Here is a 115,343-nt window from a genome sequence, read left to right on the forward strand (position 1 = left end):
TGTTAGATAAACTTTAAAATCTATGTCATTTACAGAATCTTTATATCCTTCCATGCCATTTATTAATTCAATAACAGTTTGTTTTTCAACCTTAGAAATAGGGTTGTTAGTTAAATTCGTAAGTCCTTGTACATCGGATGTTTTAAACCACATCGTTCCTTCTTTAATATGCTTTTCCCATAAAGCTTTTTTTTGTGTGTGAGTTTTTTTTGTCTTTTTTACATAGCTTGATGGAATATAAGTTGTAACTTCCTTATTCGTTTTGATTGTTTTTGTTTTACCATTTAACTTTGTTTTCTTATAAGTTGTTACCTTTTGACTTGTACTGTACCAACCATTCCCAACAGGTTTTAAAGATAAACCTTTAGATGAAGTGAAGGAATGCTTATTTTTAAACGATTTACTTTCATAACCCTTAATATTTTGGGCTAAAGTGTATACGTTTACATTCGTTGTTTCTGTAATGTACTTCTTATCATAATCAATATATTTAACTTTTGAATAGCCAACCTGATCGTAAGGGTTAGTTAAATTAAATGAAGAAGATTCAAGTACATGTGCAGGGACGCTAGCTCCAACTTGGTTTTCAACCCTAAATGGCTTTGTCGCCTGCTTATCTTCGAACATGACCATCCCTTTTGTTACAGTGCCAATTTCAGTATCGGCTTTGGCGATAGTTGAAAAAGAAAAGCTGAGTAAAGATACAATTGATAAGGTGTACAGTAATCTTTTTTTCATCAGAGATTCTCCTTTAGGTTAGATAGTTGCATTAAAATTGTATCATCATTGTATACATTAGACTATTGGTTAAAAATGTGAATTCCCGATTGGTTATAACATAGTGCTCTTTAAATTAGGGATATAAAATAAGCCAAATCCAATTTTGTTAGGATTTGGCTTTATTTTTATTGAGCTTTTTTCGCTCTATTTTCTTTTACTTCAAAAGTTAACTTTTCTTTACCCATTAAGATAATCGCGATAAAACCTAAAGTAATTGGAATTAATGTCCATTTAAAAGTAGTCGCAACAGAATGGGCCATTGCTTCTGAGATTTTATGAAGTACTTCTGGTGGAATTTTAGCTCTTGCATCAGCGGATAATAATGCACGTGAGTCAACTTTTCCGCCAAATGCACCTAAATTACCAAGTAAATCACTTAATTTATTTTTAAATACGTGGTTTTGAATTGTACCAAAGATAGTAACACCAATTGTCATACCTAATGTTCTAAAGAAAGTATTTGTTGATGTAGCGATGCCTCGTTTTTGAGGTTCGATTTTGTGTTGAGTTGCCATACTTAAAAGTGAGAATGAACAACCCATTCCAAGACCAGCGATAATCATGTAAAACGTTACTGTTGATCGAGCTGTATCAGTATCTAATGTACTCAATAAATACATTCCAATAAAGAATAAAACAACTGAAACTAACATGATGCTTCTATAACTAAATTTACGTACTGATTGTCCTGCTACCTGGCTACCTACAACTGAACCAAGCATCATCGGAATAAGAATAATACCAGAATTTGTAGCTGTACCACCATAAACTGATTGAACAAAAAGTGGAATTAATACGGTCGTAATAATAAAAGCAGAACCGTAGAAAAATGCAACACCTTGAGTTGCCGCAAATAACTGCTTTTTAAATAAGCTAAATGAAATAATTGGCTCTTCAACTTTTCTTTCAATTAGAATAAATGCGATAAACAATACTGCAAAGATTGAAAATAAGGAAATAATTGGACCAGAGTTCCAATCGTATTCATTACCACCCAGTTCAAGTGCAAACATTAAACTGACAACTGAACCAACAAGTGTAATTGCACCAAACCAGTCGATTTTAAGTTTTCTAAGGTGCAGATTTTCTTTATAAAATTGAGAGATTAAATATAAAGAAATAATACCTAAAGGTAAGTTGATATAGAAAATCCAGCGCCAATCAATTTGATCAGTAATATATGCTCCTAAAAGTGGTCCAAATACACTAGAAAGACCAAAAACTGCACCAAATAAACCAGTCATTTTTCCTCGTTTTTCAGGAGGGAAAATATCAAAAATAATTGTAAAGGCTATTGGCATTAGTGAACCTCCGCCAATTCCTTGGATCGCACGATAAACACTTAATTGAACAATGCTATTTGCTGTTCCACATAATGCAGAACCAATTAAGAAAATTAAAAGTCCTAATAAATAAAATCGTTTACGACCATACATATCTGATAACTTTCCAAAAATGGGCATACTTGCCATTGTAGCAACCAAATATGCAGAGGTTACCCATATAAATTGGTCTAAACCACCTAATTCTCCAACAATTGTAGGCATCGAAGCTGAAACAATTGTGTTATCCATAGCTGCCATGAGCATTCCTAATAATAGGCCTGCTACGACAAAGCCAACCTTACTTTCTTTTGAAACCATCAAGTTTCCCCCTTATTTAATTCTTTAGTCTCTTTTGGGATCAATACATTAATATCATTCCAAAATTTAAATAATAATGTTAACTCTTTGTCATCATACTGGTTAAAAATATTAGAAAGAGAGTCAGATAATGGTTTAAAAAGCTCTGCTAATTCATCATCGCGTTCATACACAGGTTGAATAATTACTCGTCTACGGTCATTTGGATCTTGAATACGCTCAACAAAGTTGACTTTTTCAAGTCGGTCAATAACACCTGTTATAGCACCAGTAGTTAGATGTGTTAATTGAGATAACTTTCCAGCTGAAATTGGACCAGTATGGCAAAGTAACTCTCGACATCGTAAATCAGTCGCATTTAAATGAAGGTTCGAGGCAAGCCCTTCATTAAAAAGAACGATTGAAGTGCTAAATTTTCTAAATTCCATTATCAGTGATGGAATAAATTCACTTCGAATGATTGGGTTTTCTGACATTTCATTCTCTCCTTAAAATAGGAAGTACTATAAAAAGTTAACGTAACTAAATATCTTAGTAACTAAAATAATTATAATTCAAAGAAACCAATTAAAGTATAAATTGTGAGTATTTTAACCAAAATTTAATTTAGTATTTAACTAATGATTTTTGAACAGTTTTAGGTATGAATAAGGTAAAAGGGATTAGGTTAAATAAATTGAAATAGTTTAATTCTAGGGATTGGGAGATCGGTAAAAAGTCACGAAGATATGAGATCATTTTTTATGCACTTTTTTCTCCAATTAATTTCTTCAATAATTAGGTGTCCTTTAACGAATGCTATAAAAGGAAGTTAATGAAAAAAGTGTAGGTGTTCACAATGAAAAAGAATATTGAAATTGTACCTTATCGTACTTCCTGGGAAGAAGATTTTCAGTCTGAAAAAAAGGCAATTGATCTATTATTACCAGAGAAAGCAGCGATTTATCATATAGGGAGTACTTCAATTCCGAATATGTTTGCCATGCCAATTATTGACTTAATGATCGTAGTAAAATGCTTAAATAGGTTTGATGAGTATAGTGATGTTCTAAATACTTTAGGTTACGAACAATTGGGGGATCAATCTAATCAGGGCAGAAGATTTTTTATCAAATGTGATGATAATTGTAGTTTCCATATACATGTATACGAAAAAGGAAATGCTGCTGTTGAACGAAATATTGCATTTAGGGAATATATGATTGCACATACAGATCAAGCAATGGAATATATAAAATTAAAAAAAGAACTTGCTAAAAACAAATCAGAATATAAAAGGGGACGAAAAGAATTTTTAGATGAAATCGATCGAAAAGCAAATAAATGGAAGAAGAAATAACACTCCTTCCATGGAAGGAAGGAGTGGCTTAACGATGTTCTTCATATTTCATAAGAAGTGAAATTTCTTTTATTTGGGCGATTTGTTGTGCATTTAATGGTTTTGCAAAGTAAGCGTTAAGATTATCTAGTAATTGTTCTTTATTTCGAGCTCCAACAGCTAACGATGAAACTGCTTTATGAGAAAGAACATATTGTAAAGCTAAGCTATGTAAGGATTGTTCCTCATTTAGAAGTTGTAGAAGCTTTTGGATTGTTTCATTACATTCTTGTTCTGAATATGACATATAGCCCTTGTTAGATAGTTTCTTTTCCCATTTACTGGTTAATAGCCCTTTTGCTACGGATCCGCGTGCAATGACAGAAATATTATGCTTTTCGAAAAGTGGAAAGAATTCTTCAGGTCTACGCTCTAGTACATTATATTGCATCATAACACCTTGAATAGATGAATGATTTACAAATCGATTAATAACATTCGGACGAATTGAAGAGATTCCATAATGGCGAATTAAGCCTTCTTTTACTAGTTCATCAAAAGTAAAAATGATTTCTTCATATTGATCCTCGATAGTTCCACCGTGAAGTTGATAATAATCGATATAATCTGTATTTAGTCTACGTAAACTGTCTTTTACAGCTTCTTTCATATATGCTCTCGATGGATCCCAATACCATTTATTATCATTTGAATTATTCCAACGGTTGCCTACTTTCGTTGCAATAACCACTTGATCTCTACGACCTTTTAAAGCTTTTCCAACGATTTCTTCATTTTTACCGAAATCATATAAATCAGCAGTATCAAAGTAATTGATTCCAGCATCGATTGCAGCATGAATTGTTGAAATCGCCTCATTTTCTTCTGTCCCAAGCGACATACAACCTAAACCAATTTCGGATATTTCTAATAAAGTAGAACCAAGCTTACGTTTTTTCATATAAATCCCTCCAAATATAATTGTAGGGAAAAGAGAATTATTTTACAACATAGAGAAGCTTACCATTGGAGTTTTGAATCCATTCTTTAACGGTTTTATATTGCATACCAATAACTTCGAGGGTTTTTAAAATTTCTGTTTTGGAGCCCACGAGGACAACAGAATTTTCCGTCATACACATTTTCATCAGACTACCTCATTTCAAACAGTATTTTAATGAAATAAATGATAAAATGTATGTGACAACCATATAAATTAGAACAAGGTGATGAAAAAAATGAAAAAATTTGAAGAAAAAACACTAGAAGAAGAAAAAGTATTCACAGGAAGAGTGATCTCTCTTTATCATCAGAAGGTAGAATTACCGAATGGAAATACAAGTACGCGTGAAATCGTAAAGCATCCGGGAGCAGTGGCTGTGATTCCAATTACAAATGAAGGAAAAATTGTTTTTGTTGAGCAGTACCGAAAAGCGCTAGAAAGAAGTCTCCTAGAAATTCCAGCAGGAAAACTAGAAAAAGGCGAAGAGCCACTTGTAACGGCTAAACGAGAGCTAGAAGAAGAGACTGGATATGAAGCAGCAAATTGGGAGCATATCCAATCTTTTTATACTTCACCGGGGTTTGCAGACGAATACATACATATATATGTAGCAAAAGATTTAAAGAAATTAGAAAATAGTGCTGCTTTAGATGAAGATGAATTTGTTGAAATTTTTGAGCTAACACTAGACGAGTGTCTGGAAGAGCTAAAAAAAGGTTCAATCCATGATGCAAAAACATGTTTTGCAGTCCAATATTTACAATTATTACAAAAAAATTAAAATAAAATTAAAAATAATTCTCAAAATATGGAAGTAAACATGGTAAAATAAAGTGACATTTTTTGAGAGGATGAGTAGATGAGAATTTCGTCAATTAAAAAAACAGCTAAGAATCGTCTATCTGGTAACTGGGGAAAAGCGATTTTAACTCTCGTAGTTTTTGGTGTATTTGAAGGACTTATTTATATGTTACTTAATGGACCAGTCAATTATCATTATACAGGGAGTATATTTTTAGATTTGGATCAACAAGATTTAATCCCAGGTGGTATCCAAATCGTAATCGAAATTATAACTGCAATCATTAATACTCTATTAGGTTATGGATTACTTGTTTACTTTTTAAAGTTGATTCGTGATGAGGAAAAAAGCATATCGGACTTATTTTTCTATTTTAAAAGTGGGCATCAATTTATAAGAGGTATAATAGTTGGATTCTTAGTAACTTTATTTACAGTATTATGGACTGTTTTATTAATCATTCCTGGTATTATCAAATCAATCGCTTATTCACAAGTTGGATATATTTTAAAAGATTATCCAGAAATGAATGCAATTGATGCCATTACTTTAAGTAGAAGAATGATGGATGGGTATAAATGGAAATTCTTTTTACTAGGGCTTTCATTCATCGGTTGGGTTCTATTAGTAATCATCACTTTTGGGCTTGCTTTGTTTTATGTAGCACCATACTTTTATACTTCTCAGGCTCAATTTTATGCAGAAGTAAAAGAAGCATACGAAGAAAAAAAGGAAACAATTTAAAATTCTAAGACTAATGACGTTAATTTTTTTTAACGTCTTTTTTTTAACGTTTCTAAAGCTTATCAAAAAAAACATTTTTATAAAGCAAAAATTAAACAATTAAGGATAAAATAGAAAACAGGAAAAATGAATACAATAAGACAACTAATCAAATACGATGAAGGTGAGAATATTGTTTGTTACTGGTGAGCTTGGCACATATCACGTTCGAGTAAAAGGGGATGGAAAAGTCACAGTTCTTTTAGAATGTGGAATGATGCATACTCTTCATCAATGGAAGTATTTGCAAGAAGAGTTGAGTAAATATGCCAAAGTTATATCATACGATCGGTTAGGTTATGGAAAAAGTGGAATATGGACGACAGAACGATCAATAGAGCAACAAGCTTTTGAATGCTATGACATTTTATTAGCATTAAATATTAAAAGTCCATTAATTGCTGTCGGACATTCCCTAGGGGCCTATATTGTATTCCAATTGTCTCGCCTTTTTCCAAATGCTATCCAATCAATGATTTTACTCGATCCAACACATCCGACTCTAGAGGAGCATGAGCAGAAATTATATGATAAGTTACTGTATCAGTTTGCGATCATGATGAAGAATGCAAACCAATTTAATCTTACTAAGGCAATTCCAAATAAGCTAGTTAATAAAATAATGAAAACTACCCCAGATAATCAGTTCGAAATGATTAGCGCAATTAAGAGCTATAAGCATTGGAAGACTGTTGTTAGTGAGTGGAAAAACCTAAATTATAGTAACATACGTATAAAGGACGCATTGAAAATTAAAATGAATATTCCTTTACTAGTATTAACAGCTTCCAATCAAAGTGGTTTACAGTTTAATCCGAAGAAAAAAAAGGAATTACTACATAAAGTTGAAAAATATCATAATGAATATTGTGAAACAACGAATCAAGGTAGCCGTCAAACATTAGAAGGCTACACACATTCAACTATTTATGGAAATAATGAAGAAAATGCAAAGTCGATTGGTCATTTTATAAAAAAACAAATTGAATTATTAAATTAAAACAAAGCTGTTTTAGTCGTTGCCTGACTTTAACAGCTTTTTATATTTTTTTTCAAAAATTTTGTTAAAATAATTCTTCGCAATCAAATGATCGCTCCACGAAAAGAGAGCACCCTGGAACTGAAATTATCACTTCTCTCCATTAAATAGGAAAAAAGTCATTTTTTCTTTGTTATTAATTTTCCAACTTTTATAAATTAATAGAATAAATTACTTGTCCATTCATAAAATGAAGAGAGAATATAGTCCAGGAGATGATATCATGACAAGAAGCTCAGTCAAATCAACGATGAAAAAACATGTTAAAGATTATTTGTCACTCTATATTTTTGTTAGTGTGATCTTACTTTTTGGTGTAGTATTTGGAGCCGTCATCGTAAATAGTATGAATGTGAGTCAAAAACAGGATATTCTATCCTTTATTACACATTTTTTTGGACAAGTTAATAATGGTGATTATATTAGCGGAAATGAAGTGTTCCTTTCTAGCTATTCTTCTCATTTGAAGTTTTTAGCATTGATTTGGGTTTTAGGGATCTCAATCATTGGATTACCAATCATTCTTATTTTATTATTTATGAAAGGATTGGTAGTTGGATTTACAGTTGGATTTTTAGTCAATCAATTAGGTTGGCACGGTATTTTATTAGCATTTTCTTCTGTTTTTCCACAAAATGTTATCGTTTTACCATTATATATACTGTTAACAGTTTTAGCAGTTCAGCTATCCATTCGAATGATTCGAAAACAATTTATTAAAAATGATAATGAACCAATTATGAAACAGTTAGTCTCGTATTCTATTGTCTTTGGAGTTGTTGCGGTTTGCTTAAGTATTGCAAGTATTATTGAAGCCTATGGTTCAACTTATTTTTTAAAAGCCATCTCAGAAATAATTGTTTCAAAAAATTAACAAATAATTTTTGACACTTTCTCTTTCTTTGTTATAATTATTATCAAGTGGCGAGGGAGTGAAAAGAATGGAAGAACGAGTTGAACGAATAAAAAAACAACTACATTTAGCAGGATACAAATTAACACCACAACGGGAATCCACTGTTCGTGTTTTATTAGAAAACGAAGAAGATCACCTAAGTGCAGAAGATGTTTACCTCCTAGTGAAAGAAAAATCGCCAGAAATTGGACTTGCTACTGTTTATCGTACGTTAGAATTACTAACTGAGTTAACAATTGTTGATAAAATAAATTTTGGTGATGGCGTTTCAAGATACGACTTAAGACATGAAGGTGCACAACATTTTCACCATCATTTAATTTGCACGGTTTGCGGAGCAGTAGATGAAATTCATGAAAATCTATTAAGTGAAGTTGAAAAGACAGTTGAAGAACGTTGGAATTTTAAAATTAAAGATCATCGATTATCATTTCATGGTGTATGTCATCGTTGCCATGATCAAAACGAAGAGTAGTAAAATGATTTTAATTTAATTAAAATCATTTTATTTTTGATTCTTAAAAGACGGAGCAGTTCAATAAAAAGAGTCTGCTCTTTTTCATGTTCTAAAAAATGACACTAAATGATTAATGTTGATTTTCTGAAGTATGATTTGTCCTATTTTTGCATAGTATGTAGTAATGATGTCTTTACTTCTAGCAAAAGGTGGTGGTCATATGAAAAAAAGAGCAAGTATTGTTTTTAATGTAATAAAGGTTACAATTTTATTCATTACATGTACAATTTTATTTTATTTTGCTATTCAATGGATTCATTCTGAATATGAAAATATGCATCGATATGACCGACCAGAAGGCTCAATGTTAAAGGTGGACATTCATAAAAAGGATGGTGCTTTTAACCAATTGGTACGGTTTTATCAAAACGGGGAGTAATGAAATGTGACAACGACTGATAAAACACCTTTTAAAAAAGAATTTGATTTTGCAACGGAGGATTTTATCCATTTTATCCAAGTTGAAAAAGGTTTATCTAAAAATACAATTCTATCATATAGTAAGGATTTAGAAAGCTACGGAAAATATTTAGACGTTGTTGAAAATATATTTGGTCTTTCAAATATAACTAGGTTACATATTATTAGTTATTTAAAATATTTAAAAGAAAGAGATTTAACAGCTCGAACAATGGCTCGTCAATTAGCAACAATTCGCTCATTTCATCAATTTTTAATTCGTGAGGTTGATGGTATGAAAGACGATCCTTCACTATTAATCGAAATTCCAAAAGCGCCAAAAGTACTTCCAAAGGTTTTATCACTACAGGAAGTAGAGGCTTTATTAGAAGTACCTGACCACTCTACATTTGGTCTAAGAGATAAGGCAATGTTAGAATTGTTATATGCCACTGGTATGCGTGTGTCAGAGTTATTATCATTAAATCTATCTGACATTAATTTAACAATGGGATTTGTGCGATGTTTAGGTAAAGGAAGTAAAGAACGAATTATTCCTTTAGGTAAGCTTGCAATTGAATCAATTGAAAATTATTTAAAATTGTCAAGAAATGAATTAAAGGGTAAAAAAAATAATGATGCATTTTTCTTAAATCATCATGGAAATAGAATGTCTAGACAAGGATTTTGGAAAAACTTAAAAAAACAAGCTGAAAAAGCAAATATTCAACATGAATTAACGCCGCATACTTTACGTCATTCATTTGCAACACATTTATTAGAAAATGGCGCTGATTTAAGATCAGTTCAAGAAATGTTAGGACATGCAGATATATCTACAACTCAAATTTATACACATGTAACGAAAAATAGGCTTAAGGATGTTTATAAAGAGTTTCATCCAAGAGCTTAATTTCTCAGATTTTTAGAATTTTGTTTACACATTAAGAGCTTAAATTAAGCTCTTTTTTCTTGTAAAATGATTGTTATAATGTGAAAAGCATACTATATTTAATAATCATATATAACTGAAACTAGGTTACTTGAGAGGATGAAATAAATGATTACGATTAAGACTGAACGTGAAATTAACTTAATGAATGAAGCAGGTACTTTATTGGCTGCTACGCATAAGGAAATTGCAAAAATGATTAAACCTGGGATTACGACATGGGAAATCGATCAATTTGTAGAAAAGTTTTTAGCTGAAAATGGTGCCAAACCGGAACAAAAAGGCTACCGAGGATATAAATATGCAACTTGTGCGTCAATAAATGATGAGATTTGCCACGGATTTCCTCGTAAAAAACCATTAAAAGATGGAGATATTGTAACAATTGATATGGTTGTAAATTTAAATGGTGCGCTCGCTGATTCGGCTTGGACATACGGTGTAGGAAATATAGCTAAAGAAAACAAAGACTTATTAAAAGTTACGCAAGAATGCCTATATAAAGGTATAGAGCAAGCCTTAGTAGGAAACCGTATTGGTGATATTGGTTTTGCGATTCAATCTTATGCTGAGTCATTAGGATATTCTGTTGTGCGTGATTTTACTGGACATGGCATAGGACCAACTCTTCATGAAGAGCCATATGTTCCTCATTTTGGTATGGCAGGTAAAGGTTTAAGACTGCGTGAAGGGATGGTCATTACGATTGAACCAATGATTAATTTAGGATCATGGCAATCAACAATGGATTCAAATGGCTGGACAGCTAGAACAAGAGATGGAAAAAATTCAGCACAATATGAACATACTTTAGCGATTACAAGTAAAGGACCAAAAATATTGACAAAGCAATAAGTTAATTATTTTCAATGATAATGAAAGCATAAAAACGATCATTAAAAACCAATTAAAAATCTATTGACATAATGGACAAGCTAGAATACTATTATATTATTAATAAACAATCGAATACTCCAAAGGGGAGTAGCGTCAGGAGAGATCCTGAAACAAAGTCGTCATTACATGAGAAGAAATTCTCATCGGCTTTGTTGGCATACATATGTGTGCTCAGCAAGACCTTTGCCGTAGAACTACAACTATTGGCAAAGGTCTTTTTATTTTGTAGTCACAAGTACAGGTTGTTTAATTAAAAATAGTAGTTTCATAAGGGGGAAGAGTCATGGATTTATTAGGTGGTTTAAGTATTGGCGTACTATTGAATGTAATTTTTATCGATTTGTTATTAAGTGGTGACAATGCTATTCTTATCGCATTAGCAGCGAAAAACTTACCAGCAGAACAAAAGAAAAAAGCCGTATTATTTGGTACATTAGGTGCAATTGGATTACGTATAGTATTTGCAGCAGTCATCGTGTATTTATTAAAAATTCCGTTTATTTATGCAGTCGGTGGTTTAATGTTATTATGGATTGCATTTAAATTATTAGTCGATGATTCAGGACACGGTGAAGTTAAAAGTGGAGCAACATTATGGGGAGCAGTTCGAACAATCATCATTGCTGATGCGTTAATGAGTCTTGATAATGTTTTAGCTTTAGCTGGTGTATCACATGGTAGCTTAGTTGCAATCGTAATTGGTATTTTAATCTCAATTCCAATTATTGTTGGTGGAAGCTCATTATTAATGAAAATTATGAACAAATACCCAATTATTACAACAATTGGTTCAGGTATCTTAGCTTGGACTGCAGCTGGTATGATTACTCATGAAAAAATGATTAACGATGCTTTTGAAAATCCTACAATTGCTTTAGCATTCAAAATTGTCATGACTGCAATTGTAATTGCAGCTGGTACAATAGTTGCCAAAAGAAAAGCACAAAAACATCAAGTTGCAAGTTCAGAAAATCAAACAGCATAGTACGCTAAAAGGCCCAGCTTATAAAGCTTGGGCTTTTTATTTTTTCAATACAGTATGTAAGAGGAATTTTTAGCATATCATTTTTATTAGCGACTAAAAAAGAAAATAATTATGAAATATTTATGTCAAAATAACTTTAATCTGGGGAAATATAGTATCAATAGACACAAATTGGAAAATATAATTCTTGAAAAGAATTAGGACAATAAGTATACTTTAGTTGTCAGACATCTGACGCTATCAATTAAGTTTCGGTTTGTTTCGATGAGTTAGGAGGAAAACAAATGAATAGAAAATTTAATAGAGTGTTCCTCGTTGTTATGGATTCTGTAGGGATCGGTGAAGCTCCTGATGCAGAAAAATTTAATGATGTTGGTTCAGATACACTAGGCCATATTGCTGAAGAAATGAATGGTTTACATATGCCGAACATGGCAAAACTAGGTTTAAGTAATATTAGAGAATTGAAAGGGGTTCCAAAGGCAGATAAGCCACTTGCTTATTACACAAAAATGGAAGAATCATCAGTTGGAAAAGATACAATGACTGGACATTGGGAAATCATGGGTCTTCACATTGATAAGCCATTTAAAGTTTTTGCTGATGGGTTCCCTAAAGAATTAATAAGCGAATTGGAAACTCATTTTGATCGTAAAATAATTGGAAATAAACCTGCTTCTGGAACTGAGATATTAGTTGAACTTGGTGAAGAGCATATGAAAACAGGCAATTTAATTGTTTATACGTCTGCTGATTCTGTTTTACAAATTGCAGCTCATGAAGAAGTTGTTCCTTTAGAAGATTTATATCGTTATTGTGAAATTGCACGTAAATTAACATTAGATGATCCATATATGATTGGTCGAGTAATCGCTAGACCATTTGTAGGTGAGCCTGGAAACTTCAAACGTACACCAAATCGCCATGACTATGCATTAAAACCATTTGGACGTACTGTTATGAATGAGTTAAAAGATGCCAATTTTGATGTAATTTCAATTGGTAAAATTGCTGATATCTTCGATGGTGAAGGAATTACAAAAGCATTACGTACTGTTTCAAATATGGACGGTATGGACAAATTAGTTGAAACATTAAAAATGGACTTCACTGGTTTAAGCTTCCTAAATTTAGTTGACTTTGATGCAGTATACGGTCATAGAAGAGATCCACTAGGTTATGGCAAAGCATTAGAAGAATACGATGCAAGACTTCCTGAAGTATTTGATTTATTAAAAGAAGATGATTTATTAATGATCACTGCCGATCATGGAAATGATCCGACATATACTGGTACAGACCATACAAGAGAATATGTTCCATTACTAGTTTATAGTAAACAGTTTTCAGAAGGTAAGGAATTAGAAATACCAAAAACTTTTGCTGATATTGGAGCAACCATTGCAGAAAACTTTAAAGTTACAATGCCATCACATGGATCAAGTTTTTTTGAAAAATTGAGATAAGGTGGAATTACATATGAATAAAGAAAATATCGATAAAGCCGCTGATTTTATTAAAAGTAAAGTAGACAGACAGCCTAAAATTGGATTGATTTTAGGATCAGGTTTAGGAGTTCTTGTTGATGAAATAGAAAACCAAGAAAAAATACCGTATCATACAATTCCTGAATACCCAACATCAACAGTAGAAGGGCATGAAGGACAACTAGTTTTTGGAACGATACACGGTATCGAAGTAGTAGCAATGCAAGGAAGAGTTCACTACTACGAAGGATATAGCATGGAAAAAGTTACATTCCCTGTAAGGATCATGAAAGAATTAGGTGTAGAAAAATTAATCGTAACAAATGCTGCAGGTGGAGTTAATACTTCATATGAACCTGGTGATTTAATGTTAATTACCGACCATATTAATTTTACTGGTACTAGTCCACTAATTGGACCAAATAACCCAGAACTTGGCGTTCGTTTTGTAGATATGTCTTATCCATATGACCGTGAATTAAGACAAATTGCAAAAAATGCTGCTAGTGAAGTAGATGTAAAACTTCAAGAAGGAGTTTACGCTGCATTGACAGGGCCATCTTATGAAACTCCAGCTGAAATTCGTATGTTTAGAACATTAGGTGCTGATGCTGTTGGTATGTCAACTGTATCTGAGGTAATTGTGGCTCGTCATGCTGAATTAAGAGTACTTGGTATTTCATGTATTTCAAACATGGCAGCGGGCATTTTAGATCAACCGCTTAACCATGAAGAAGTTATTGAAACAACACAAAGAGTAAGAGCATCATTTTTATCATTAGTAAAAGAGATTATTCGTAAAATCGGTTAATACAAAAGTTAACGAATATAAAAGGACTTCTACTTTATGTGGAAGTCACTTTTCATTAGAAGTAATATATACAAATTTAGAAAGAGGCGTTTCAAAATGAGAATGGTAGATTTAATCGAAAAAAAACGTGACGGAAAAACATTAACAACGGAAGAAGTTAATTTTGTAATCAAAGGTTTCACAGATGGAAGTGTACCAGATTATCAAATGAGTGCTTTTGCAATGGCCGTTTTCTTAAAAGGTATGACTGAAAAAGAATATAGTGATTTAACAATGGCAATGGTACATTCTGGTGATACAATTGACCTTTCTAACATTGAAGGAATTAAAGTTGATAAACATTCAACTGGTGGAGTAGGTGATACAACTACACTTGTATTAGGTCCATTAGTAGCTTCTTTAGATATTCCAGTTGCCAAAATGAGCGGACGTGGTTTAGGTCACACTGGTGGTACAATTGATAAATTAGAAGCTGTAGAAGGCTTCCATGTTGAATTAACAGAAGAAGAATTTATGAAACAAGTAAATGATATTAAATTAGCCGTTATCGGACAAACAGGAGATTTAACACCTGCTGACAAAAAGTTATATGCACTACGTGATGTAACAGCAACTGTAAACTCAATCCCATTAATTTCAAGTTCAATTATGAGTAAAAAAATCGCTGCTGGTGCAGACGCAATTGTTTTAGATGTTAAAACTGGTGCAGGTGCATTTATGAAGGATATTGATGATGCACGCGATTTAGCTAAAGCGATGGTTAAGATTGGTAACAACGTTGGAAGACAAACAGTTGCCGTTATTTCTGATATGAGCCAACCATTAGGTTTTGCGATTGGAAATGCATTAGAAGTGAAAGAAGCAATTGACACTCTTAAAGGTGAAGGTCCAAAAGATTTAGAAGAACTATGCTTAGTATTAGGTAGCCAAATGGTTGTATTAGCTAAAAAAGCTGAAACATTAGAAGAAGCAAGAGCTAAACTTCTAGAAAATATGAAAAACGGAAAAGCTTTAGAAGTATTTAAGGCATTTTTAGTAGCTCAAGGTGGAGACGGTTCAGTAGTAGATGATCCATCAAAACTACCTCAAGCTAAATATGTACAAGAAGTAGTAGCAAAACAAGATGGTTATGTTTCACAAATCGTTGCTGATGCAGTTGGAACAGCAGCTATGAAATTAGGCGCAGGACGTGCAACAAAAGAATCAGTTATCGACTTAGCTGTTGGATTAATGCTAAACAAAAAAGTAGGCGAAGCAGTTAAAAAAGGCGAATCTTTAGTTACTGTCTATTCAAGCACAGAAGATATTAGTGAAGTGGAAAAAGACTTACTAGAAAACATTAAAATATCTACTGAAAAAGTAGAAGAACCTACATTAGTTTATGATTTAATTATGGAAGCTTAAAATGTTTAAAAAGCTATTCTCTAAAAAGATGAGGATAGCTTTTTTTGTTCTTCTTATTAAAGAAAATGGCAGGTAACTTTTCAAGTTAATAATAAATTGTCTTTTTTTATACTTTTCAAAAAGATAACAACATACTTTTATATCAAAGGAATAAATAATAAAAAAATGTTCCAAAGTTTTGATTTAAAGGGAGCTAAACGAATGGGAAAGAAAGTGTTATTCTTCGGTGATGTAGGAATTGATGATGCGATCGCATTGATTTATGCACGATTAACAGCAGATATTGAGATAATTGGGATTGTGGCGGATTATGGGAATGTATCAAAAAAAGAAACAACAAGGAATGTTCGGTTTTTACTTAAAAGGTCGGGAAAAGAATATATTAAAGTCTATGGGGGGGCTGAGAAACCAATGACGGGAGAATTCCCGACCTATTACCTTGATATACATGGTCCGTTTGGTTTAGGTCCAATCGATCCAGGTTTAAAGTTAGAGAACTTAGAGAACTTTTGTGAAGTGATCAATTTGATTGAGCAGCATAGGGATGAACTAATTATAGTGAATACTGGGAGGTTAACCTCGCTAGCGACCCTATTTATTTTATACGAAGATTTGATGAAAAGTGTGAATTCTTACTATATTATGGGTGGCGCTTTTCTTTATCCTGGAAATGTTACACCAGTAGCTGAAGCGAATTTTCATGGTGATCCGTTAGCAGCTAATATTGTTATGAAGTATGTAAGTGGTGCATATATTTTCCCATTAAATGTAACGCAAAATGCAATTGTAACTCCTTCAATGACCAATTATATTCATTCTAAAGGGAAAACTGATCTTGTAAAACCATTATTAGATTACTATTATTTCAACTTCTATCAAAAGAAAGTACCTGGCATAAAAGGAAGTCCAGTTCATGATGCGGTAACTCTGATGGCAGTCATACGTAGCGATTTATTTAAATTCTATCAATCGGCTGTTGTGATTGATACAACCGATGTGGCCAGGGGGCAAAGTATTGCTGATTTTCGAGTAACTGATACTCCTGAGAAATTTGATGGAAGACCGCAACAACATATCGCAGTTGGCCTAGATTATGAAGGGTTTTATAAGGATTTTATGACAGTTATGACTGGGGAAAAATTCTAGATTAGAAATTATGAGAAATTATCAAATTAATGATTTGAACTTTAGCTTTATTGCTACTTTTGTTAAACCTTTGCCATATTATGCAAGGGTTTGTTTTTGCTTATTAGTCTGAAATTGCATATGACCAAGTACAAAATCAGGTGATATGAAAATCCTAAAAAATGAACACGCATATTGTTATTCTTTAAATGAAGAAAATTATATCCTTCGAGAATAAAGGTTTTATCTATGTAGTGATTATTACGGTAATGCCTAATGTTTATCGCTTAAAGTACGGGGACTATTAGAGATGCGCGGATTTTTCCGGGAGGAGTCCTAAGTAGTTGCCTAACATCTTGAGGTCCTAGGCCAGAGTATTTCTTATATGAATCCAGAACTTTTTAAATTCCAATCAATGCTTATCAAAAAAATTTTCATAAACGAAACACTAAATAACTATTAGTTTTTACAAAGTTGAATAACTGTTAGTATTGTTGTGATTGTGAAGCATTTGTAAACAAGACACTAAAGAAAACAATTTTTTTGTTTAATTATTTGATTAAATTTAGTATAATTGAAATCGTGCCTTGTTGCATGGGTGGGAGAGGGAGACACTAAAAGAGAGGAATTTCTTTGAAAAATTTATTGAACAAACAGTTTAATCTTGAAGGTAGCGGTACGACCATTAAAACGGAGTTGATTGCAGGTGCAGTTTCATTTCTAACACTTGTCTATATTTTATCCGTTAATAGTACAATTTTGCATGATGCAGGTATACCGTTCCAAGGTGCAATGATTGCCACAATTTTGTCAGCTTTCTTTGGAAGCGTTATGATGGGATTATGGAGTAATTCACCTTTAGTTTTAGTTCCGGGAATGGGCATCAACGCATTGTTTACTTATACAATGGTTGGAGAAATGGGAATGAATTGGAAAGAAGCACTTGCTGTTGTATTTGTAAGTGGAATCTTATTATCAATTTTATCATTCACAAAATTAATTAAGAAATTAACAACTGCGATTCCATTATCACTAAAAAGTGCTATTACAGTTGGAATTGGATTTTTCTTAACGTTTATCGGTCTTCAGGCTGGTGGGATTGTTGTAAAAAATGAAAGTACGTTTGTATCGATTGCAAATTTTACAAACGTGGATGTTTTAGCAACGGTTATTACACTAGGTATTGCGATTTATCTTTTTATTAAAAATGTACCTGCAAACTTTTTAATTACGGTTATTTTGGGTACAATCATTTCATTCATTTTGCATGGTGGAATTGAAAAAGCACATGATACAACAAAAATTACAATGAAATCTGCTAGTGAAGTTGTCGGACAACTGACCTTTACTCATGTATTGAGTTTTCCATTTTGGATTGCAGTATTTTCGTTAACGATGGTTGTATTATTCGAATCAATCGGTATTATTCATGGTCAATTAAGCATGATGAACCAAGAGCATAAGCAACAAAAGGTTGTTCAAGGAACTGCGTTTGGTATTATTTTATCCGGTTTATTAGGAACTAGCCCAACAGTTATTGCTGTTGAAGGTAGTGCAGGTATCAGTTCTGGTGGTCGGACAGGTCTAACTTCTGTTGTAACTGGATTTTTATTTTTAGGCTGTTTACTCTTTATGCCATTAATCGCATATATTCCAACATCTGCAATTGCACCAATCTTAATCATAATCGGTTCATTAATGGTTAAACACATTACAGATATTCAATTGGATGATCCTACTGAGGCAATACCAGCCTTCTTAATTTTAGCATTCATCCCTTTAACATATAGTATTATTGACGGAATTGCATTCGGTTTTATTGCTTATCCATTAGTTAAAATGGCAGCAGGTAAGAAAACTGAAATCACACCATATATGGTGGCAATTTCAGCATTATTCTTTGTACGATTTGCATTGAACTTTATTGCATAAAAAAAGCGCTGATTCTTCTACTGAGAACCAGCGCTTTTTAATTTGTTGTTTTTTGAAATGTAGATTTTTAAAAAAATTAATTAAAAAATTTATTTAAACGTTTATAGAAGAAATAGCCAACAACGGTACCAATTATTAATCCAATCACGTAAATAATCGTGTTATTTCCATTTGCAATTGTAGATGTTAATAAAGCAATTAATGTCGCTGAAAGATAGACAAATAAGACGTTTACGAATAAACCGAATTTTTTATAAACGAATAATTTGCCATTATTAACATTCGCATATCTGTTATAACATAATAAACCGATTAGTAGAAATGCAACGATATAAAGGATAATGATCGTTAAATTTCCGTAGTCTATAGTTGGATAATGAACGATTTTTTCATTAAAATCCTTTGAAATTGATAGTGGGCCTGTTTGATATGGAATAGACCAACTAGTAATCGTTTTTTCAAAGCTATTGTCAGGTAATTTATAGTTAAAGATCCCATTTAAGTTTGAATAAATACTAAAATAGATAATACTAGGTGAAAAAATCGTAAAAATAGTGAAAAGTGTTTGAGAGAAATAATGACCTGTAATTGTACCAATCGATAGACCAATTGTAAAAAAAGCTATCGTAAATAGGAATATGACAGAAAAAATGGTTACAAATGATGAAGCATCAATATACTTGTGTATATTCGTATTGTAATGGATTAATAGAGTTAGAATAATTAATCCAACAGTCGCCATAAAAATATGAGCAATTCCAAACACCCATTTTGATAAATAAAGTTGTCTTGGTGAGTAAGGAAGGGAAAATTGAAAATCAATTCCTCCTGTATTTCGTCCAATTCCTATTAATAAAATACTTAATATTAATACTATGATCGGTGAAATAAATGCAAGCATACTAAAGTCAGATAGATAAAGGTACGGATTACTAGGATTAGTTAGCAATGCTCGATTTAATTCATCAGTGTTATTGTAATAGCTAAATGGAAGAATAATCAGATAGACAAGATATAATAAGATAAGTGCAAGTCTAGATTGTTTAGAATTTATTAGCCACAATGCTTTACTAAACATATAAGTCCCCTCCATCATTGATGAAAAATAAATCCTCTAATGTTAAGGGAAGTTCTTCTAGAAGAAGTGGATTTTCATTTTCCATTCGTTTTATATATTCGTTCTTATTTCCATTAATAATGATAATTGCTACTTTGCCAGTTTTTGAGAAAATAGAAATAGAAGGGTCATCTTCAAATATTTTAGGTAAACCATTTTCAAATGCTACTTGTAATTTATAAAATTGACTCGTACTTTCTTCCATTGTAGAGATTGAATTAATTCTTCCATCCTTAATAAATAAATATTGATCAATTATTTTTTCTAGCTCAGCGAGATGGTGTGATGAAATAATCACTCCCACTGAGTTTGTGCTTGCGTATTCAATGATTAATTGCAAAACAGTTCGTTTAACGACTGGATCTAAACCATTAGTTGGTTCGTCTAAAATGACATATTTTGCATCTGTAGAAAAGGTTAATAATAAATAGATAAGTGTTTTCATCCCTTTTGAGTATTTACGTAGAGATGTATTAGGTAATTTATATTTATTTAATGCTTCTAAAAATTTGTGTTTATTGAAGTTTGGATATGAATTTTCATAGATCGTAATAAGCTCTTTTACACTATATTGATTAATGAAATTTGTAGAATCACTCATATATGCAATTTGTCTTCTAGTAATAGGTGATTGGTTAGTCTCTTCATCGTCAATACTAATTGAGCCTTCGTCTGGAGATAAAATGCCAACGATTGTCCTTAAAAGAGTCGTTTTACCAGCTCCATTTCTACCGATTAAGCCTGTGATTTTACCTTTTTCTATTTGAAAGTTTAGATTCTTTAACACTTCATGTTCATCGAGTTTTTTACTTAAATGATGGATTTTCAACAAACTATTCAGCTCCTTTATTAGAATAAAACTCTTTTACCCAATTAATTATTTCTTCCTCTTTTACGCCATCTGTTAAACAATCAATTAATAAATTGGAAAGTTTATTTTTATATTTTAAAAGGGTATCTGTTGAAACAGTCTCTTTTGTTAAACCAATTACAAATGTTCCTTTACCCCTTATCGTTTCGATGACTCCAGTGCGCTCTAGTTCTTGATAGGCTCTACTAACAGTATTTGGATTGATCACCAATGTGGTTGCTAATTCACGAACGGAAGGAAGTTTATCGCCATTTACCAAAATCTTTCTTAGCATTTGTTCTTTTGTTTGTAGAACAATTTGCTCCCAAAGGGGTAAATGGCTTCTTGGGTCTAAAATAATAATCAAGAGATCACCACCTCAATTGTTTTCTTAAGTGTACGGAGTGTATTAAGTGTATGGGTGTAATTAATACACTTTACTTATAGCATATGTTCTCGTGTATGTAAATAGTTCCATTCTTTCTAATATTTTCTTCAGAGGTTGATTAAACTACTTATATTTGGAAAAAATATGTATGAAAAGAATGGAGGGTTATAGATGAAAAGGGTATTACTAACTCTTTTAAGTAGTGTTATGATCTTTTCTTTATCACTACCTAAAGTAAATGCAAGAGAGACGCAAAATAATAAAGTAAGTTTGGCAAAAAGTGCATTATCTTCCGTAATTATTGAACAAGATACTGGGAAAATCTTATATGAAAAAGACGCTAGAAAAGAGCTTCCACCAGCAAGTATGACTAAGATTATGACAATGCTTATTATTATGGAAGAAATCAATAAAGGAAAACTCAGGTTGGATGATAAAGTAATGACAAGTGAACATGCTGCTTCAATGGGCGGATCACAAATCTTTCTAGAACCTGGCGAAGAGATGACAGTAAAAGAAATGCTAAAAGGGATTGCAATCGCATCAGGAAACGATGCATCAGTCGCAATGGCAGAGAAAATTGCAGGTACTGAAGAGGCTTTTGTCGCTCTAATGAATAAAAAAGTAAAAAAGTTAGGATTAAAAAATACACATTTTGAAAATCCAACTGGGCTACCTGCACCTGGTCATTATTCATCTGCGTATGATATGGCAATCATGGGAAGAGAGCTTTTAAAATATCCATTAATCACAAAGTTTACAGGTACTTATGAAGATTACTTGAGAAAAGATACTGAAAAACAATTTTGGTTAGTGAATACGAATAAATTAGTTCGTTTTTATCCAGGAGCGGATGGTTTAAAAACTGGATTTACTGCAGAAGCAAAATATTGTTTAACAGCAACTGCTAAGAAAAACAACATGCGAGTAGTTAGCGTGATTATGGGTGCACCAACTTCTAAAGAAAGAAATGCACAAATGACAAACTTACTTGATTACGCATTTAATCAATATCAAGTAAAACAATTAATTAAACAAGGTGAGAATATCGAAAGGCTTAGTATTAGCAAAGGTAAGTCTAAAGGTGTAAATGTTATCACTAAAAGCCCAGTTTCAGTTGTATTGAAAAAGGGTGAAGCGATGAATAAAATTACGAAAGATATTCAGCTAAATAAAAATATTCAAGCTCCAATTAAAAAAGGGCAAATTGTCGGAGTTTTAGTGTTAAAACAAGGTAGTAAAGTTTTATCTAAAACAGACTTGGTAGCTAATAAATCAGTAAATAAAGCTAATTGGTACGATTTATTTAAGCGTACTGTTGGAGGATTCAACTGATTTTTTCCGACTAATTTCGAGTATTACTAAAAGATTTGGCGTTTTGCCACTAGTTTTGTCATGTGTGAAGGAATTCGGTTTAGTTTTAACGAAACTCTAGAATAACCGTCAAATAAGGAGGTTATTGTAGTGAGTCTTAATATTGAACTTGAAGTGAAAAATGCAATCCTTTGTGTAAGACTTGCAGGGGAACTAGATCATCACACTGCTGAGGATTTACGTTTACAAGTAAATGAGGTATTAGAGTCACAGACTATCAAACATATTTTATTAAATCTTGAGTATTTAACGTTCATGGATAGTTCTGGTTTAGGTGTCATTTTAGGTAGATATAAAGTTATTCGAAATAAAGGTGGAGAAATGGTTGTCTGTTCAATTTCTCCATCAATTAAACGGTTGTTCGATATGTCTGGTTTATTTAAGATTGTTCATTTAGCTGATGATGAGTCAAATGGACTTAATGTATTGGGGGTGGCATAATGCGAAATGAAATGAACCTTCAATTTTCCGCATTAAGTCAAAATGAATCATTTGCTCGTGTAACTGTAGCTGCATTTATTACACAGCTAGATCCAACATTAGATGAATTAACTGAAATTAAAACTGTAGTATCTGAGGCTGTTACAAATGCGATTATTCATGGTTATGAAAATAACCCTGAAGGTATCGTATTCATTTCAGTTCTTCTAGAAGATCAAACAGTAACTTTAACAATTCGAGATGAAGGTATTGGTATTGCAGATTTAGATGAAGCAATGCAACCCTTATACACTTCAAAACCAGATTTAGAAAGATCCGGCATGGGATTTACGATTATGGAGAATTTCATGGATCAATGTGAAGTTGTATCCACTATCAATGTTGGTACAACGATAACGGTTAAAAAGTACTTATCAAATAGCAATGTTTTAAGTAATTAAGGAGAATCGCCTATGGACGTAGAAGTCAAGCAAGATCAACCCCGTGCGCAGTTAAAGGATCATGAATTAAAAGAGTTAATTAAGCGTAGTCAGGCTGGAGATCAATTGGCTAGAGACAGCATCGTCGGGCACAACATGAGACTTGTATGGTCAGTTGTTCAGCGCTTTATTAACCGAGGATATGAACCAGATGATTTATTTCAGATTGGTTGTATCGGATTATTGAAATCGGTAGATAAATTTGATCTATCTTATGATGTGCGATTTTCTACATATGCTGTTCCGATGATTATCGGAGAAATCCAACGATTTATTCGAGACGACGGAACGGTTAAAGTGAGTCGTTCATTAAAGGAAACGAATAATAAAATTCGAAAAGCAAAAGAAGAATTAAGTAAAACGCTTGGAAGAATGCCTACAATTAACGAGATTGCTACTCATATGGAAATTACACCAGAGGATGTTGTACTTGCACAAGAGGCAAGTAGAGCTCCTTCATCAATACATGAAACGGTGTATGAAAATGATGGTGATCCTATTACATTGTTAGATCAAATTGCTGATAACCATGAAACAAATTGGTTTGAAAAATTTGCATTAAAAGAAGCGATAAAACAATTAGATGATCGAGAGCGATTAATTGTCTATTTAAGATATTATAAAGATCAAACTCAATCAGAAGTTGCTGAACGATTAGGAATTTCTCAAGTACAAGTTTCAAGACTAGAGAAAAAAATTCTCCAACAAATGAAAGACAAAATTAAATAAAATTTGAGCTAAAAAAGCTGAAGAATCGTAGGTAATATAATACGATTTTTCAGCTTTTTTATTTAGTTTTTATTATTGAGTTTTTACTGTAACTCTAGTTTCAAATAAAGATGAACATCTTCAAGTTCCACTATCAGATGCTTTTTTCGATAGGGCTGACGCCTAAATTTTCTTTATTTTACTTACCGAACTACTCAGATCAATCTTACTGGACTTATATTTTTGGGAAGTTTTCACATACTAGTTGTAATTGAATTCATAAAGCTTTGAAACTGAGGGGAAAGTATGAATAAGGTTTTATATATTAAATTACTTAATCGAATCGTTGTACAAGTAGGTAAACGTATACATCTAGGAGAGATTGCACGATTACAAGGGGTTAATGTTGATTTAACCAAAATTCAAAACATCATTGTACATGAATCAAAAAAGGAGGATGGTACACATACAGTTATTGATATTCTAGAGCTTTTACCATTAATTCTTGAAATTGAACCTGATATTTCGTTCGAGCTCGTAGGGGTGACAATGTGCATAATAGAACTTAAAAATGAAGTTTCAAAGGATCGTTTTTTTCTGTTTTGTTTCGTTTGGATCTTGTTATTTACAGGTTCTTCATTAGCAATTATTTATTTCCACGAAGATGTTAGCATGCAACAGGTTCAACAACGAATTTACTATATGATTACAGGAGAACATAATCATAAGCCTTTATTACTTCAAGTACCATATTCTTTCGGACTAGGAATTGGGATGATTTTATTTTTTAATCAATGGTTTAAGACTAGATTAAACGAAGAACCGAGTCCTCTTGAAGTAGAAATGTTTCAGTATCAACGCTCAATGGATGAATATGTGTTAGTAAACGAAAATAAAAAGCCAAACAAAAGTGTAAATACCGATGATTAAAGAATTGTTTATCGTGTTCGTAGGGTTTTCAGGAGGTATTGCTGTTGGTACGGGCTTTGTAGCATTTTTATCGGTTATTGGAATTATTCCAAGACTAACGCAGTTAACAAAAACGATTAAAAAAATTCGAGCGTATGAGTTTGCAGTTATTTTGGGAGCAATTTTTGGTTGCTGGATTAGTTTGCGGAATACCGTTTTTAATTTGCCGAATATCTTTTCAATTTTTATTGGGCTGTTAGCAGGTATTTTTATTGGAATGTTAGCTGCAGCGTTAACTGAAGTATTAAACGTTTTTCCAATCTTAGCGAAACGAATTGGCATTCAAAAGAAAATAGTGTACTTATTAATGGCAATTGCACTAGGTAAAGTTTTTGGATCGTTATTTCACTGGATTTATTTTATAGAGTAAAGGATGGATGAAATGAGTGGAAAATTAAAAGCTAATTATAAAGAGAATATAAAACCTTACCAACCGAAAAAACCGGTATTAAAAAATTGTATTAAAGCGTTTTTAGTTGGGGGATTTATCTGCCTTTTAGGTGAGTGTATAACGAAAATCTATATTAACTATTTTAACTTTACTGAAAAAAATGTTGGTGATCCAACAGTAGCTACACTTGTATTAATTTCTAGCTTACTTACAGGATTAGGTGTATATGACAAAATTGGACAATTTGCAGGAGCAGGATCTGCTGTTCCTGTAACAGGCTTTGCCAACTCTATGACGAGTGCTGCTATGGAACATAGAAGTGAAGGTCTTGTTCTAGGGGTTGCAACAAATATGTTTAAACTAGCTGGTTGTGTAATTGTTTATGGCGTTGTTTCAGCATACGTCGTTGGAATGATACGATACGCATTTAAAGTATTCCTTTAGGAGGTGAGTACATATGGCTTTAGTCGGTAAACAAACTTGGGAGTTTCAAAATGGTGTTTATGTCCAAGCATCTGGCACGGCTGTAGGACCAAGAGAAAACTTGGGACTGTTAGGTGGCAAATTTGATTATGCTTATGAAGATCTTCATTGTAATGAAGATAATTGGGAATTGGCAGAAAGGGCATTAATGAGAAATGCAATTTCGGTTGCACTAAAAAAAGCTAATAAAACCGTAGAAGATATCGATGTATTTTTAGCAGGAGATTTACTAAATCAAAATGTAACTGCAAATTTTATGGCAAGGGAATTACAACTTCCTTTTTTATGTATGTTTGGTGCATGCTCAACTTCAATGGAAACAACTGCACTCGGTGCACAGTTAATCGATAGTGGCTACGCAAAAATGGCATTGGCAGCAACAAGTAGCCATAATGCTACTGCTGAAAGGCAATATAGATATCCTACAGAATACGGTGGACAAAAACCAGATTCAGCAACATTTACAGTAACTGGAGCAGGAAGTGTTCTCCTTTCAAATAAAAAAAGCAAAATAAAAGTAAAATGCGCCACAATTGGTACAGTTCAGGATTTAGGTTTGACAGATCCATTCGACATGGGTTCTGCGATGGCACCAGCAGCAGCCTATACAATCGTACAACACTTTAAAGACACGAATACGACACCTGATGATTATGATTTTATCGTAACTGGAGATCTTTCTGCTGTAGGCGCACCAATTTGCGAACAACTTGTTAGAGAAGAAGGATATGACATGGCAGGAAAATACAATGATTGTGGATTGCTAATCTATGATCGAGAAAATCAGGAAGTTTTTGCTGGGGGAAGTGGATGTGCTTGTTCAGCAGTTGTAACTTATGGTCATTTATTTCAAGAGTTAAATAAAGGTACTTATAAACGAATTTTAGTAGCGGCAACTGGCGCTCTTTTAAGCCCAACCATGATTCAACAGAAAGAATCAATTCCAACTATTTCACATGCTGTCGTTTTCGAAAGCTGTTAGGAGGTGTTCAGATGGATTTTGTTAATGCTTTTATAGTAGGAGGTCTAATTTGTGTAGTTGGCCAATTATTTTTTGATTTCACAAAATTAACACCAGGGCATGTGATGTGCATATTTGTAGTAATTGGGTCAATTTTAGATGGGTTTGGCATTTACGATAAACTAATAAAATTTGCTGGTGCAGGTGCAACAGTTCCAATTACTAGTTTTGGCCATTCCTTATTACATGGAGCGATGGCAGAAGCAAGTGATCACGGATTTATTGGTATTGGAATGGGAATCTTTTCCCTAACTTCATCTGGAATTTCAGCAGCAATTTTATTCTCTTTTATAATTGCCCTTATTTTTAAGCCAAAAGGTTAACTTATGAAAAAGAAAAGGATCATTATCGTAACCGACGGAGATGTTTATGCACATCGGAGTATTGAGTATTTGGCAAAACAATTTGGCGGATGCACAATATCACAATCGCAAGGTAATCCCACTAAGTTCTCAGGAAAGAGAATGGTTGAAATCATAATGCAAGCACAAAAAGAACCAGTATTTGTATTGTTTGATGACAGTGGCTTTATGGGAGAAGGTCCTGGAGAAAAAGCTTTAAAATATGTAGCGAGTGATAAACATATTGAAGTTATTGCTGCACTAGCAGTAGCATCAAATACACATCATCAAGAATGGACAAAAGTAGATGTAAGCATTGATAACGAAGGGAATTTAACTGAATATGGTGTCGATAAGTATGGTGTACCTGATATTGAAATCGGGAGAATAAATGGAGACACCGTTTATAATTTAGATCAACTAAATATTCCTTTTATATTAGGAATCGGCGATATTGGAAAAATGGGTGGAAGAGATGATATTGAAATCGGTTCACCCATTACTAGAAAAGCTATTGAATATATCCTCGAGAGGAGTGAACTCCAATGACTACGAAAAAAGAGCCGACAAAACTTACAAGTAAACTCGTTACTAATGCTCATACAATAAGTGATCGAATAGGTTATGGAGTAAGTTTTGATGTCGGAAAACGTGTGATTTTTGTAAATAAAGTTGAAGTTAATCTATATTATGTTAACGGATTAACGGATACAAGCTTTATTCAAAGATTTTTAGATGACTTAATTGGGTTAGAAAAAGTCGAGAAAAATAAATCAATGTTTAAAAATATTGAGGATACAATTGTCCATCAATCAGTAGAGATCGTATTAACATTTGAAGATGTTATAAAGAAAGTATTATCTGGTTTAATTGTAGTTTTAGTTGATGGAGAAGATAAAGGACTTGCAGTCGATGTTAGGAGTTATCCTGGACGAGGTCCAACAGAACCAGATACCGAACGAGTAGTACGTGGATCACGAGATGGTTTCACTGAAAACATTATTAATAATACTGGTCTAATTAGAAGACGTATTCGCGATGAAAATTTAAGAAATGAAATTCTTCAGGTAGGAGAAAGCTCTAAGACAGATGTTTGTTTGTCCTATATAGAAGGATTAGCGCATGCGGAACTTGTTAAAGAAGTTAGAGATCGAATTACAGGTATCCACGTTGATGGTCTTACAATGTCAGATAAGAAATTAGAGGAATTTATTTTAAAGCAAGGATATAATCCATTTCCTTTAGTTAGATATTCGGAAAGGCCTGACGTTGTTGCAAACCACATTCTCGAAGGACATGTATGTATTATCGTGGATACATCTCCGAGCGTTATCATTACACCTGCAACGTATTACCATCATATGCAACATGCTGAAGAATTCAGACAAACACCTACAGTTGGAACATTCCTACGTTGGTGTCGTTATATAGGAATTTTTATGTCAGTCTTTTTATTACCATTCTGGTTACTATTATGTAATTATCCGGAGGTTTTACCAAAATCACTTAGTTATATTGGTCCAAAAGAAACAAGTAATATTCCTATTTATCTACAATTAATTATTGCCGATATGGGGATTGAATTCCTGAGAATGGCAAGTATACATACACCAAATGCAGTTTCCACGTCAATGGGGATTATCGCGGCAGTATTGATTGGGCAAGTCGCAATTGATGTAGGCCTTTTCCAACCGGAAGTAGTACTATACACAGCTGTGTCAATGATTGGATCATATGCGACGCCTAGTTATGAGCTAGCACTTGCAAATAAATTGGCCAAATTTTTTATCTTAATTTTAACTGCAATATTAGGTATTAAAGGTTTTATGATTGGTTCAACATTATTTATACTGTTTTTAGCAAGTCTCAATACTTTAAATACACCATATTTTTGGCCATTTATTCCATTTGATGGCAGAGCCTTCTGGCATTTAGTGATCCGGACTAAAGCTAGTGAAAGTCAACATCAAAAAGGTGGAAAAACAATCGGTGATGCTACCATTTAATGTCTTTTTAAACTAAAAGAGGGGGGCTGTCCTAAGAGTCAAAGATTCTGACAAATTGACGGCCTCAAAAATGAACTGTTCTGGGAAGGTATCTCTTATAGCGCTTTTCATTTGTAGTGGGATTTTATTTGCATAACCGGCCCCCTTATTTGCAGCTCGATGCTATGCGAGGTCCGCCGCTTTTAACATAACAAACCCGGTTATCTAAAGTAACCGGGTTTGGTTCATTATTATTTAAAGAATGAAAGAATCGCATCAAATAATGCAGAGAAGAAATCTTTAAGTTTTTCAATAAAAGATTGACCTTCTTTAGAATTTAGGTAATCTGAAATTTTATTTTTAGCTTTTGTTAATTGGTTTCCTACTTGATCCCAATTAATATTTAAATCTTTCATTTTTTCAAATAAAGACATCAAACTAGCCTTTTGATCCGCAGTTAATGTAATACCAAGATCCTTTGCTAATCGATCAATTAATGATTTTAATTCATCGGTTGACATGTTTGGATTTTTAGCAAGCTCTTCTTTCACTTTAGTGACAAGTTGTACAGCTTTTTCATTACCTACTGAATCACCAAGTTTCGCAGTTTTTACCATTTCTTCATTTGCTACTTTTTTAACATCATCAGGTATAACTTCACCTGAACTTAGTTCATAAGCCTTCATAATCCCAGTTAAAGCAGCTGTACCAGAGACTTCAAATGGTGCAGTAATGACTATATTTGCATCTTTTAATCCAGCTGTAATTAAAGCATTTGTATACATTGAGTTAGTAACCCATGAAATGTTATTTGATTGAACGACAATGCCTGTATTTTTTTCACCGATTGTAATCATAGCAGATGAAAGAGCTCGAGTACCGATTTGAGCACTAGGTACAGTACCATCTAAATATTTATGTTCCTCTTGATTGGAAACAGTCACAATTTTAGCATCAGATGGTGCACCCATTTCAGCTAATAATGCTTTCTTTTGCGTTTCAGACAAATTTTGTCCAAGAGTAACAATCGTATCACCCGGAACAGAATCAGCAAATACCGATAAAGGCATAGCTATTAATCCTATTGAGATGGTGAACGCTAATAACTTACGTTTTAACAAAGAGACACTCCCTTTACAATAATCCAAATTTTACATCTTACAACACTATTATAGTACTTTTAGAAAACTTGTCATTACTTTTTGTTTTTTGTATGATTATATCAGCGTTACTAGTTTATTCAGTAATGAAAAATATAGGACAATTAAGTCCTATGAAATTGTACATACATAAGGAGGATTTTTATTATGAAAAAAGCAAGTATAACGTTTGAAAATGGTGAACAAATCTTAATCGAATTATTCCCAGAGCATGCACCAGGTACAGTTGAAAACTTTGAAAAATTAATCCGTGAAGGTTTCTACAATGGATTAACTTTCCACCGTGTAATTCCTGGATTTGTATCTCAAGGTGGAGATCCAAACGGTAATGGAACAGGTGGTCCAGGATACAAAATTAAATGTGAAACTGTTGGTAACCCATTAAAACATAAAGCTGGAGCTTTATCAATGGCACATGCTGGAAAAGATACTGGTGGTAGCCAATTCTTTATCGTTCACGAGCCACAACCACATTTAGATGGCGTACATACAGTTTTCGGTCAAGTAATCGAAGGTATGGATACAGTTTTAAGAATGCGTAATGGCGACGTTATGCAAGAAGTTAAGGTTTGGGACGAAGAATAGTCAAACTAATATGAGGTCATTTTAAAAAGACTTTAAATCAAAAAAACCACAAGGGAAAAATTTTTTTTGTAGTGCACCCCAAATGTTAGACAGAGTCTAACATTTGGAGGTGTATTTTTTATGACTAAAGTTACAAATGAAGAGAAATTAATTGCTGTAAAACGCTACCTAGAAGGAAAAGAGGGTCAAAAAAAGATCTCAGCTTCTATCGGAGTAGACCACTCTGTATTTCAAACATGGTTACAAAAATATCGTTTTCATGGTGAAAAAGCTTTTCAAAAAAGCTATACACCATATAATTTGCAGTTTAAACTAGATGTACTTAACTATATGAACGAACAAGGAACATCTATCAGAGAAACGGCTGCAATTTTTAACATTCCGGCACACTCTACTCTTCTTCAGTGGAAAAGACAGTTAGAAACCATTGGTATGGATGCCCTTGAATCAAAGAAAAAGGGGCGTCTATCATTGAATAAAGATAAGTCAAACACAGTTAATAATATGGAGGTAGCTGAAGGGGCAATTGAAGCTTTACGTGCCGAGAATGAACGTTTACGCATGGAGAATGCATATTTAAAAAAGTTGAATGCCTTAGTTCAAAACAAGAAAAAATCACCAAACAAGACAAGGTCCAAGTAGTCTATGAATTAAGGCACGAATTCTCGGTAAAGTCACTTTTACAACTCGCAGACATTCCGCGTAGTACGTATTATTATTGGGTAAAAAATTTAGATCGTCCAGATCCAGATGCAGAGCTAAAAGTGTTAATAAAAGCCATTTACGTTGAACACGAAGGTCTTTATGGTTATCGTAAAATACGAGATGAGCTTACTAATCGAGGAAATAAAGTAAATCATAAAAAAGTTCAACGTCTCATGAAAGTACTAGGAATAAAATCACTAGTGAAGGTAAAGAAATATCGCTCTTACAAAGGCAAAGTAGGTAAAATAGCTCCAAATATTTTAAATCGAAATTTTCAAGCATCTAAGCCAAATAAGAAATGGGTTACAGACATAACTGAATTTAAAATATTTGGAGAAAAGCTATATTTTTCACCTATGTTGGACTTATATAATGGTGAAATAATTACTTATACAATCGGTTCACGTCCAACCTATTCACTTGTTTCAACTATGTTAGAACAGTCATTTGAACGTTTAACAGCTTCAGATAAATTGCTTATTCATTCAGATCAAGGGTGGCACTACCAAATGAAACAATATCGTAGTGCTCTTATTAAGCGTGGAATCACACAGAGTATGTCTCGAAAAGGAAACTGTTACGATAACGCAGTAATAGAAAGTTTCTTTAGTATTATGAAATCTGAGCTACTATATCTAAAAGAGTTTAAGAGTGTCCAACACTTTAAACAAGAATTAGCTAAATATATAGATTACTACAATAACAAACGAATTAAGGCAAAATTAAAAGGCATGAGCCCAGTAAAATACCGAGTTCATGCCCAACGAGCTGCCTAATTGAAGTAACCAGTCTAACTTTATGGGGTCACTACATTTCCTTGTGGTTTTTTAACATATTCATGCTTGGCGAAACGTCACTACTCTAAATTAGAAGATAATTTTTGAAAATTTTTTGAAATAGGTTAAGTTTTATTGTTTCACATTCTATTTTCATGTTATTTCTTCATTATAATCTAATTCCACATGCTTCATCGTCTTATGAACAGTTTTCATATTTTTAATTGCACTAACTGTTCTCATCTTGATCCTCAACGCTGTTGATAATAATTCTGATTGTAATAGGAATTTTGAGAATAATTTTGATTCTGCTGATTTGTATATTCATACTGGTTTTGAACTTGTCGATTACAGTTTTTTGGTGGTCCTATAAATATAGAAGGTTGTAAATTTGCTGTTGCATTTTTCCATTGGTTTTCATCAAGACAGTAAGTATGTGAGACAATATTTGAAGGTGTAAATTTCATTAAATCAGAGAATAAAATTACATCAGGGGAAGGTGCATTAAATATTGCCAATAAATGAGTGTTGTCAACAGTTGCAATTTCATAATGCCACCATCCTTGTGGTACGTTTGCAACTTGACCAGGAGTAATTGGGAAATTTAATAGTTGCTTTGTATAAGGATTCAAAATCGATACAACTGCAGCTCCAGAAATGCAATATACTAATTCTGATGAATTTTGATGATAATGTGGCTCTACAACATTATTTACACTTAAATAGATATCCAATAAAGACAAATTATCCAAAGTATTCAAATTATTAACACTTAATTGATTGATAAAGTTTTGACTATCCTTCACAAAGGCATGGTTTTTATTTATATCAGAAGTAAATTGAATACTTGGCGATGTATAATCTAAATCCAACCTCAAAATGATCACCCTTTTATATAAATCTAACTAAAATCTACTGTATTCTAATTTTTCTAATTGGTGACAATAGCCTATGAGGTGGGATGGGTAGGAAGAATACTTAACTAGTAAATTCATTTAAATTTCTCCTGTACCATATATCTTGTTTTTCCTTCTCTCTGATTTTCTGACTTGACAGAAAAATGTGAGAATTATATATTTGAAATATTGATATATTTGGAACGAATTTTTTTGTTTACCGTACTATAGAGGGATAATCAATCATATATTATGTATTGGTTTAGAAGTTAATAAGAGTTTTAATAATTTTTAAGAGGGGTTAACATGTTAATTAGGTATAAGAAAACATATGAGAAAATTGCAATGGGCCTGCTTTCGTTTATGCCGAATGAAAAGAATGTGAAGAGCTTAGTAAATACGATTAAAGATTATGAAACTAAAGATGATAATCATTTGTTCCTTTGGAAATTAGACGATATTGTTGGGATTATTGGAATACAATTACTACCAGATAAGGTTATTATGATTAAACATTTAAGTGTAAACCCTTCATTCCGAAATCAAGGTATTGCAACTTCACTTTACGATGCTATTAGATCTCAGTATACAGACTATACAATCGTAACAACGCAAGAAGTAGCTTCATTTATTGAACATTGTCATGTTAGTTTGAAAGTATTATAGAAAAGGTGCTCAATTTTTTTGAGCATTTTTTTTTTGAAATAAGTGCTTACTTATGATTAAGTATTTTTCAACTTACATCAATTTTTTCATACTCATACCGGTAACAAGTATGAACGAACCAATAAAAAGCTATTTTGCTTCCTCATGATGCAGTTACAAGGAAGTACAAAGCAATAAAAAGCTCTTTTACAGACTCAAGAACCAGCCAAAAGTATGTACGGTTCAACTTCCATTTCGAACACACTGAAAAAGGTGCCCATATTTGAGCACCTTTTCCTTTAACGCTAAATCTTTTTTCGTAATTCTAATTGCTTTAATCTTTCCGAAATGACATCTGTTCGATCTCTTGTAGAATGTTTATTTATTAAATCTTCCGTGAAAGACGAGTAATTATCTTTTTGATTTTGGAATCTTTCAATCAATTCTTGGTCATTTATTGGGAGATCGAAAGGGTGAAATTCCGTTTCGTTTTGAAGGTTCAGCTGTAAATCTAATATGATTTGTTGAAAGCGAAATCGATCAATACCAGCCATTTCCAATAAACTTGTTTCATTTGAAAAAGTAATGACGTGTCGAAATAATTTTTTAGCACCAGTAAAGTTTCTTCTTCTATAATGATATAACACTACTGATAATCTTATTAAACCTAACCAGACCTTTTTATATTGATGATTTAATTCAAGTTTCCATTGTTCCTCAAGAATTTCATGACATTCAAAAAAATCTTGATCATAATGGAAATGGCATAAATATTTTATGTATCGCTCGTTTTTATTATAATGGACCAAGTTTTTCACCTCTTTATTACTAAAATTTTATCAGAAATGGAATTATTTAAAAAGAAGAAAGCCTAGAGCAATGTCTAGACTTTCACGTTTTGTTTATTCACGGGGTTAATTTAACAGACGAAAGCACATCCAACGATGATTAATAAAATAAATAATACTACGATTAAAGCAAAGCCTCTGCCGTGGCCGAAACCGCCGAACTCTGGAGAAACAGCACCTTTACTCATGAAATAACCTCCTTACCAAAAAAAATAATTCTTCTTGCACTGATATCTTATGAAAATTTTAAGAAAATGGTATAGGCGCACAACTAAAAATTTAGGAACAAAATAACTTCATCGATGAAAAAACCTTTTCTGTTATATAGTTTTATGAAATAATACTTTATACTGTTATAGAGTATATTTTTATTTTAAAGTAAGTTGGTGAGTAGTTTGTGAAGCAATATGAAGTTAAAATTGATGCATTTGAAGGGCCATTAGATTTATTACTTCATTTAATTCAACGATTTGAAATTGATATTTATGATATACCTGTATCTGAAATAACAGATCAATATGTTTCATATATTCATACAATGAAAGAATTAGAATTGGATATTGCAAGTGAATATTTAGTGATGGCAGCTGAATTACTTGCGATGAAAAGTAAAAGTATATTACCAAATCATGAAGAACAAGCTGATTGGGATGCTGTACTTGAAGAAGACCCTAGAGAAGAATTAATGAATCGATTAATTATATATAAGCAATTTAAAGAAGCGGCGATCGTATTTCAGGAAAAAGAATCTGAACGTGCGATGATTTTTACCCGAAATCCAGTTGATTTGTCCGAATATGGACCTAGACCAGAAGATATTGTCATGCCTACTGATGTTACGATTTACGATATGTTTGGTGCACTTCAAAAGCTTTTTAAACGTAAAAAGCTACAAGAACCGCTTCAAACTAAAATTGTACGTGAAGAAATATCGATTGAAAAAAGAATGGATGAAATTATTACCTACTTAAAAAGTATAAAAAAGAGAACAAATTTTATCAGTTTATTTCCATATAACGATAAAGAAAGTATTGTAGTTACTTTTTTAGCGATTTTGGAGTTAATGAAAACAAAGGACATTGTAGTAGAACAGGAACAAAACTTTTCAGAAATTTTTCTAACATCACGGGAGGTTTTTGAAGATAAGCAAGCTGAGGTGTACTTGTAATGGAACAGGGAAAAAATTTAGTAGGAGTTCTTGAAGGACTTTTATTTGTAGCTGGCGATGAAGGAATATCAATTGTCGAGCTATCCGAGACTTTAGAATTAAGTCAGACAGATGTTTTAGAATTAATTGAGAGTCTAAAAAAAGAATATGAAAATCCTAACAGAGGATTACAAATTAGAATTTTAGCGAACAGATATAAACTTACTTCAAAGAGGGAACATGGTGAGTTTTTCAAAAAATTAGTTGAAAGTCCATCGAACTCTTCGTTGTCACAAGCAGCATTAGAAACATTAGCGATTGTTGCATATCAACAGCCAATAACGAGGACAGAAATAGAAGATATTCGAGGAGTTAAGACTGAAAAACCAATTCAAACTCTTGTCTCGAAATATTTAATTAAAGAAGTTGGACGTGCTGAAGGTACTGGACGTGCAATTTTATATGGAACTACTTCTGAGTTTTTAGATTATTTTGGTCTAAAAAACATTAAAGAATTACCTCCACTACCTCAAGATTTAAAAATGGAAGAGGTTGAAGAAGAAGCAGATTTGTTTTTTAGCAAATTTGAAAAAAAAGATTAGTTAAAAAATTCTGCAAATCTTTATGTATCCTATGTTAAACTAAGACTATGGAAATCTTGGAGGGTGAAGGAATTGTTAATTTATAATTGTTATGGGTATGAATTAGTAAAGGCTCAACCAAATACTTCGGAAGATTTTTTTAATCGTTCAGAAGTTGAATATGAATATAATGGTCAAAAAATTGTAACTTCTGTCTTATATGTTCGTTTTTTTGAAGAACAACTTTCAGAAGTAATTGATTTAAAAACAACTAGATTATATGAAAATGGCGATCAATCAGTAGATTTCCGTGATATAGTGGCACTTGCGCTAATTATTAAAAATCCTGATTATCGTGGAAGAAAGCGAATATATATTAATGAATTAGATCAATTTGTAAAAGAGCTACAAGGTGTTGATTTTGATAAATTAGTAGGATATGTAAGAAGTATTAAACAAAATTCAAATAAAATTGAAATTTCGATCTAATTTAACGGAGGGAAAAAAATGTCGAATAAGATGGTAGAGCATCAATTAAAAATTGTTGGTAATCAATTAGGGATTGTTGGTCTAGAGTGTAATTTGTTTTTAAATAAGAATTCTTTACCGTCATTTCAACATGAAAACCAAGCAGTGGACCTTAACTACTTAGAAAAAATACTTTCTTCATTACGCAGAATTACAGTATATTGTGAGGATGCTAAAGAAGTTTGTGAAAAAATTTTAAGTGGACAGTTCCATAAAGCAACAGCTGAAGATACTTTACATAAAATCTATCACAGATGTATCGCTGAATTCTTCTCTCCTAAAAACGATGCATGGTATGAAAATAGTCGTGCAGCATACACTGGTAATCAAGCAATTACATTCTATAAAGCTGTGCCAGGTACAGTTCAAGACATATTCTCGTCATTAGAGAAAGTTTTTCAACACATGCGAGAAGAACTTGAGTATTATGAAACAGATTATTCAACAAAACTTATGCAACAATACAAACAGTAAATAGAAAATAGTTAAATGTAAATAGTAATGTTGAGAGAAAAAGACTAGAAAATTTTCTAGTCTTTTCATTTTGTACAAAACTCAGGAAATATTGGATATTTCTAGTAATTTTTATGTAAGATGCGTTACAATACTATAGAAATTTCTTTGTTAGAGAAGAGGACTAAAAATGAAACAAATGTATTCAATTGGACAAAGGACAATCAAAACAGCAATCGGAAGTGGTATATCGCTATTAATTGCAGAAGCTTTACATTTACAAAATTACAGTACTGCAGCTGTCGTTACATTATTAAGTATTCAAAATACAAAACGCAGATCATTTATTGTTGCAATACAAAGATTTGTTGCTTCAGTTATTGCCATGTTAATTGGATGGATGATGTTTGAATTTTTAAGCTATACGCCATTAACTGTTGTCATTTATTTTCTATTAACAATACCCTTATTAGTCACATTGAAGTTACAAGAGGGAATTATTCCAAGCTCCGTAATCGTTTTGCAAATCTATGTGAGCAACAATAAATCAATATCTTTCTTAGTTAATCAAGTTGAAATTTTAGCGGTTGGGATTTTAATTGCTTTAATAATGAATACGTATATGCCGAGTATTGAGAAGAAGATGATTGAATCTCAAAAGAAAATCGAGCAAAATTTTAAAATGTTACTGCTAGGTATTGCTTTAAAAATGAAGGGTAAGGATGAAGATTCACAAAATGATTTAATTGATGAAACAAAAGTACTTTTACATACGGCGAAAACATTAGCTTATAGGCAGGTTGAAAATAGTTTTATAAAATCGAACTTATATTATATTAATTATTTTGAAATGAGAGAACGTCAATTTGAAATCATATCGAATCAAATCATTCCTTTATTAAAAAAGGTTGCGTTGAATTACCCGCATTCAAAAATTGTCGCTGAATTTTTTGAGGATACAGGCGTTTACTTAAAAGAAAAATCTTCGGGGATTGAATTATTAGGGGAATTCAGTCATATGATGAATGACTTTAGGAAGATGCCATTACCTGAATCAAGAGATGAGTTTGAAACAAGAGCTAGTTTAATGATGATTGTTTATGAATTGGAAAAAGTGATTTCTTTAAAAATGGAGTTTTACTCAGTAAATCAGACTGTTTTAGAGAAACTAAACTAATCATTTTTTATAAGAACATGTGGAATTAAGATCTTAATTATACGAATTCCATTTATCGCGTGAAACACGTGAATACCGGTAATAGCTATAAATTTAATATCATACAATGGAAAGTAGAAGAGAAATTTATTTTCTCTGATGGAGGTGTATGATGTTAAATCAATCCGAACTCGTCACTTACTTTCAGGAGGTAGAAATCTGGTGTGCGAATGTATTACAGTTGCTGTCTGAAAGATTTGACCATATTCAAGAAAAAGAACTATTAGAATATAAAGTAAAACTCTTGTTAAACAGAATGGGGACAAAAGGTCATTATGTAGATCAAAATTCCTTTTTAGATGAAATTAGTATGGATGTGGACGATATTCAAGAACGATTAATTTCAATTTTAAATGAAGAGGAATATGATGATAGCTATGCTTATCGGGTAATAGAAGTCGAAGAGAGAGTAGGAATTGGTAAACATGAGCTTCCACCTTTACCATATCCATATAATGCACTCGAGCCATATATATCAAAAGAAATTATGATGCTGCATCATGATAAGCACCATAAAAGTTATGTAGATGGTTTAAATAAAGCTGAGATTGAATTAGAAAAGGCAAGAAAAAATAAGGAATACGATTTATTAAAGCATTGGGAAAGAGAACTTGCATTTCATGGGTCGGGTCATTATTTGCATACTGTATTTTGGAATAATTTAAGTAAATCAGGTGGAGGGCAACCTCATGGAGCTCTTTTAAAACAAATTGAAGATGATTTCGGAAGTTATGAGGACTTTAAAGAGCATTTTACACAAGCTGCTAAAAAAGTGGAAGGTGTCGGTTGGGCGATTTTAGTTTGGGTTCCGAGAGCGAATCGGTTGGAAATCCTTCAAACAGAAAAACATCAATTCTTCACTCAATGGGATACAATTCCATTACTAGTTTTGGATGTTTGGGAGCACGCTTATTATTTACAGTATAAATTTGATAAAGACGCATACATTACAAATTTTTGGAACATAGTTAATTGGCCGGATGTAAATTATCGATATGATTATGCTAGTCAATTAAAATGGCAACCCTTTTATTAATTGGATAAAAATAGTAGGTGCTGGCATTGCTCAGGTGATAAATCTGAACAAGTTCAGCACTTTTTTTCTTAAAAAAGTCATTTTTTTATCATGTAATTCGTAAACTTGTACTAATTAGGACTAACTGTGGAGTTGATGCGAAAGATGAAAAAATGGCTAGTATTAGGAATCATTGGCTTATTTTTAATCGGGATTATGATTCCGACGAATAATGTTAAAGCATTTGGAGGAGTTAGTGCTAGAAATGCTGTTTTGATGGATCAAAAAACTGGACGAATCTTATACGGTAAAGCAATGCATGACCCTGAAAGAATCGCCAGCATTACAAAGATAATGACTGCAATACTTGCTGTAGAGTCTGGTAAAATGCAAAACACGATAACAATTAGTTCAAGAGCAGTTCAAACAGAAGGATCATCCATTTATTTAAAACCTGGACAAAAAATTAAGCTAGAAGATTTAGTTTATGGTTTAATGCTTAGATCTGGGAATGACGCGGCTAATGCAATTGCCGAGGCTGTAGGAGGTAGCATCGAAGGATTTGTTTATATGATGAACGAGAAAGCAAAAGAAATCGGAATGAGTAATACATATTTTAGCAATCCATCAGGACTAGATCAACAAGGAAAAGAGCATTACTCATCTGCTTATGATATGGCGTTATTAACGAGATACGCTATGGAAAATCCTAAATATGCAAAAATTGCAGGTACAAAAGTACACCGTGCCCCAAATACGGCAGAATCTTGGGATTATGTTTGGAAGAATAAAAACAAATTACTTACTTTTATGTACAAGTATAGTACTGGAGGAAAAACTGGATTTACTAAAAAAGCAAAAAGAACACTTGTTTCAACTGCTTCAAAAAATGGAATGGATTTAATTGTTGTAACCCTGAATGATGGGCAAGATTGGCAAGATCATATGTCACTATTTGAATATGGTTTCAGTAACTATCCTTTAACGAAAGTATTAAGTAAAGGTGGAATTAAAGAGGTCACAAATAAAAAATATAAAGGGCATGTTTATATGAAAAATGACTTCTCTTATCCATTAGATAAAAAAGAGCGAGATCAAGTAAGAATCACATTTGAAATGCAAAAGCCGACTAAGCAAAAAATCGCTAATGATGCAATTGTTGGTAAAGCGATTATCGAATTAGAAGGTGAACAAATTGGATTTAGAAATATTTTTTATAGTGAAAGTAAGGTCAAAGTTTTTACGAAAGAAATAATCCAAAATGGAAAACAAGTTTTATTAAACTTAATGGGAGAGCACTCTGATGGTTAATATTATTTGGGTTGCTCTTACAATAATTGGATTTATTTTTGCGATGATTAATGGCACTATGGACGAAGTAAATAAAGCAGTATTTGACGGAGGAAAGCAAGCAATTACCATTATTATTGGACTTGTTAGTGTTCTTGTTTTTTGGTTAGGATTAATGCGAATAGCAGAAGAATCAGGATTATTAAAAATTCTTTCGAAAGTATTTCAACCATTTCTTGCGTTCTTATTTCCGAGAATCCCTAAAGACCATCCAGCACTTGGTTATATTATGTCAAATATGGTGGCCAATTTATTTGGTTTAGGAAATGCTGCAACTCCACTAGGTATAAAGGCGATGGAGCAACTAAAAGTATTAAATAGAAATAGTAATGAAGCAAGTGATGACATGATTACATTTTTAACGTTAAATACAAGTGCAATCACGTTAATTCCTACAACTGTTATAGGAGTTAGAATGTCTTATCATTCTTCAAATCCTACTGAAATAGTAGGTGTTACAATACTTGCACAGGTCGTTTCATTTATTGGGGGTCTCGCAGTAAATAGTTTTTTTGCAAGTAGGCGAAATCGAAAGGGGAGAAAATAAATGGGATATATGAATACGATCTCACTTTATATCATTCCATTTATTATCGCTGTCATTTTAATACATGGAACTTGGAAAAAGGTGCCGACGTATGAATCTTTTGTAGAAGGTGGAAAAGAAGGTGTAACAATCGCTGTGCAATTAATTCCATTTTTAGTTGGGATGCTAGTATCCATCTCGATCTTTAGAGCTTCAGGTGCTCTAGAGTTTTGTGTAGAACTTATGCGCCCGTTATTAAGTTCACTAGGTATTCCTGCAGAAGTTTTTCCACTGGCAATTATTAGGCCTATCTCTGGTTCAGCTGCTTTAGGTATTACGTCGGATTTAATTAAAACATATGGACCGGATTCATTTATCGGAAGACTAGCTTCAACTATGCAAGGAAGTACAGATACAACACTATATGTTCTAACGGTGTATTTTGGAGCGGTAGGAATTCGTAAAATGGGTGATGCATTAAAAGTAGGATTAATTGCAGATGCAATCAGTATTATTTTTTCAATCATTTTTGTGACGATGTTCTTTTCTTAACTCAACCTATACGAATAAAAAAGTACTTTTATTTTAGGATAAAAGTACTTTTTTATTGCGCATTTAAAATTAATATCTTATAATACCAATAAGAATAGTTGGTATTAAGACAACATTCAATTTTACCCATGTTGCATATAATGGATTGGAAGAAACTAACCTTTTTGTGACATAAAGGAGCTTGAAATTATGAAAGTTGTAAAATCAGTACACGAGCTGATCGGATCAACACCATTGCTTGAAATTACAACATTCCCTTTACCAAAAGGAACAAGACTATTTGCAAAGCTAGAATTCTATAACCCAGGTGGAAGTGTAAAAGATCGACTTGGAATGGAATTATTAGAAAGTGCACTTAATGAAGGTAAATTAGAAAAAGGTGGTACAGTAATTGAACCAACCGCTGGAAATACCGGAATTGGTTTAGCACTAGCAGCTATAAAATATGGCGTAAATGTTATATTCGTCGTTCCTGAAAAATTCAGTATTGAAAAACAAACATTGATGAAAGCACTTGGAGCAAAAATTGTGAATACACCTACAGAAGATGGAATGACAGGTGCAATAAAAAAAGCAAATGAACTTTCAAAAGAAATAGCGAATTCATTTGTACCTTCACAATTTAGTAATGAAGCAAATCCAAGAACATATTACAAAACATTAGGTCCAGAGTTAGTTGACCAACTCGATGGAAAAATAGATGTATTTGTTGCTGGAGCTGGTAGTGGAGGAACATTTACTGGAACAGCTCAGTATTTAAAAGATAAATTACAAAATGTAAAAACAGTTATTGTTGAACCAGAAGGATCAATCTTAAATGGTGGAAAGCCAGGTTCACATGATACAGAAGGAATTGGAATGGAATTTATTCCTGCTTTTGTAGATACAAACTTATTTGATGATATTCATACAGTACTTGATTCAGACGCATTTCGTTTAGTAAAAGAACTAGCAACGAAAGAAGGACTATTAGTTGGCAGTTCGTCAGGAGCTGCGTTATATGCAAGTTTATTGGAAGCAAAAAAAGCAAAACCAGGGAGTACAATCGTAACGATTTTCCCAGATAGTAGTGAAAGATACTTAAGTAAAAACATATATAGTGAGGGATAAAATATGAAGAAAAAGACGGCGTTAATACACGGGGGAATTAGTAGAGATGAAACAACTGGTGCGGTTAGTGTTCCAATTTATCAAACTAGTACGTATAAACAAGATGCTGTTGGCAAACATAGGGGATTTGAATATTCCAGAACAGGCAATCCGACACGACATGCTCTTGAAGAGTTAATGAAAGATATTGAACACGGTGTTGCTGGGTTTGCATTTGCATCTGGAATGGCAGCAATTCATACTGTGTTTAGTTTATTCAAGACTGGTGACCATATCGTAGTAGGCGATGATGTTTATGGTGGTACTTACCGATTACTTACAAGAGTATTATCAAATTTAGGTATAACAGCTACATTTGTTGATACAAGTAATATTACTTTAGTAGAAAATGTAATTTCTCCTAATACAAAAGCAATATTTATTGAGTCACCTAGTAATCCATTATTAAAAATTACTGATATTAAAGCAATTGCAAAACTTGCAAATGAATATGACTTATTAACGGTTGTTGATAATACTTTTGCTACTCCTTACTGGCAACAACCTCTTACTTTAGGTGCTGATATTGTTGTTCATAGTGGAACTAAGTATCTTGGAGGACATAGTGACGTAGTAGCTGGAATTGTTGTAACGAATAAAGAAGAGTTAGCTGAAGAATTAGCGTTTTATCAAAACTCGATTGGTGGCGTTTTAGGACCTAACGATAGCTGGTTATTACAACGTGGTATTAAAACACTTGGAATAAGAATGGAAGAGCATGAAAGAAATACGCATGAAATTGTGACGTTTTTATCGAATCATCCAAATGTAAATAAAGTTTTCTATCCTGGATTATCGACACATCCAAATCATGAATTAGCAAAACAACAAAGCAGTGGATTTGGTGGCATGTTATCTTTTGAATTAAAAGAAGGTTTAGATCCAGAAGAATTTGTAGGTAAATTAAAGTGGTTTACATTAGCTGAAAGTTTAGGAGCAGTTGAAAGTCTTGTAGGTATTCCTTCAAAAATGACGCATGCTTCAATACCAAGGGAAAAACGAATTGCATCAGGAATTTCTGATGAATTAATTCGATTATCAGTTGGTCTAGAAGATTTAGAAGATTTAATTGAAGACCTAGAACAAGCATTAATATTTCAAACATCAAAGGTGAGATAAATGGGTAGAGAGTTTTTAGATGTTTTTACTGGTTGGGCAGAAAGTTACGATTCTTTTGTTCAAGGCCACGACCCAGAATATAAAGAAGCATTTCGACGTTATGATGAAATACTGAATGAAATTGTTAATAGAAGTGGAAACAGCGTCCTTGAATTTGGTATTGGTACAGGGAATTTAACAAAGTTACTTCTTGATAAAGGAAAAAATGTATTTCCAATCGAACCATCTCCTGAGATGAGAATTATTGCCTCAAAGAAATTAGGCGAGAATATTACGATTCACGACGGAGATTTAATTGATTTTCCTAAACCACAGGCCGGAATCGATACAATTGTAAGTTCATACGTTTTTCATCATTTAACTGATCAAGAAAAATATGAAGCTATTAAAATATATAGCTCATTATTGAACTCAAATGGAAAAATCGTATTTGCGGATACAATGTTTCTAACTGAAAACGATTATAAGAATGAAATTATAAAAGCAGAAAATGCAAATTATATCAATCTAAGAGATGATTTAATTAGAGAATATTATCCATTAATTCCAGTTGTTCGTTCACATTTTGAAAAAAATGGATTTGAAGTGAAATTCGAACAATATAATGATTTTGTATGGATCGTTGAAGCTACAAAAAAATAGAGAGATGTAATTTAGGAGGAAATAAAATATGCCATCAGTTGAAAGTTTTGAATTAGATCACACAAAAGTTGTTGCTCCTTACGTTAGACACTGTGGTACTCATGCAGTTGGTACAGACGGAGTCGTTACAAAATATGATATTCGTTTTTGCCAACCAAATAAGCAAGCAATGAAGCCAGATACAATTCACACTTTAGAACATTTATTAGCTTTGAACGTTCGTGAAGCAGTACCTGCAGGTGACCCTTTTAAAATTATTGATTTATCACCAATGGGATGCCAAACAGGATTTTATTTAATCATTGCTGGTACACCTTCAATTTCAGAAGTAATCACTTTATTACGTAAAACAGCTGAACTTGGATTACAAGTTGAAGAAGTACCGGCTGCAAATGAACTTCAATGCGGCCAAGCAAAACTACATGACCTTGAAGGCGCAAAAAAATGGTTAAAATATTGGAGCGAACAAACAGACGAAACGTTGGAAAGCGTATTTGCTTAATAGTGAAAAACGTCATCTTAATGGATGACGTTTTTTCATGCTGTTGAAAAACTACCTTGTCAATTAATTATCAAATTTTCGTAAAAAGAGTAGAGTGATGTTGATTTCCACTACAGGGTGCTCGCTTTCCATGGGGCGAGATTCTTTTGCCTCCTCGGCAAGCCTGTGGGGTCTCAGCCTTCCCGCTAATCCCATAGGAGTCGATCACCCCTCCGCTCCAATCAACTTATTCAAACAAAAAAAGTTTACAATAAATGCTAGTCAAATAGCCTTTACTTAGAGTAACCTAACTTTTGTAATCAGCTTGTACATCAATTAATATCGAACAATTATTAAACTAAACAATCGAATTTGTTTTCCTAAAAATAGCCCATAATAGTTTTAACTTCTAAAAAAAATCATTACTAGTGTTATTGGAATAATGAAATTGCTCAAACACATTTACATTTAAAACCATTAAAAGATCATTCAAAAAATGCTAATTTTATCATTATTAAATGTTCATTTAAAGTCCGTTTTCCCTATTGACGTCTTTATATTTCAACACTCTGGAAAAACGTCATCTTAATGGATGACGTTTTTTTATATAGTTGGAATAAAGAAAATTGTAGAGTGAAAATAAAAAAGGTGAAACTGCAATTAAAAATGGCCGAACAGCAAATAAAAAAGTCAAAACTCCAATTAAAATGACGTGAACTAAAAAATTAGATCACGAATCATTAATAAATTAGAGTGAATCCAACAAGAATCTCGAGGATTTATACTAAAAATTAAGAAAAGAATAAATCAAAATAATATCAATTAAAAAAGATAAAAAATACATAAATCTCGCCTAAAGGAAAGTTGGAATCCAGTAGTAATAAAACAAAAATCGTTTTTCAAAAAAATGAAAAAAACGTCATCCTAATTTCGATGGCGTTTTTGATTAAGTAATTTACGTTTTTATATTAATTGATCACAAGAAGTAATTTCTCTTTTGGAACGGTGAATTTAATTTCTCCAATATTCTCTTCAATATCTTCGATTGTTGGAATATCATCAAAGCTTTGAATTGAGATAGCATCATCTAAGCATAATAAAATATAAGGGAAGTTAGTTTCTGTAGAGTCATAGATTAATTTGTATGCTTTTGAAGGTTTATCGGAAGTGAAAAATACATCGCCTAATTTAAACGAACCAACTGAATTATATTTTACTGCTGGATTAAAAGAATAATTCATATAGTAAGCTCCTTTTTCATTTTACTTATTATATTATTGACGGGTTTCTAATAGATTAAACAGCAAACTAGTAATTTGCTTGAATTGTAATAGATAGTTTGTTTTTTTGAGTTACCATTGTGACTTCACCAATCCAATCTTCAATATCTCCTAGGGTTGGCATAATGTCATAATTTTGGACTAGTCTAGCATCGGTTAATGAGACAAGTACATATGGAAAATCGTCTTCATTTTCTTCATAAACAAGCATATAGATTGTTTCATTCTTTTTAGTAATAAGGACACTACCTGGCGTAATAATTTTAGAACGGTCAAAAGCTGAGGAGTGTTTTAAAGTTAAATTCATATCTATTACCTCATTTCTGCAAATCTAGTAAATTATATGATAGATTTTTGAAAATATGATATTGAGAGAAGGAAAGGAACTAGGTATTAAGGGGATGAATTACGATGGGGGCACGACTTGAAAAATGGAATTATGGTTTAGATTTGGCGTTTAACACACTTTATTCACAAAAAACCTTCTAGCTGCCACTTGTTTTCAATTGTATAAATCTGTATGATGGTTGAAGAGGTGAAATGATCGAATGGAAAGATTACAGAAAGTTATTGCTAGAGCGGGAATTGCTTCTCGTCGTAAAGCAGAAGAGTTAATTAAAGAAGGAAAAGTGAAAGTAAATGGTCAGGTTGTTACTGAGTTAGGTGTAAAAGTAAGTGGTAACGATCGTGTTGAAGTGGAAGAGATTCCGATTGATAAAGAAGAACCAGTTTACTTCCTTTTATATAAACCATCAGGTGTAATTTCAAGTGTTTCAGATGATAAAGGTAGAAAAGTTGTAACAGACTTTTTTCCAATGATTAAACAACGTATCTATCCAATTGGTCGATTGGACTTTGATACATCAGGTATCATTCTATTAACAAATGATGGAGAATTTTCAAATCTACTTCAACATCCAAAATATGAAATAGATAAAGAATATATCGCAAAAGTAAAAGGGATTCCAACTAAAGAGCAGTTACGTAAATTAGAAAGAGGAATTGTACTTGAAGATGGGAAAACTGCTCCAGCTCAAGTTAAAATGATTTCACTTGATAAAAGTAAAAATACTGCAATTGTAAGACTGATCATTCATGAAGGAAGAAACCGTCAAGTCAAGAGAATGCTTGAGGCGATTGGTACACCTGTAATGAAGTTAAAACGTGAACGATATGCGTTTTTAGATTTGACTGGATTAACTCCTGGTGATGCAAGAGAACTATCACCTCATGAAGTGAAAAAGCTAAGAGCAATGGCTACAGCAAAGCCACGCTAATGATAAGTCAGACTATTGATCACTGCTTTCTTATTTGGTTACCTTACCTATTTATCGTACTTATTTATAATCCGGTTAATACTTTTAGAAACTGTGTTTTAATTCAGTCTGATACCCTATTTTTTCACTACGACTCGGTAAATACCGAGTTTTTTCTATGTTTCAAACATTTAATATTCCAGGTTAAAAGATTGAAAATTTAGTCTTTTTTGAAACGTATCAAATTTCTATTCAAGAATAGGAAATAATGATATTCTATCATATGGGAGGAACTGTATATATGAAGAAAAATAGAACGTTAATTCGAACAATTATCTTATTAGTTTTGGTTTGTGCAATTGGTTATACTTTTTACATAAATTTCTTTAAGAAAGATGAAGTTATTACTAAAGGAAGTACAGCACCAAACTTTGCTATGACGGAGCTGAGTACTGGTAAGAGCTATACTCTTTCAGGTGAAAAAGGAAAAGGCGTAATTGTTAATTTTTGGGGTACTTGGTGTGAGCCATGTAAGCGAGAAATGCCTTTTATGAATGAAATCTATTCGAAATATAAGGGAAAAGGGATCGAGTTACTTGCAATGAATGCAGATGAATCAAAATTTTCAGTACAAAGATTTGTAAGCGATTATAAACTTAATTTTCCAGTCGGAATAGATAAAGATCAAGAGGTTTTAAATATATATGGTGTTAACCCTTTACCAACTACGTTTTTTGTAAGTCCGGATGGGACAATAAAGAGAATCGTAACTGGTCAAATGACACCGAATTCTTTTGAAAGTTATATTAAAGAAATATTACCAAAATGATGAGTGTACATTAGTAAGGGGAAATAAAATGGAGACTTTTAAATGTGAATGTGGTCATCTTAATCATGTAGGTACTATAATATGTGAGTCATGTGGTAAACCTCAAGATGAAAAAGCAACCGAATTACTTGATATGCGCTATGAAGGGACTGCTAGAAGATCAATCGTTAATAATCAAACTTATATAGATAAAATATGGACGTTTTTCTCATCTGTAAAAGTAGCTGTTATCATTATTCTAATTACGCTAGTAGCAGCAGCTTTAGGTACTATTTTTCCGCAAAGAGATTTACTACCACCTACTGCGAATCCTGCAACGTATTATCAAGATGAATATGGAATCTTTGGTAAAATATACGATGCAATTGGTTTGGATAATACGTTTAACTCTTGGTGGTTCATGTTACTTGTTGCATCGATTGGGATATCACTAGTAATTTGTAGTTTAGATCGAATTTTACCACTCTATAAAGCTCTAAACAAACAAACTGTTACTAGACATCCAAACTTTTTAAAAAGACAAAAAATGTTTGGAATTAGTAGAGTTGAACAGATTCCAGACGAAATAGAAAAAGCTAAAGTTAACTTGCGTAAAAGAGGTTATAAGATTCGTGAAGAAAACGGCAATATTCTAGCAGAAAAAGGTCGTTTCTCTCGCTGGGGTCCATATGTAAACCATATAGGGTTAATTATTTTCCTTATTGGGGTAATGATGAGATATGTACCAGGAATGTATATGGATAAGGCCCTTTGGGTTCAAGAAGGTGAATTAAAACCTGTCGTTGGTACAAACCAAAACTATTATATTAAATTAAATGATTTCCATATGGAAACGTATGATAAAGATAAAGAGGGTAAAGTTTATAAAAAAGCGATTGAGCGCTTCGGCAATGATAAAATTCCAAAAAACTATCAAGCCGATGTGACGTTGTATAAACGCGAAGGAAATTTAATACCAGGAGAAGATCCAAAACTTAAAAAAGTAAAAGATTATAGTATTAAAGTTAATGAACCTCTAAAGTTCCAAAACTTCGCTCTATATCAAGTAGATTATCGAATTGGTGAATTTAGTGCATTTTTATTTACATTACAAAATAAACAAACAGGTGAAAAATTAGGGCCAATAACAGTAGATTTACAAAATCCTAAAGAAGTATATGACCTGAAAAATGGCTATAAAGTAGAACTTAAAAATTATTTTCCAGATTTCTATTTTAACTCTGATGGTCAACCTGATACAAAAACAAGAAAACCGAACAATCCAGCGTTTGTATTTAAAATGACTACTCCAAAAACACCAAAAGGTGAAGTAGCATTTGTTGCGATCAAACAAAATATTGAACCAAATGGTGAAAACAAATATAAAATGTCATTTGCAGGTATTGAAACAAAAGATTCAACTGGTTTAACAGTACGTAAAGATTTAACTCTTTGGTTACTAGGACTTGGAGGAGCAATCTTTATGATTGGTGTAATTCAAGGTATGTATTGGTATCACCGACGCGTTTGGATCCAAAATCAAGATGGGGAAGTTTGGGTTGCGGCATTTACAAATAAAAACTATTATGGTTTAAAGATGGAATTAAAGAAAGTGTTTAAAGACACAAAAATTGAATTGCCGATTGATCAACAAGCTAATGAATAGAGTTTAAATAGGGGGAAAATATGTACGAGCTAAGTAGTAATTTTTTATTTATCGCGTTTATTTGTTATATTGTAGCTACTTTCTTTTTTGGCGGCTCGATGAAAACAAATGATAATGGTCCTAATAGATGGGGTACTATTGGTATTACGATTACATTAATTGGATTCTTATCGCAAATTACTTATTTTATTTTAAGATGGATTGCTGCTGGACATGCACCTGTAAGTAATCTATTTGAATTTATTACATTCTTTGGAATGATGTTAATTTTTGCGTTTATCATGATTTATTTTATGTATCGCTTAAATATAATTGGATTATTCGCATTACCGTTGTCAATTATCATCATTGCTTATGCATCAGTATTTCCACATGAAATCAAACCATTAGTTCCATCTTTAAAAAGCTATTGGTTACATATCCATGTAACGACAGCAGCCTTAGGGGAAGCTATTTTAGCGATTAGCTTTATAACTGGACTAATTTATTTAATTAAAAATATCGATCAAAAAGGATCAACAAAGAAAACATTCTGGCTAGAAGCAGTTTTATATTTCTTAGTAACTGTAGTTGGTTTCGTCGTTATTTCAACAGCATTTACTGCATCTGGATACGAAGCAAAATATAATTGGATTAATAAAGATAAAGTACAAGAAGAAATGGTCTATAATCTTCCGTCACTTGTTGGCCCACATAAAGGTGAATTGACTACAAAAGATCGATTTGAAGCTCTTGCAGAAATGCCAGCAATGGTTAATGCTAAGAAATTAAACACTGTAATTTGGTCAATTTTTGCTGGTGCAGCATTATATGCAATCATCCGTTTAATTTTAAGAAAACGAATTGGTGCATTTTTACAGCCTTTTGTACAAAAAGTCGATAGTGAATTATTAGATGAAATCGGATACCGTGCTGTAGCAATTGGTTTTCCGGTATTTACACTTGGTGGATTAATCTTTGCTATGATTTGGGCTCAAATTGCTTGGACAAAGTTCTGGAGTTGGGACCCAAAAGAAGATTGGGCATTAATCACATGGTTATTCTATGCAGTGTTCTTACATCTTCGTTTCAAAAGAAATTGGCAAGGTGAAAAGTCTGCTTGGTTAGCCGTATTAGGATTTGCAATTATTATGTTTAACTTAATTGCTGTTAACTTAATCATTGCAGGCTTACACTCTTATGCGTAATTAAAAAAAGCTCTGTAAAGGATAAACCTTCCTTTACAGGGCTTTTTTCTATTTTTGATCCGCGTTTATTTAAATGCTTCCTTATAAATGGTACACTTACTTCCTAGTTTTTTTTCACTATTTTATGGAAATAATAAATTCTAAGAATTATGTAAAAATGTTCACAAATTATACTAGAATATACAATTTTTATTATGTAAAATTATGAAGAGGGGGTCGAAATTATGGATCAAAATATAAAAATATTAATAGCAGATGATGAAGATCGTATTAGACGATTATTAAAAATGTATTTGGAACGTGATGGTTATAGTATTGATGAAGCTGATAACGGCGAGGATGCATTAAATTTAGCATTAAAGAATGAATATTCCTTAATCGTACTAGATTTGATGATGCCTAAAATTGATGGAATTGAAGTTTGTAGGGAATTACGAAAAACAAAAACAACTCCTGTCATCATGTTAACGGCAAAAGGTGAAGAAACAAACCGAGTTCAAGGTTTTGAAGTAGGGACGGATGATTATATCGTTAAACCATTTAGTCCGCGTGAAGTCGTTCTTCGAGTTAAAGCTCTATTGAGACGTTCTTCCACTGTACCAGTATTTACTTCAGACAATTCTTCTGCGAAGGATATCGTTGTGTTTTCGCATCTAACGATTGATAATGATGCTCATAAAGTAATTGTTGAAGGAGAAGAGATCAGTTTAACGCCAAAAGAATACGAACTACTGTTGTTTTTAGCAAAGGCACCTGACAAAGTATTTGATCGTGAAACATTATTAAAATCAGTTTGGCAATATGATTTTTTCGGAGATTTACGTACAGTAGACACACATGTAAAACGACTGCGAGAAAAATTAAGTAAAAGCTCTGAGGATGCTGCGAAAATGATCGTCACTGTTTGGGGTGTCGGTTATAAATTTGAAGTAGGTCAGGAGTAATGATCGTAAGGAGTTTAGTCGGCAAGCTTTGGCTGACAATTATCTTACTAGTCTCTCTTGTATTATCATTCTTGACCTTTGTCTTAATAGGATTTTTTGAAAAATTTTATATTGACCTTCAAGTACAAAATATGAAAGATGATGCCACAAAAATTGCACAATTAATCGAAAATGGTCAACCACTCTCAGATATTGAGTATTTATCAAATAATATTGTTAGTAGATATTCAAGAGTAATCATTTCTATTGACGGTCAAGAGCCATGGTATTCAAATAATACATATGGAATACAGGAGCTACCTTTTAAAGAAATAAAAAATGATGAAATCCTAAAAAAAACGTTAACTGATAATAAAGAGGTCAGTAAAAGACTTGTTTATGGTGAAAATAGTGAGAGAGAAAAATTAGTAGTGGGCGTTCCATTACATACAAACTCAAATAATGGAGCTGTATTTATATACCAAACATTACAACCTGTAAAAGTAATGATTCACCAAACGACTAATTTTGTCTTGCTCGCGGCATCGATTGGGATTGTTTTAACAACATTTTTCTCATTCTTTCTTTCATCTAAAATTACAGCACCGCTTAGAAAGATGAAAGAAGTTGTAAGTAGTATGACTTCAGGGAATTTTAATGTGAAAGTACCAATTCATTCAAGTGATGAAATTGGAGAGCTTGCGTATTCATTTAACAAGATGAGTAAACAATTAAATTTTAATATGAATGCATTAAAACAAGAGAAGGAGAAAGTTTCTAATATTATTACAAGTATGGTAGATGGTGTAATTTCGATTGATAAAGAAGGTCAAATCGTGACATCAAATCCACCAGCTGAACGCTTTTTGAAAATGCTAAATGATGATCAATTTGAAGAACCTTCTTCACTTGTTTTAACGAAAGAACTATTAGATTTATTTGTATTAGTAGTCGAAAGTGAGAAAAAGCAATTTATTGAATTAAATTTCGATCAAGGCAATTGGCAAGTATTAATGTCGCCTCTTTATAATCAAACAACTATAAGAGGCGTTGTAGCGGTGATTCGTGATGTTACAGAGCAAAGACGTTTAGAAAAAATGAGAAAAGATTTTATAGCACATGTTTCTCATGAACTACGTACGCCTATTTCCTTATTACAAGGCTATAGCGAAGCGATTGTTGATGGTGTAGCAGAATCCAAGGAAGAGATGCAAGAATTGTCACAAATCATTTATGATGAGTCACTTAGAATGGGTCGATTAGTAAATGATTTGTTAGATTTAGCAAGAATGGAGAACGGTTTTACTGAATTAAATAGAGAGTTCGTTCCTCTAGTTCAATTTGTAGATCGAATTTTACGCAAGTTTAAAGGTTTAGCAAAGGAAAAGAATATTAAGCTATTTGGAGAAATTGACAACATTCCACATTCAAATATCTACATAGATGAGGATCGAATGGAACAGGTTTTTACAAATTTAATTGATAATGCAATAAGACATACAAATGAAAATGGAAGAATAATTGTTTCAGTAAATCAAAATGAACGATCAACTACATTTAATTTTATTGATTCAGGTGCAGGGATTTCAAAAGAAGATTTACCATTTGTATTTGAACGTTTTTATAAAGCGGATAAAGCTCGGACAAGAGGTAGAAGTGGAACGGGTTTAGGTTTATCAATCGTTAAAAATATTGTAACAGCACATGGTGGATCAATCCAGGTCTATAGTGAAGTAGGACAGGGAACGACATTTAAGGTTAAAATACCGCATAATTTACGAATGAACGAAAAAGATGTAGAGTAATCTTGTTTCATATAAAACATATTTCATCATGTTTAGAGACGAAATTTCTGCAAAACACATAAAAAACAAATAAAAGGTTAGTAAAATAATAAACAAATAAATAAAATAATTGAATTCTTACCCAATTTATCTTACGATTGAATTAATGAAATATTGATGAGTTTAGTGCAAATATTGCTTAAAAGGGAATCTGGTATAATCCAGAACTGTCCCCGCAACTGTAATGTGGACGAAACGAATAGCCACTGTTCTTTAAGAATGGGAAGGTCGGAGTAGGTTGAAACAAAGTCAGTAGACCTGCTAAATTCATCCTTGTTCAATTCTTCGGGGAGTAAGAATTTGAAGCAGCAATTGCAAGACTTCTTGTATTTATATGTTGTTTCAGCCCCCGTTCAAAATGAATGGGGTTTTTTTATGCTTTCCAAATATATTAGGAGGATTTAAATGAAGAAGTTTTTATCAGGTTTGATCATTATGTTATTGTGTTTAGGATTATTTGGTTGTAATAATGATTCGACACAAAAAAAATCGAATGTAAGTAAGAGTGAACAAGCAACTTTTCCAATGACTGTAAAAGATGCAACGAACAAAGAAATTAGCTTTAAAAAAGCACCTAAAAGAATAGTATCACTTATTCCAAGTAATACTGAAATCTTGTTTTCTATTGGTGATGGCAAGGATGTAGTAGGGGTAACGGATTTTGACAATTATCCAAAAGAAGTAAAATCAATTGATAAAGTTGGCGGAAATAATGCCGATATGACATATAATGTTGAAAAAATTATTTCATTAAAACCTGATTTGGTTTTGGCGCATGAATCAAGTTTAGGAATTTCTGCTGATGGTTTAGAACAGATAAAACAAGCGGGGATTAATGTTTTTGTCGTAAAAAATGCAGCAACTATTAATGATGTGTATGATACAATTCAACAAGTTGGAGAGATAACGGGGAAAACTGAGCAATCGAAAAAAGTAGTAACTGGTATGAAAACAAAATTAGATGAAATTAGCAAAAAAACAGCCAAAGTAACTACAAATCCAAAGGTTTGGCTTGAAATATCAGGACCACCAGAAATATATACAGCAGGTAAAGGTACGTTCCTAGACGAAATGCTTTCGATTGTTCATGCTAAAAACGTAGCAAAAAGTGAAAAAGGTTGGGTAAAGTATAGTGAGGAATCAGCGATTAAAGCGAATCCCGATGTGATTTTAACAACTTATGGATATTATGTTCCAAATCTAGAAAAAACTGTAATGGCTAGAAAAAACTGGCAAACAGTAAACGCAATTAAAAATCACCGTGTATATGATGTTAATTCAGATACAACATCTAGACCAGGTCCAAGACTTGCAGAGGGAGTCGAAGCAATTGCAAAGGCGGTTTACCCAGAGCTTTATAAATAATACATATTCAATCTTTTTAATTCCAATTATCTTATTAATTTTTTTATTTATTTTAGGGGTTTCGATCGGGTCTACATCGATTCCCTTTTCTTCTATTATTTCTAGCTTTTCAGATGCTCTATTTAAAACAGAGTATGTTCCAGCTGATATTCAAACAATTGTCATGAATATACGAGTGCCAAGGGTTATGTTAGCTGCATTAGTCGGTGCGAGCCTTTCGTTGGCAGGTGTTGCATTTCAAGGAATACTTAAAAATCCATTAGCTGATCCTTTTACTTTAGGTGTTTCTTCAGGTGCCTCTGTAGGAGCGGTGGTTGTTTTATTTTTTCAAATAAGCTTACCATTTGTAACTTATTTTACTTTACCTGTTGTTAGTATATTATTTGGATTTGGAACACTCATCTTATTATTACTATTTGTTAGAAAACTAGATCGATCTCTAAATGTAGAGACAATCATACTAGGTGGCATTATAATAAGTTCATTTTGTTCTGCATTAATATCATTATTTATAACTTTTTCAAATAATGAATTACGTGCAGTAATTGGATGGTTAATGGGTAATATTGGTGGGAGGGGCATTCAGTATTCTTTTAGTTTATTACCGTTTTTAATCATTTCTTTCTTAATTTTATTAAGTCAAAATAGGCAGCTAGATGCGATGACATTTGGTAGCACGAATGCAAAACATATCGGAATTGATGTGAAAAAGTCCACTTATTTAATTTTGTTAACTGGAAGTATTTTATCTGGTGCAGCAGTAGCTGTTTCTGGAACAATAGGATTTGTAGGATTAGTTGTTCCTCATTTTACTAGAACTATGGTAGGACCATTACATAAAAAATTACTTCCATTATCGATGATCAATGGCGCAATATTTTTAATTGGATCTGACATTTTATCTAGGATTGTTTTAGCTCCTAGAGAATTACCAATTGGGGTAATTACATCTTTAATTGGTGCGCCAATATTTGCTTTTATATTACTATCTTTGAAAAGAAATAGGGGAAAAGTATGATCAAATGTCAAGATATCTCATATTCATATGATGGAATTCATACTGATTTGGATGAACTGTCTTATTCTATTAATCAAGGAGAATGGCTAGGAATTATTGGTCCAAATGGGAGTGGAAAGTCAACGTTTTTAAATATTCTTTGTGGACTTTTTAAGCCGTCTAAAGGAAATGTAATGTTGGATGGAGAATTTGTTACTAGTATGTCTAATAAACAAATAGCAAAAAAGATTGCTGTTTTATCACAACAAAATTCCTATACATATTCTTATGAGGTAAAAGAAACAGTTAAACTTGGCCGTCTTGCTCATTCGTCTTCCTTTTTTCCTAGCTGGTCCACAATCGATGAAACTGCAGTAAATAATGCAATGATGATGACTGGTACAAACAAGATGGAAAAAAGCTTCATAAATGAAATTAGTGGTGGTGAGCGTCAAAGAGTATTTCTTGCACAATGCTTCGCTCAAGAAACACCATATATTTTTTTAGACGAACCAAGTAACCATCTAGATTTAATGCATACAATTAAAATTTTAGACGTTTTAAAGGAATTACAAAAACAAGAGAATAAAACGATTGTAACTGTTTTTCATGACTTAAATTTAGCAAGTCTATACTGTGATCGATTACTTGGATTAAAGGACGGAAAAATTTATATTGAAGGAAGAACAGACTCAGTATTAAGTGAAAATTTATTAAAAGGTTTATACGACACATCTTTTCAAATTTTAGATAATCCCGAAACAAATAAAAAGGTCATTATTTATAAAAGTAATGTTTTGTAATTTAAAATTGAAAAAAGGAGAGGTTTTTCATGAAAATTTATACAAAAACTGGGGATAAAGGTCAGACTAGCTTAGTAGGTAAACGAGTAGATAAAGATGACTTAAGGGTAGAGTCTTACGGGACAATTGACGAAGTAAATACAATCGTTGGGTACGCAATGACCTATTTAGATCATGAAGATACGAGGGATATTTACAATTCACTTCAAAAGATCCAACATGAACTATTTGACTGTGGTGGTGATTTGGCAGTAGTAAAGGATAGCATCCCTTTTAAAACGACAGAGAAAATGGTTGAAGAGCTTGAAACATTAATCGATGAATATATGGAAGCAACTCCCCCGTTACAACGTTTTATTTTACCAGGTGGGTCAAAACCTGCTGCAATCATTCATCAAGCAAGAGCGGTAACGAGACGTGCCGAAAGAACAGTCGTAACATTAATGAAACAAGAAAATATTCATCTTCCAGTATTTTTATATTTGAATCGATTATCTGATTATTTCTTTGCACTTGCAAGATTAATCAACACACGTCTAAATATTAAAGATGTTGAATACGAACGAGGAGCAATCGTATTTCGAACCGATAAAAAATAAATAAAGAAAAGCGATTGAATAGTTAAATTTTTCTAATCAATCGCTATTTTTTTTGTATAAATAAGTTTTTTCAATCATAGAATGTTTGAGTGTATGTTTTAGTTAAAGTACCTCTTGGCGTTTATATTTTTTGATTTACTCAATACATCTTAAGAAATATACATAAAGAGTTAAAGGTTTGAAAATGATTTAAAGGGCTTAGTTCAATTTTTTTTGAATCACCAGTTGTCAGTCCACGAGTTATTGTCCAGATTAAACACTTTTCACATTTCTTTAGGTAGGGGGGCAAACAATGTTTGATTTTCTTAGGAGATGTTTGTTGATTGTTGTGTTTGTTTTAACGATTGGCCTTTTATTTATCGGAGGAAATCGAGAGAAATTAAAGGATATTATATCAGATAAAAATTTTCATGAATTAAAAATAGTTTCAAATCCTTGATAATTCGTGTTGAAAAGAGCGATTTTTTTTAGAACTTCCATTATAAATGTAATTTACTCATAAATTCGGTAAAGTACATTTATATGTGAAGTTCTATTTTTGATTTAAGGAGAAAAAATGGCGAATCCAGCAATTGTAATGGAAGAGGAATTAGCGAAAGAAATAGTGAAGATACAATTTCCATTGCCAAGAAAACCTAAGGAATGCTTAAATGATTAGTTGGAGATTTTTATTTACAAACTGTATTTAATTTAGTAACATTAAACTGTAATTTAATAAACGATCTATCTTCGGGGCGGGGCGAAATTCCCCACCGGCGGTAATTAAGCATTGCTTATAAGCCCGCGAGCCTGATTTTTTGGGCAGGATCTAGTGCGATTCTAGAGCCGACAGTATAGTCTGGATGGGAGAAGATGGAGGTTCGCGAGTTCAAAAATTTTTTCTTTTTGAACGCTTATTTGGCGTACTGAAAATTCTCCCCTATTTCAAAAAAATAGGGGATTTTATTTTATTTGCATAGTTTTATACTATTTTTCATTTTTTAATTCGGACTTATTATAATATGTGCAAAAAATAACGCAACTTAAGCGAACCTTTCATTTTTCTTGATATGATCGGGAAAAAGGAGAGAGGTATAATGCAACAACGCAACAAAGTAAATAAAATGGTGATAGTGGCAATGCTTAGCAGTATTTCTTATGTACTCATGATGCTATACTTTCCACTTCCTGCATTTCCAGTTTGGCTTACAATTGATTTTAGTGACGTACCAGCACTAATAGGCGCAATTGTTTTTGGTCCTGTAGCAGGAATAGGAATAGAGTTAATAAAAAACATCCTACATTATGTTATTAATGGAAGTATGACTGGTGTACCAATTGGAGAATTTGCTAATTTTAGTGCGGGAGTATTATATATTTTACCTGCGTCGTATTTCTTTAGAAAATATCGTTCTGTAAAAGGGCTAACTCTTGGATTAATCGTTGGTACAGTAGTGATGACTGGAATCCTTAGTCTTTTAAATTATTTTGTGTTATTACCTGCATATGCACATTTCATGAATTTTAAACTGCCAAATGAAGTAATAGTTGCATCAATTATGCCATTTAATGCAATTAAAGGTTTATTAATCATGATCTTATTCTTAGTTATCTACCCTAAATTAAAGGTTTGGTTAACTCAAAGAATGAATGTTCATAACGTATAAATAAATGAAAGTGTCTACTAAATTTTTTGGTAGACACTTTTTTGTTTTATGTACCTCTATTCGAGTGATTAGCTGCGAATTTTGTACTTCATATTTATTTTATTGATAGGAAAAAAGAGAACCATCTATCAAATGATAGATGGTTTATTTGTTAATATTTTAGCTGAGAAGTTAAGAAAAGAAACAGTTGTTCATTGCGTTCATCAAGTGCTTTGTCGATTTGACAAAGCAGAAGTTTTTGCGATGTTTGTACTACAAGCGATGAAAGAAACGCATCGATTTCTGCTTGCACTTCATCGTTTGATTCAATGGTAGTTGTGGAAAACGGATTAGTATCTAAGATTAAAGCGTACTCGATCGGCATCACATCAAATAACAACTCAAGATAAAACGGTGTTTCCTTCCCATGCAATCGAAGTTTATGGTAAATCGATTCCGACGTCAGATCAATTTTCAAACTATTTTCGTAATATGAAACCTGAGGTTGTGAATAGTTATCCTTTCGAAAATTAATGACAATGCCATTTGGTGTACTCTTTGCATCATCTACAAACGAGATGTTTGTTAGTACTTCATCAACAGCAAGGAGAAAGTGTAATATCAATTCGATGTCTTTTTTTACCTGTTTTTTCTCTAAGAACTTGTTTAAAAAAATCTTTTTCTCGGTAACTGTCATCTGTTCCATGCTGATCATCCTCTCATGATGTTTTATTTATTATAACAAGTTATTAGATAATTCTGAATATGTAAAATAAGGAAATAATTAGTTTTCTCATAATACCTTGGCAAACTGTTCAATGTATGTTTTGACTTAATTCAAAAATATTGGGATTAAATAAGAAGATAAAACTGGATGTTTCTATGTCTTAATGAACTAATTCAAAGTGTTAAATGAGTGATAAACGCATAGCTCTTGTTTTTTATTTAATAAAAAAAGCGACGAAATAACTTCGCCGCAGTTTTTACTATTCGAATTTTAAAGCGTCGCCATCGAATGCTTCGTCAGCAACTTTGATTGAGTCTGTTGGGCATCCTTCAAATGCATCCATCATGTCATCAACTAAAACGTCTGGAATTTCAACGATTCCTTGGTTATCATCTAGAGTAACGTATGCGATCCCTTCATCATCATAGTCATAGATATCAGGTGCAGCTGCGCCACAAGCGCCACATGCGATACAAGTGTCTTTATCAACGATTGTATATTTTGCCATTGTATTGACCTCCCAAATTATTCCCTGTTTTTGTTACAGATACTATTTTTGTAATGTACCTGTAAACATTTTAAAACGGTTTCCAAAACTTTTCAATATAATTGTACAAGGTTTTGAAAAAAACGAGAAATGATGAAATCCCAAATAAAATAAATAATGATTTTTCTATCTTTAAAATGGTTTGGTAATTGATACATATGATAAGCTAGAAGAAATAAAAACTATTTAGAAAAAATGCACAAATATTTTTGTACTACTAATTATTATTCGAAAAAATATTTAAATATATTAATGGAATAATTTTATTTGAGAGGTTTATGATGTTTAAGCTATCTATATTGGAAGAAATCATCCTTTTTTTACTTCATCGATATAATGGTGAACGAACGATCCAAGGTATAATGTATTTATTAAAAGGTAAACAAAGTGCTCAAATTATTCAAGATTCTCATTTTTATCAAGTCACATCATTTTTCGGACTTTTTCATTTCCTTACTCATCAGAATATGCAAGAAATTATCAATGGGTTAGAGGATAAGGGGTATATAGGTCAGTCTGAAAATAAGAATATCTATTTGTTAAATAAAAATGGTCATGCTTATCTGGCAAATCAAAAACTACAGTTTATGGAATTTACATATATAAACGGACTAAGGTTTTCTAGTATTCAAAAGGTATTTTGGAAAAGATTTTCATTGTTTTTTCAAACGGTTTCCAATCTGAATATGAATTCAAAATATTTTAGGGCAGTTATTCAAGACCACGATATACAAAATTGGGTAAAAAATGAGATTCTTAATTTTACTGGGAATAAAAACGAATTAGTTAAACAATTTTACAATGAATTGCATACAATTTTAGAAAATATAAGTGACGAAGACGCATTACAATTTGTAAGACGATTGTCTGGAGCAAATGCTTATGGCATGACTCTTGAACAAATTGCATCAGAACACAAAGTGAGTGTTGAAAAAATTTATCTTAATTCGATTAATACATTACATCATATGATCACTATTTTGGTTGAACCAAACAATCATTATCCTTTGTTAAGTAAATTTGTTAATGGAGATAAAAGTTCTAATATTACGAATACCTCTATTGAAACGAAGCGATTATTTACTGATGGTAAAACAATTCAAGAAATAGCTCAGATTCGTAATTTAAAGATAAGTACAATAGAGGATCATATAGTTGAGTGTGTATTAGGTGATAAATTATTTCCAATTAATCATTTTATAACAACAAAGCAATTTACTATGATAAAAAATAAAATTATCGAACTAAATACAAGGAAATTAAAAATTATTAAAGAAGCTTTATTAAATGAGGTAACATATTTTCAAATTCGTATTACTCTTGCAAGAATGGGTGATTTACATGGACCTAAATAAACTTCTATACGAAAAATTTGGTTATTCAAGTTTTCGAAATAACCAAAAAGAAATTATTACTGACTTGTTAAACTCGAAGGATGTTTTAGCAATGCTCCCTACAGGTGGGGGTAAATCATTATTATATCAATTAACAGGGCTACTTTTGCCAGGCGTTGTAGTTATCGTTTCTCCATTACTTTCCCTTATGGAGGATCAAGTAGAGCAGATTAAAGCATTTGGAGATAAACGAGTAATTGCACTAAATAGCTTCAGAAGTTTTGAGCAAAAAAAATATTTATTTAATAATATTAGCAGCTTTAAGTTTATTTTTGTTTCGCCTGAAATGTTACAAAATCAATTTTTAATTCAAAAGCTTTCTACTTCTAGAATTTCGTTATTTGTTGTTGATGAAGCACATTGTATATCTCAGTGGGGGCATGATTTTAGACCAGAATATAAAACTCTAGGGGAAATAAAGTGTAAATTAAATAATCCGACGGTTTTAGCTTTAACCGCTACAGCTAGCAAAAATGTGCGAGAAGAAATAATTGAAACTTTACAGTTAAAACATGTTCAAAAATATATCAATTCAGTTAATAGAGAGAACATAGCCATTCAAGTTGAAAAAGTAGATACGGAAATAGAAAAAATCAAGTCTTTAACTAACCATCTTTCTAAATTAACAGGTCCAGGCATCGTCTATTGTGGTACAAGAGCTGCTTGCGAGAAAATTTCAAATACCATAAGAGAAAAGTTAAATTGCAAAGTCGCCTATTATCATGGTGGAATGGAACATGAACAAAGAATTTTAATTCAACAACAATTTATACAAAATCAAATAGATATCATAGTTTGTACAAGTGCTTTTGGTATGGGGATAAATAAGCCAAATGTAAGGTTTGTAATTCATTATCAGTATCCTTCAAACATCGAAAATTATCTTCAAGAAATTGGACGAGCTGGCCGAGATGGTGAGCCAAGTATAGCAATACTAATTGTATGTGAAGAAGATCATGAGTTACCACTAAGGTTAATTGATGACGAAATCCTTTCTGTAAATCAAGTTGAGTCTTTTCTAACGTATTTAAAAAGATTAGAAGAAAACCCAATCAAATTGACTGAAACGCTCGTGAATAATTGGAAAGCAGTTTTTCAATTTAGTGAAATACAGTGGACAACGCTACATTCTGAAATGGTTAAATTTAATGTAATCGTAGATGAAAACTTGCATTTAGAAAAAATAAATAATGACTTAATAGAATCGATTAAAGAGTTAATTTCGGAGCGGAAAAAAGTAAAATATTTAAAACTAAAAGCGATGATCGACTTTCTATCTTCAACCACTTGTTATCGCGAAAAATATCTTTTACTTTTTGATGAAATTTTAGTACAGAGACCAATAAATTGCTGTAACATTTGTGGTATATCGATTGAAGAGTATTGTTCAAATGATCAAGAGAAATATGGAAATACTAACGTACTTTCATGGGAACAAGAATTAAGAAATAAATTGGGGCTGTGAGGAATCTATATGGAAAGCGAATTAAACCGTCAAGAAATTCCAGTTAACTATTTGAAGAAAAGTGTATATGGTACGCAGTTAATCATTTTAGTAATCGCTATTTTATGTATTGCTTTTTTTATTGGTACAGAAAAATTTCTAGATGATTTATATTTATTTAAAAGTTATAAAACATATTTATATGGATTCGGAGCTGGATTTTCACTCGTCCTATTTAATATTTTATTAAATTATACGATTCCGGAGCGTTTGTTGGATGATGGTGGATTTAATAAAAGATTCTTTACGTCACTTTCAGTTCCTGAAATGACTATACTTTGTATTTTAATCGCTTTATCAGAAGAATTATTTTTTAGAGGATTTATTCAAGCTAAATTTGGACTAATTATTGCATCAGTTGTATTCGCTTTAGTTCATTTTCGATATGTGAAAAAACCGATTTTACTTACTATTGTATTAATTGAAAGTTTTTTCTTAGGTTACTTATATTTGAAAACAAATAATATTGTTATAGTATTTATCGCACATTTTATCTTAGATTATGTTTTAGGAATGTATATGAAATTAAGTTTGGAAAGTGAAGACAAAGAATGAAAAATGAGCTTCAGACTAATAGTATAGCTGACTTAAGTCGAAAGAAAAAAAATAAGAAATATAAAAATAAGAAAATAAGTGATCAAAATAAAGTTGTTGATTTGTTAAATCTACCACCAAGAAGTGAAACAATGAAAATAAAAGAGGATCAACGAAGACCTTGGTGGAAAATAAAATATCCTTTAATCACTGCTTTAGTCATAATCTTTATCATGCTACCATTTGGAGTTGTGAAGTTTGTACATAGTAAATACGATAAAATTTTTACTGAAAAAGGAAGTTTAATCATTCCTTCAAATAAATTTGAAAAAGTTGAATTAGCTGCTACAGAGCATTTAAAAAAACAAAAAAAGAATGAATCTCAGAAAAAAGCTCCAATCAAAAATGAGATAAAAAATGTAGTAAAACCCCAAACAGATTCAAGTGAAACTGTAGGAGTGGAAGAGATTAATCACGAAGTTCAAAGAGGAGAAACATTATTTACTATTTCAATGAAATATTATGGTAATCGTGATGGTGAAGAAATTATTCAAGATGCAAATCATTTAAATGGGATCGAAGTGACGCCCGGCCAGATATTAAAAATCCCATTAAATGTTGATGTGGATAAATAAGGTTAAGTAGTGAATTGAAATTCAAAATCTAGACAAATTCACTTTGATCGAATGCTTCCTATCTATGTTATAAATAGAGGGAAGGGGAGTGTTAAAGTATGTTAGCAAAACATCGAATGCTTCAAAACCATCAAGTAATTACGATCCAATCTAATGAAACTGTAGAATGTGCACTTAATCTTTTGTTAGAAAAGCAAATTGATAGTGTTCCTGTATTATCTGGAAATAAATATGTTGGAATGATTTCACAAGCAGAGATTTTTAGAAGATGCTTTTTTAGTAATTTACAAAAAGAAGATTATGTTAAGAACCTTAAAATAGGTGAAATCGCTACACATCAAACAATCTGTGTTAAAACGGATGAGCCATTTGAAGATACAATGAATTCATTAAAAAAATATCCTTCCATTGCGGTAGTTGATGATGAGAGAAATTTTATAGGACTAGTCATTAGATATGACGTAATTGAGATTTTTCAAGAAGTACTTGGAAAGGACTGTCGAGGAATAAGGATATCAATGACAAGTATGGAGAAGGAAGGGCAATTAGCAAGATTACTTGATTATCTTCACCATTTTAGGGTTAATATCATATCGCTAGTAACTTTTGATTCAAAAGATCATTTATTAAGAAGAATTGTCTTAAAAATAGATGAAAATAAAAATATCGATAAAATTTTACGTAAATTTGAAGAGCTTGGTCTAAGAATAGTATCTGTTACGAATGAAATAGAAAATTCTACAGTTAATCACTAATATTGTTAAATTCGTTTGCGCTATTTCTTGTTATTAAATACTAATAAAGGATATTATTTTGCGTATACAAAAATAGACTTTTGGAAACGATGAAACCATATTTCACTCAAATTAAAAACTTATGCCCATTTTGTATGAATGGATATAAGTTTTTTTGTTGTTTAAAATTTTTCAATTACTACTAGTTTTTGTATAATAAAAAAAGAAATAGATAAATTGATTTTTAAGAATGAAGTAAAATCAGAGAATCAAGCTGACATATACTTTGTGGATGGGTTTTGTAACAAGGGGGAAATTAAAATAAAATTAATATCATTGATCGGAATCGTAATAATTTTAGCAATTATTTTATTGTTTAATCGAAAAAGTAAGCTAGAGATTATACATAAAAAAATTAAAATAAAGCATTTAGATGATTCGTTACAGTCAATTCAGCTTATATGGATTCCAAATATAGGCGATATTCCTTTTAAATTGAGTGAGATTGAAAAAATCTGCAATCATAATACATTAATTCTTTTAAGTGGTTACTCAAAAAAGAAGTCAAAAAAATATAGACATGAAAACATCCACTATTTATCTTCTATTGCTCCTGTCTATTTTTTGTGGAATGATTTTGACTATAGTGGCAACTATAGGGATCTAAATGCATTATTACTAGATTATAAAGTTACAATTTTAGAAAATAAAAGTGCATCGTTTGAAACTGAAAATGGTACTAAGTTTTCGGTTGTTGGTTTAGATGATGTGAAAACAAAGAGAGATCATTTAGACTTTGCACTTGAAGAACGGTATGAAGATGATCTTAGTATATTAACTAGCTATACAGAAGTCATGAATAGTAATAGTCGTAATTTTGAAAGTATTCAAGTTTATCTGTTTGAAAGAAGTCAATTAAATGTAAATCGAAATCAAAAAACGGTATATTTGGAGCTACATAACAAAAAAGGAATTCGCAAACAAAACACAATAACAGTTTTAAATTTTGAAGTTATGAAATAAGTGTTTGTTGTTTACATGCAGGAGGAAAAGAAAATTGGCCCAAATAGGAAAGTACAATATTAAAGCAATTTCTAACATTGTTGGGATTTTACCAGGCACATTGAGAGCTTGGGAAAGAAGATATAATATTATAAGTCCTGTACGAAATGATGCTGGCCATCGACTGTATACAGAGGAACATGTTTATATTTTAAAATGGCTCGTTCAAAAAGTTAATGAAGGGTTTACAATTGGACAAGCAATTAACTTATACGAAGCAAAAGAGCATAAATCGTCTAATGACAGCTCTCTTACTGAAAATCTTCAATCAGATGCGCTTGTAAATCGAATTGTTTCTTCATTATTATCTTTTGAAGAAAGTGAAGCCCATAATTATGTGAATGACGCATTTAGTCTTTTTTCTGTAGATAAAGTATTATTTAAAATTATTTCAAAGGTTTTTATATTAATAGGTGATAAATGTCGTAATGGTGAAATTACAAGTGCCCATGAACATTTTGCAACATCTTTTTTGAGAACGAGATTAGGGATGATTTATCAAAATTTACCTAACAATAAACATTTGCCAAAGTTAATCGCAGTTTGTGGACCAGAAGAAAAACATGAATTAGGATTATTAATTTTTACGATTTATTTAAGAAGAATTGGTTTTCAAGTTATTTATTTGGGAGCATCAATTGACTCAAATGATGTTGAACAAGTAATAAATGAAGTGAATCCAGCTGGATTTATCATGACTTGTACTTTAAGAGAAAATTTAAAGAAAACAATTGATCTAGCCATTTTAATCAAAAAAATAAAACCAGATATCATTATTGGAATTGGTGGACACGCAGTTTCAACTTGTGAGAGCCCAATTATGGATTCTATACAGGAATTTTATATAGGTAGTCAGCAATCCAACTGGGATGAATGGTTAAAGCAGAATTTTAATTATAAATGAATTTTGACTTTAGAATCACCAAAATTGTATAAAAACATAAACTGTACTATGGTAAATGCAGCAAGGAGGCTAGTTCATGAGGTTGGAACGGTTGAACTACAATAAAATAAAAGTTTTTCTTACATCTGATGATTTATCTGAACGTGGTCTGACAAAAGAAGACTTATGGTATAATGCGCCAAAAGTTCAACAGCTTTTTCAAGATATGATGCATGAAGCTAGCGTAGAACTAGGTTTCGAAGTAGATGGAAAAGTATCCGTTGAAGTTTTCTCTCTTCAAGCTCAAGGAATGGTTGTAATCGTAACAAAATCCGATGAAATTGAAGAAGAGGAAGATGAATTCCAAGACGATTTTATCTCGATGGAAGTAATCCTAGATGAAAGTGAACATATATTGTACGAGTTTTCTACTTTAGATGATCTAATCCTACTTTCTGAAAAATTGGTTTCATGTGATGCTTTAGGTGGAAGATTATTCTCTTTTGAAAATACGTTTTACTTAAAGTTCGAGGAGAGTGATATAGGAAGACTAGATCGTGAAACATTTTATGCGATTTTAGCTGAATATGGGAATCCTTCCACAAGAACAATTTACCGTATTATTGAATATGGTAAAGAACTTATCTCAGAAAATGCTATTGAAAAACTGCATTTTTATTTCGTCAAAAATAAAGCCTCTCAGTAATTTATTACGAGAGGTTTTACTTTTGTAAATTTTTTATTAATATATTGTATTTCTTCATATTCTTTCCTTTTCAAATATTGGAAATAGGAGTATAATGACCTTAGAAAACGCTTACATTAAACGAATATTATATTTTGTTTTCTATGTGTTTATAACTTTCAAAAAGGGATGGAAAGTTGTATACTAATTTCAGAATGAATGAATCTTTTCATCGTTCAAATTTCTAGGGGGTTTACAATGGTTGCCGAGAAATCTACAGAGAAAAATAGCAACACTGAAGAACATTTAGACGTACTAGCGCCTACACAAGTAGTTATTAAAGAAGCGTTAGAAAAATTAGGATATTCAAATGAAATGTATGAACTTTTAAAAGAACCAGTTCGTATGATGACTGTAAAAATTCCAGTTCGCATGGATGATGGACAAGTGAAAATTTTCACTGGTTACAGAGCTCAACATAATGATGCGGTAGGACCAACAAAAGGTGGTATCCGTTTCCATCCAAATGTAACAGAAAATGAAGTTAAAGCCCTTTCAATCTGGATGAGCTTAAAATGTGGAATTGTAGATTTACCATATGGTGGAGGTAAAGGTGGAATCGTTTGTGATCCACGTGATATGTCATTCCGTGAGTTAGAAAGACTTAGTCGCGGTTATGTACGTGCAATAAGCCAAATCGTAGGACCAACTAAAGATATTCCAGCTCCAGACGTATTTACAAACTCACAAATTATGGCTTGGATGATGGATGAATATTCTAGAATAGATGAATTTAACTCACCTGGTTTTATTACTGGTAAACCATTAGTATTAGGTGGATCTCACGGTCGTGAAACAGCTACTGCTAAAGGTGTAACGATTGTAATTCGTGAAGCAGCAAAGCGTAGAGGTATTAACTTAGAAGGTGCACGAGTTGTTATCCAAGGATTTGGTAATGCAGGTAGCTTTTTAGCGAAATTTATGCATGATGCTGGTGCAAAAGTTATTGGTATTTCTGATGCTTATGGTGCACTTCATGATCCAAATGGCTTAGACATTGATTATTTATTAGATCGTAGAGATAGCTTTGGTACAATTACTAAACTATTTAATAATACAATTTCAAATAAAGAATTATTAGAATTAGATTGTGATATATTAGTTCCTGCAGCGATTGAAAATCAAATTACAAAAGATAATGCTCATAATATTAAAGCAAATATTGTAGTTGAAGCTGCTAACGGACCAACAACACTTGAAGCTACTAAGATTTTAACAGAGCGCGGTATTTTATTAGTACCAGACGTATTAGCTAGTGCAGGTGGCGTTACAGTTTCTTACTTTGAATGGGTACAGAATAACCAAGGTTACTACTGGACTGAAGAAGAAGTAGAAGAGCGATTAGAAAAAGTTATGGTACGTTCATTTAATAATATTTATGAAACAAGTGTAAATAGAAAAGTAAATATGCGATTAGCTGCTTATATGGTTGGCGCGCGTAAAATGGCTGAAGCTAGCCGATTCAGAGGCTGGGTATAAGATTATATTTGCTGATAAAAACAAGGTGGAGTATATCCATCTTGTTTTTTTTGATTAGCTATTATTAGACAAATTGAATATTTTACGTAAAATAGTAATAGTAAATATAACTAAGACTCTAGTTTATTGGAGATGTTTCAAATGGAAAAAGTAGAAGTTCTGATCATTGGTGGAGGACCTTGTGGTATTGCAGCTTATCTAGCATTAAAAAATAAGGGGATTTCTGCATTAATAATTGAAAAAGGAAATATAGTTCATACCCTCAGTCGTTTTCCAACGCATCAAACATTTTTTAGTACAAGTGAAAAATTAGAAGTGGGAAATATTCCATTTATTATTGAAGGTAGAAAACCAAAAAAACACCAAGCTCTAGCCTATTACCGTGACGTTGTTAAGCGAAATAGCATAAAAATTAATGCTTTTGAAGAGGTAAAAACGGTTAGTAAGAAAACTGATTTTATCATCGAATCAGTTACAATAAACGGGGAAGAAAAACGTTATGAAGCAAAAGCAGTTATTGTAGCAACTGGATATTATGACCAACCAAACTACTTATCAATACCTGGTGAACAGCTTAATAAAGTTTCCCATTACTTTTTTGAAGGTCATAAACATTTTAAACAGAAGGTTGTCGTCATCGGTGGGAAAAACTCAAGTGTTGACGCAGCACTAGAACTAGAAAAGTGTGGAGCGGATGTAACTGTACTTTATAGAGGCAGTTCATATTCACCAAGTATTAAACCATGGGTACTACCAGAATTCGAGGCACTTGTCCGTTCTGACACAATTAAAATGGAATTTAACGCAAATCTACTTGAAATAAAAGAATCATCAGTAGTATACGAAAAAGAAGGACAAATAGTTGAGATTGACAATGACTTTGTCTATGCCATGACAGGTTACCATCCTGATCATACTTTAATTAAAAGCATGGGCGTCAAAGTAGATGATAAAACAGGAAGACCATTATTCAATCCGGAAACAATGGAAACAAATATTGAAGGCATTTATATTGCAGGAGTAATTGCTGCAGGAAACAATGCAAACGAAATATTTATAGAAAATGGTCGTTTTCACGGTGACTTAATCGTTTCTCACTTAGTTAGTAATAAATAATTTTAAAGAAATGAAACGTATCTATGCTACGTTTCAGAGTGTTGAAATATAAAATGGCAATAGGAAAACGGACATTAAATTGAATATTTATTTAATGATGAAATTATCATTTTTTTGATGATCTATTAATGCTTTTAATTATTTTTATGTTTGAGCAATTTTCAACAGCTTGAACGTAGCTATGCTACGTTCAGAGTGTTGAAATATAAAGTCGTCAATAGGGAAAACGGACTTTAAATGAATATTTAATAATGATAAAATTAGCATTTTTAGAATGATTTTTTAATGTTTTAAATGTAAAAGTGTTTGAGCAATTTCATTATTCCAATAATACTAGTAATGATTTTTTTTAGAATTTTTTTAGAAGTTAAAAATATTATGGGTCATTTTTAGGAAACAAAGATTTTGTTGTTTAGGTTCGATATTAATTGATCCTACAAGCTGATTAATATACAACAGTTAGATTACTCTAAGTAAAGGCTATTTGACTAGTATTTATTACAGACTTTTTTTTGATTGAAAAAGTTGATTGGAACGGAGGGGTGATCGACTCCTATGGGATTAGCGGGAAGGCTGAGACCCCGCAGGCTTGCCGAGGCCACTGAAAAAGTCCTTGTGATTAAAAAAAGTGAAGGCTTTCTCGATTTCATCGAGGAAGCCTTCACTTTTTTCTTGTATAATTGTTGTATCAAGTAACGGTGGTGTATCGAATGATCTCAAATCAAGAATCTTTTACTCTCAGTCCTTTCATGGCTTTATACGATTTAATTGTTCCGAAAGATAATATACTTCGTCAAATAAATGAATTAGTAGATTTTACGTTTGTTTTAGAAGAATTAAAAAATAAATATTGCCTTGATAACGGCCGGAATGCAGTGCCGCCTATTCGTATGTTCAAATATTTGTTACTAAAATCGATCTTTGATTTATCAGATGTTGATGTTGTTGAACGATCAAAGTATGATATGTCTTTTAAATATTTTCTTGATATGGCTCCGGAAGAATCAGTGATCAATTCAAGTTCTTTAACGAAATTTCGTAAGCTTCGTTTAAAAGATGTTGAATTATTAGACATGTTGATCAATAAAACAGTCGAAATCGCACTTGAAAAAGAACTAATTAAAAGTACTTCCATTATAGTTGATGCAACTCATACAAGATCGCGATATAATCAAAAATCACCAAAAGAATTTTTAATGGAAAAGTCAAAGCTTCTTCGAAAAGCTGTTTATCAAATCAATGAGGGAATGAGAGGAAAATTCCCACAAAAGCCAACAACGAATGATTTAATCGATGAAATTAAATATAGTCAAAAAGTCATCCAATCTGTGGAAAAAGAAGAATCAATCCGTGAATATCCAAAAGTCAAAGAAAAACTAAACTATCTAAAAGAAATTGTAGAAGATTACGAGGGCAACCTAGAATTTTCACATGATCCTGACGCAAAAACTGGTCACAAATCAGCTGATACCTCATTCTTTGGTTATAAAACACATATTGCGATGAACGAAGAGCGTCTTATTACAGCTGCATTGGTTACTACTGGTGAAAAAAATGATGGAAAGTACCTACAAACATTGATTGAAAAAAGTTGTGAAACAGGAATGGAAATTGATACAGTCATTGGTGATACAGCTTATTCAGAGATTGATAATCTTCAATACGTAAATGAAAATGAATTAAAATTAGTTTCGAAATTAAACCCAACGATTACACATGGAGCACGTAAAAAAGAAGATGAATTTCAATATAATAAGGATGCGGGTATGTACGTTTGCAAGGCAGGTCATATGGCAATCCGAAAAAGAAGACAAGAAAGAAAAAATCAGAAAAAAAATCCGCGAGATATGTATTACTTTGATATTGAAAAATGTAAAAAATGTCCCTTTAAAGATGGATGTTACAAAGAAGGTGCCAAAAGTAAATCATATAGTGTAACAATTAAATCAACTGAACACAAAGAGCATGCACAATTTCAAGAAAGCGAATATTTCAAAGAGAAATCAAAAGAACGCTATAAAATTGAAGCAAAAAATAGTGAATTAAAACACAGACACGGGTACAATGTAGCAAATTCCACGGGTCTATTAGGCATGGAAATGCAAGGGGCAATGGCCATATTCGCAGTTAATTTAAAACGAATACTGACCTTAATGAAGGAAGAAAAATAAAAATGTATAAAGGAAAAGGCGATTTTCCGTTCAATTCTGAACGAAAAATCGCCTTTTTTAGATCATATATAGATTACAGTAAATAAAATTGACTGTTTTTCAGTGGCCTCGGCTTGCCGAGGAGGCTAAAGAATCTCGCCCCATGGAAAGCGGGCACCATGTAGTGGAAATCAACATCACTCTCCTCCTTTTACGAAAATTTGATAATTAATTGACAAGGTAGTTTTTCAACAGAGTGAACGTAGCTATGCTACGTTTTTTTTATTAAAGATTTTCGAGCCGTTTTCTGTTTACTTAAAGAATTTTAAAATGTTATAATTTCTTGTGAAATGAGGTGCTAAAATGAAAAAAGTAGTATTAATAACAACAGGTGGAACAATTGCTAGTAAACCAAATGCAGAATCAGGTAAATTAGATTCTGGGGCATTGTCAGGTCAGGAAATTGCAGAAATGCTCAATTTACCAAAAGATATAAATGTTATTGTCGATTCTTTTTTCCAAGTTCCAAGTATGCACATAGGCTTCGAACATTGGATGTTGTTAAAGAATAAAATTGAAGAATACTATCAAGATGAAACAATCGATGGGGTTGTCGTTACCCATGGAACTGATACGTTAGAAGAAACGGCTTATTTTTTAGATTTAACAATTGACGATGATCGTCCAGTTGTTATTACTGGCTCTCAAAGATCACCAGGGGAATTAGGTACTGATGCTTTTATCAATTTAAGACATGCAATTTACACTGCATCTGACGAATCTACTCGAAACGTTGGTACAGTTGTTGTCTTTAATGAACGTATTTTTACTGCAAAATATGTTAAAAAAGAACATGCATCTAATATTCAAGGGTTTAACGTATTTGGATTCGGATACCTAGGTATTATCGATAACGATAAAGTACATATCTATCAAAAACCGGTATTAAAGGATAAATACAAAATTACAAGTGAGTTACCTCAAGTAGATATAATTAAATGTTATATTGAAGCAAAAGGATATTTAATTAAAGCAGCTGTTGAAAATGGTGCTAAAGGAATTGTCCTTGAAGGTGTTGGAAGAGGACAAGTTTCTCCACATATGACTGAAGAAATTGAAAAAGCTGTTAAAGATGGCATTAAAGTAGTCATTACAACAAGTTCTGAAGAAGGCGAAGTATATCCGACTTATGATTATTACGGAAGTGCCTATGATTTAGTTAATAAAGGTGTAATTTTAGGTAAAGATTATGATAGTAAAAAGGCAAGAATTAAATTAACTGTCATGTTAGCATCCGAAATGAATGATATTATGGAAGGCTTCTCTAAATAATTTTTACTTTGACAAAAACGTGCTTAGCACGTTTTTTTGCTAGGTTAAATACAGTTAAAAGTTAGATGAATTAAAAATTAAATTCAAAATTGTGTATAAAATTAATTGAATCTAATCATACTGGTAATAAAAAAAGGTATGATCTTAAATGAAAAGAATCGAACGAATACTTTTTAAATTAATTATTATTCAATTATTTTGTTTAGTCATAAGTCAATACGTCTTATCATTCCCTAGTCTTTCTGTCTATTTAACGAAAATTGAATTATATGAAGGCGTTACGCAAAAAGCTAAGGACGTAACTAGAGAAGTATATAATCATATTGGTAAATAGATGAATTCGTCGGAATCATATGGTAATATAAAATAAAGCAGGCTAGCCTGCTTTATTTTTATTTGTTTTTATTTTTTTAGGACATGATAAGATTAAAGGGGTTGCTATTAATGTAGCACTTTTTTTATGTAGGAGGACTTATGAGTAAAAAAATTAGTATAGCGATAGATGGACCTGCAGCTGCTGGTAAAAGTACAGTTGCAAAGATTGTTGCAAAAAAATTAGGATATGTATATATCGACACTGGTGCAATGTACCGTGCTCTAACTTTTAAAGCAATCCAAAACAATATTGATGTAAATAACGAGATGGATTTAAGTAACTTACTTTCAAATATAACGATTAAGTTAATCCCGGAAGAAGGTACTCAAAAAGTTTTCATTGATGATGTTGATGTTTCAGAGCCAATAAGAACACCAGAAGTAACTAGAAACGTATCATTTGTTGCAAAACATAGTTTAGTTCGTGAAAAAATGGTCGATTTACAACGCGAATATGCCGTAAATGGTGGAGTTGTAATGGATGGTAGAGATATTGGGACTCATGTATTAGTTGGTGCAGAAGTGAAGATCTTTATGATTGCTTCTGTGGATGAACGAGCTCAAAGAAGACATATCGAAAATGTCAAAAACGGTTTTGAAAGTGATTTAGAGCTATTGAAAATAGAAATAGCAACAAGAGACCGAATTGACTCGGAAAGAGAAGTTTCACCATTGAAAAAAGCTGATGATGCAATCTCATTAGATACTACTTCTAAAAACATTGATGATGTTGTAAATGAAATATTAACGATTGTTGAAGGTAAAATAAAAAATATTTAGAAGAATTAGTCATCAGATTTCTTGACTTTTCTGCTTATTTATTAGAAGGTAAAAGAGGATAATACATAATTGGTCTATCCATTTTTAAAACATAAGGAGGAATATGACATGGTTGAAAAAGTAATGCCAGAAGTTGGGGAAATTATCTCATGTGTAGTAGAACAAATTGAAGATAAGCAAGCAATCGTAGGTTTCGGTGGAAAAACAGATGGTATTCTTCCAATAAAAGAAATTTCTAACGTACATATTGAAAATGTAAGTGACGCGCTAACTGTTGGACAAGAAATTGAATTAAAGGTTATTAAAGTTGAGGAAGATTCAGTTGTTTTTTCTAAACGTGCCGTAGATTCAGTTAAAGCTTGGGAACAATTAGAAGGAAAATTAGCTAGTAAAGAAGTTTTTGAAGTGATCGTTACAGAGCAAGTAAATGGTGGACTAATTGCAGACGTAGGCGTTCGTGGATTTATTCCTGCTTCACTTGTTTCAAAAAAATTCGTTGAAGATTTAGGAAGCTATGTTGGTCAATCGCTTGAAGTAGTGATTGAAGAACTAGACCGTGAAAAAAATCGCGTAATCTTATCTCATAAAGCTGTTGAGCAATTAAATGAAATTGAAAATCGCCGTCAAGCATACTCTTCTATTAAAGTTGGGCAAATCGTTGAAGGTAAAATAGAAAGATTAACAAATTTCGGTGCTTTTGTAAATATTGGTGGAGTTGATGGATTAGTCCATGTATCTCAAATGTCTCATAAACGTGTTACAAAGCCAGAAGAAATTGTAGCTGTAGGAGATACTGTAAAAGTTCAAGTTCTTTCAATTGACACAGATACTAACCGTATTGCTTTATCAATGAAAGCAATTCAGCCAGGACCATGGGATCAATTAAATCCAAGCATTAAAGCAGAAGCAGTAGTTGAAGGGATTGTAAAACGTCTTACAAACTTTGGTGCATTTGTAGAAGTTCAAAATGGAATTGAAGGATTAGTTCATGTTTCTCAAATTGCTGATAAACATATTAAAAATCCAAACGAAGTCCTAACAGTTGGTCAAGAAGTAAAAGTTAAAGTTTTAGATATTAACCCTTCTGAAAAACGCTTATCATTAAGCATTAAAGAAGCTGGTGAAGCTGAACTTCAAGAGGATATTGCTAAATACGTACAACCAAGTGAAGGTGGTTTCCAATTAAGCGAACTACTTGGTGATAAATTAAATAAATTTAAAAAATAATAAAAAATCCTTCAGCCATTTGCTGAAGGATTTTTATTTAGAACATTTTAGTTATGCTGATTTTCTGATCTTGCTTCTTCAGGTGTGTCTAAACGCGTAGCACCTTTGTTATGAATGCTTTGATCTCGATCAGATTCAACTCTTCTAGATTGTTTTAGTTTCTTTTCTTGACGATCTTTTCCCACTCGCTTCACCTCCAAAAAAATCTCATTTATAGATTCGTTTTAAATGCAACTTCTTATACACTTTCTTTTTTTATTTGATTATTTTTGAAATATGAATTGTTCATACTAGTACTACTAGGAGGTTTTCGTGTGCAAGGTAGTCTATTTATCATTAGTTCTTGGATTATTGTTTTATTTCTTTTGCTTTATCAGGATCGAACTAAGAAAAATTTTTTGTATCTAGCTGGATTGCTTATATTAATCGGTTGCTCAGCTTACACAATTGATCTATTTTCAATTGAAATAAATTTTTCATATATCATTATAATTTTTATCATAAGCTACTTTATTAGTTTATTAAATTTAATTGACCAAATCGTTCATTTCTTTAAAGGTCTGATTATTGGCATGACATATAGTGTAGTTACACTGCTTTCGATTTATGATCCTGCAAGCTTTATTATTGATGAGAAGATAATTAGTTCATTTTTAGTCATACTACTTTCTCTCTTTTTAAGTAAATCCTATTATAACAAAATGCGTTATATAACAATTGGACTAGTTCAAGGAGACATTTTTAATTATATTACGTTTAAGTCGATTAATTTTAAATATATAATAGGAGATTTAAACTGGTTTGATACTTTATTTATGTCCATTTTATTATTGTCAGCAATTCAATTCATAGTACTTTACGTATCAAAAATAAGTCTCAAAAATAGAAAATTATTAAAAAGTTGAAGTGTATTGGTCTTTTCTCATATTTTTTGTTAAAATAGATAAGTTATTTAAATAAATCAATTTTTAAAACTAAACTAAAACTCATTTAGATGATTTAAATGGTACATAGTTATGCTAGGAAGGATGAATTAAATGTCTAAACCGACAGTTGCAATAGTTGGACGACCAAATGTAGGGAAATCAACTATTTTTAATAGGATAGTGGGAGAAAGAATTTCAATTGTAGAAGATATTCCAGGTGTTACTCGTGATCGTATTTACAGTTCAGGAGAGTGGTTAAATCAAGAATTTAGTTTAATCGATACAGGTGGAATTGACATTGGCGATGAGCCATTTTTAGAGCAAATACGCCAACAAGCTGAAATTGCAATTGATGAAGCGGATGTTATTATTTTTCTAACAAATGGTCGTGAGGGTGTCACAGCGGCAGATGAGGAAGTTGCTAAAATACTTTATAAAACAAAAAAACCGGTAGTATTAGCAGTTAATAAAGTCGATAATCCTGAAATGAGAAGCGATATTTACGACTTTTATGCATTAGGATTTGGAGAAGTATTTCCAATCTCAGGTTCACATGGTTTAGGACTAGGTGATTTACTTGATGAAGTTGTAAAACATTTCCCTGAACAAGAAGATGATCATTACGATGAAGAGACAATTAAATTTAGTTTAATTGGTCGACCAAACGTTGGGAAGTCATCATTAGTAAATGCATTATTAGGTCAAGAACGTGTAATTGTAAGTAATGTTGCTGGAACTACACGAGATGCTGTCGATACACCTTATTCAAAAGATGGCCAAGATTATGTCATTATCGATACAGCTGGTATGAGAAAAAAAGGTAAAGTTTATGAAAGTACGGAAAAATACAGCGTATTACGTGCTTTACGTGCAATCGAAAGATCAGATGTCGTCTTAGTCGTATTAGATGGTGAAGAAGGTATTATTGAACAAGATAAGAAAATCGCTGGATATGCACATCAAGCAGGTAGATCAGTTGTTATTGTTGTAAATAAATGGGATGCAGTAGAAAAAGATGAAAAAACAATGAATGAATTCATTGAAAACATTCGAGCACATTTCCAGTTCTTAGATTATGCTCCAATTGTATTCCTATCAGCTAAAACGAAGAAAAGAACTCAAACTTTATTACCAATGATTAATAAAGCATGTGAAAGCCATAGTTTACGTGTTCCAACAAATGTATTAAATGATGTTATTATGGATGCAATTGCGGTGAATCCAACACCAACTCATAATGGACAAAGATTAAGAGTGTATTATGCAACTCAAGTAGCAATTAAACCACCAACATTTGTTGTTTTTGTAAATGATCCTGAATTACTTCACTTTAGTTATGAGCGTTTCTTAGAAAATCGTATTAGAGATGCTTTTGATTTTGAGGGATCTCCAATTAAGATTATCGGTCGTGCACGAGCGTAATTCGATGAAAAATATGGATTCTTTATGAAGGGGAGTGTTGATTTGGAAAAAATCGCTGTTTTAGGTGCAGGTAGTTGGGGAACTGCTTTAGCCATGGTTTTATCAGATAATGGGCATACGGTTACTTTATGGGGAAATAAATCCGAACAAATCAATGAAATAAATGAACAGCATACTAATAAAAGATACTTGCCGGAAATTAATTTACCTGAAAATTTAAAGGCATCGGTCAATTTAAAGGAAGCTATAAATGGAGCTAACTATATTTTGCTAGTTGTTCCAACTAAAGCAATAAGAGAAGTTTGCCAACAATTAAATAATGAATTAACAAACGAGGTTACAATAATCCATGCAAGTAAAGGGATTGAGCCTGACACATCTAAACGTGTTTCAGAAATGATCACTGAAGAAATTGATGCGAAATTCTTAAAATCAGTCGTTGTATTATCAGGTCCAAGTCATGCTGAGGAAGTTGCATTAAGACATCCAACGACTGTAACATCGGCATCTAAAAATATGGAAGATGCGGAAATCGTTCAAGAATTATTCTCAAATGGTTATTTCCGTGTATACACAAACGAAGATGTAATTGGTGTTGAAATTGGTGGAGCATTAAAGAATATTATCGCACTTGCTGCTGGAATTACTGACGGACTTGGATATGGCGACAACGCAAAGGCGGCTTTAATGACACGCGGACTTGCAGAAATAATTCGTTTAGGTAAGGCTATGGGTGCTAATACTCAAACTTTTGCTGGATTAACAGGAATGGGCGACTTAATCGTAACTTGTACGAGTGTCCATAGCCGTAACTGGAGAGCTGGTAATTTATTAGGGAAAGGCAAATCTTTAGACGAAGTATTAGATAATATGGGGATGGTCGTTGAAGGTGTTCGCACGACGAAGGCTGCAAATCAATTAGCAAAACAAGTAAATGTAGAAATGCCAATTGTTAATGAATTACACGCAGTATTATTTGAAAATAAAAATCCAAAATTAGCAGTTGATGCACTTATGTCTCGTGTAAAAAAACATGAGGGCGAAAGTACGTCAAATTATATAAGCGATCTTACTGAGTAATTAATTTTATTTAAATAGATAGATTAAAAGCATTAAAACTTAGTTTTAGTGCTTTTTCTTTTGTGGACTAAAATAGGCGTTTCACCATTTCTCTTTTTTTGCATAGCATATGTTGTATAGAAAAGAAGGAGGTTTGAATGGTGACTAATAATAATCCAAATGGTTTCTTCGATAAGATTGAAAAGAAAGCAAATGTAAGCAAATCAGATATTTTTAAAGTCGCTGATTCAGTAAAAGATGCAAACTTTAAAGATGAAGCAACTGTTAGAAAACTAGTTCGTCAAATTGCAATGATGACAGGTCGACAAGTTTCTAAGGAAAAAGAAGACAAAATCGTTCAAGCAATTGTTACTAATAATATGCCATTAGATTTTCAATCATTAACAAATATGTTTAAACAAAAATAATTGGGCTTATTCTTCAGCGATGTATTTAGTGCATAATCATACATTATTGCATACTATAGAATGACTTATACCGGATGTATTCTGGTGGGTGTTAGTCGAGGATGATTACGAAGCAATTGCCCCAGTTTGCTTCGAAGAAAGAAGGAGTATATTTTTACTTTTTCTTTCTTTTTATTTTGTCCTTTTAACTATGTGAATGGTCCCCGATCCTAAAATCCTCCTTGATTGGTTTTATCAAGGAGGTATTTTGATGGTGTTTGTTAAGGTTGTAACTAGTGAATATGTTCTAATGGATTATTTAAGATGCAAGAAATAAATTAATAACAGACAAGTATACGTAGGCATTAAATAAGTCGATAATGTCTTAATAGGATTAAAAAGATTTTAATTCAAATCATGTGATTATTTTGATACTATAATAATGGTAGAAAATACATAGGGGGAACATAATGAACGCGGCACATATTAATGAAATTATTTCTTTTGTAGGAATCGGATTAATGCTTTTATCATTATTTTTAATTTTCTTAAGTAGAAACAAAATAAAAATAAAATTTTTAAAAATGATTACAGCCTTCATTGCATATATGTCTTTAATTATTTCAGGGATTTTAATTACATATATCGTATTAAGCTGGCCTAGTTAATGAGAATAAAGGGGACTAACATGAAAAAGCTATTTCTTTCCATTCTAATGTGCTTTGTTATAAGTATATTAAGTGGTTGTTTATATCCACAAGATAAACTTGCACAAAACCAAGTACCATATGATGATCAATTGCAATCTGTTCAAACTGCAGTTAATAAATTTAAGGAAAACAATTCAGGAATGTTACCAATAAAAAACAAGGATATGAATACACCTATTTATATTAAGTATCCAATTGATTTTACAAAACTAACTCCTGGCTATTTAAGTGATGCACCTGGTAATTCTTATGAAAATGGTGGTATCTTCCAGTACGTATTAGTCGATGCAGAGAAGAATCCGACTGTTAAATTAGTCGATCTTAGAATTGCAGAAAAACTAAGAGATGTTTCATTAAGAGTACAAGTTTATAAAGATAAACATACTTATCCACCAATCAAGAAAACATTGGCTAATGGTGTTTTTCTATTAAACTATAAAAAGATGGGTTTCAAGGAAGAACCATTTGTAGTCAGTCCTTATAGCAATAAGAACTTACCAATCATCATGGGGAATGATGGGGAGTTTTATGTTGACTATTCAACTGATTTATATGCAAAAATTAAAGAAGCGAAAAATTATAAGTTCGGTGAAGATATTCGTTCGATCTTAGTAAAAGACTCACCAATCGTGCCTGCATACTCACTTCCATATACGATTAAAGATGGACAACCAGTGTTTTTAGAACAAAAATAAATAATATAAATCATAATCCTTTGATAAAAGAATACATTTTATCGAAGGATTTTTTTATTTGATCCCAAGTGAATAAAAAGAAAAAATAAAAAATCTTGTCATAACTCACTAGGACAACATCATAGAATGATATTGTCATAGGTATACTACTTCAAGTCAATTATTCCCATGTATTGATAAATCAGGAGGGGAACACATGGAAAAGATAGATATTTTTAAAGACATTGCCGAGCGCACAGGAGGAGATATCTACTTAGGTGTTGTAGGTGCTGTGCGTACTGGTAAATCAACATTTATTAAACGCTTTATGGAAGCTGTTGTAATCCCTAATATTCAAAATGAAGCTGATCGTGCTAGAGCACATGATGAATTACCTCAAAGCGCTGCAGGTAAAACAATAATGACTACTGAACCAAAATTCGTTCCGAATCAAGGAGTAAAAATTCATGTAGCGGATGGGTTAGATGTAAATATTCGATTAGTAGATTGCGTTGGTTATAGTGTGCCAGGGGCTAAAGGATATGAGGATGAAAATGGTCCTAGAATGATTAGCACTCCTTGGTATGAAGAACCGATTCCATTTAATGAAGCGGCAGAAATCGGTACAAGAAAAGTTATTCAAGAGCATTCTACAATTGGAGTTGTTGTAACAACTGATGGCACAATTGGAGAAATAGCAAGATACGACTATATCGAAGCAGAGGAACGAGTAGTGGCTGAATTAAAAGAAGTTGGAAAGCCTTTCATTATGGTGATCAACTCTTCTCAGCCATATCATCCTAATACAGAGGCACTTAGACAAGAACTATCAGAAAAGTACGATATTCCTGTCATTGCGTTAAGTGTTGAAGCAATGCGCGAAGGAGATGTAATGAACGTACTTCGCGAAGCTTTATACGAATTCCCAGTTCTTGAAGTGAACGTAAACTTACCTAGCTGGGTATTAGTTTTAAAAGAAAATCACTGGCTACGCCAAAGCTACCAAGAAGCAATTCAAGAAACAGTTAAAGATATTAAACGATTAAGAGATGTAGATTATGTAGTTGGCCAATTTAGTGATTATGAATTTATTGAACATGCACAACTTGCTGGAATCGATATGGGGCAAGGGGTTGCAGAAATTGATTTATCTGCACCAGATGAATTATATGATCAAGTCTTAAAAGAAGTAGTAGGTGTAGAAATTCGCGGTAAAGATCATCTATTAGAATTAATGCAAGACTTCGCTCATGCAAAACAAGAATATGATCAAGTAGCAGATGCCTTAAGAATGGTTAAACAAACCGGCTATGGAATTGCAGCACCTTCGCTTTTAGATATGAGCTTAGATGAGCCAGAAATAATACGCCATGGTTCAAGATTTGGTGTCAAATTAAAAGCAGTAGCACCTTCTATTCATATGATTAAAGTTGATGTTGAGTCAACGTTTGAACCAATCATCGGAACTGAAAAACAAAGTGAAGAACTTGTTAAATATTTAATGCAAGATTTTGAAGATAATCCATTATCAATTTGGAACTCTGATATATTTGGGCGTTCATTAAGTTCAATCGTACGTGAAGGCATCCAAGCGAAACTTTCTCTAATGCCTGAAAATGCAAGATATAAATTGAAGGAAACTTTAGAAAGAATTATTAACGAGGGAAGTGGCGGCTTAATTGCAATTATCCTTTAATCATTAATTGATCAGGTGGTCAAAACCATCTGATTTTTTTTGTGTTAGTCCAATATATAGAGGTGATTAATTTTTTAACAATCTAATAGTCATATTTTACCTGGTGAAATAAAATTTTAAAAAAATCACAAAAATTAGCAAGAGAAAATAAATATTATTCGACAAAGTTCAACAAAAATAAATTTATTAAAAATCATCAAAAAAATTAAAAAAATGCCGATTAATTCAGTAACCATCGTACTTCGAGAAGTACTTATAAGAAAATTGAAGACGATAAATAAATTTTTCAGAAAAATCCTCACCTGTTTTCGAGTAATTCCAACATTTTCTTATAAAACATATTGAAAAAAGCCGTAGAATCGTATAATATAAGGCATGACAAAGAAATTAATTGGAATTTGTTGTATAAAATTTAAAATTTTGGTCACAAATGAAATTAAGAAACATCTAAAATTTTGGGAGGAGGTGAAAGACATGAACAAAACAGATTTAATCAATGCAGTTGCTGAAGCTGGTGAATTAACTAAAAAACAAGCTACTTTAGCAGTAGACGCTGTATTCGAATCAATTCTTGGTGCGTTACAAAACGGGGATAAAGTACAATTAATCGGATTTGGTAACTTTGAAGTTCGTGAGCGTGCAGCTCGTAAAGGACGTAATCCACAAACTGGCGAGGAAATCGAAATCGCAGCTAGTAAAGTTCCAGCTTTCAAACCTGGTAAAGCGCTTAAGGATGCAGTAAAATAATTACATAATTTAAGCGAAAAAGAAGGATGCTAAAAAAAGCATCCTTCTTTTTTTGCTAAAAAAGTCCAAAAAGACTAATGATTTTGAGACCAATATTAAATTTTGGACAAAGAAAGGCTTGAGTTTAGGTGGTCTAAAAGAAAGGAAAAAGAAAGTATCCTTCTTTTTTTTGCCTATAAAAAAAGAATTATGTTAAAATAAAACGAATCTGATAGTGAATATTAGAATTTTTTTTAGCATGGGGGATCAATTAATGAATGAAGTTAATTTAGAAAAAATTGAACAAGCGGTTCGTCTAATTCTTGAAGCTATCGGTGATGATCCAAATAGAGAAGGAATTTACGAAACGCCAAAACGAGTTGCGAAAATGTATGCTGAAGTATTCTCGGGTATGCGCCAAGATGAAAAAGCTCATTTACATAAAGTATTTGGTGAAGATCATGAAGAATTAGTTCTTGTTAAAGATATTCCATTCCATTCAATGTGCGAGCATCATCTATTACCTTTTTACGGAGTTGCACATGTAGCTTACATTCCTAGAAATGGTAGAGTAACTGGTTTAAGTAAATTAGCACGTACTGTAGAAACAGTAGCTAAAAGACCTCAGTTACAAGAGCGTATTACTGCCTCAGTAGTTGATGCAATTATGGACGTACTACAACCACATGGAGCAATGGTTGTTGTAGAAGCAGAACATATGTGTATGTCTATGCGTGGAGTAAGAAAACCAGGCTCAAAAACTGTTACGACTGCTGTTCGTGGCTCACTTAAAGAGGATGTGCAAGGAAGAAATGAAATTCTTGCAATGATTCATTCAACTAAATAGAATCAAATAATCAAAAAGCAGGGCGTTTGATAGGCAATCTAAAAGCCAGAAGTCCTGCTTTTTTTAAAATATTCATTTATAAATAATGCAAGTTGATTGAGCAATCAACTTATACCATCTAAAATACTTATGGTATAATGAAAAAATCAGTTATAAATGGAATGGATGGAAATAATGAATAGTATTCACGAGTTAAAAAATGAAGTAATCACTCAAATCTTACATACGATTAGACACCCATATTTAAATCAACATCTTCAAGCACCGACAATTGATGATGTAAAGGTTACTTTATTAATAAATTTATTAAAAGAACACAATTTTTCGAGTGATAAAATTGTACATTACTGTAAAGCCTTGATGATTCATCAAATTGCATTAGATACACATGAAAAGGTATCCACATTTGAAGGTACACCAATGGATCGTGAAAAGAAACAATTAACCGTTTTAGAAGGTGATTTATATAGTGGACTATATTACGATGCGCTATCTAAAACTGGGGAAATTGGGCTAATACGAGAACTATCATATGCTGTTAAAGAAATGAATGAAGAGAAGATCAATCTAGTTCACGAACAATTTGGTTCTTTAGAAGAACTTTTCAACTGCATAACTGTAATCGAATCAACTATACTAGTACATTTTGCAAAATTTATATCAGCTGAAGAATCAATAAAGCATATTGAGCAAGAATGTTTAAGATCAAGACTGAAAAAAGAATTCGAACAATCATCAGTTGAAAACTGCTCTGATTTTATTTCACAATTTCAAAGAATAATGGGAATTGTTGATTTAGCTAAAACAAAAGAAGAATTATCAAAAATAATACAATTACAAAATTAATCTACATAGAAGTAATCGTAATTAGTTTAGTGGGGGTTTATATGACTCAATCAAAAGAAGAACGCGTACATGACGTGTTTGAAAAGATTTACAATAAATATGATACAATGAATGGTATTATTAGTTTTAGACGACATATTGCTTGGCGCAAACAAACTATGAAAATTATGAATGTTCAAAAAGGTATGAAAGCGCTTGATGTATGCTGTGGTACTGGTGAATGGACAATTGCACTTGCAAATACAGTTGGAAAAGATGGAGAAGTAGTAGGATTAGACTTTAGTAAAAATATGCTATCTATCGGTGAAGAAAAAGTTAAGAATATGCATTTAGACCAAGTAAAATTAATTCATGGAAATGCTATGGAGTTGCCATTTGAGGACAACTATTTTGATGTTGTAACAATTGGATTTGGTTTAAGAAATGTTCCAGATTATTATCAAGTGTTGAAGGAAATGACAAGAGTCGTTAAGCCTGGAGGTATTGTTGTCTGTTTAGAAACATCACAACCGACTGCATTTGGTATTAGACATGTGTATAAAGCGTATTTTAAATACATCATGCCGATTTTTGGGAAAATATTTGCTAAAAGCTTTAAAGAATATTCTTGGCTGCAAGAAAGTGCAAGCACGTTTCCAGGTATGAATGAACTTGCAAATCTTTTCAAAAAAGCAGGGTTAGAAAAAATAAAAATTAAACCTTATACTTTTGGTGTAGCAGCAATGCATTTAGGTGTTAAACCAAAAAGCTAGTTACTAAAAAGCGAGAAAATGGGATGAATAGTAAGGTGAACGGAATGAAGGTTAAATGGAAATATTCTTATTTAAAAAAGGACATTAGTGAGATTGAAAGCACGCTTCATAAAGTAGTCAATTCTTCACAACCAATTTTGAAAAATGCTTCTGTACAGTTGCTTGAATCTGGTGGGAAAAGAATTAGACCAGTTTTTGTATTGCTTAGTGCTAAATTTGGACAATATAACCTTCAATCGATTAAAAATGTAGCAGCTACGTTGGAAATCATACATATGGCATCTTTAGTTCATGATGATGTAATTGATGAAGCAAGTTTACGAAGAGGTAAACCGACAATCAATTCAACATATAATGATCGTGTTGCTATGTATGCAGGGGATTTTTTATTTGCAAAAGCATTGGAATGTATGTCAGAAATCGAAATCCCATTGGCCCATCAAAAATTATCTGAGACTATTTTAGAGATCTGTTTAGGTGAGATTGAACAAATAAAAGATAAATATAATTTTGACCAAAATTTAAAATGTTATTTAAGAAGAATTAAACGAAAAACTGCTCTTTTAATTTCAGCGAGTTGTGAAATTGGTGCAATTGCATCAGGTGCCTCTCCAGCATTTCAAAAGTGTTTAAAAGATTACGGATACTATTTAGGTATGTCCTTTCAAATTATGGACGATATTCTTGATTTTACGGCTTCTGAGAAGGAATTAGGGAAACCATCAGGTAGCGACTTAATTCAAGGTAATATTACACTACCTGTCTTGTTTGCGATGAATGATTTAGCACTTAAAGAGAAAATTGAATCTGTTTATGAAGGAATCGATCCGGAAACTGTAAAACCTCTTATAAATCAAATTCGTAAAAGTACATATATTAAAGCAGCAAGAAATGTTAGTGAAGCATATTTACAAAAATCTTTAAACAGTATCAGTAGCCTTCCTAATAGTGAAGCAAAGGAAATGTTAATATTAATTGCTAAAAATATTGGAAATCGAAAAAACTAGAGGCGGGGAAAATGCTAGTGCATTTACAACTGCCTCTTTTGGCTTTTTATATACGTATAGAATTCCTGTTATTCAGTTATATTTATAAAAGTTAAACAATAATCTGGAAGCGATTTCAATTTTTACAATATAACAAGATTTTAAACTATTGATAATTTTATAAATTGATGTTACTATTCTACTGTGTTGTTTATACATAATTGAAATCAAGTGAGGTAGAGCATAATGGAAAGAACTTATTTAATGGTAAAACCTGATGGTGTACAACGTAACTTAATTGGTGAAATCGTTTCTCGTTTCGAAAAAAAGGGTTTCCAATTAGTTGGAGCTAAGTTAATGCAAGTGAGTAAAGAACAAGCTGAAACTCACTACGCTGAGCACAAAGAACGTCCTTTCTTTGGTGAGTTAGTAGACTTCATCACTTCAAGCCCAGTATTCGCTATGGTTTGGGAAGGCGAAAATGTAATCGCTACCGCTCGTCAAATGATGGGAGCAACAAACCCAAAAGATTCAGCACCAGGAACAATCCGTGGTGAGTATGCTGCAACTGTAGGCAAAAACATTATTCATGGTTCAGATTCACCTGCTAGTGCAGAACGTGAAATCGGAATTTTCTTCAATCAAAATGAATTAGTTGAATACTCTAAGCTTATTAAAGAGTGGGTATACTAATAAAATAGTTTTAAACAAAGAAGTCAGCATAATTGCTGACTTTTTGTTTTAAAATGATCCTGAGTTTATGTTTTGACAAAATATATGGGCGAAAAATTACTTTTTTCTTATCGATATTTCATTTTTTTGCAAAAAATCAAAAAAAGAGCCAAATTATGGTTCTTTTTTTATGTTAATTTCAGAATAGGTTGTGGTATAGTAGTAACTAATAATTTTAAACTTACATAAAGAGAAGGTGTTGAAATGCGTTATTTAACGGCTGGTGAATCACATGGTCCACAATTAACTACAATTATTGAAGGCGTTCCAGCAGGCTTACCTATATTAGCAGAAGAAATAAATATTGAACTTCGTAGACGTCAAGGTGGATATGGTAGAGGGCGAAGAATGCAAATAGAAAAGGATACTGCTCAAATTACTAGCGGTGTTCGACATGGTTATACATTAGGCTCACCTATCGCATTGGTTGTTGAAAATAACGACTTTAAACATTGGACTAATATTATGGGTCCTGAACCTTTGGACAATCTAGAATACGAAGGAAAAAGAAGCATTACAAAACCACGACCAGGGCATGCAGATTTAAATGGAGCTATAAAATATGGTTTTAGAGATGTAAGGAATGTTTTAGAGCGATCTTCAGCTCGTGAAACGACAGTACGTGTTGCAGCTGGAGCGGTGGCAAAAAAATTGTTGAGTGAGCTAGGAATCACAATTGCAAGCCATGTTATAGAAATTGGTGGGGTTAAAGCAAAAAATCTAGACTATAAAAATGTAGAAGACTTACATAATCGTGCTGAAAACTCAGAAGTAAGATGTATAGACGCTGACGCTACAGAAAATATGAAATCATTAATTGATGATGCAAAACAAAAAGGAGATTCAGTTGGTGGGATTGTAGAAGTTGTTGTTGAAGGTATGCCAGCTGGTGTTGGTAGCTACGTTCATTTTGACAGAAAGCTAGACTCAAAAATTGCTGGTGCAATCGTAAGCATTAACGCCTTTAAAGGTGTAGAATTCGGCATCGGGTTTGAAGCTGGCTCCTTACCAGGTAGTGAAGTTCATGATGAGATTGCATATTCAGAAGAACAAGGCTACTACCGATTATCGAACCGTGCTGGCGGTTTTGAGGGCGGTATGACAACAGGTATGCCAATTGTCGTTCGAGCAGTAATGAAGCCCATCCCAACGCTTTACAAGCCGTTAAAGAGCGTTGATATTGAAACAAAGGAAGTTTATGAAGCAAGTATCGAACGTTCTGATAGCTGTGCTGTTCCTGCAGCAAGTGTCGTAGCAGAGCATATTGTTGCTTGGGAAGTTGCAAAAGCAATTATTGAACAATTTGAATCAGATCAACTTGAGCGTTTAAAACGTAATATTGAAGATTTCCGTGAGTATGCGAGGAATTTTTAATGAATGTGATAACTGTAAATACAAGCTCTAAACAATACGATGTTTGTATAGGGTTTGGAGTATTGAGTGAACTGCAGTCAAAGTTGGACTGTTTAGTTCCTAAAGTTTCCAAAATACTAATCATTACAGATGATCAAGTTGCACCACTTTATTTAGAAAAAGTACTACTAAATTGTAGTAAAACAAATAAAGTTGAACACTTTATCATTCCACATGGTGAAAAAAGTAAGAGTTTTGAAATATACGAAAATTGTTTAACTTATTGTTTTGATGTCCAATTAGATCGTAATAGTTTAATAATTGCTTTAGGTGGGGGAGTAGTTGGTGATTTAGCGGGATTTGTTGCTGCTACTTATATGCGTGGTATTCGTTTTATCCAATTACCTACTACTTTACTAGCCCACGATAGTGCTATAGGTGGTAAAGTAGCTATAAACCTTCCAAAAGCTAAAAATATAGTTGGCGCATTTTATCAGCCGGAATTGGTATTGTATGAATTAAGCTTTTTAACAACCTTGCCAATAGAGGAATGGAGATCAGGTTTTGCTGAAATTAGTAAGGAAGCTATGATTTCTTCTCATGATAATTTGAATTGGTTAATGGATCATATTCTATCACTTGAAGAGTTAGATGATGAGTTAGTTGAAAAATGTGTGACAATGGGTATAAGTGTAAAAAATGAAATTGTATCCAAGGACGAAAGAGAAACTGGTGAAAGAGCATTTTTAAACTTAGGTCATACACTTGGGCATGCAATTGAAGCTTATTTAGGTTATGCTAAAACAACTCATGGTGAGGCTATTGCATTTGGAACTTTATTTTCAATCTATTTAAGTGAACAGTTCTTTCAGGTTGACTTAAAATTTAATGAGATATTAAATTGGTATAATCGATTGAATTATCCTGTTTATTCAAATTTAGAATTAGAACCAATTATAAATCTAATGAAACAAGATAAGAAAAATATCGATTTGAAAATAAAATATATAATATTGAAAAGTTTTGGTAATCCAGTGATTTGTGAATTAGAAGAAGACTTTATAAGAGAAAATTTAGATTGTTTTTTAAAACAAATAATTTCATAATACTTACCTGAAAATGGTGTTTTGATCAAATATTAAAATCAAAATATCATTTTCTTTTTCTAAATTAGGCTAACTTAATCATTGAAAGTGAAAAACATAGGAAAATTCGTCGAATAGAATTTCAGAGAAAAAAAAGGTTTGAATTAATAAAAAATGGAATGTAAATACATATAGAAAGGTTAGATAAGGTGACTATGATGAGAAATTCCCAGTTAGAAAAAATCCGTTTAGTTGGTGATGTGACAATTCCAGGAGATAAATCAATATCTCATAGAGCAATTATGTTTGGATCATTAGCGAAAGGGACTACAAAGATTACTAACTTTCTATTAGGTGAAGATTGTTTAAGTACGATTGCGTGTTTTAGAAAATTAGGTGTACAAATCGAAGTATCAGAAGATGAAGTAGTCGTTTATGGTAAAGGTATTGAAGGACTTAAAGAGGCACATGAAGTACTTGATGTAGGAAATTCGGGAACAACAGCAAGATTAATGATGGGAATATTAAGTGGTTTACCTTTCCATTCAGTTATTATTGGTGATGAATCTATTGGTAAAAGACCAATGAAGCGAGTTACAAAACCTTTAAAAATGATGGGAACTTCTATAGATGGACGTGAAGACGCTACATATACACCTATTTCTATTAGAGGAGGTTCACTAAATAGTATTTCTTATGCTTCTCCTGTTTCAAGTGCACAAGTTAAATCTTCAATTTTACTAGCTGGTTTATTCGCAAAAGGTACAACGACTGTGACTGAACCAGAGAAGTCTCGTGATCATACTGAAAGAATGCTAAAGGCATTTGGTTGTGAGTTAGTAGTTAATGGAAACAAAGTATCGATTAATGGAAACCAAGTATTAACTGCAACAGATGTTATTGTACCAGGGGACATTTCATCAGCTGCATTTTTCTTAGTAGCAGGGTCGATTGTTCCTAATAGCGAAATATTGTTAAAAAATGTAGGGGTAAACCCTACTAGAACAGGGATATTAACAGTTTTAGAAAGAATGGGTGCTAATATAACATTAGAGGATGAAAAAGTTGTAAACGGAGAACCAATTGCAAATATACGAGTGAAATCAGCCAATTTAAAATCAACTGTAATCGGTGGGGCTGAAATTCCTACGTGTATCGATGAGTTACCGATTTTAGCCCTAGCAGCAGCTTTAGCAGATGGAGAGACTATTATTAAGGATGCCGAAGAGTTAAGAGTAAAGGAAACAGATCGTATCCAGACTGTTGTAACAGAACTTACAAATCTTGGTGTAAGCATTGAAGCAACAAAAGATGGTATGATTATACAAGGGAATAGTTCTTTAATAGGTGCTAATGTAAATTCACATGGAGATCATCGAATGGGAATGATGCTTTCAATAGCTGCATTACTTGCTAAAGGTGATACAATTATTGAAAATACAGAATGTATAGCTGTATCTTTTCCGAACTTTAAAGAGCAATTAAATGAATTAATTAAGTAGTCATATGAGGTGTAAGAATGAGTTTATACGAAGCTGTTCAGTTAATAGAGAACGGTCATACTGAAAAGGGATTAGATTTATTAAGAAAGAATTTAAAATCTGCTAACGATGAAGAAAAATACGAAGCAGCACTTCTTTTTCAATCATTAGGATTTGTTGAAGATGCGAAAAATATCATTGAAGATTTAGTATACTTATATGATGACGACGATGATCTTAAAATAATGTATGCAGAAATATTGTTGGATCTAGATTTAGAAGACGACGCTTTAGAGATTTTACTTGCCATAAAGGATGATAGTGAAAGTCGAGTTCAAGCACTATTATTAATGGCTGATCTATATCAAGTTCAGGGACTTGATGAAGTAGCTGAACAAAAATTATTTGAAGCAAAAAGAATTTTACCGAATGAACCTGTAGTAGATTTCGCATTAGGGGAGTATTATTTTAGTAAATATGATTATAAAAAAGCCATTCCATTTTACGAAAAACTTGCTAATCAAGAAATTGAAGTGAGTGGAGTAAATAAAGATTTAAGACTTGCTGAATGTTTAAGTGCTGAAGGTGAATGGGAAGAAGCAATTTCTTATTATGAAAAAGGAATTCAGACAACAAAGGACTTCCATACACTATTAGGATATGGAATTACGCTATTTCAAGCTGAACGTTATGCAGCCTCTATTCCTGTGTTCGAAGAGGCAATCTTCTTTGACCCTGAATATTTGGTAGCACATTTATGGCTAAGTAAAGCACATGACCTTGAAGGCCAAATTCAAGAAGGCTATGATATATTACAAAAAGCTTTACTTGTTGATGAAACAAATGTAGAATGCCTTTTATCAGCAGCAAAATTAGCGCGTAAAATGAAGAATTTAGATGCAAGTAAAAAACATTTACAGGAAGCATTAATTTATGATCCATCGCTAATTGAGGCAGTTCAGTTATTAGTCGGAATTCTTTTCGAAGAGGAAGATTTTGATGACATAATTAGTACAATTGAACTAGCCATTGAGCATGGAGCTTCAGATCCTCATTTTAATTGGGACTTAGGCAAAGCATATTATGGAAATGAAAATTATGAATTGGCATTAAATCAATATCGTCTAGCATATAATGACTTTAACCAGGAAATTTCCTTCTTAAAGGAATACGGAGACCTATTGTTTGAAGAAGGCTTAGTACAAGAAGCAAAAGAGGTTTACAGTAAACTTGTAGACGATGAATATCTACAGGAAGAAGTAAGAGAGCGTCTTGAAAGAATAAATGAAATTCTGTAGTTTTCTTTATTCAGAAAAGGGGACAAATTTTAAGGACAGAGGAGGGATTTAATAATGGCAACCCCTGTATCTGTGAATGAGAAGAAAGATTTTGTAAAGTGGTTTCTGAGTAATTTTCAGTTAAAGCAAAGAGAATGTGTTTGGATTTTAAATTACCTAATGAGCCATGATTATTTAATGAAAAAGGTTCATTTTGTAGAACAGTCTAAATATTGTCCACGAGGGTTAGTGATGTCGACAAACTGTGTTAAAGAAGTACCATTTCATTTTTATAAACAAAATGTTATGACGACGGATGCAGAGAAATCATTTCACGATATTCGACTAAATAGGGATGAGGATATTTATATCCAACTCAATTTTAAATCTTCTTTTCAATATCCGATGTTTGTTTCAGTTTTAGAAGAGAACCCGCATATACCAAAAAACTTAAATAGTAACGAAAAAGACCGCGTAATTGCTGAAAAGCTATTGTCAGATTCAATTATTAATTTCCAAAAAGACAGATTGATGAAGATGATTGATGAAGCTCTAGATAAACAAGACAAAAAGCTTTTCCAAGAATTAACTAAGCAACTAAATTCATTAACTTAATGTAAAATTGAAAAAAGTCCTCATTATGGGGGCTTTTTTACTGTTGAAACGGTATTTACTAATTGAACAGAATTAAATTTTATTGTTAAATATGATATGTGGGGTTAATTTCCATTTATGTACCCTCGCTTTTAAGTCTTACCTATTATGGCGTTCCAAATAGTTCTTATGCCTTCTTTAACTAGAATCCCACAGAAGTCCAGCATTTCAACCAACTTATACAAATTTAAAATGACAGTATGCAAACTTAAAATTAGCAAATTACTCATAAAAAAATACATATAAAAAAAATAGTAAAAAAGTCACTTAACAAGAAAGATTCCTGGATTATTGATTAATCTAATAGAAATATTTGCTTCGAATTGAATACAAAAAATCCTATTTCCACTGATTGAAAAATTCTCTATTAGCGGGCTTTTTCTCTTTCTTAAAATAGTAATGTATGGTTAAATGGAAAATAGAAATTTGTTCACAAAAATTTCACAATTATAAATAAATTATTTTAATAGAAAGAGGTAATTTTGATGAAATGGACAACTAATGAATTAAATCAAGTTATTGAGAATCTGGAATACATCGATACGATCATTATTCCACTGTGTCCTGTTTCTTTGAAAAAAGAAAATATTGGTCTAGCTGAGCAAAGAGAGGACTTAATAATTCTTACTTCAGAACTTGAACGTACATATAAAGGCAGAGTTGTAATCGCTCCGGAATTTACTTATTTACCTGAAGAATCTAATAAAATAAGCCGATTAAAAGCTTGGAATGAAGAGTTTAAAGCTAGTGGGATTAAGCATGTTTTTTATTTAACATGTGATTTTGATTGGAGACAGTCAGAAGCTGAAATGGATGAATCATTAATTTGGTTACCTAATTTAAATATCAATAGCTTAGATGAAGCATCACAACGAGTAATAGTAGATAAACAATTATCTCACATAAATGCATTATTTTCTAAAATATGGGGATAAAAATAAAAACAACATTATTACTATGATTATTATTAGGATATTATTGACCTTCTAAATTTGTTATTATATTATGAAAGTGTCCTAGTTTTATTATTATAGCTGTTGTCCGTACAGGAGTACTTGTGATAGAGGGGGGAATTTTCATGAGTGAAAAGGTTTCAAGACGCCAGTTTTTAAACTACACTTTAACAGGTGTAGGCGGCTTTATGGCAGCAGGAATGCTTATGCCATTGGCTCGTTTTGCCATTGACCCAGTCTTACAAAAAGAAGCAGCTGGAGCAATGGTGCAAGTTGGACTAGTTAAAGATTTATCTACTGACCCGAAGCGCTTTGACTTTAAAGTTGCGCAGGTTGATGGTTGGGTTAAATCTGATGCGTCACACATTGCATGGGTGTACAAGAATTCGAATGGAGACATCGTTGCGTTATCACCTACTTGTAAGCATTTAGGCTGTACAGTTGGTTGGAATGACAATAAAGATTTTCCAAATCAATTCTTCTGTCCATGTCATGGCGGTCGTTACCATAAGGATGGTAAAAACATTAAAGGTACACCACCGCTTGGTCCACTAGACAACTATGCAGTAAAAGTGAAAGGTGATTCTTTCTATCTTGGTAAACTACAACCAAATACAGGAGGTAAATAATCGTGCTTAACAAAATTTACGACTGGGTAGATGAGCGATTAGAAATTACGCCTCTTTGGAGAGATATCGCTGATCATGAAGTACCAGAACACGTTAATCCAGCACACCATTTTTCAGCATTCGTATATTGCTTCGGTGGATTAACATTTTTCGTTACAGTTATTCAAATTTTATCTGGAATGTTCTTAACAATGTACTATGTTCCAGATATCAAAAATGCATGGGAATCAGTTTATTACTTACAAAACAACGTTGCATACGGACAAATCGTTCGTGGTATGCATCACTGGGGTGCAAGTTTAGTAATTGTTATGATGTTTTTACATACTTTACGTGTATTCTTCCAAGGCGCATATAAAAAGCCTCGTGAGCTTAACTGGGTTGTAGGGGTTTTAATCTTCTTCGTAATGCTTGGATTAGGCTTTACAGGATATTTATTACCTTGGGATATGAAAGCGTTATTTGCGACTAAAGTAGGTCTGCAAATTGCTGAACAAACACCATTTATTGGACAGCAAGTGAAAACGTTAATTGCAGGTAATCCGGAAATCATCGGTGCACAAACATTAACTCGTTTCTTCGCAATCCATGTATTCTTCTTACCTGGTGCTTTACTTGCTCTTATGGGTGCCCATTTCTTAATTATTCGTAAGCAAGGTATTTCAGGTCCACTATAAGATTTAGTGCATGGGGCTTTAGTAAAAAATGACTAAAGTGTGTCGAAATAAAGGAGGGAGAACATGCATCGCGGTAAAGGAATGAAATTTGTAGGTGACTCACGTGTACCTGCAATGGCAGGACGTAAACCTAATGTACCAAAGGATTATTCAGAATATCCTGGTAAAACTGAAGCATTCTGGCCAAACTTCTTATTAAAAGAATGGATGGTAGGAGCAGTTTTCTTAATTGGATACTTAACATTAACAATTGCACATCCATCTCCACTTGAGAGGGTTGCAGACCCAACTGATACTGGCTATACGCCACTACCAGACTGGTATTTCTTATTCTTATATCAATTCTTAAAATATAGCTATGCTTCTGGTGACTATAACGTAATTGGTGCTTTCGTAATTCCTGGATTAGCGTTTGGTGGCTTATTATTAGCGCCATTCTTAGATCGAAGTGAACATAGAAAACCAATTAAACGTCCTTTAGCTACAGGCTTTATGTTATTAGCTTTATCTGGTGTAATTTATTTAACATGGGAAGCTGCGGCTCACCATGACTGGAAAAAACAAAAAGAACAAGGTAAAATTCGTACTTTTGTTGAATTAAATAAAGAAGATCCAGCATATAAACTATTGCAAAAAAATACTTGTGTATCTTGTCATGGCGATAATCTTCAAGGTGGCGCAGCAGCTCCAAGCCTTCAAAATAATGGTTTAAAACCTGAAGAAATCGCTCATATCGCAAGAAACGGTCGAAAAGCGATGCCAGCTGGTGTTTTTAAAGGCACTGACGCAGAACTTAAAGTGCTAGCTGAATTCGTTTCAAAAGCAGGTAAAACAGAATAATTAAAAGAGAGTCGAATTTTCGACTCTTTTTTTATGTTGTATTGTATACTGAAATAATAACATGTTAAAAATGTGATGATACATATAAATTGTGAACTTTGTGTTATAAATTTATTAAATCTCCTCAGTGAAAGTGAGATGAAGTGAAGTAGTGAACATTATCTACAGTATGCTACGGCTTAAACCTAACTTAATTGCTTTATTTATAGTAAATGTACTTGGAACAATCTATGGATACTATTGGTATAAATCTCAACTTGGGATTACTCCTGGTTGGTTAAAAATTTTTGTTCCTGATAGTCCAACTGCATCTTTATTTTTTTGTATTGTATTGCTACTTTTCATTCTAAATAAACGGAATGGATTAATAGAGGCACTAGCATATGTAAGCTTGATGAAATATGGTATATGGGCAGTATTAATGAATGGAATGGTTCTTTATTTATCAGGAGGACTTGATGCGGTTGCATACTTATTAATTTTTTCACATGGAGCAATGGCGATCCAAGCTGTTTTGTATGCACCGACATTTATAGTTAAAAAATGGCACTTGACTGTTGCAAGTATTTGGATTTTACAAGATCTTATTTTAGACTATGTATTTGGAACAATGCCAGAATACTATATGCTTTCAGATTACAGAATTTGGATTGCTTTAATTACATTTTGGTTAACTATATTTGTTATTTTAATCGCTTATTACCAGTTAATTTTTAAAAAAAGAGCTAATGCTTGAACAAGTTCTAATCTTGTCCTTTCTCTCATAATTATTAGTAGTTATGAGGGAGGGGTTTGATGAAAAAATTAATTGCGGGGATAAGTGTTTTTTTTATTTTCTTTTCATTTAATACCGTAAAAGGGTACGCTAAAATAGATCAAGAAACTTCACTAATTGAACAATCGCTCTCTTTAGTACAAGATGGTGATTATGTACATGGCGCTAATTTATTAGAACAATTAGAATCAAAGTATATGGCGTCAGCAAAAAAGAATAAGGACTTCACACCAAAGGAGTTAGAAACCATTTCAGTTACTTTTCAAAATGCGCTTGTATCTTTAACAAATGATGCAAGTGATCCACAAGAAAAAGTTGCTGATGTACTTGGTTTGAGATTATTGATTGATGCTGGAGAAACGACAATGCAACCAATGTGGAAGGAAATGAAAAAGTCCGTTATGACTCCACTACAAAATATGGAGTCAGCATATAAACGAGGTAATTCTGAAGCATATGAAACGCAACTAAATCAATTCTTACACCAATTTGAGATTATTTATCCAAGTCTTATCATGGACCTTCCATATGATGAAGTAAAAAAAATAAATTCACTTGTTTCGTTTTTAGATGATTATCGTATTAACCAAGAATCTATACCGGCTTTTCAACAAAAGTTGGATGAGACAAAAAGTGAATTATTATTCATTTTCGATCAAGGGAATTCAATTATTCCACCTGTTTCTATTTGGACAATTTTTACAACAGGGATTATTATTGTCGGTACATTAAGTTATGTCGGTTGGAGAAAATATATAGGTGATCGAAATAAGAACAAAAAAAGAAGAGAACATCATAATGATTGACAAATTTCTCTAAAAGTTATTACAATATCGTAAAATCACACTCCTTGGAGGAATTACAATGAGTTATTTAATTTACTTTTTAATTTTGTTGCTAGTACCTTTATATGCACAAATGAAGGTTAAATCAACTTTTAGAAAGTATTCTCAAGTTGGTTCTACATCACATTTAACGGGTGCAGAAGTAGCGAGAAAAATTTTAAATGAAAATGGATTATACAATGTGGCAGTCGAGGAAACTCGAGGATATTTATCTGACCATTATGATCCACGTGCAAAAGTTGTAAGATTATCAACTGAAAATTATCATGGATATTCAGTTGCGGGTACTGCAGTTGCTGCTCATGAAGTAGGACATGCAATTCAAGATGCGAATGACTATAGCTTTTTAAGATTCCGTCATTCATTAGTACCTGTTGCAAATTTCAGTTCCAATTTTTCTTATATATTTATTTTAATAGGTATGTTTTCTCGCCTATCAGGTGCATTTTTAATAGGAATAGTTTTATTAGCACTAGGTGTATTGTTCCAAGTTGTAACACTTCCTGTTGAATTTAATGCCTCTAGTAGAGCTTTAAAACAGATTACAACTTTGGGCATCATTAATTCAAATGAGCATGTTTATGCAAAACGTGTTTTAAATGCAGCTGCATTGACATATGTTGCAGCGGCAGCGGTAGCCGTCGCTGAATTATTAAGATTAATTTTAATTTATACTGGTATGACACGTAGTGATGATTAATATCAATATAATTCAAAAAGAGGTTCTGGCAACCAATGCCAAGAACCTCTTTTTGTTTTGAGTTAAAAATTATGGGTGAAGAGGGACTTTATTTTCATCTAATGTAAAGCCTTCACCTAGAACATCATGCACTTCTGTAACGGCTACAAAAGCGTGTGGATCGATATCCTGAATAATGTTTTTTAAATGAACTAATTCGTTTTTTGGTACGACACAAAATAAAACGTCTTTACTTTCTCCAGTAAATGTTCCAGTTGCTTTTAAATAAGTTGCGCCTCGTTCCATTTCTTTCATAATACGAGCGGCAATTAAATCATTTTTCTCAGAAATAATATTTGCTCCACGAGCAGCGTATGCACCTTCTTGCATAAAATCAATTATTCTTGCTCCGACAAAAACTGCAACTAGAGTATACATTGCTTCATATGCTTTTAAGTAAGTTAAAAGTGAAAGTGTGATGACAACAAAGTCAAAAATAAACATCGTTTTCCCCATATTAATACCTTTGTATTTATATGCTAAACGAGCGATGATATCGACACCACCAGTCGTTCCACCAAATCGAAAAATAATTCCTAAACCTACACCAATAAATACACCCGCAAACAATGAAGCTAACATTAAATCGCCATGAACATCTATATTGAAAGTAAATTTCTCAAATAATTTTAAGAAAAAAGAGACTGCAACAGTTCCAATGATTGTATAAAGCATTGTCACTGTACCAAGTAATCTCCAACCAATAAAAAATAAAGGGACGTTTAAGGCTAAGTTTGAGATCCAAACGGGAATATTTAGTTCAGCTAAAAGAATTAAGTTAATTCCCGTAAAGCCACCTTCAGCTAGATTGTTTGGAATATTTATATTCATAATTCCAAAAGAAAAAATGGCAGAACCTAAAATAATAAAAAAGATATTGCGTAACTTCAATTTAAAAATCATATACTTCCTCCATAATGTAAAAATTACCCTAAACTCTTATTTTTATCTTATCTTGTATTTTTTTCAAGTAAAATAATATATAATTTGTCAAAAAGTGGTCAATTCGATAAGATTTAATTGAGGAGTTGATATTAGTATGCGCGAAAAAACGATGAAAGAAATGCAAAAAGAAGTCGATACATATATAGGTCAATTTAAGGAAGGGTATTTTAGTCCTTTAGCAATGATGGCTAGGTTAACTGAAGAAATGGGTGAGTTAGCTAGAGAAATCAATCATACCTATGGTGAAAAGCCTAAGAAAAGCACTGAAGAAGAAAAGCTAATTGAAGAAGAGCTAGGTGATGTATTATTTGTTATGATTTGTTTAGCAAATAGCCTAAATATAGACTTGCAAGAAGCACATGATATGGTGATGAAGAAGTTTAATACTCGAGATAAAGATCGTTGGACAAGGAAGGAAGTTTAAAATGGAAAAAGTAATTAGAGTAGTATTAGCAGGACCTAGAGGTAAAATGGGAATTGAAGCTTTACAATTAATTGATCGAACTGAGCATTTTCACCTTATAGCTGCAGTAGATTATAAATTAGGTGGAGAACAAATCCAAACGGTTAACCCAGGCTTTAAAGGTGAAGCAAAAATATATGAAACATTAGAGCAATGTATTGAGAATGAAAGCTTTGATGTACTTGTTGATTTAACAACACCTGAAATAGGAAAAAAACATGCATTTTTAGCATTAAAAAATGGTATTCGCCCTGTAATTGGTACAACTGGTTTTACAAAAGAGGAGCTTAATGATTTAAAAGAGTTAGCTTCAAATAATGAGCTAGGTTGTATTATTGCGCCAAATTTTGCCATTGGTGCTATATTAATGATGAAGTTCTCTGCAATGGCGGCGAAATATTTTAAAGATATCGAAATTATTGAGCTTCATCATGACCAAAAATTAGATGCGCCTTCAGGTACAGCTCTTAAAACAGTTCAAATGATTGAGGAAGTTCGTGAATCGAAAGTTCAAGGACATCCAAATGAAGTTGAAACTGAAGCAGGAGCTCGTGGTGCTGATCTAAATGGAATGAGAGTTCATAGCGTGCGATTACCTGGTTTAGTTGCGCATCAACAAGTTTTATTCGGTGGAGATGGCCAACTATTAACAATTCGACATGATTCAATGAATCGAGCTTCTTTTATGTCTGGAGTAAAAGTAGCCGTTGAGGAAGTAATGAAGCTTACAGAGCTAGTCTACGGTTTAGAAAATATTATGGACTAAGGTGGTGTAGGTAGTGAAAATAGCTCTAATTGCTCACGATAAGAGAAAAGACGCATTAGTAACTTTTGTTCAAGAAAATGAATCTTTTTTTCAGCAGCATGAACTATTTTCAACAGGTACTACAGGACTACGTGTAATGGAAAATACAGCTTTAAAAGTTTATCGTTTTCAATCTGGTCCACTCGGAGGAGATCAAGAAATAGGTGCATTAATTGCTAAAGGGAAAATGGATGCGATTTTCTTTTTTAGAGATCCATTAACTGCCCAACCGCATGAACCAGATGTAAATGCTTTATTAAGGCTATGCGATGTTTTTCATGTCCCGGTGGCAACGAACATTCAAACTGCTAAGGCAGTTGTGAAATTTTTTAGTTAGTTTGAAAGAGAGTGAGATAAGTGGAATATTTTGATGTACTAGCATTTGGAGCGCATCCGGATGATGTTGAGATTGGAATGGCAGGCACGATCGCTAAGTTTACTAAGTTAGGCTATAAAGTTGCTATTTGTGATTTAACTGAAGCGGAGCTCTCATCAAATGGGGATACTTTTATTAGAAGAAAAGAAGCTGAAGAAGCAGATAAGATTTTAGGGGTTTCAAATCGTTTTAATTTATCATTACCAGATAGGGGTCTGTACTTATCTGAGGAAGCAATTAAACAAGTAGCTGCTTTAATTCGAATGACGAAGCCTAGTATTATTTTCTCGCCATATGAAGTGGACCGTCATCCTGATCATGGTAATTGTACAAAAATAGTAGAAGAAGCTGTATTTTCATCTGGGATTAGAAAATTTAATGTAAATACTAATCATGATGCTCACAAGGTAAAACACGTTTTTCAATATATGATTAATGGGTTTCATCGACCTAATTTTATAGTTGATGTTTCAGAAACGATTGAAGTCAAAAGGGCAGCCTTAGAAGCATATGAAAGTCAATTTACTCCCGGTCCAGATGGTGTAGTTACGCCTTTAACAAACGACTATGTAAATAGCGTAATTGCAAGAGAGAAAATTTTTGGGAAAGAAGTTGGAGTGCCATATGGGGAAGGGTTTATGGCAAAGAGACCACTTTTATTAAATGCAGATTGGTTAGTATAAGAAGAAATGAAGAAGTTTAGGAGAGATAAAATGAAATTAAAAATTGGGATTACATGTTATCCTTCAGTAGGCGGTTCTGGTGTGATTGCGACTGAGCTAGGAAAGTTATTAGCAGAACTAGGACATGAAATTCATTTTATTTCATCAAGTATGCCGTTTCGTTTAAATAAAGTATATCCTAATATTTATTATCATGCAGTTGAAGTAAATCAATATTCAGTTTTCCAATATCCTCCATATGATTTAGCATTGGCGAGTAAGATGGCTGAAATTGCAAACCGTGAAAAATTAGATATTTTACATGTACATTATGCGATTCCGCATGCAATATGTGCTGTTCTAGCAAAACAAATGATTCATCATGATATTAAAATTGTAACGACATTACATGGTACAGATATAACTGTTCTTGGTTATGACTCATCTTTAACAGAGTTAATTAAGTTTGGGATTGAAAAATCAGATGTTGTAACTGCGGTCTCAAATGATTTAATACGTCAAACAGAGGAATTAGTGAACCCTGATAAAGAAATACAAACTGTGTATAATTTTATTGATGAAAGAGTGTATTATAAAAGAAATTGCCGGGCATTAAAAGCAGAGTACGGGATTTTAGAGCATGAAAAAGTCATTATACATATTTCTAATTTCCGCCAAGTTAAACGAACTAAAGATGTAGTAGATGTATTTAACTTAGTAAGAAAAGAAATTCCCTCTAAGTTACTATTAGTTGGTGATGGTCCGGAAATCTCAAGTTTATGTAAATTAGTAAGAGAGCTTGGTATTGAGGATGATGTTTTATTTTTAGGAAAGCAAGAGAATGTTGAAGAGTTACTTTCAATGAGCGATATAAAATTACTTCTTTCGTCAAAAGAAAGCTTTGGTTTAGTATTACTTGAAGCGATGGCTTGTGGAGTTCCATGTATCGGGACTAGAGTTGGTGGGATTCCAGAAGTAATCGAACATGGGGAAAACGGATTTATTTGTGAGCTAGGAGATATTGAACAAATCGCTTATTATACACTGAACTTATTACAAGATGAAGAACTATATAAACGCATATCAAGTCGCGCCAATGAAATTGTTAAAGAAAGATTTCAATCAAATAAAATCGTTTCACAATATTTATCCATTTATAATGAGTTATTAGGAATGAAATAATATGGAAATTTTTGATAAAGCAAAGCCGATCGTAGATAAATTAATAAAAAATGGCTTCGAGGCATATTTTGTCGGCGGTTGTGTAAGAGATAAATTATTAAATAGAACAATTGGGGATATTGATATTGCAACTTCAGCTTTACCTGAAGAGGTTATGTCAATATTTCCAAAAACAGTTCCGACTGGATTACAGCATGGAACGGTTTTAGTTATACAAAATAGTGAGCCATATGAAATTACAACATTCCGAACTGAATCAACATATCATGATTTTCGTAGACCATCGGAGGTTACATTCGTAAAATCAATCGAAGAAGATTTAAAACGAAGAGATTTTACAATGAATGCCATTGCGATGACGACAAAAAATGAAATAATAGATCCTTTTAATGGTACAAATGATCTTTATGATGGGTTAATTAGATGTGTGGGTGAGGCTAAGGAAAGATTTCAAGAAGATGCTCTTAGAATGCTAAGAGGTATACGGTTTGTAAGTCAATTAGATTTTCGTTTACATGATGAAACGTTTAAGGCAATTAAATCAAATAAACATTTAATTGAAAACATAGCAATTGAACGCATTTCGGTTGAAATAGAAAAAATGTTAATAGGAAAGTCACCTAAAAAAGGTATTGGACTATTATTACAAACAAATTTAGTAAATCATCTTCCAAGCTTAAAAGAATATACAAATCAGTTTAGAAATCTACTAGACCTACCTATTCAATCATTAAAAACAATCGAAGAGATTTGGGCGTTAATATTATATAAATGTAATTTTGATAACCCAGAACAGGTTTTAAGAAGTTGGAAGATGTCGAATAGTCGCATGAAACAAATACTAAAGGTTTATAATTTGTTAACTGAGAAGAAAATTAATTGGAGCAATATTAAGTTATATCAAGTTGGATTACCGGATGCAATAAAATATGAGCGTTTACAGTATGTCCTTGACAATATTGATGCAAATGAATTTAATGAGGATTTATTAAAGAATTTATATAAACAATTACCGATTTATTCAATGTCAGATATATGTATTACAGGTAATGATTTATTAGAATGGTCACAATTAAAAGGTGGTCCATGGTTGAAAGAAGTATTAAGTAAAATAGAGTTTCAATTAGTAGAGAACCAGCTTGAGAATAACCAACTTGCTGTTAAGGAGTGGTTCATAAATTGGCTTCAAAAGTAAAAGAAAGAATTATACAATTGTTTACGGAAAATAGTAATGAATATTTATCAGGTCAATTTTTGAGTGATGAATTAGGAATTTCACGTACTGCAATATGGAAATATATGAAAGAATTGCAAGACGAAGGAATTGAAGTTGAAGCTGTTAGAAAGGTTGGATATAAAATAACAGGTAAATCTGATCGATTAACTCCAACGGATATTCAACTTGGTTTAGAAACGAAAAAATTTGGAAGAAATGTCGTATACCAAGAAGAAACTAATTCAACCCAAACAATAGCTAATGAATTAGTGCTAAATGATGCTCCAGAAGGTACGATCGTTTTAGCTGAGCGTCAATTATTAGGTCGAGGCAGATTACAAAGAAACTGGTTAACTTCAGATGGAAAAGCAATAGCGATGAGTGTTATCCTTAGACCAGCTATTTCACCTAGAGTAGCACCTCAGCTAACATTATTAACAGCTGTAGTCATTGCTTCAGCAATCGAAAAAGTGACCGGTTTACATCCTAATATAAAATGGCCAAATGATATTTTAATCAATAATAAAAAAGTATGTGGAATCTTAACTGAAATGCAAGGAGACGCGGATTGCATTAAGAGTGTTGTAATAGGTATTGGAATCAATGTTAATCAAGTTGAAGAAGATTACCCATTAGAATTAGCAGATATTGCTACATCATTACGTATTGAAAAAGGACAATCCTTTATGAGAGCTAATTTAATTCAAGCTATATTAGCTGAATTCGAAAAGTTCTACGAAATATTTTTAGAAAAAGGATTTAAACCGATAAAGATTTTATGGGAAAGCTATGCAATTTCGTTAGGGAAACAAATAAAAGCCACGACTTTAAACGAAGAAATTGTTGGTAATGCAATTGGAATTACTGATGAAGGTCAATTATTGATTGAAGACCACTTAGGTAATGTTCATACAATTTATTCAGCGGATATTTCGATAAATAAATAATGTAATACAAAATAAAACAACTCTCTTTTTATATTTGAAAGAGAGTTATTTTATTTGCTATCTAATTGTCACGTATATTTGTAAATAATACCAAGTTTTTTCTTTACTTAATTGCTATTTTTACTATAAACTGTATTGGAAGGGTACGCGACTATCGCTGATACTTCAAGGGTGGTATCTGAATAGGGTCAATCAAACTTTAGTATCCTAAGAAGAACTACACCAGGTTTTAAAAAATCAATTCTAAAAATGTGTCTGCCTTGATCCTATAGGGACTGGGACAGAGGAATGAGACGGTTTACAATTTTCCTTTGTTCTCCTTTGAGCAAAGTTTTTTTATTGTAGCCCCCATTTCCTCTTCATTTAAAAGGAGGAAAAAAGATGAAAACAACAAAAGATTTTTTAAACATGAAACAAAACAATGATCCAATCGTTATGATTACTGCTTATGATTACCCTTCAGCACTATTAGCAGAAGCAAGTGAAGTAGATATGATTTTAGTTGGTGACTCACTTGGGAATGTTGTCCTAGGATATGATTCTACAATTAAAGTTACTGTAGATGACATGATTCATCACTCAAAAGCTGTTAAACGCGGGGCAAAAAATACGTTTATAGTAACAGATATGCCATTCATGTCTTACCACTTTTCAAAAGAAGAGGCTTTACGTAGTGCATGTCGTATAATGCAAGAAGGGGACGCACACGCTGTGAAGGTTGAAGGCGCAGATGAAAATGTTTTGGAAGTGATTAAAGCATTAACAATCGCAGGAGTACCAGTTGTTGCTCATTTAGGATTGACTCCTCAATCTGTAGGTGTATTAGGTGGCTATAAAGTTCAGGCACGTGACTCTGAAAGTGCGATGAAATTGTTTAACGATGCAAAAAAATGTGAAGAAGCTGGAGCATTTGCAATCGTACTTGAGTGTGTTCCAAAACAAATTGCAAAGGATATTACTAAAGATCTTTCCATTCCAACAATAGGAATAGGTGCTGGTGTTGATACAGATGGTCAAGTACTTGTTTACCATGATTTAATAACATATGGTGTTGGTCGAGTAGCTAAGTTTGTTAAACAGTATGCAAATGTATCTCCAACGATTGAAAATGCAATTGCTTCCTATGTACAAGAAGTTAAAACTAGACAATTTCCAGATACTAAGCATTCGTTTACGATGAAAGAAGAACAGTTAAAGGCGTTATACGGGGGAAGTTCGCAATGAAAGTGTTTCACACAATAAATGATTTAAGAAATGAATTAAAAATTCACAGAAAAAATGAAAAATCGATTGGATTTGTTCCTACGATGGGTTTTTTACACGAAGGTCATGCATCATTATTAGAAGAAGCTAGAAAAAATAATGATATCGTCGTTTTAAGTATTTTTGTTAATCCGACTCAATTTGGCCCGAATGAAGATTTTGATCGATATCCAAGAGACTTTGAAAGAGATGAAAAAGTTGCACTAAATGCTGGTGTAGATTGCCTCTTTTATCCAACAGTTGAAGAAATGTATCCAAATGAATTAAAATCAACAATGAAAGTAACTAAACGAGTAGATGTCCTTTGTGGTGAAAAAAGACCTGGACATTTTGATGGTGTCGCATTAGTTGTAACAAAATTATTTAATATTGTTCAACCAGACCAGGCTTATTTTGGATTAAAGGATGCTCAGCAAGTCGCTGTAATCGAAGGTTTAGTTGAAGACTTTAATATTCCTGTAAAAATTAATCCAGTTCCAACTATTAGAGAAGAAGATGGATTAGCTAAAAGTTCTAGAAATGTTTATTTAACAGACAAAGAAAGACAAGAAGCACCAGTTCTTTATAAAAGTTTACAAAAAGCAGTTGAAGAGATAAATAATGGGAATTTAAATCCTAAACAACTGCAACAAAATATTATTTCTACAATACAAAGCGAAACATCTGGAACAGTAGATTACGTAAGTATTTATTCTTATCCAGATTTAGAGCCTTTAAATAAAATAAATGGAAAAGTAATTATTGCGTTAGCAGTAAAATTTTCTAATGCTCGCTTAATCGATAATATTTTAATTTCTATTTAAGGATTGAACAACTAGGGGGAAATGACATGATTCGCACAATGATGAGAGCAAAACTTCATAGAGCTACAGTTACAGAAGCTAATTTAAATTATGTTGGAAGTATTACAATTGATCAAGATTTAATGGATGCTGTTGATGTACTTGAAAACGAAAAAGTTCAAATTGTAAATAATAATAACGGTGCACGACTTGAGACATATGTTATACCAGGAAAACGTGGAAGTGGTGTAATTTGTCTTAATGGTGCAGCAGCTAGATTAGTCCAAGAAGGCGACAAAGTAATTATTATTGCATATGGTCAGGTAGAGGAAGAGAAACTGGATCAACACGAACCAAAGATTGCTATTTTAAATGATGCAAATGAAATTGTCGAAATGATTGGCAAAGAAATTGCAGGTACAGTTAAGTAAAAAGTCAACTTTTGAATTTCGAAGCATGAAGTTACTTGATTAGGATTAAAGTTATTTAACAAATCAAGAGAAACAGTGAAGAAAACGAGTGTTTAAAGGGCAATATAGAATCCCCTTCTTTAGGGGATTTTTTTGTTGGTTGTATTGTTTAATCTGTTTATGCAAAATAATATCTATATAGAGAATTTGGAGGTGGCAAAATATGAATAAATTTGTGGTCGTTGACTTAGAAACAACCGGAAATAATAATAGAGGTCAAGATCGAATTATTCAAATTGCAGCCTTTTTATTGGAAAGTGGAGAAGTTATTGAACAGTTTTCAAGTTTTATTAATCCAAATATGAATATTCCACCCTTTATTTCTGAACTAACAGGGATTTCAGATGAAATGGTTCAATATGCTCCTCAATTTGAACAAATAGTTGAAGAATTATACCCCATGTTTAATGACGCCTATTTTGTTGCACACAATGTGCATTTTGACTTAACATTTTTGCAAAAAGAATTTGAACGGATTGGTTTACCAAAAATTTCACCGTTAGCTATTGATACAGTGGAGTTAACAAGAATTTTATATCCAACTTTAACTAGTTATAAATTGACTGATTTAGCAAAAGTATTCAATATACAACATGAAAACCCACATCAAGCTGATAGTGATGCTGAAGTAACCGCCGAATTATTAACAATTTTATTAAAAAAACTTGAGAGCTTGCCATATGCATCCTTAAAAATATTAGAAAATCTAAGCACTAGCTTTAAAAGTGACATTACATACTATATTTCGGATCTTCTCCAAAAGCAATCTGAATCATTTTCAAATGAATCTGTTGATTATGAAGAATTTAGACGAATAGCCCTTAAAAAAAGAAGCTTTAGTTTACCTCAAGAGGAAGAAGATTTCGTAGAATTCGACGAGTATCTTAAACGTGAACTTGTAGATCAGATGGCTGTGGAAATTCCAAATTTTATAAAAAGAGATGAACAGTTTGCCTATATGCATGATGTGTTCGATGCATTTAGCCAGAATAATATTCTCTTAGCTGAGGCTGGAACAGGTGTTGGCAAGACATTTGGCTATTTAATTCCATCAGCATTTTTCTCAAAACAATTTGGCAAACAAGTGGTCATTAGTACAAGTACCATCTCGTTACAAAAACAATTACTTAAAAAACATATAAAAACGATTGAAAAAATAGTTCCATTTCAGTTGAAAATAGCCTCTATACAAAGTAAAAGAAATTATCTATGTCTGCAAAAATTTGAATATATTGTTGGTGAACAATTTGATGATAATTACGATAGTATTTTATCGAAGGCAATGATAACAGTTTGGCTAACTGAAACTGAAAATGGAGAATTAGATGAATTATCACTACCTTCAGGTGGCTTACATTTATGGGATCGTGTTTGTTGTAACGAAGAAAGTGAAAATAAAAAAACAAATCCTTGGTTTCATAAATGTTTTTATCAAAAGGCTAAAAATCAATTAATGTTAGCCGATATAATTATTACAAACCATGCATATTTATTGTCGACTTTAAAAAATAAAGATCACTTAATTAATTCTGTCAAAACAATTGTAATTGATGAGGCACATGCTCTTGAGGAGACAGCATCAAAAACGTTTGGAATCACTTTTTCTTGCTTAAAATATTATCAATATTTAAGTAGATTAAGTACTACTGATAGTAATGAACTTGTTCACCGATTATATAAATTTGATGAGGGAATACCAAATCGTGAAAAATGGTGGAAAAAAGTTGATCATTTAGTGAAAGAAATAAAGTATGAATCAGAAGAGTTATTTAGGTTATTACGTGATTTTATTTTAAGTAAACAAAATGAACTTGATAAAGAAAACATTAGACAGTCAATTACATTAAGTGATAAAAATACTGCTAGCCAAAATTGGAAGGTTATTCAAGAATGTGCAAATAGATTAATGCATGTGAATAACACTTTATTCTCGGGTTGCGAACAATATTTGAATTTAATTGAAGATCATAAGGTATCAGCTTTTCACCGTTCAATCGTTACGGAGTTTAAAGTGATTATTGAACAATTAAAAAGCATGAAAAATGGTCTGTATGAAATACTATTCGATAAAAATGATCATTATATTGGCTGGATGGAAACTGAAGCAAAAGGTTCATTTCATACAACGATGCTTTATAGTGAGAAAGTTGAAAATGCAGATTTAATACAAAATTATTTAATTAGTGGAAGAAATTCGATTGTACTAACATCAGCTACAATGTCGATTGATTCATCCTTCTCATTTATAAAGTCATCATTAGGAATTAGTGAAAATAACAATGTTATCGAAAAAATATACCCAGTCCCAAATGATTTTGCCCAAGGGATGAGAGTGTATATTCCTTCAGATTTAATGGGAATAAAAGAGATCACGCAAGAAGAATATGCATTACAAACTTCGAATACAATTCGCAAAATTGTTACGGAAATAAAGGGTAGAACATTAGTTTTATTTACAGCTTTTGATTTATTAAAACAGACTTATGATCTATTAATTCAAGATTTAGACTCACTGAATTCATCTGTATTAGCTCAAGGTGTTTCTCCTGGAGGAAAACAAAAGTTAATAAAACAGTTTTTACAATCTAAACAAACAATTTTGTTAGGTACGAACACTTTTTGGGAAGGAATTGACCTACCTAATGAAGAATTAGATTGTTTAATCATTGTACGCTTACCGTTTACAAACCCTGAAAAGCCTATGTTTATTGCTAAATCAAATTTATTAAAAAGAGCTGGAGAAAATTCTTTCTCAAGTTTGGCTTTACCATTAGCAGTATTTAAGTTTAGACAAGGTTATGGTCGTCTAATTCGAAATGAAAAAGATCAAGGTTCTTTATTTGTTTTAGATAATCGCATAATAAATACTAGTTATGGATCAGAATTTTTAAAGTTAATCCCAAAAAACAAAATAAAAATTAATACTATTGATGAATTATTAAAAGATTTTTAGTAATTTTTCAAAATTTAGCATAAGAATAGTAGGGGATTTAAGGGTAGACGTATGGTATAATGACATAAATTGTAATGTATTTATAATACATTTTTAGGAGGAGCAACATGAATTCAAATATTGAAGTATTATCAACAACAAAAATTGAATATACTAGAGATTTATACAAAATTGTTGATAGTTTAAATCGTACTTTAAAAGAAAAAGATTTAATGTTTGGACTTGCACTTGATAAAGAAGATCAAGAATATGCGGTATTTACAATTTATCGAACATAAATGAGGTATATATGAAAAAATGGTTAGTCATCCTTGGATTAAGCATCATTTTTCTTTCATTATTTTTAATCGCCACATATCAATCATCAATTTCAAAGCTAAATGATGATAAAAAACATGCCGAAGAGCTTGTTTTACATCAAGGGTATTTAAAATCAGTGGAAACTTCTGATTATTTCCATGGAAAAGAACAAGCAATCGTTGTAAGTGGTAAAGATGATGCAAATAATGAAATGATCGCGTGGGTACAGGATGGAGAAGTTATTACACGAAAGAAAAGTGAAGGATTGACCCAAAAACAAATTATTGACAAAGTAGTCAGTGAGAGAAACCCAAAAAAAATACATAAAGTAAAGTTAGGAATAGAGAACAAAATACCACTTTGGGAAGTAGTATATATAGACCAAAACGGCCGATATAATTTTTACTACGCTGCTTTCGAAAATGGAGAGCTTTTAAAACGTTATAGTATTTAGGGGGAAATTAACAAGATGAAACTAGCAAAAAGAGTAAGTGCACTAACACCATCTACAACACTAGCTATTACAGCAAAAGCAAAAGAGATGAAAGATCAAGGAATTGATGTAATTGGATTAGGTGCAGGTGAACCTGATTTTAATACACCAGTTGAAATTATTGAAGAAGCTTATTCAGCAATGCTTAAAGGCCAAACTAAGTATACTCCTTCAAACGGTTTACCAGCTTTAAGAAAAACTATTTGTGATAAGTTATTGAAGGATCAAGGATTAACTTATTCTCCAGGAGAGGTTGTTGTAACAAATGGTGCAAAACATGCACTTTACACACTTTTCCAAGCGATTTTAGATCCTGGTCATGAAGTAATTATTCCGACACCTTACTGGGTAAGCTATCCTGAGCAAGTTATTTTAGCAGAAGGTGTACCGGTATTTATTGAAGGTTATGAACATCAACAATTTAAAGTAACACCTGAACAAATCGAAGCAGCAATTACAGAGAATACAAAAGCGATCATTATTAATTCACCAAGTAATCCAACTGGTATGATTTATAATGAGCAAGAATTAAAAGCAATCGGAGAAATTTGTTTAAAACATGATATATTAATCGTTTCTGACGAAATATATGAAAAATTAGTATATGATGGTGCAAAACATGTTTCAATTGCATCATTAAGCCCAGCGCTTAAAGAGCAAACGATTATTATCAATGGTGTATCAAAATCTCATTCAATGACAGGATGGAGAATTGGATATGCTGTTGGTAATAAGGAAATAATTAATGCGATGACAAATCTTGCTAGTCACTCTACTTCAAATCCTACTACAATGGCACAAATCGCTACGATTAAAGCATATGAGTTGGGCGATGGTCCTGTTGAAGAAATGAGAGTAGCGTTTGAAGATCGTTTAAATAAAACTTATGAGCGTTTAATTACAATTCCAGGATTTAGCTGTGTTAAACCGAATGGTGCATTTTATTTATTCCCAAATGTGACTGAGGCAGCTAAAATGGCAGGATATCAAAATGTAGATGAATTCTCTACTGAATTACTTGAAAAAGCTAATGTAGCGGTAATCCCTGGTTCAGGATTTGGTTCACCTGATAATATCCGACTTTCATATGCAACATCTCAAGTACAGTTAGATAAAGCTTTAGATCGCATTGAGCAATTTATGAAAGCAAGTATCTTAAGTTAATTTCATTCAGTTGGAAACTTATATTTTTAAATACGGAAGCTAAGCTTATGCTTAGCTTTTTTTATAAATGTTTAGTAAAAATTTTTAATCAAACACTAAGCAAAGCATTCCATCTTTATTAAACAGATTATATCCTTAATTAAATAATTTATTAGTTGGTTTTTTAAATACTAAATAGATATACTAAAATAGAGGTGTGATTTACATGCCTCTATTTATTTTTATTTTACAAGTTTCTTTTACTGTATATTTTAAGTAATCATGCTATACTATGCTAGAGGTGTTCGAAGTGAATAATAATAGCATTCTAAACTGGATTCAATTTGGGAATATTAGTATTCCAAATATACTTCTCAGTCATTATTCTTCTTTAAACATAAATGAAGAAGAACTAGTCATGATTCTACAGCTTTACTCTTTTCAACAACAAGGTCATACGTTTCCAACACCTACTCAATTAGCAAAGATTATGTCATTAAATGAACAAAAATGTATGGAAGTTATTCGAGAACTTCTAAAAAAAGGTTTATTAGAAATTACAGAAGAAATTGACCATCATAACTTACGATGTGAGGCATATTCACTTTCTCCGTTATGGTTAAAATTAATTGATTTGACCCAGAATGGTCAACAATCAAATGAAAATGAAAAACATACTATTCCTTCAATTATTGAACAAGAAGAGGAATCAATTTACTTAGTGTTTGAAAAAGAATTTGGTAGATTATTGTCTCCTTTTGAGATTGAAACTTTAACAATGTGGATGGACCAAGATGATCATAATGAAAAACTAATAAAAACTGCACTTAAAGAAGCAGTTATAAGTGGGAAATTAAATTTTCGTTATATAGATCGTATTCTATTTGAGTGGAAGAAAAATGGAATAAAGCAAGTAGACCAAGCAATGAATTATAGTAAGCATTTTAGAAAAAAAGAAACA

127 protein-coding genes and 2 riboswitches (2 of these 129 only partly in view) are annotated in these 115,343 nt (G+C 32.2%); of the genes, 109 read left to right on the forward strand and 18 right to left on the reverse strand.

Translation table 11 applies throughout. The annotated features are described in order from the left end of the window. The 3 genes from MY490_RS08600 to MY490_RS08610 all read right to left on the reverse strand — a co-directional run. Positions 1-738 carry the 5' portion of a hypothetical protein gene (locus tag MY490_RS08600; protein WP_248268835.1) on the reverse strand. It extends 207 nt beyond the left edge of the window, so only the first 738 of its 945 coding nucleotides appear in the window; its start codon is at positions 736-738; its stop codon lies beyond the left edge, outside the window. A 167-nt stretch (positions 739-905) separates the two neighbouring features. Further along, a complete protein-coding gene (locus tag MY490_RS08605) occupies positions 906-2,423 on the reverse strand; it encodes an MDR family MFS transporter (RefSeq protein WP_248268836.1) in 1,518 nt (505 codons plus the stop codon). After that, positions 2,423-2,899, reverse strand: coding sequence for a MarR family winged helix-turn-helix transcriptional regulator (locus tag MY490_RS08610; protein WP_248268837.1), 477 nt, complete (start codon positions 2,897-2,899; stop codon positions 2,423-2,425). Before MY490_RS08610 ends, MY490_RS08605 begins: the two co-directional genes overlap by 1 nt. A gap of 362 nt (positions 2,900-3,261) precedes the next feature. On the opposite strand from MY490_RS08610, the gene MY490_RS08615 reads away from it, so the two are divergent. Then, a complete protein-coding gene (locus MY490_RS08615; protein WP_248268838.1) occupies positions 3,262-3,762 on the forward strand; it encodes a GrpB family protein in 501 nt (166 codons plus the stop codon). Between the two features lie 28 nt (positions 3,763-3,790). Here MY490_RS08615 and MY490_RS08620 read toward each other — a convergent pair whose 3' ends face one another. Both MY490_RS08620 and mciZ read right to left on the reverse strand, forming a co-directional pair. Continuing rightward, positions 3,791-4,702 (reverse strand): aldo/keto reductase, encoded by a 912-nt coding sequence (locus MY490_RS08620; protein ID WP_248268839.1) that lies wholly within the window; start codon positions 4,700-4,702, stop codon positions 3,791-3,793. A 37-nt stretch (positions 4,703-4,739) separates the two neighbouring features. Beyond that, complete coding sequence (gene mciZ, locus MY490_RS22305; RefSeq protein WP_432707045.1) at positions 4,740-4,889, reverse strand: Z-ring formation inhibitor MciZ; 150 nt, start codon at positions 4,887-4,889, stop codon at positions 4,740-4,742. Between the two features lie 90 nt (positions 4,890-4,979). Here mciZ and MY490_RS08625 point away from each other — a divergent pair, with 90 nt between their 5' ends. The 14 genes from MY490_RS08625 (at position 4,980) to MY490_RS08690 (ending at position 18,793) form a co-directional block, all read left to right on the forward strand. Further along, positions 4,980-5,525, forward strand: a complete 546-nt coding sequence (locus MY490_RS08625; RefSeq protein ID WP_248268840.1) for an NUDIX domain-containing protein — start codon at positions 4,980-4,982, stop codon at positions 5,523-5,525. A gap of 78 nt (positions 5,526-5,603) precedes the next feature. Next, positions 5,604-6,290, forward strand: coding sequence for a DUF975 family protein (locus tag MY490_RS08630; protein ID WP_248268841.1), 687 nt, complete (start codon positions 5,604-5,606; stop codon positions 6,288-6,290). Positions 6,291-6,462: 172 nt separating this feature from the next. Then, positions 6,463-7,329, forward strand: coding sequence for an alpha/beta fold hydrolase (locus MY490_RS08635; protein ID WP_248268842.1), 867 nt, complete (start codon positions 6,463-6,465; stop codon positions 7,327-7,329). 262 nt (positions 7,330-7,591) lie between these two features. Next, the gene (spoIIM, locus tag MY490_RS08640; RefSeq protein WP_069031790.1) at positions 7,592-8,242 is read left to right on the forward strand and encodes a stage II sporulation protein M; all 651 of its coding nucleotides are present in this window, start codon (positions 7,592-7,594) and stop codon (positions 8,240-8,242) included. A 67-nt stretch (positions 8,243-8,309) separates the two neighbouring features. Then, on the forward strand, positions 8,310-8,759 hold the full coding sequence (locus tag MY490_RS08645) for a ferric iron uptake transcriptional regulator (RefSeq protein WP_056466931.1): 450 nt from the start codon (positions 8,310-8,312) through the stop codon (positions 8,757-8,759). 202 nt (positions 8,760-8,961) lie between these two features. After that, positions 8,962-9,180 carry a YqzK family protein gene (locus tag MY490_RS08650; protein ID WP_056466929.1) on the forward strand — a complete coding sequence of 73 codons (219 nt, stop codon included), beginning with the start codon at positions 8,962-8,964 and terminating at the stop codon, positions 9,178-9,180. A 6-nt stretch (positions 9,181-9,186) separates the two neighbouring features. Beyond that, positions 9,187-10,113, forward strand: coding sequence for a site-specific tyrosine recombinase XerD (gene xerD, locus MY490_RS08655; protein WP_248268843.1), 927 nt, complete (start codon positions 9,187-9,189; stop codon positions 10,111-10,113). A 147-nt stretch (positions 10,114-10,260) separates the two neighbouring features. Then, positions 10,261-11,007 (forward strand): type I methionyl aminopeptidase, encoded by a 747-nt coding sequence (gene map / locus MY490_RS08660; RefSeq protein WP_248268844.1) that lies wholly within the window; start codon positions 10,261-10,263, stop codon positions 11,005-11,007. Positions 11,008-11,332: 325 nt separating this feature from the next. Further along, a complete protein-coding gene (locus tag MY490_RS08665; protein WP_248268845.1) occupies positions 11,333-12,034 on the forward strand; it encodes a TerC family protein in 702 nt (233 codons plus the stop codon). 284 nt (positions 12,035-12,318) lie between these two features. Further along, the gene (gene deoB, locus MY490_RS08670) at positions 12,319-13,500 is read left to right on the forward strand and encodes a phosphopentomutase (RefSeq protein WP_248268846.1); all 1,182 of its coding nucleotides are present in this window, start codon (positions 12,319-12,321) and stop codon (positions 13,498-13,500) included. Positions 13,501-13,513: 13 nt separating this feature from the next. After that, the gene (locus MY490_RS08675) at positions 13,514-14,332 is read left to right on the forward strand and encodes a purine-nucleoside phosphorylase (protein ID WP_248268847.1); all 819 of its coding nucleotides are present in this window, start codon (positions 13,514-13,516) and stop codon (positions 14,330-14,332) included. Between the two features lie 96 nt (positions 14,333-14,428). After that, the gene (locus MY490_RS08680) at positions 14,429-15,736 is read left to right on the forward strand and encodes a pyrimidine-nucleoside phosphorylase (RefSeq protein WP_248268848.1); all 1,308 of its coding nucleotides are present in this window, start codon (positions 14,429-14,431) and stop codon (positions 15,734-15,736) included. A 201-nt stretch (positions 15,737-15,937) separates the two neighbouring features. After that, positions 15,938-16,882 carry a nucleoside hydrolase gene (locus MY490_RS08685; RefSeq protein WP_248268849.1) on the forward strand — a complete coding sequence of 315 codons (945 nt, stop codon included), beginning with the start codon at positions 15,938-15,940 and terminating at the stop codon, positions 16,880-16,882. A 612-nt stretch (positions 16,883-17,494) separates the two neighbouring features. After that, the gene (locus MY490_RS08690; RefSeq protein WP_069031801.1) at positions 17,495-18,793 is read left to right on the forward strand and encodes an NCS2 family permease; all 1,299 of its coding nucleotides are present in this window, start codon (positions 17,495-17,497) and stop codon (positions 18,791-18,793) included. A 76-nt stretch (positions 18,794-18,869) separates the two neighbouring features. Here the strand turns inward: MY490_RS08690 and MY490_RS08695 are convergent, their stop codons facing one another. Genes MY490_RS08695 through MY490_RS08705 form a run of 3 tightly spaced genes read right to left on the reverse strand, consistent with a single transcriptional unit; the run spans position 18,870 to position 21,127 of the window. Continuing rightward, a complete protein-coding gene (locus tag MY490_RS08695; RefSeq protein ID WP_248268850.1) occupies positions 18,870-19,871 on the reverse strand; it encodes an ABC transporter permease subunit in 1,002 nt (333 codons plus the stop codon). Further along, positions 19,864-20,742: an ABC transporter ATP-binding protein gene (locus MY490_RS08700; protein ID WP_248268851.1), complete on the reverse strand. Its 879-nt coding sequence runs from the start codon at positions 20,740-20,742 to the stop codon at positions 19,864-19,866. The genes MY490_RS08695 and MY490_RS08700 overlap by 8 nt, the downstream gene beginning before the upstream one ends. Before the next feature lies 1 nt (position 20,743). Next, positions 20,744-21,127, reverse strand: a complete 384-nt coding sequence (locus MY490_RS08705; protein WP_049819787.1) for a GntR family transcriptional regulator — start codon at positions 21,125-21,127, stop codon at positions 20,744-20,746. 192 nt (positions 21,128-21,319) lie between these two features. Here MY490_RS08705 and MY490_RS08710 point away from each other — a divergent pair, with 192 nt between their 5' ends. The 11 genes from MY490_RS08710 (at position 21,320) to MY490_RS08760 (ending at position 29,361) form a co-directional block, all read left to right on the forward strand. Then, positions 21,320-22,483, forward strand: a complete 1,164-nt coding sequence (locus MY490_RS08710; RefSeq protein ID WP_248268852.1) for a D-alanyl-D-alanine carboxypeptidase family protein — start codon at positions 21,320-21,322, stop codon at positions 22,481-22,483. Positions 22,484-22,612: 129 nt separating this feature from the next. After that, on the forward strand, positions 22,613-22,963 hold the full coding sequence (gene spoIIAA / locus MY490_RS08715; protein WP_248268853.1) for an anti-sigma F factor antagonist: 351 nt from the start codon (positions 22,613-22,615) through the stop codon (positions 22,961-22,963). After that, positions 22,963-23,403 carry an anti-sigma F factor gene (spoIIAB, locus tag MY490_RS08720; RefSeq protein WP_025672021.1) on the forward strand — a complete coding sequence of 147 codons (441 nt, stop codon included), beginning with the start codon at positions 22,963-22,965 and terminating at the stop codon, positions 23,401-23,403. The genes spoIIAA and spoIIAB overlap by 1 nt, the downstream gene beginning before the upstream one ends. 12 nt (positions 23,404-23,415) lie before the next feature. Next, the gene (sigF, locus tag MY490_RS08725; RefSeq protein ID WP_056466881.1) at positions 23,416-24,171 is read left to right on the forward strand and encodes an RNA polymerase sporulation sigma factor SigF; all 756 of its coding nucleotides are present in this window, start codon (positions 23,416-23,418) and stop codon (positions 24,169-24,171) included. Positions 24,172-24,456: 285 nt separating this feature from the next. Then, the gene (locus MY490_RS08730) at positions 24,457-25,080 is read left to right on the forward strand and encodes a stage V sporulation protein AA (protein ID WP_248268854.1); all 624 of its coding nucleotides are present in this window, start codon (positions 24,457-24,459) and stop codon (positions 25,078-25,080) included. Next, the gene (locus MY490_RS08735; protein WP_248268855.1) at positions 25,073-25,489 is read left to right on the forward strand and encodes a stage V sporulation protein AB; all 417 of its coding nucleotides are present in this window, start codon (positions 25,073-25,075) and stop codon (positions 25,487-25,489) included. The genes MY490_RS08730 and MY490_RS08735 overlap by 8 nt, the downstream gene beginning before the upstream one ends. A gap of 12 nt (positions 25,490-25,501) precedes the next feature. Continuing rightward, the gene (gene spoVAC / locus MY490_RS08740; protein WP_248268856.1) at positions 25,502-25,954 is read left to right on the forward strand and encodes a stage V sporulation protein AC; all 453 of its coding nucleotides are present in this window, start codon (positions 25,502-25,504) and stop codon (positions 25,952-25,954) included. 13 nt (positions 25,955-25,967) lie between these two features. Continuing rightward, entirely contained in the window at positions 25,968-26,975 is a 1,008-nt protein-coding gene (gene spoVAD, locus MY490_RS08745; RefSeq protein ID WP_248268857.1) for a stage V sporulation protein AD, read from the forward strand. A gap of 11 nt (positions 26,976-26,986) precedes the next feature. Next, entirely contained in the window at positions 26,987-27,337 is a 351-nt protein-coding gene (gene spoVAE / locus MY490_RS08750) for a stage V sporulation protein AE (RefSeq protein WP_098234320.1), read from the forward strand. A gap of 3 nt (positions 27,338-27,340) precedes the next feature. Further along, the gene (locus MY490_RS08755; protein ID WP_069031813.1) at positions 27,341-27,904 is read left to right on the forward strand and encodes a stage V sporulation protein SpoVABEA; all 564 of its coding nucleotides are present in this window, start codon (positions 27,341-27,343) and stop codon (positions 27,902-27,904) included. After that, positions 27,901-29,361 carry a spore germination protein gene (locus MY490_RS08760; RefSeq protein WP_248268858.1) on the forward strand — a complete coding sequence of 487 codons (1,461 nt, stop codon included), beginning with the start codon at positions 27,901-27,903 and terminating at the stop codon, positions 29,359-29,361. Before MY490_RS08755 ends, MY490_RS08760 begins: the two co-directional genes overlap by 4 nt. Before the next feature lie 230 nt (positions 29,362-29,591). Here MY490_RS08760 and MY490_RS08765 read toward each other — a convergent pair whose 3' ends face one another. Then, positions 29,592-30,410, reverse strand: coding sequence for a DUF1002 domain-containing protein (locus MY490_RS08765; RefSeq protein WP_248269343.1), 819 nt, complete (start codon positions 30,408-30,410; stop codon positions 29,592-29,594). 237 nt (positions 30,411-30,647) lie between these two features. Between MY490_RS08765 and MY490_RS08770 the strand changes: the two genes are divergently transcribed. Then, positions 30,648-31,085 carry a peptidylprolyl isomerase gene (locus MY490_RS08770; protein WP_069031815.1) on the forward strand — a complete coding sequence of 146 codons (438 nt, stop codon included), beginning with the start codon at positions 30,648-30,650 and terminating at the stop codon, positions 31,083-31,085. 120 nt (positions 31,086-31,205) lie between these two features. Then, a protein-coding gene (locus MY490_RS08775; RefSeq protein WP_248268859.1) for an IS3 family transposase occupies positions 31,206-32,566 on the forward strand; the annotation gives its coding sequence in 2 pieces (ribosomal slippage) (positions 31,206-31,662 and positions 31,662-32,566; 1,362 coding nt in all). A 251-nt stretch (positions 32,567-32,817) separates the two neighbouring features. On the opposite strand, the gene MY490_RS08780 is transcribed toward MY490_RS08775, so the two are convergent. After that, positions 32,818-33,444, reverse strand: a complete 627-nt coding sequence (locus tag MY490_RS08780) for a cupin domain-containing protein (RefSeq protein ID WP_248268860.1) — start codon at positions 33,442-33,444, stop codon at positions 32,818-32,820. A gap of 324 nt (positions 33,445-33,768) precedes the next feature. Between MY490_RS08780 and MY490_RS08785 the strand changes: the two genes are divergently transcribed. Continuing rightward, a complete protein-coding gene (locus MY490_RS08785) occupies positions 33,769-34,128 on the forward strand; it encodes a GNAT family N-acetyltransferase (RefSeq protein WP_025672354.1) in 360 nt (119 codons plus the stop codon). A gap of 284 nt (positions 34,129-34,412) precedes the next feature. Here the strand turns inward: MY490_RS08785 and MY490_RS08790 are convergent, their stop codons facing one another. Together MY490_RS08790 and MY490_RS08795 are read right to left on the reverse strand one after the other, a co-directional pair. Then, entirely contained in the window at positions 34,413-34,916 is a 504-nt protein-coding gene (locus MY490_RS08790) for a DUF309 domain-containing protein (protein WP_248268861.1), read from the reverse strand. 110 nt (positions 34,917-35,026) lie between these two features. Further along, positions 35,027-35,143, reverse strand: a complete 117-nt coding sequence (locus MY490_RS08795; protein WP_084006686.1) for a YjcZ family sporulation protein — start codon at positions 35,141-35,143, stop codon at positions 35,027-35,029. A gap of 209 nt (positions 35,144-35,352) precedes the next feature. Between MY490_RS08795 and MY490_RS08800 the strand changes: the two genes are divergently transcribed. The 13 genes from MY490_RS08800 (at position 35,353) to MY490_RS08860 (ending at position 45,735) form a co-directional block, all read left to right on the forward strand. Next, positions 35,353-36,123 (forward strand): segregation/condensation protein A, encoded by a 771-nt coding sequence (locus tag MY490_RS08800; RefSeq protein ID WP_097978007.1) that lies wholly within the window; start codon positions 35,353-35,355, stop codon positions 36,121-36,123. Continuing rightward, the gene (gene scpB / locus MY490_RS08805) at positions 36,123-36,704 is read left to right on the forward strand and encodes an SMC-Scp complex subunit ScpB (protein WP_248268862.1); all 582 of its coding nucleotides are present in this window, start codon (positions 36,123-36,125) and stop codon (positions 36,702-36,704) included. Before MY490_RS08800 ends, scpB begins: the two co-directional genes overlap by 1 nt. A gap of 72 nt (positions 36,705-36,776) precedes the next feature. Next, positions 36,777-37,172: a hypothetical protein gene (locus MY490_RS08810; protein WP_248268863.1), complete on the forward strand. Its 396-nt coding sequence runs from the start codon at positions 36,777-36,779 to the stop codon at positions 37,170-37,172. 18 nt (positions 37,173-37,190) lie between these two features. Next, positions 37,191-37,685: a DUF3907 family protein gene (locus MY490_RS08815; protein WP_248268864.1), complete on the forward strand. Its 495-nt coding sequence runs from the start codon at positions 37,191-37,193 to the stop codon at positions 37,683-37,685. Positions 37,686-37,854: 169 nt separating this feature from the next. Then, positions 37,855-38,841 (forward strand): aromatic acid exporter family protein, encoded by a 987-nt coding sequence (locus MY490_RS08820; RefSeq protein ID WP_248268865.1) that lies wholly within the window; start codon positions 37,855-37,857, stop codon positions 38,839-38,841. A 151-nt stretch (positions 38,842-38,992) separates the two neighbouring features. Then, the gene (locus MY490_RS08825; protein ID WP_248268866.1) at positions 38,993-39,916 is read left to right on the forward strand and encodes a superoxide dismutase; all 924 of its coding nucleotides are present in this window, start codon (positions 38,993-38,995) and stop codon (positions 39,914-39,916) included. A gap of 144 nt (positions 39,917-40,060) precedes the next feature. Further along, the gene (locus tag MY490_RS08830; protein ID WP_432707046.1) at positions 40,061-41,206 is read left to right on the forward strand and encodes a D-alanyl-D-alanine carboxypeptidase family protein; all 1,146 of its coding nucleotides are present in this window, start codon (positions 40,061-40,063) and stop codon (positions 41,204-41,206) included. Continuing rightward, a complete protein-coding gene (locus MY490_RS08835) occupies positions 41,199-41,792 on the forward strand; it encodes a nucleoside recognition domain-containing protein (protein ID WP_248268868.1) in 594 nt (197 codons plus the stop codon). Before MY490_RS08830 ends, MY490_RS08835 begins: the two co-directional genes overlap by 8 nt. After that, complete coding sequence (locus tag MY490_RS08840) at positions 41,793-42,323, forward strand: spore maturation protein (protein WP_056466828.1); 531 nt, start codon at positions 41,793-41,795, stop codon at positions 42,321-42,323. A gap of 189 nt (positions 42,324-42,512) precedes the next feature. Further along, on the forward strand, positions 42,513-43,433 hold the full coding sequence (locus MY490_RS08845) for a PLP-dependent cysteine synthase family protein (protein ID WP_248268869.1): 921 nt from the start codon (positions 42,513-42,515) through the stop codon (positions 43,431-43,433). 3 nt (positions 43,434-43,436) lie between these two features. Next, positions 43,437-44,591, forward strand: a complete 1,155-nt coding sequence (locus MY490_RS08850; RefSeq protein ID WP_098429727.1) for a bifunctional cystathionine gamma-lyase/homocysteine desulfhydrase — start codon at positions 43,437-43,439, stop codon at positions 44,589-44,591. Next, on the forward strand, positions 44,592-45,233 hold the full coding sequence (locus tag MY490_RS08855; protein ID WP_248268870.1) for a class I SAM-dependent DNA methyltransferase: 642 nt from the start codon (positions 44,592-44,594) through the stop codon (positions 45,231-45,233). It abuts the gene before it with no gap. Between the two features lie 28 nt (positions 45,234-45,261). Further along, positions 45,262-45,735 carry an S-ribosylhomocysteine lyase gene (locus tag MY490_RS08860; RefSeq protein WP_069031830.1) on the forward strand — a complete coding sequence of 158 codons (474 nt, stop codon included), beginning with the start codon at positions 45,262-45,264 and terminating at the stop codon, positions 45,733-45,735. A 947-nt stretch (positions 45,736-46,682) separates the two neighbouring features. On the opposite strand, the gene MY490_RS08865 is transcribed toward MY490_RS08860, so the two are convergent. Both MY490_RS08865 and MY490_RS08870 read right to left on the reverse strand, forming a co-directional pair. Next, a complete protein-coding gene (locus MY490_RS08865; protein WP_088010721.1) occupies positions 46,683-46,955 on the reverse strand; it encodes a hypothetical protein in 273 nt (90 codons plus the stop codon). 67 nt (positions 46,956-47,022) lie between these two features. Then, entirely contained in the window at positions 47,023-47,301 is a 279-nt protein-coding gene (locus tag MY490_RS08870; protein ID WP_098231587.1) for a hypothetical protein, read from the reverse strand. 241 nt (positions 47,302-47,542) lie between these two features. Between MY490_RS08870 and rluB the strand changes: the two genes are divergently transcribed. From rluB to MY490_RS08930, 12 genes are all read left to right on the forward strand, one after another. After that, positions 47,543-48,271 (forward strand): 23S rRNA pseudouridine(2605) synthase RluB, encoded by a 729-nt coding sequence (gene rluB / locus MY490_RS08875; protein WP_248268871.1) that lies wholly within the window; start codon positions 47,543-47,545, stop codon positions 48,269-48,271. Positions 48,272-48,551: 280 nt separating this feature from the next. Further along, positions 48,552-49,079 carry a thiol-disulfide oxidoreductase ResA gene (gene resA / locus MY490_RS08880; RefSeq protein ID WP_248268872.1) on the forward strand — a complete coding sequence of 176 codons (528 nt, stop codon included), beginning with the start codon at positions 48,552-48,554 and terminating at the stop codon, positions 49,077-49,079. A gap of 28 nt (positions 49,080-49,107) precedes the next feature. Continuing rightward, positions 49,108-50,724, forward strand: coding sequence for a cytochrome c biogenesis protein ResB (gene resB / locus MY490_RS08885; protein WP_248268873.1), 1,617 nt, complete (start codon positions 49,108-49,110; stop codon positions 50,722-50,724). A gap of 20 nt (positions 50,725-50,744) precedes the next feature. Beyond that, the gene (gene ccsB, locus MY490_RS08890) at positions 50,745-51,911 is read left to right on the forward strand and encodes a c-type cytochrome biogenesis protein CcsB (protein WP_248268874.1); all 1,167 of its coding nucleotides are present in this window, start codon (positions 50,745-50,747) and stop codon (positions 51,909-51,911) included. A gap of 224 nt (positions 51,912-52,135) precedes the next feature. After that, positions 52,136-52,855 (forward strand): response regulator transcription factor, encoded by a 720-nt coding sequence (locus MY490_RS08895; protein WP_248268875.1) that lies wholly within the window; start codon positions 52,136-52,138, stop codon positions 52,853-52,855. Further along, on the forward strand, positions 52,855-54,639 hold the full coding sequence (locus MY490_RS08900) for an ATP-binding protein (RefSeq protein ID WP_248268876.1): 1,785 nt from the start codon (positions 52,855-52,857) through the stop codon (positions 54,637-54,639). The genes MY490_RS08895 and MY490_RS08900 overlap by 1 nt, the downstream gene beginning before the upstream one ends. 146 nt (positions 54,640-54,785) lie before the next feature. Beyond that, a riboswitch (cobalamin riboswitch) is annotated at positions 54,786-54,958 on the forward strand. Positions 54,959-55,083: 125 nt separating this feature from the next. Further along, a complete protein-coding gene (locus tag MY490_RS08905) occupies positions 55,084-56,043 on the forward strand; it encodes an ABC transporter substrate-binding protein (RefSeq protein WP_248268877.1) in 960 nt (319 codons plus the stop codon). Continuing rightward, on the forward strand, positions 56,009-57,061 hold the full coding sequence (locus tag MY490_RS08910; protein ID WP_248268878.1) for a FecCD family ABC transporter permease: 1,053 nt from the start codon (positions 56,009-56,011) through the stop codon (positions 57,059-57,061). The genes MY490_RS08905 and MY490_RS08910 overlap by 35 nt, the downstream gene beginning before the upstream one ends. Then, complete coding sequence (locus MY490_RS08915; RefSeq protein ID WP_248268879.1) at positions 57,058-57,843, forward strand: ABC transporter ATP-binding protein; 786 nt, start codon at positions 57,058-57,060, stop codon at positions 57,841-57,843. The genes MY490_RS08910 and MY490_RS08915 overlap by 4 nt, the downstream gene beginning before the upstream one ends. A gap of 29 nt (positions 57,844-57,872) precedes the next feature. Next, on the forward strand, positions 57,873-58,442 hold the full coding sequence (locus MY490_RS08920; RefSeq protein ID WP_097977985.1) for a cob(I)yrinic acid a,c-diamide adenosyltransferase: 570 nt from the start codon (positions 57,873-57,875) through the stop codon (positions 58,440-58,442). A gap of 292 nt (positions 58,443-58,734) precedes the next feature. Then, positions 58,735-58,881, forward strand: coding sequence for a hypothetical protein (locus tag MY490_RS08925; protein ID WP_176522614.1), 147 nt, complete (start codon positions 58,735-58,737; stop codon positions 58,879-58,881). 282 nt (positions 58,882-59,163) lie between these two features. Next, positions 59,164-59,300: riboswitch (FMN riboswitch) on the forward strand. 218 nt (positions 59,301-59,518) lie between these two features. Continuing rightward, a complete protein-coding gene (locus MY490_RS08930; protein ID WP_025672334.1) occupies positions 59,519-60,088 on the forward strand; it encodes an ECF transporter S component in 570 nt (189 codons plus the stop codon). Positions 60,089-60,239: 151 nt separating this feature from the next. Here MY490_RS08930 and MY490_RS08935 read toward each other — a convergent pair whose 3' ends face one another. Together MY490_RS08935 and MY490_RS08940 are read right to left on the reverse strand one after the other, a co-directional pair. Then, a complete protein-coding gene (locus tag MY490_RS08935) occupies positions 60,240-60,773 on the reverse strand; it encodes a YpiB family protein (RefSeq protein WP_248268880.1) in 534 nt (177 codons plus the stop codon). 280 nt (positions 60,774-61,053) lie between these two features. Beyond that, positions 61,054-61,302 (reverse strand): ferredoxin, encoded by a 249-nt coding sequence (locus tag MY490_RS08940; RefSeq protein WP_025672247.1) that lies wholly within the window; start codon positions 61,300-61,302, stop codon positions 61,054-61,056. A gap of 320 nt (positions 61,303-61,622) precedes the next feature. Between MY490_RS08940 and MY490_RS08945 the strand changes: the two genes are divergently transcribed. From MY490_RS08945 to rpsA, 15 genes are all read left to right on the forward strand, one after another. Beyond that, positions 61,623-62,696: a YpbB family protein gene (locus MY490_RS08945; protein WP_248268881.1), complete on the forward strand. Its 1,074-nt coding sequence runs from the start codon at positions 61,623-61,625 to the stop codon at positions 62,694-62,696. After that, entirely contained in the window at positions 62,683-64,200 is a 1,518-nt protein-coding gene (locus MY490_RS08950) for a RecQ family ATP-dependent DNA helicase (protein ID WP_248268882.1), read from the forward strand. The genes MY490_RS08945 and MY490_RS08950 overlap by 14 nt, the downstream gene beginning before the upstream one ends. Positions 64,201-64,209: 9 nt before the next feature. Further along, entirely contained in the window at positions 64,210-64,794 is a 585-nt protein-coding gene (locus MY490_RS08955) for a CPBP family intramembrane glutamic endopeptidase (protein ID WP_248268883.1), read from the forward strand. Continuing rightward, on the forward strand, positions 64,791-65,408 hold the full coding sequence (locus tag MY490_RS08960; protein ID WP_248268884.1) for a LysM peptidoglycan-binding domain-containing protein: 618 nt from the start codon (positions 64,791-64,793) through the stop codon (positions 65,406-65,408). Before MY490_RS08955 ends, MY490_RS08960 begins: the two co-directional genes overlap by 4 nt. 98 nt (positions 65,409-65,506) lie before the next feature. After that, positions 65,507-66,163: a CBS domain-containing protein gene (locus MY490_RS08965; RefSeq protein WP_248268885.1), complete on the forward strand. Its 657-nt coding sequence runs from the start codon at positions 65,507-65,509 to the stop codon at positions 66,161-66,163. Between the two features lie 216 nt (positions 66,164-66,379). Then, positions 66,380-67,165: a hypothetical protein gene (locus MY490_RS08970; RefSeq protein ID WP_248268886.1), complete on the forward strand. Its 786-nt coding sequence runs from the start codon at positions 66,380-66,382 to the stop codon at positions 67,163-67,165. 34 nt (positions 67,166-67,199) lie between these two features. Then, a complete protein-coding gene (locus tag MY490_RS08975; protein ID WP_248268887.1) occupies positions 67,200-68,108 on the forward strand; it encodes a MerR family transcriptional regulator in 909 nt (302 codons plus the stop codon). A gap of 76 nt (positions 68,109-68,184) precedes the next feature. Further along, entirely contained in the window at positions 68,185-68,793 is a 609-nt protein-coding gene (locus MY490_RS08980; RefSeq protein WP_248268888.1) for a genetic competence negative regulator, read from the forward strand. A gap of 237 nt (positions 68,794-69,030) precedes the next feature. Then, positions 69,031-70,311, forward strand: coding sequence for a Glu/Leu/Phe/Val family dehydrogenase (locus MY490_RS08985; protein WP_098233016.1), 1,281 nt, complete (start codon positions 69,031-69,033; stop codon positions 70,309-70,311). Between the two features lie 141 nt (positions 70,312-70,452). Next, positions 70,453-71,427 carry a YpdA family putative bacillithiol disulfide reductase gene (locus MY490_RS08990; protein WP_248268889.1) on the forward strand — a complete coding sequence of 325 codons (975 nt, stop codon included), beginning with the start codon at positions 70,453-70,455 and terminating at the stop codon, positions 71,425-71,427. Between the two features lie 710 nt (positions 71,428-72,137). Next, entirely contained in the window at positions 72,138-73,598 is a 1,461-nt protein-coding gene (locus MY490_RS08995) for an IS1182 family transposase (RefSeq protein WP_248268890.1), read from the forward strand. Positions 73,599-73,940: 342 nt separating this feature from the next. Beyond that, positions 73,941-74,909, forward strand: coding sequence for an asparaginase (locus MY490_RS09000; protein ID WP_248268891.1), 969 nt, complete (start codon positions 73,941-73,943; stop codon positions 74,907-74,909). A 148-nt stretch (positions 74,910-75,057) separates the two neighbouring features. Beyond that, entirely contained in the window at positions 75,058-75,243 is a 186-nt protein-coding gene (locus MY490_RS09005) for a DUF5359 family protein (protein ID WP_069031855.1), read from the forward strand. A gap of 140 nt (positions 75,244-75,383) precedes the next feature. Next, complete coding sequence (cmk, locus tag MY490_RS09010; protein WP_248268892.1) at positions 75,384-76,064, forward strand: (d)CMP kinase; 681 nt, start codon at positions 75,384-75,386, stop codon at positions 76,062-76,064. A 108-nt stretch (positions 76,065-76,172) separates the two neighbouring features. Further along, a complete protein-coding gene (gene rpsA / locus MY490_RS09015) occupies positions 76,173-77,291 on the forward strand; it encodes a 30S ribosomal protein S1 (RefSeq protein ID WP_248268893.1) in 1,119 nt (372 codons plus the stop codon). A 47-nt stretch (positions 77,292-77,338) separates the two neighbouring features. On the opposite strand, the gene MY490_RS09020 is transcribed toward rpsA, so the two are convergent. After that, complete coding sequence (locus MY490_RS09020; RefSeq protein WP_248268894.1) at positions 77,339-77,476, reverse strand: YpzI family protein; 138 nt, start codon at positions 77,474-77,476, stop codon at positions 77,339-77,341. Positions 77,477-77,605: 129 nt separating this feature from the next. On the opposite strand from MY490_RS09020, the gene MY490_RS09025 reads away from it, so the two are divergent. The 25 genes from MY490_RS09025 (at position 77,606) to MY490_RS09145 (ending at position 100,343) form a co-directional block, all read left to right on the forward strand. Beyond that, positions 77,606-78,196 carry a YphA family membrane protein gene (locus MY490_RS09025; RefSeq protein ID WP_248268895.1) on the forward strand — a complete coding sequence of 197 codons (591 nt, stop codon included), beginning with the start codon at positions 77,606-77,608 and terminating at the stop codon, positions 78,194-78,196. Positions 78,197-78,328: 132 nt separating this feature from the next. Then, positions 78,329-79,639, forward strand: coding sequence for a ribosome biogenesis GTPase Der (der, locus tag MY490_RS09030; protein WP_248268896.1), 1,311 nt, complete (start codon positions 78,329-78,331; stop codon positions 79,637-79,639). A gap of 42 nt (positions 79,640-79,681) precedes the next feature. Then, positions 79,682-80,719, forward strand: a complete 1,038-nt coding sequence (locus MY490_RS09035; protein WP_248268897.1) for an NAD(P)H-dependent glycerol-3-phosphate dehydrogenase — start codon at positions 79,682-79,684, stop codon at positions 80,717-80,719. Positions 80,720-80,856: 137 nt separating this feature from the next. Next, the gene (locus MY490_RS09040; protein WP_098232458.1) at positions 80,857-81,126 is read left to right on the forward strand and encodes a stage VI sporulation protein F; all 270 of its coding nucleotides are present in this window, start codon (positions 80,857-80,859) and stop codon (positions 81,124-81,126) included. 449 nt (positions 81,127-81,575) lie between these two features. After that, positions 81,576-81,773, forward strand: a complete 198-nt coding sequence (locus tag MY490_RS09045) for a DUF2768 domain-containing protein (RefSeq protein ID WP_056466707.1) — start codon at positions 81,576-81,578, stop codon at positions 81,771-81,773. A gap of 20 nt (positions 81,774-81,793) precedes the next feature. Further along, positions 81,794-82,510, forward strand: a complete 717-nt coding sequence (locus tag MY490_RS09050; protein WP_248268898.1) for a hypothetical protein — start codon at positions 81,794-81,796, stop codon at positions 82,508-82,510. A gap of 196 nt (positions 82,511-82,706) precedes the next feature. Further along, a complete protein-coding gene (gene spoIVA, locus MY490_RS09055) occupies positions 82,707-84,185 on the forward strand; it encodes a stage IV sporulation protein A (protein WP_056466697.1) in 1,479 nt (492 codons plus the stop codon). 474 nt (positions 84,186-84,659) lie between these two features. Beyond that, positions 84,660-84,932, forward strand: coding sequence for an HU family DNA-binding protein (locus MY490_RS09060; protein WP_056466694.1), 273 nt, complete (start codon positions 84,660-84,662; stop codon positions 84,930-84,932). A gap of 253 nt (positions 84,933-85,185) precedes the next feature. Continuing rightward, complete coding sequence (folE, locus tag MY490_RS09065; RefSeq protein WP_088010688.1) at positions 85,186-85,758, forward strand: GTP cyclohydrolase I FolE; 573 nt, start codon at positions 85,186-85,188, stop codon at positions 85,756-85,758. Between the two features lie 174 nt (positions 85,759-85,932). Beyond that, positions 85,933-86,604: a heptaprenyl diphosphate synthase component 1 gene (locus MY490_RS09070; protein ID WP_248268899.1), complete on the forward strand. Its 672-nt coding sequence runs from the start codon at positions 85,933-85,935 to the stop codon at positions 86,602-86,604. A gap of 41 nt (positions 86,605-86,645) precedes the next feature. Next, on the forward strand, positions 86,646-87,356 hold the full coding sequence (locus MY490_RS09075; protein ID WP_056466685.1) for a demethylmenaquinone methyltransferase: 711 nt from the start codon (positions 86,646-86,648) through the stop codon (positions 87,354-87,356). Positions 87,357-87,400: 44 nt separating this feature from the next. Continuing rightward, positions 87,401-88,363 carry a heptaprenyl diphosphate synthase component II gene (gene hepT / locus MY490_RS09080; protein WP_248269344.1) on the forward strand — a complete coding sequence of 321 codons (963 nt, stop codon included), beginning with the start codon at positions 87,401-87,403 and terminating at the stop codon, positions 88,361-88,363. A gap of 225 nt (positions 88,364-88,588) precedes the next feature. Further along, positions 88,589-89,035, forward strand: a complete 447-nt coding sequence (gene ndk / locus MY490_RS09085) for a nucleoside-diphosphate kinase (RefSeq protein ID WP_025671395.1) — start codon at positions 88,589-88,591, stop codon at positions 89,033-89,035. A gap of 243 nt (positions 89,036-89,278) precedes the next feature. Beyond that, on the forward strand, positions 89,279-90,448 hold the full coding sequence (gene aroC / locus MY490_RS09090; protein ID WP_248268900.1) for a chorismate synthase: 1,170 nt from the start codon (positions 89,279-89,281) through the stop codon (positions 90,446-90,448). After that, positions 90,448-91,533 (forward strand): 3-dehydroquinate synthase, encoded by a 1,086-nt coding sequence (gene aroB / locus MY490_RS09095; RefSeq protein ID WP_248268901.1) that lies wholly within the window; start codon positions 90,448-90,450, stop codon positions 91,531-91,533. Before aroC ends, aroB begins: the two co-directional genes overlap by 1 nt. A gap of 197 nt (positions 91,534-91,730) precedes the next feature. Beyond that, a complete protein-coding gene (gene aroA, locus MY490_RS09100; RefSeq protein ID WP_248268902.1) occupies positions 91,731-93,014 on the forward strand; it encodes a 3-phosphoshikimate 1-carboxyvinyltransferase in 1,284 nt (427 codons plus the stop codon). Between the two features lie 17 nt (positions 93,015-93,031). Continuing rightward, the gene (locus MY490_RS09105; RefSeq protein WP_248268903.1) at positions 93,032-94,291 is read left to right on the forward strand and encodes a tetratricopeptide repeat protein; all 1,260 of its coding nucleotides are present in this window, start codon (positions 93,032-93,034) and stop codon (positions 94,289-94,291) included. Positions 94,292-94,345: 54 nt separating this feature from the next. Continuing rightward, on the forward strand, positions 94,346-94,885 hold the full coding sequence (locus MY490_RS09110; protein ID WP_069031873.1) for a ReoY family proteolytic degradation factor: 540 nt from the start codon (positions 94,346-94,348) through the stop codon (positions 94,883-94,885). Between the two features lie 524 nt (positions 94,886-95,409). Next, entirely contained in the window at positions 95,410-95,859 is a 450-nt protein-coding gene (locus MY490_RS09115) for a DUF2487 family protein (protein ID WP_248268904.1), read from the forward strand. A gap of 143 nt (positions 95,860-96,002) precedes the next feature. Continuing rightward, a complete protein-coding gene (locus MY490_RS09120) occupies positions 96,003-96,506 on the forward strand; it encodes a Rieske (2Fe-2S) protein (RefSeq protein ID WP_248268905.1) in 504 nt (167 codons plus the stop codon). 2 nt (positions 96,507-96,508) lie between these two features. Further along, a complete protein-coding gene (gene qcrB / locus MY490_RS09125; protein WP_248268906.1) occupies positions 96,509-97,183 on the forward strand; it encodes a menaquinol-cytochrome c reductase cytochrome b subunit in 675 nt (224 codons plus the stop codon). A gap of 63 nt (positions 97,184-97,246) precedes the next feature. Next, positions 97,247-98,023 carry a menaquinol-cytochrome c reductase cytochrome b/c subunit gene (locus MY490_RS09130; protein WP_248268907.1) on the forward strand — a complete coding sequence of 259 codons (777 nt, stop codon included), beginning with the start codon at positions 97,247-97,249 and terminating at the stop codon, positions 98,021-98,023. 151 nt (positions 98,024-98,174) lie between these two features. Then, entirely contained in the window at positions 98,175-98,759 is a 585-nt protein-coding gene (locus tag MY490_RS09135; RefSeq protein ID WP_248268908.1) for a DUF1405 domain-containing protein, read from the forward strand. 59 nt (positions 98,760-98,818) lie between these two features. Beyond that, positions 98,819-99,604 (forward strand): sporulation protein YpjB, encoded by a 786-nt coding sequence (locus MY490_RS09140; protein ID WP_248268909.1) that lies wholly within the window; start codon positions 98,819-98,821, stop codon positions 99,602-99,604. A 58-nt stretch (positions 99,605-99,662) separates the two neighbouring features. Further along, positions 99,663-100,343, forward strand: coding sequence for a zinc metallopeptidase (locus MY490_RS09145; protein WP_248268910.1), 681 nt, complete (start codon positions 99,663-99,665; stop codon positions 100,341-100,343). Between the two features lie 69 nt (positions 100,344-100,412). Here MY490_RS09145 and MY490_RS09150 read toward each other — a convergent pair whose 3' ends face one another. Further along, positions 100,413-101,285: a YitT family protein gene (locus MY490_RS09150; protein ID WP_069031879.1), complete on the reverse strand. Its 873-nt coding sequence runs from the start codon at positions 101,283-101,285 to the stop codon at positions 100,413-100,415. A gap of 136 nt (positions 101,286-101,421) precedes the next feature. Here MY490_RS09150 and MY490_RS09155 point away from each other — a divergent pair, with 136 nt between their 5' ends. From MY490_RS09155 to MY490_RS09225, 15 genes are all read left to right on the forward strand, one after another. Continuing rightward, a complete protein-coding gene (locus MY490_RS09155) occupies positions 101,422-101,751 on the forward strand; it encodes a nucleotide pyrophosphohydrolase (protein WP_248268911.1) in 330 nt (109 codons plus the stop codon). Position 101,752: 1 nt separating this feature from the next. Beyond that, entirely contained in the window at positions 101,753-102,556 is an 804-nt protein-coding gene (gene dapB, locus MY490_RS09160; protein WP_248268912.1) for a 4-hydroxy-tetrahydrodipicolinate reductase, read from the forward strand. A 13-nt stretch (positions 102,557-102,569) separates the two neighbouring features. Then, the gene (mgsA, locus tag MY490_RS09165; protein WP_248268913.1) at positions 102,570-102,932 is read left to right on the forward strand and encodes a methylglyoxal synthase; all 363 of its coding nucleotides are present in this window, start codon (positions 102,570-102,572) and stop codon (positions 102,930-102,932) included. A 20-nt stretch (positions 102,933-102,952) separates the two neighbouring features. Further along, on the forward strand, positions 102,953-103,654 hold the full coding sequence (gene bshB1, locus MY490_RS09170; RefSeq protein WP_432707047.1) for a bacillithiol biosynthesis deacetylase BshB1: 702 nt from the start codon (positions 102,953-102,955) through the stop codon (positions 103,652-103,654). 30 nt (positions 103,655-103,684) lie between these two features. Then, positions 103,685-104,815, forward strand: a complete 1,131-nt coding sequence (gene bshA, locus MY490_RS09175) for an N-acetyl-alpha-D-glucosaminyl L-malate synthase BshA (RefSeq protein ID WP_248268914.1) — start codon at positions 103,685-103,687, stop codon at positions 104,813-104,815. Between the two features lies 1 nt (position 104,816). Beyond that, on the forward strand, positions 104,817-106,010 hold the full coding sequence (locus MY490_RS09180; protein WP_248268915.1) for a CCA tRNA nucleotidyltransferase: 1,194 nt from the start codon (positions 104,817-104,819) through the stop codon (positions 106,008-106,010). Next, positions 105,995-106,978 (forward strand): biotin--[acetyl-CoA-carboxylase] ligase, encoded by a 984-nt coding sequence (locus tag MY490_RS09185; protein WP_248268916.1) that lies wholly within the window; start codon positions 105,995-105,997, stop codon positions 106,976-106,978. The genes MY490_RS09180 and MY490_RS09185 overlap by 16 nt, the downstream gene beginning before the upstream one ends. Before the next feature lie 381 nt (positions 106,979-107,359). After that, the gene (gene panB / locus MY490_RS09190) at positions 107,360-108,202 is read left to right on the forward strand and encodes a 3-methyl-2-oxobutanoate hydroxymethyltransferase (RefSeq protein WP_248268917.1); all 843 of its coding nucleotides are present in this window, start codon (positions 107,360-107,362) and stop codon (positions 108,200-108,202) included. Next, positions 108,199-109,044, forward strand: a complete 846-nt coding sequence (panC, locus tag MY490_RS09195) for a pantoate--beta-alanine ligase (protein ID WP_248268918.1) — start codon at positions 108,199-108,201, stop codon at positions 109,042-109,044. Before panB ends, panC begins: the two co-directional genes overlap by 4 nt. Before the next feature lie 26 nt (positions 109,045-109,070). Further along, positions 109,071-109,454, forward strand: a complete 384-nt coding sequence (panD, locus tag MY490_RS09200; RefSeq protein ID WP_025671415.1) for an aspartate 1-decarboxylase — start codon at positions 109,071-109,073, stop codon at positions 109,452-109,454. Positions 109,455-109,656: 202 nt separating this feature from the next. Continuing rightward, entirely contained in the window at positions 109,657-112,446 is a 2,790-nt protein-coding gene (gene dinG, locus MY490_RS09205; RefSeq protein ID WP_248268919.1) for an ATP-dependent DNA helicase DinG, read from the forward strand. A 107-nt stretch (positions 112,447-112,553) separates the two neighbouring features. Next, positions 112,554-112,724 (forward strand): YpmA family protein, encoded by a 171-nt coding sequence (locus MY490_RS09210; RefSeq protein WP_082459338.1) that lies wholly within the window; start codon positions 112,554-112,556, stop codon positions 112,722-112,724. Between the two features lie 11 nt (positions 112,725-112,735). Then, entirely contained in the window at positions 112,736-113,200 is a 465-nt protein-coding gene (locus tag MY490_RS09215; protein ID WP_098234769.1) for a cell wall elongation regulator TseB-like domain-containing protein, read from the forward strand. A 15-nt stretch (positions 113,201-113,215) separates the two neighbouring features. Continuing rightward, positions 113,216-114,403, forward strand: coding sequence for a pyridoxal phosphate-dependent aminotransferase (locus MY490_RS09220; RefSeq protein WP_248268920.1), 1,188 nt, complete (start codon positions 113,216-113,218; stop codon positions 114,401-114,403). A 289-nt stretch (positions 114,404-114,692) separates the two neighbouring features. Further along, on the forward strand, positions 114,693-115,343 hold the 5' portion of the coding sequence (locus tag MY490_RS09225; protein ID WP_432707048.1) for a DnaD domain-containing protein. 66 nt of this gene lie beyond the right edge of the window; 651 of the gene's 717 nt are visible here — the first part of the coding sequence; it begins with the start codon at positions 114,693-114,695; its stop codon lies off the right edge, out of view.

Source organism: Gottfriedia acidiceleris, from assembly GCF_023115465.1.
Lineage (GTDB): Bacteria > Bacillota > Bacilli > Bacillales > Bacillaceae_G > Gottfriedia > Gottfriedia acidiceleris_B.

What these genes read in the sequence shown, in the direction of transcription:
- MY490_RS08840 (WP_056466828.1), top strand. Translation starts at nt 41,793, where the DNA reads ATGGGATATATGAATACGATCTCACTTTATATCATTCCATTTATTATC.
- spoIIAB (WP_025672021.1), top strand. Translation starts at nt 22,963, where the DNA reads ATGCGAAATGAAATGAACCTTCAATTTTCCGCATTAAGTCAAAATGAA.
- MY490_RS09070 (WP_248268899.1), top strand. Translation starts at nt 85,933, where the DNA reads ATGAATAGTATTCACGAGTTAAAAAATGAAGTAATCACTCAAATCTTA.
- MY490_RS09145 (WP_248268910.1), top strand. Translation starts at nt 99,663, where the DNA reads ATGAGTTATTTAATTTACTTTTTAATTTTGTTGCTAGTACCTTTATAT.
- MY490_RS08825 (WP_248268866.1), top strand. Translation starts at nt 38,993, where the DNA reads ATGTTAAATCAATCCGAACTCGTCACTTACTTTCAGGAGGTAGAAATC.
- MY490_RS08915 (WP_248268879.1), top strand. Translation starts at nt 57,058, where the DNA reads ATGATCAAATGTCAAGATATCTCATATTCATATGATGGAATTCATACT.
- MY490_RS08855 (WP_248268870.1), top strand. Translation starts at nt 44,592, where the DNA reads ATGGGTAGAGAGTTTTTAGATGTTTTTACTGGTTGGGCAGAAAGTTAC.
- folE (WP_088010688.1), top strand. Translation starts at nt 85,186, where the DNA reads ATGAATGAAGTTAATTTAGAAAAAATTGAACAAGCGGTTCGTCTAATT.
- panB (WP_248268917.1), top strand. Translation starts at nt 107,360, where the DNA reads ATGAAAACAACAAAAGATTTTTTAAACATGAAACAAAACAATGATCCA.
- MY490_RS08795 (WP_084006686.1), bottom strand. Translation starts at nt 35,143, where the DNA reads ATGAGTAAAGGTGCTGTTTCTCCAGAGTTCGGCGGTTTCGGCCACGGC.
- MY490_RS08930 (WP_025672334.1), top strand. Translation starts at nt 59,519, where the DNA reads ATGCAACAACGCAACAAAGTAAATAAAATGGTGATAGTGGCAATGCTT.
- MY490_RS09045 (WP_056466707.1), top strand. Translation starts at nt 81,576, where the DNA reads ATGAACGCGGCACATATTAATGAAATTATTTCTTTTGTAGGAATCGGA.
- MY490_RS08605 (WP_248268836.1), bottom strand. Translation starts at nt 2,423, where the DNA reads ATGGTTTCAAAAGAAAGTAAGGTTGGCTTTGTCGTAGCAGGCCTATTA.
- MY490_RS09150 (WP_069031879.1), bottom strand. Translation starts at nt 101,285, where the DNA reads ATGATTTTTAAATTGAAGTTACGCAATATCTTTTTTATTATTTTAGGT.
- MY490_RS08905 (WP_248268877.1), top strand. Translation starts at nt 55,084, where the DNA reads ATGAAGAAGTTTTTATCAGGTTTGATCATTATGTTATTGTGTTTAGGA.
- aroC (WP_248268900.1), top strand. Translation starts at nt 89,279, where the DNA reads ATGCGTTATTTAACGGCTGGTGAATCACATGGTCCACAATTAACTACA.
- MY490_RS08960 (WP_248268884.1), top strand. Translation starts at nt 64,791, where the DNA reads ATGAAAAATGAGCTTCAGACTAATAGTATAGCTGACTTAAGTCGAAAG.
- mciZ (WP_432707045.1), bottom strand. Translation starts at nt 4,889, where the DNA reads ATGAAAATGTGTATGACGGAAAATTCTGTTGTCCTCGTGGGCTCCAAA.
- MY490_RS08735 (WP_248268855.1), top strand. Translation starts at nt 25,073, where the DNA reads ATGATTAAAGAATTGTTTATCGTGTTCGTAGGGTTTTCAGGAGGTATT.
- ccsB (WP_248268874.1), top strand. Translation starts at nt 50,745, where the DNA reads ATGTACGAGCTAAGTAGTAATTTTTTATTTATCGCGTTTATTTGTTAT.
- MY490_RS08940 (WP_025672247.1), bottom strand. Translation starts at nt 61,302, where the DNA reads ATGGCAAAATATACAATCGTTGATAAAGACACTTGTATCGCATGTGGC.
- MY490_RS09105 (WP_248268903.1), top strand. Translation starts at nt 93,032, where the DNA reads ATGAGTTTATACGAAGCTGTTCAGTTAATAGAGAACGGTCATACTGAA.
- MY490_RS08710 (WP_248268852.1), top strand. Translation starts at nt 21,320, where the DNA reads ATGAAAAGGGTATTACTAACTCTTTTAAGTAGTGTTATGATCTTTTCT.
- deoB (WP_248268846.1), top strand. Translation starts at nt 12,319, where the DNA reads ATGAATAGAAAATTTAATAGAGTGTTCCTCGTTGTTATGGATTCTGTA.
- MY490_RS08665 (WP_248268845.1), top strand. Translation starts at nt 11,333, where the DNA reads ATGGATTTATTAGGTGGTTTAAGTATTGGCGTACTATTGAATGTAATT.
- MY490_RS08695 (WP_248268850.1), bottom strand. Translation starts at nt 19,871, where the DNA reads ATGTTTAGTAAAGCATTGTGGCTAATAAATTCTAAACAATCTAGACTT.
- MY490_RS08685 (WP_248268849.1), top strand. Translation starts at nt 15,938, where the DNA reads ATGGGAAAGAAAGTGTTATTCTTCGGTGATGTAGGAATTGATGATGCG.
- MY490_RS09215 (WP_098234769.1), top strand. Translation starts at nt 112,736, where the DNA reads ATGAAAAAATGGTTAGTCATCCTTGGATTAAGCATCATTTTTCTTTCA.
- MY490_RS08630 (WP_248268841.1), top strand. Translation starts at nt 5,604, where the DNA reads ATGAGAATTTCGTCAATTAAAAAAACAGCTAAGAATCGTCTATCTGGT.
- cmk (WP_248268892.1), top strand. Translation starts at nt 75,384, where the DNA reads ATGAGTAAAAAAATTAGTATAGCGATAGATGGACCTGCAGCTGCTGGT.
- MY490_RS08995 (WP_248268890.1), top strand. Translation starts at nt 72,138, where the DNA reads ATGATCTCAAATCAAGAATCTTTTACTCTCAGTCCTTTCATGGCTTTA.
- MY490_RS08965 (WP_248268885.1), top strand. Translation starts at nt 65,507, where the DNA reads ATGTTAGCAAAACATCGAATGCTTCAAAACCATCAAGTAATTACGATC.
- ndk (WP_025671395.1), top strand. Translation starts at nt 88,589, where the DNA reads ATGGAAAGAACTTATTTAATGGTAAAACCTGATGGTGTACAACGTAAC.
- MY490_RS09075 (WP_056466685.1), top strand. Translation starts at nt 86,646, where the DNA reads ATGACTCAATCAAAAGAAGAACGCGTACATGACGTGTTTGAAAAGATT.
- MY490_RS08610 (WP_248268837.1), bottom strand. Translation starts at nt 2,899, where the DNA reads ATGTCAGAAAACCCAATCATTCGAAGTGAATTTATTCCATCACTGATA.
- MY490_RS08985 (WP_098233016.1), top strand. Translation starts at nt 69,031, where the DNA reads ATGGTTGCCGAGAAATCTACAGAGAAAAATAGCAACACTGAAGAACAT.
- MY490_RS09140 (WP_248268909.1), top strand. Translation starts at nt 98,819, where the DNA reads ATGAAAAAATTAATTGCGGGGATAAGTGTTTTTTTTATTTTCTTTTCA.
- MY490_RS09120 (WP_248268905.1), top strand. Translation starts at nt 96,003, where the DNA reads ATGAGTGAAAAGGTTTCAAGACGCCAGTTTTTAAACTACACTTTAACA.
- MY490_RS09000 (WP_248268891.1), top strand. Translation starts at nt 73,941, where the DNA reads ATGAAAAAAGTAGTATTAATAACAACAGGTGGAACAATTGCTAGTAAA.
- MY490_RS08955 (WP_248268883.1), top strand. Translation starts at nt 64,210, where the DNA reads ATGGAAAGCGAATTAAACCGTCAAGAAATTCCAGTTAACTATTTGAAG.
- MY490_RS08900 (WP_248268876.1), top strand. Translation starts at nt 52,855, where the DNA reads ATGATCGTAAGGAGTTTAGTCGGCAAGCTTTGGCTGACAATTATCTTA.
- spoVAC (WP_248268856.1), top strand. Translation starts at nt 25,502, where the DNA reads ATGAGTGGAAAATTAAAAGCTAATTATAAAGAGAATATAAAACCTTAC.
- map (WP_248268844.1), top strand. Translation starts at nt 10,261, where the DNA reads ATGATTACGATTAAGACTGAACGTGAAATTAACTTAATGAATGAAGCA.
- MY490_RS09050 (WP_248268898.1), top strand. Translation starts at nt 81,794, where the DNA reads ATGAAAAAGCTATTTCTTTCCATTCTAATGTGCTTTGTTATAAGTATA.
- spoIVA (WP_056466697.1), top strand. Translation starts at nt 82,707, where the DNA reads ATGGAAAAGATAGATATTTTTAAAGACATTGCCGAGCGCACAGGAGGA.
- der (WP_248268896.1), top strand. Translation starts at nt 78,329, where the DNA reads ATGTCTAAACCGACAGTTGCAATAGTTGGACGACCAAATGTAGGGAAA.
- MY490_RS08815 (WP_248268864.1), top strand. Translation starts at nt 37,191, where the DNA reads ATGTCGAATAAGATGGTAGAGCATCAATTAAAAATTGTTGGTAATCAA.
- MY490_RS08765 (WP_248269343.1), bottom strand. Translation starts at nt 30,410, where the DNA reads ATGCCTTTATCGGTATTTGCTGATTCTGTTCCGGGTGATACGATTGTT.
- rpsA (WP_248268893.1), top strand. Translation starts at nt 76,173, where the DNA reads ATGGTTGAAAAAGTAATGCCAGAAGTTGGGGAAATTATCTCATGTGTA.
- dinG (WP_248268919.1), top strand. Translation starts at nt 109,657, where the DNA reads ATGAATAAATTTGTGGTCGTTGACTTAGAAACAACCGGAAATAATAAT.
- panC (WP_248268918.1), top strand. Translation starts at nt 108,199, where the DNA reads ATGAAAGTGTTTCACACAATAAATGATTTAAGAAATGAATTAAAAATT.
- MY490_RS08870 (WP_098231587.1), bottom strand. Translation starts at nt 47,301, where the DNA reads ATGAATTTAACTTTAAAACACTCCTCAGCTTTTGACCGTTCTAAAATT.
- MY490_RS09005 (WP_069031855.1), top strand. Translation starts at nt 75,058, where the DNA reads ATGAAAAGAATCGAACGAATACTTTTTAAATTAATTATTATTCAATTA.
- MY490_RS08650 (WP_056466929.1), top strand. Translation starts at nt 8,962, where the DNA reads ATGAAAAAAAGAGCAAGTATTGTTTTTAATGTAATAAAGGTTACAATT.
- MY490_RS09180 (WP_248268915.1), top strand. Translation starts at nt 104,817, where the DNA reads ATGGAAATTTTTGATAAAGCAAAGCCGATCGTAGATAAATTAATAAAA.
- MY490_RS08945 (WP_248268881.1), top strand. Translation starts at nt 61,623, where the DNA reads ATGTTTAAGCTATCTATATTGGAAGAAATCATCCTTTTTTTACTTCAT.
- MY490_RS09115 (WP_248268904.1), top strand. Translation starts at nt 95,410, where the DNA reads ATGAAATGGACAACTAATGAATTAAATCAAGTTATTGAGAATCTGGAA.
- MY490_RS08845 (WP_248268869.1), top strand. Translation starts at nt 42,513, where the DNA reads ATGAAAGTTGTAAAATCAGTACACGAGCTGATCGGATCAACACCATTG.
- MY490_RS08865 (WP_088010721.1), bottom strand. Translation starts at nt 46,955, where the DNA reads ATGAATTATTCTTTTAATCCAGCAGTAAAATATAATTCAGTTGGTTCG.
- MY490_RS09155 (WP_248268911.1), top strand. Translation starts at nt 101,422, where the DNA reads ATGCGCGAAAAAACGATGAAAGAAATGCAAAAAGAAGTCGATACATAT.
- resA (WP_248268872.1), top strand. Translation starts at nt 48,552, where the DNA reads ATGAAGAAAAATAGAACGTTAATTCGAACAATTATCTTATTAGTTTTG.
- aroA (WP_248268902.1), top strand. Translation starts at nt 91,731, where the DNA reads ATGAGAAATTCCCAGTTAGAAAAAATCCGTTTAGTTGGTGATGTGACA.
- MY490_RS09210 (WP_082459338.1), top strand. Translation starts at nt 112,554, where the DNA reads ATGAATTCAAATATTGAAGTATTATCAACAACAAAAATTGAATATACT.
- bshA (WP_248268914.1), top strand. Translation starts at nt 103,685, where the DNA reads ATGAAATTAAAAATTGGGATTACATGTTATCCTTCAGTAGGCGGTTCT.
- panD (WP_025671415.1), top strand. Translation starts at nt 109,071, where the DNA reads ATGATTCGCACAATGATGAGAGCAAAACTTCATAGAGCTACAGTTACA.
- spoVAD (WP_248268857.1), top strand. Translation starts at nt 25,968, where the DNA reads ATGGCTTTAGTCGGTAAACAAACTTGGGAGTTTCAAAATGGTGTTTAT.
- MY490_RS08675 (WP_248268847.1), top strand. Translation starts at nt 13,514, where the DNA reads ATGAATAAAGAAAATATCGATAAAGCCGCTGATTTTATTAAAAGTAAA.
- MY490_RS09110 (WP_069031873.1), top strand. Translation starts at nt 94,346, where the DNA reads ATGGCAACCCCTGTATCTGTGAATGAGAAGAAAGATTTTGTAAAGTGG.
- MY490_RS08625 (WP_248268840.1), top strand. Translation starts at nt 4,980, where the DNA reads ATGAAAAAATTTGAAGAAAAAACACTAGAAGAAGAAAAAGTATTCACA.
- MY490_RS08615 (WP_248268838.1), top strand. Translation starts at nt 3,262, where the DNA reads ATGAAAAAGAATATTGAAATTGTACCTTATCGTACTTCCTGGGAAGAA.
- MY490_RS08895 (WP_248268875.1), top strand. Translation starts at nt 52,136, where the DNA reads ATGGATCAAAATATAAAAATATTAATAGCAGATGATGAAGATCGTATT.
- MY490_RS08920 (WP_097977985.1), top strand. Translation starts at nt 57,873, where the DNA reads ATGAAAATTTATACAAAAACTGGGGATAAAGGTCAGACTAGCTTAGTA.
- MY490_RS08835 (WP_248268868.1), top strand. Translation starts at nt 41,199, where the DNA reads ATGGTTAATATTATTTGGGTTGCTCTTACAATAATTGGATTTATTTTT.
- MY490_RS08730 (WP_248268854.1), top strand. Translation starts at nt 24,457, where the DNA reads ATGAATAAGGTTTTATATATTAAATTACTTAATCGAATCGTTGTACAA.
- rluB (WP_248268871.1), top strand. Translation starts at nt 47,543, where the DNA reads ATGGAAAGATTACAGAAAGTTATTGCTAGAGCGGGAATTGCTTCTCGT.
- MY490_RS08770 (WP_069031815.1), top strand. Translation starts at nt 30,648, where the DNA reads ATGAAAAAAGCAAGTATAACGTTTGAAAATGGTGAACAAATCTTAATC.
- dapB (WP_248268912.1), top strand. Translation starts at nt 101,753, where the DNA reads ATGGAAAAAGTAATTAGAGTAGTATTAGCAGGACCTAGAGGTAAAATG.
- MY490_RS08785 (WP_025672354.1), top strand. Translation starts at nt 33,769, where the DNA reads ATGTTAATTAGGTATAAGAAAACATATGAGAAAATTGCAATGGGCCTG.
- MY490_RS09060 (WP_056466694.1), top strand. Translation starts at nt 84,660, where the DNA reads ATGAACAAAACAGATTTAATCAATGCAGTTGCTGAAGCTGGTGAATTA.
- MY490_RS08620 (WP_248268839.1), bottom strand. Translation starts at nt 4,702, where the DNA reads ATGAAAAAACGTAAGCTTGGTTCTACTTTATTAGAAATATCCGAAATT.
- spoIIM (WP_069031790.1), top strand. Translation starts at nt 7,592, where the DNA reads ATGACAAGAAGCTCAGTCAAATCAACGATGAAAAAACATGTTAAAGAT.
- MY490_RS08760 (WP_248268858.1), top strand. Translation starts at nt 27,901, where the DNA reads ATGACTACGAAAAAAGAGCCGACAAAACTTACAAGTAAACTCGTTACT.
- spoVAE (WP_098234320.1), top strand. Translation starts at nt 26,987, where the DNA reads ATGGATTTTGTTAATGCTTTTATAGTAGGAGGTCTAATTTGTGTAGTT.
- MY490_RS08830 (WP_432707046.1), top strand. Translation starts at nt 40,061, where the DNA reads ATGAAAAAATGGCTAGTATTAGGAATCATTGGCTTATTTTTAATCGGG.
- MY490_RS08980 (WP_248268888.1), top strand. Translation starts at nt 68,185, where the DNA reads ATGAGGTTGGAACGGTTGAACTACAATAAAATAAAAGTTTTTCTTACA.
- MY490_RS08850 (WP_098429727.1), top strand. Translation starts at nt 43,437, where the DNA reads ATGAAGAAAAAGACGGCGTTAATACACGGGGGAATTAGTAGAGATGAA.
- hepT (WP_248269344.1), top strand. Translation starts at nt 87,401, where the DNA reads ATGAAGGTTAAATGGAAATATTCTTATTTAAAAAAGGACATTAGTGAG.
- MY490_RS09130 (WP_248268907.1), top strand. Translation starts at nt 97,247, where the DNA reads ATGCATCGCGGTAAAGGAATGAAATTTGTAGGTGACTCACGTGTACCT.
- sigF (WP_056466881.1), top strand. Translation starts at nt 23,416, where the DNA reads ATGGACGTAGAAGTCAAGCAAGATCAACCCCGTGCGCAGTTAAAGGAT.
- MY490_RS08925 (WP_176522614.1), top strand. Translation starts at nt 58,735, where the DNA reads ATGTTTGATTTTCTTAGGAGATGTTTGTTGATTGTTGTGTTTGTTTTA.
- MY490_RS08860 (WP_069031830.1), top strand. Translation starts at nt 45,262, where the DNA reads ATGCCATCAGTTGAAAGTTTTGAATTAGATCACACAAAAGTTGTTGCT.
- MY490_RS08990 (WP_248268889.1), top strand. Translation starts at nt 70,453, where the DNA reads ATGGAAAAAGTAGAAGTTCTGATCATTGGTGGAGGACCTTGTGGTATT.
- MY490_RS08820 (WP_248268865.1), top strand. Translation starts at nt 37,855, where the DNA reads ATGAAACAAATGTATTCAATTGGACAAAGGACAATCAAAACAGCAATC.
- MY490_RS08645 (WP_056466931.1), top strand. Translation starts at nt 8,310, where the DNA reads ATGGAAGAACGAGTTGAACGAATAAAAAAACAACTACATTTAGCAGGA.
- MY490_RS08680 (WP_248268848.1), top strand. Translation starts at nt 14,429, where the DNA reads ATGAGAATGGTAGATTTAATCGAAAAAAAACGTGACGGAAAAACATTA.
- MY490_RS08950 (WP_248268882.1), top strand. Translation starts at nt 62,683, where the DNA reads ATGGACCTAAATAAACTTCTATACGAAAAATTTGGTTATTCAAGTTTT.
- MY490_RS09040 (WP_098232458.1), top strand. Translation starts at nt 80,857, where the DNA reads ATGGTGACTAATAATAATCCAAATGGTTTCTTCGATAAGATTGAAAAG.
- MY490_RS08935 (WP_248268880.1), bottom strand. Translation starts at nt 60,773, where the DNA reads ATGGAACAGATGACAGTTACCGAGAAAAAGATTTTTTTAAACAAGTTC.
- aroB (WP_248268901.1), top strand. Translation starts at nt 90,448, where the DNA reads ATGAATGTGATAACTGTAAATACAAGCTCTAAACAATACGATGTTTGT.
- MY490_RS08755 (WP_069031813.1), top strand. Translation starts at nt 27,341, where the DNA reads ATGAAAAAGAAAAGGATCATTATCGTAACCGACGGAGATGTTTATGCA.
- scpB (WP_248268862.1), top strand. Translation starts at nt 36,123, where the DNA reads ATGGAACAGGGAAAAAATTTAGTAGGAGTTCTTGAAGGACTTTTATTT.
- MY490_RS09220 (WP_248268920.1), top strand. Translation starts at nt 113,216, where the DNA reads ATGAAACTAGCAAAAAGAGTAAGTGCACTAACACCATCTACAACACTA.
- resB (WP_248268873.1), top strand. Translation starts at nt 49,108, where the DNA reads ATGGAGACTTTTAAATGTGAATGTGGTCATCTTAATCATGTAGGTACT.